The sequence below is a fragment of the Subtercola boreus genome (genome assembly GCF_003399625.1).
Lineage (GTDB): Bacteria > Actinomycetota > Actinomycetes > Actinomycetales > Microbacteriaceae > Subtercola > Subtercola boreus_C.
Genome location: NZ_NBXA01000011.1, coordinates 1 through 99,817, shown reverse-complemented (window position 1 = coordinate 99,817; position 99,817 = coordinate 1). Strand labels below are relative to the sequence as shown.

89 protein-coding genes and 1 rRNA gene are annotated in these 99,817 nt (G+C 68.6%); 35 read left to right on the top strand and 55 right to left on the bottom strand.

Translation table 11 applies throughout. From position 1 onward, the window contains the following. Window positions 1–95: 95 nt before the first annotated feature. Window positions 96–809, bottom strand: coding sequence for a DUF1697 domain-containing protein (locus B7R21_RS20600; protein ID WP_253259667.1), 714 nt, complete (start codon window positions 807–809; stop codon window positions 96–98). Further along, window positions 806–2,443 carry an ABC-F family ATP-binding cassette domain-containing protein gene (locus tag B7R21_RS05920; protein WP_116282327.1) on the bottom strand — a complete coding sequence of 546 codons (1,638 nt, stop codon included), beginning with the start codon at window positions 2,441–2,443 and terminating at the stop codon, window positions 806–808. Before B7R21_RS05920 ends, B7R21_RS20600 begins: the two co-directional genes overlap by 4 nt. A gap of 249 nt (window positions 2,444–2,692) precedes the next feature. Between B7R21_RS05920 and B7R21_RS05915 the strand changes: the two genes are divergently transcribed. The 3 genes from B7R21_RS05915 (at window position 2,693) to B7R21_RS05905 (ending at window position 6,929) form a co-directional block, all read left to right on the top strand. Beyond that, window positions 2,693–5,587, top strand: a complete 2,895-nt coding sequence (locus B7R21_RS05915) for a phosphatidylglycerol lysyltransferase domain-containing protein (RefSeq protein WP_216364128.1) — start codon at window positions 2,693–2,695, stop codon at window positions 5,585–5,587. Window positions 5,588–5,682: 95 nt separating this feature from the next. Next, a complete protein-coding gene (locus B7R21_RS05910; RefSeq protein WP_116282325.1) occupies window positions 5,683–6,684 on the top strand; it encodes an aldo/keto reductase family protein in 1,002 nt (333 codons plus the stop codon). 8 nt (window positions 6,685–6,692) lie between these two features. Next, entirely contained in the window at window positions 6,693–6,929 is a 237-nt protein-coding gene (locus tag B7R21_RS05905; protein ID WP_116282324.1) for a hypothetical protein, read from the top strand. A gap of 267 nt (window positions 6,930–7,196) precedes the next feature. On the opposite strand, the gene B7R21_RS05900 is transcribed toward B7R21_RS05905, so the two are convergent. The 5 genes from B7R21_RS05900 to B7R21_RS05880 all read right to left on the bottom strand — a co-directional run bounded on the left by B7R21_RS05900 (window position 7,197) and on the right by B7R21_RS05880 (window position 12,301). After that, window positions 7,197–8,111 (bottom strand): oxygenase MpaB family protein, encoded by a 915-nt coding sequence (locus B7R21_RS05900; protein ID WP_116282336.1) that lies wholly within the window; start codon window positions 8,109–8,111, stop codon window positions 7,197–7,199. Between the two features lie 98 nt (window positions 8,112–8,209). After that, window positions 8,210–9,304, bottom strand: a complete 1,095-nt coding sequence (locus tag B7R21_RS05895) for an NAD(P)/FAD-dependent oxidoreductase (protein WP_116282323.1) — start codon at window positions 9,302–9,304, stop codon at window positions 8,210–8,212. A 10-nt stretch (window positions 9,305–9,314) separates the two neighbouring features. Then, a complete protein-coding gene (locus B7R21_RS05890) occupies window positions 9,315–9,848 on the bottom strand; it encodes an isoprenylcysteine carboxyl methyltransferase family protein (protein ID WP_116282322.1) in 534 nt (177 codons plus the stop codon). Between the two features lie 31 nt (window positions 9,849–9,879). Then, window positions 9,880–10,962: a type III polyketide synthase gene (locus tag B7R21_RS05885; RefSeq protein WP_116282321.1), complete on the bottom strand. Its 1,083-nt coding sequence runs from the start codon at window positions 10,960–10,962 to the stop codon at window positions 9,880–9,882. A gap of 61 nt (window positions 10,963–11,023) precedes the next feature. After that, a complete protein-coding gene (locus B7R21_RS05880) occupies window positions 11,024–12,301 on the bottom strand; it encodes an MFS transporter (RefSeq protein ID WP_253259666.1) in 1,278 nt (425 codons plus the stop codon). A gap of 57 nt (window positions 12,302–12,358) precedes the next feature. On the opposite strand from B7R21_RS05880, the gene B7R21_RS05875 reads away from it, so the two are divergent. Beyond that, a complete protein-coding gene (locus tag B7R21_RS05875) occupies window positions 12,359–13,099 on the top strand; it encodes a GntR family transcriptional regulator (protein WP_253259665.1) in 741 nt (246 codons plus the stop codon). 4 nt (window positions 13,100–13,103) lie between these two features. Here B7R21_RS05875 and B7R21_RS05870 read toward each other — a convergent pair whose 3' ends face one another. Continuing rightward, entirely contained in the window at window positions 13,104–13,607 is a 504-nt protein-coding gene (locus tag B7R21_RS05870; RefSeq protein ID WP_116282320.1) for a DUF427 domain-containing protein, read from the bottom strand. A gap of 9 nt (window positions 13,608–13,616) precedes the next feature. Continuing rightward, window positions 13,617–14,117, bottom strand: coding sequence for a GNAT family N-acetyltransferase (locus B7R21_RS05865; RefSeq protein ID WP_147305820.1), 501 nt, complete (start codon window positions 14,115–14,117; stop codon window positions 13,617–13,619). A 72-nt stretch (window positions 14,118–14,189) separates the two neighbouring features. On the opposite strand from B7R21_RS05865, the gene B7R21_RS05860 reads away from it, so the two are divergent. The 3 genes from B7R21_RS05860 to B7R21_RS05850 all read left to right on the top strand — a co-directional run bounded on the left by B7R21_RS05860 (window position 14,190) and on the right by B7R21_RS05850 (window position 16,527). Further along, entirely contained in the window at window positions 14,190–14,750 is a 561-nt protein-coding gene (locus B7R21_RS05860) for a TIGR03086 family metal-binding protein (RefSeq protein ID WP_116282318.1), read from the top strand. Beyond that, complete coding sequence (locus B7R21_RS05855; RefSeq protein ID WP_216364126.1) at window positions 14,747–15,757, top strand: SDR family oxidoreductase; 1,011 nt, start codon at window positions 14,747–14,749, stop codon at window positions 15,755–15,757. The genes B7R21_RS05860 and B7R21_RS05855 overlap by 4 nt, the downstream gene beginning before the upstream one ends. 110 nt (window positions 15,758–15,867) lie before the next feature. Beyond that, window positions 15,868–16,527, top strand: coding sequence for a DUF1345 domain-containing protein (locus tag B7R21_RS05850; RefSeq protein ID WP_216364125.1), 660 nt, complete (start codon window positions 15,868–15,870; stop codon window positions 16,525–16,527). Window positions 16,528–16,671: 144 nt separating this feature from the next. Here the strand turns inward: B7R21_RS05850 and gatB are convergent, their stop codons facing one another. The 5 genes from gatB to mnmA are packed head-to-tail and all read right to left on the bottom strand — an operon-like array spanning window position 16,672 to window position 23,647. Then, window positions 16,672–18,186, bottom strand: a complete 1,515-nt coding sequence (gatB, locus tag B7R21_RS05845; protein ID WP_116282317.1) for an Asp-tRNA(Asn)/Glu-tRNA(Gln) amidotransferase subunit GatB — start codon at window positions 18,184–18,186, stop codon at window positions 16,672–16,674. Next, window positions 18,186–19,751 carry an Asp-tRNA(Asn)/Glu-tRNA(Gln) amidotransferase subunit GatA gene (gene gatA / locus B7R21_RS05840; RefSeq protein ID WP_116282316.1) on the bottom strand — a complete coding sequence of 522 codons (1,566 nt, stop codon included), beginning with the start codon at window positions 19,749–19,751 and terminating at the stop codon, window positions 18,186–18,188. Before gatA ends, gatB begins: the two co-directional genes overlap by 1 nt. Continuing rightward, window positions 19,748–20,113 (bottom strand): Asp-tRNA(Asn)/Glu-tRNA(Gln) amidotransferase subunit GatC, encoded by a 366-nt coding sequence (gene gatC / locus B7R21_RS05835; protein WP_116282315.1) that lies wholly within the window; start codon window positions 20,111–20,113, stop codon window positions 19,748–19,750. The genes gatA and gatC overlap by 4 nt, the downstream gene beginning before the upstream one ends. Before the next feature lie 54 nt (window positions 20,114–20,167). Continuing rightward, window positions 20,168–22,516 (bottom strand): NAD-dependent DNA ligase LigA, encoded by a 2,349-nt coding sequence (gene ligA / locus B7R21_RS05830; protein ID WP_116282314.1) that lies wholly within the window; start codon window positions 22,514–22,516, stop codon window positions 20,168–20,170. 3 nt (window positions 22,517–22,519) lie between these two features. Beyond that, on the bottom strand, window positions 22,520–23,647 hold the full coding sequence (gene mnmA, locus B7R21_RS05825) for a tRNA 2-thiouridine(34) synthase MnmA (protein WP_116282313.1): 1,128 nt from the start codon (window positions 23,645–23,647) through the stop codon (window positions 22,520–22,522). 129 nt (window positions 23,648–23,776) lie between these two features. Here mnmA and B7R21_RS05820 point away from each other — a divergent pair, with 129 nt between their 5' ends. Both B7R21_RS05820 and B7R21_RS05815 read left to right on the top strand, forming a co-directional pair. After that, a complete protein-coding gene (locus B7R21_RS05820) occupies window positions 23,777–24,850 on the top strand; it encodes an endonuclease/exonuclease/phosphatase family protein (protein ID WP_172592070.1) in 1,074 nt (357 codons plus the stop codon). Window positions 24,851–24,922: 72 nt separating this feature from the next. Then, on the top strand, window positions 24,923–26,986 hold the full coding sequence (locus tag B7R21_RS05815) for a helicase HerA-like domain-containing protein (protein WP_116282311.1): 2,064 nt from the start codon (window positions 24,923–24,925) through the stop codon (window positions 26,984–26,986). A 313-nt stretch (window positions 26,987–27,299) separates the two neighbouring features. Here B7R21_RS05815 and B7R21_RS05810 read toward each other — a convergent pair whose 3' ends face one another. After that, window positions 27,300–28,550: a cysteine desulfurase family protein gene (locus B7R21_RS05810; protein ID WP_116282310.1), complete on the bottom strand. Its 1,251-nt coding sequence runs from the start codon at window positions 28,548–28,550 to the stop codon at window positions 27,300–27,302. A 56-nt stretch (window positions 28,551–28,606) separates the two neighbouring features. On the opposite strand from B7R21_RS05810, the gene glgX reads away from it, so the two are divergent. Beyond that, the gene (gene glgX, locus B7R21_RS05805) at window positions 28,607–30,670 is read left to right on the top strand and encodes a glycogen debranching protein GlgX (protein ID WP_116282309.1); all 2,064 of its coding nucleotides are present in this window, start codon (window positions 28,607–28,609) and stop codon (window positions 30,668–30,670) included. A gap of 172 nt (window positions 30,671–30,842) precedes the next feature. Here glgX and glgP read toward each other — a convergent pair whose 3' ends face one another. Further along, the gene (gene glgP, locus B7R21_RS05800; protein WP_116282308.1) at window positions 30,843–33,458 is read right to left on the bottom strand and encodes an alpha-glucan family phosphorylase; all 2,616 of its coding nucleotides are present in this window, start codon (window positions 33,456–33,458) and stop codon (window positions 30,843–30,845) included. A gap of 115 nt (window positions 33,459–33,573) precedes the next feature. Here glgP and B7R21_RS05795 point away from each other — a divergent pair, with 115 nt between their 5' ends. Further along, window positions 33,574–35,763: an alpha-1,4-glucan--maltose-1-phosphate maltosyltransferase gene (locus B7R21_RS05795; protein ID WP_437184176.1), complete on the top strand. Its 2,190-nt coding sequence runs from the start codon at window positions 33,574–33,576 to the stop codon at window positions 35,761–35,763. Then, window positions 35,763–37,982: a 1,4-alpha-glucan branching protein GlgB gene (gene glgB / locus B7R21_RS05790; RefSeq protein WP_116282307.1), complete on the top strand. Its 2,220-nt coding sequence runs from the start codon at window positions 35,763–35,765 to the stop codon at window positions 37,980–37,982. The genes B7R21_RS05795 and glgB overlap by 1 nt, the downstream gene beginning before the upstream one ends. A gap of 106 nt (window positions 37,983–38,088) precedes the next feature. Here the strand turns inward: glgB and B7R21_RS05785 are convergent, their stop codons facing one another. From B7R21_RS05785 to B7R21_RS05775, 3 genes are all read right to left on the bottom strand, one after another. After that, window positions 38,089–39,219 carry an AI-2E family transporter gene (locus B7R21_RS05785; protein WP_253259664.1) on the bottom strand — a complete coding sequence of 377 codons (1,131 nt, stop codon included), beginning with the start codon at window positions 39,217–39,219 and terminating at the stop codon, window positions 38,089–38,091. A gap of 100 nt (window positions 39,220–39,319) precedes the next feature. Continuing rightward, a complete protein-coding gene (locus tag B7R21_RS05780) occupies window positions 39,320–40,321 on the bottom strand; it encodes a tetratricopeptide repeat protein (protein ID WP_116282306.1) in 1,002 nt (333 codons plus the stop codon). Then, complete coding sequence (locus tag B7R21_RS05775) at window positions 40,318–42,150, bottom strand: hypothetical protein (protein ID WP_116282305.1); 1,833 nt, start codon at window positions 42,148–42,150, stop codon at window positions 40,318–40,320. Before B7R21_RS05775 ends, B7R21_RS05780 begins: the two co-directional genes overlap by 4 nt. A gap of 159 nt (window positions 42,151–42,309) precedes the next feature. Here B7R21_RS05775 and B7R21_RS05770 point away from each other — a divergent pair, with 159 nt between their 5' ends. Continuing rightward, window positions 42,310–43,365, top strand: a complete 1,056-nt coding sequence (locus tag B7R21_RS05770) for an AI-2E family transporter (protein ID WP_116282304.1) — start codon at window positions 42,310–42,312, stop codon at window positions 43,363–43,365. Window positions 43,366–43,430: 65 nt separating this feature from the next. Here the strand turns inward: B7R21_RS05770 and B7R21_RS05765 are convergent, their stop codons facing one another. The 9 genes from B7R21_RS05765 to B7R21_RS05725 all read right to left on the bottom strand — a co-directional run bounded on the left by B7R21_RS05765 (window position 43,431) and on the right by B7R21_RS05725 (window position 51,156). Beyond that, complete coding sequence (locus B7R21_RS05765; RefSeq protein WP_116282303.1) at window positions 43,431–44,153, bottom strand: alpha/beta hydrolase; 723 nt, start codon at window positions 44,151–44,153, stop codon at window positions 43,431–43,433. Beyond that, window positions 44,150–44,455, bottom strand: coding sequence for a hypothetical protein (locus B7R21_RS05760; RefSeq protein WP_116282302.1), 306 nt, complete (start codon window positions 44,453–44,455; stop codon window positions 44,150–44,152). Before B7R21_RS05760 ends, B7R21_RS05765 begins: the two co-directional genes overlap by 4 nt. Next, window positions 44,455–45,024 (bottom strand): DivIVA domain-containing protein, encoded by a 570-nt coding sequence (locus B7R21_RS05755; RefSeq protein ID WP_116282301.1) that lies wholly within the window; start codon window positions 45,022–45,024, stop codon window positions 44,455–44,457. Before B7R21_RS05755 ends, B7R21_RS05760 begins: the two co-directional genes overlap by 1 nt. A 29-nt stretch (window positions 45,025–45,053) precedes the next feature. After that, entirely contained in the window at window positions 45,054–46,010 is a 957-nt protein-coding gene (locus B7R21_RS05750; RefSeq protein WP_253259663.1) for a phosphatidate cytidylyltransferase, read from the bottom strand. A gap of 12 nt (window positions 46,011–46,022) precedes the next feature. Beyond that, the gene (frr, locus tag B7R21_RS05745) at window positions 46,023–46,577 is read right to left on the bottom strand and encodes a ribosome recycling factor (RefSeq protein WP_116282300.1); all 555 of its coding nucleotides are present in this window, start codon (window positions 46,575–46,577) and stop codon (window positions 46,023–46,025) included. Window positions 46,578–46,625: 48 nt separating this feature from the next. Beyond that, window positions 46,626–47,351 carry a UMP kinase gene (gene pyrH, locus B7R21_RS05740; RefSeq protein WP_116282299.1) on the bottom strand — a complete coding sequence of 242 codons (726 nt, stop codon included), beginning with the start codon at window positions 47,349–47,351 and terminating at the stop codon, window positions 46,626–46,628. Between the two features lie 94 nt (window positions 47,352–47,445). After that, window positions 47,446–48,273: a translation elongation factor Ts gene (gene tsf / locus B7R21_RS05735; protein ID WP_116282298.1), complete on the bottom strand. Its 828-nt coding sequence runs from the start codon at window positions 48,271–48,273 to the stop codon at window positions 47,446–47,448. 140 nt (window positions 48,274–48,413) lie between these two features. Further along, window positions 48,414–49,427 (bottom strand): 30S ribosomal protein S2, encoded by a 1,014-nt coding sequence (gene rpsB / locus B7R21_RS05730; protein ID WP_116282297.1) that lies wholly within the window; start codon window positions 49,425–49,427, stop codon window positions 48,414–48,416. Window positions 49,428–49,635: 208 nt separating this feature from the next. After that, complete coding sequence (locus B7R21_RS05725) at window positions 49,636–51,156, bottom strand: sugar porter family MFS transporter (RefSeq protein ID WP_116282296.1); 1,521 nt, start codon at window positions 51,154–51,156, stop codon at window positions 49,636–49,638. 154 nt (window positions 51,157–51,310) lie between these two features. On the opposite strand from B7R21_RS05725, the gene B7R21_RS05720 reads away from it, so the two are divergent. Then, window positions 51,311–51,892 (top strand): murein hydrolase activator EnvC family protein, encoded by a 582-nt coding sequence (locus B7R21_RS05720; RefSeq protein ID WP_172592069.1) that lies wholly within the window; start codon window positions 51,311–51,313, stop codon window positions 51,890–51,892. 16 nt (window positions 51,893–51,908) lie between these two features. Here B7R21_RS05720 and B7R21_RS05715 read toward each other — a convergent pair whose 3' ends face one another. From B7R21_RS05715 to B7R21_RS05670, 10 genes are all read right to left on the bottom strand, one after another. Next, window positions 51,909–52,832, bottom strand: a complete 924-nt coding sequence (locus B7R21_RS05715; protein WP_116282295.1) for a tyrosine-type recombinase/integrase — start codon at window positions 52,830–52,832, stop codon at window positions 51,909–51,911. A 29-nt stretch (window positions 52,833–52,861) separates the two neighbouring features. Continuing rightward, window positions 52,862–53,758: a phosphodiesterase gene (locus B7R21_RS05710; protein ID WP_116282294.1), complete on the bottom strand. Its 897-nt coding sequence runs from the start codon at window positions 53,756–53,758 to the stop codon at window positions 52,862–52,864. 107 nt (window positions 53,759–53,865) lie between these two features. Beyond that, window positions 53,866–55,185 carry a DNA-processing protein DprA gene (gene dprA / locus B7R21_RS05705; protein WP_116282293.1) on the bottom strand — a complete coding sequence of 440 codons (1,320 nt, stop codon included), beginning with the start codon at window positions 55,183–55,185 and terminating at the stop codon, window positions 53,866–53,868. Further along, the gene (locus B7R21_RS05700; RefSeq protein ID WP_116282292.1) at window positions 55,182–56,717 is read right to left on the bottom strand and encodes a YifB family Mg chelatase-like AAA ATPase; all 1,536 of its coding nucleotides are present in this window, start codon (window positions 56,715–56,717) and stop codon (window positions 55,182–55,184) included. The genes dprA and B7R21_RS05700 overlap by 4 nt, the downstream gene beginning before the upstream one ends. Continuing rightward, window positions 56,714–57,070, bottom strand: a complete 357-nt coding sequence (locus tag B7R21_RS05695) for a YraN family protein (RefSeq protein WP_116282291.1) — start codon at window positions 57,068–57,070, stop codon at window positions 56,714–56,716. Before B7R21_RS05695 ends, B7R21_RS05700 begins: the two co-directional genes overlap by 4 nt. A gap of 104 nt (window positions 57,071–57,174) precedes the next feature. Next, window positions 57,175–57,498, bottom strand: a complete 324-nt coding sequence (locus tag B7R21_RS05690; RefSeq protein ID WP_104244363.1) for a DUF2469 domain-containing protein — start codon at window positions 57,496–57,498, stop codon at window positions 57,175–57,177. Window positions 57,499–57,510: 12 nt separating this feature from the next. Further along, window positions 57,511–58,185, bottom strand: coding sequence for a ribonuclease HII (locus B7R21_RS05685; RefSeq protein WP_116282290.1), 675 nt, complete (start codon window positions 58,183–58,185; stop codon window positions 57,511–57,513). Next, on the bottom strand, window positions 58,182–58,961 hold the full coding sequence (gene lepB / locus B7R21_RS05680; RefSeq protein ID WP_116282289.1) for a signal peptidase I: 780 nt from the start codon (window positions 58,959–58,961) through the stop codon (window positions 58,182–58,184). The genes B7R21_RS05685 and lepB overlap by 4 nt, the downstream gene beginning before the upstream one ends. A 151-nt stretch (window positions 58,962–59,112) precedes the next feature. Beyond that, window positions 59,113–59,460 carry a 50S ribosomal protein L19 gene (gene rplS, locus B7R21_RS05675; protein WP_116282288.1) on the bottom strand — a complete coding sequence of 116 codons (348 nt, stop codon included), beginning with the start codon at window positions 59,458–59,460 and terminating at the stop codon, window positions 59,113–59,115. Between the two features lie 215 nt (window positions 59,461–59,675). Further along, entirely contained in the window at window positions 59,676–60,173 is a 498-nt protein-coding gene (locus B7R21_RS05670; protein WP_116282287.1) for an MFS transporter, read from the bottom strand. Between the two features lie 76 nt (window positions 60,174–60,249). Here B7R21_RS05670 and map point away from each other — a divergent pair, with 76 nt between their 5' ends. Continuing rightward, window positions 60,250–61,017 (top strand): type I methionyl aminopeptidase, encoded by a 768-nt coding sequence (gene map, locus B7R21_RS05665; RefSeq protein ID WP_116282286.1) that lies wholly within the window; start codon window positions 60,250–60,252, stop codon window positions 61,015–61,017. A gap of 58 nt (window positions 61,018–61,075) precedes the next feature. On the opposite strand, the gene trmD is transcribed toward map, so the two are convergent. From trmD to rpsP, 4 genes are all read right to left on the bottom strand, one after another. Continuing rightward, window positions 61,076–61,786 (bottom strand): tRNA (guanosine(37)-N1)-methyltransferase TrmD, encoded by a 711-nt coding sequence (gene trmD / locus B7R21_RS05660; RefSeq protein ID WP_116282285.1) that lies wholly within the window; start codon window positions 61,784–61,786, stop codon window positions 61,076–61,078. Between the two features lie 77 nt (window positions 61,787–61,863). After that, entirely contained in the window at window positions 61,864–62,637 is a 774-nt protein-coding gene (gene rimM, locus B7R21_RS05655) for a ribosome maturation factor RimM (protein ID WP_116282284.1), read from the bottom strand. Further along, window positions 62,594–62,830: an RNA-binding protein gene (locus B7R21_RS05650; protein WP_116282283.1), complete on the bottom strand. Its 237-nt coding sequence runs from the start codon at window positions 62,828–62,830 to the stop codon at window positions 62,594–62,596. The genes rimM and B7R21_RS05650 overlap by 44 nt, the downstream gene beginning before the upstream one ends. A 3-nt stretch (window positions 62,831–62,833) precedes the next feature. Continuing rightward, window positions 62,834–63,262: a 30S ribosomal protein S16 gene (gene rpsP, locus B7R21_RS05645; protein ID WP_116282282.1), complete on the bottom strand. Its 429-nt coding sequence runs from the start codon at window positions 63,260–63,262 to the stop codon at window positions 62,834–62,836. A 225-nt stretch (window positions 63,263–63,487) separates the two neighbouring features. Between rpsP and B7R21_RS05640 the strand changes: the two genes are divergently transcribed. Continuing rightward, entirely contained in the window at window positions 63,488–64,624 is a 1,137-nt protein-coding gene (locus B7R21_RS05640) for a glutamate--cysteine ligase (RefSeq protein ID WP_116282281.1), read from the top strand. A gap of 152 nt (window positions 64,625–64,776) precedes the next feature. Here B7R21_RS05640 and B7R21_RS05635 read toward each other — a convergent pair whose 3' ends face one another. From B7R21_RS05635 to ftsY, 3 genes are all read right to left on the bottom strand, one after another. Next, a complete protein-coding gene (locus B7R21_RS05635) occupies window positions 64,777–65,601 on the bottom strand; it encodes an LLM class F420-dependent oxidoreductase (protein ID WP_116282280.1) in 825 nt (274 codons plus the stop codon). Window positions 65,602–65,710: 109 nt separating this feature from the next. After that, window positions 65,711–67,315, bottom strand: coding sequence for a signal recognition particle protein (gene ffh, locus B7R21_RS05630; RefSeq protein WP_116282279.1), 1,605 nt, complete (start codon window positions 67,313–67,315; stop codon window positions 65,711–65,713). A gap of 12 nt (window positions 67,316–67,327) precedes the next feature. Continuing rightward, complete coding sequence (gene ftsY, locus B7R21_RS05625) at window positions 67,328–68,203, bottom strand: signal recognition particle-docking protein FtsY (RefSeq protein WP_116282278.1); 876 nt, start codon at window positions 68,201–68,203, stop codon at window positions 67,328–67,330. Window positions 68,204–68,331: 128 nt separating this feature from the next. Here ftsY and B7R21_RS05620 point away from each other — a divergent pair, with 128 nt between their 5' ends. Next, window positions 68,332–68,640 (top strand): hypothetical protein, encoded by a 309-nt coding sequence (locus tag B7R21_RS05620; RefSeq protein ID WP_116282277.1) that lies wholly within the window; start codon window positions 68,332–68,334, stop codon window positions 68,638–68,640. A gap of 3 nt (window positions 68,641–68,643) precedes the next feature. Here B7R21_RS05620 and smc read toward each other — a convergent pair whose 3' ends face one another. Beyond that, window positions 68,644–72,258, bottom strand: a complete 3,615-nt coding sequence (gene smc, locus B7R21_RS05615) for a chromosome segregation protein SMC (protein WP_116282276.1) — start codon at window positions 72,256–72,258, stop codon at window positions 68,644–68,646. Between the two features lie 402 nt (window positions 72,259–72,660). On the opposite strand from smc, the gene B7R21_RS05610 reads away from it, so the two are divergent. Continuing rightward, complete coding sequence (locus B7R21_RS05610) at window positions 72,661–73,890, top strand: ThiF family adenylyltransferase (RefSeq protein ID WP_116282275.1); 1,230 nt, start codon at window positions 72,661–72,663, stop codon at window positions 73,888–73,890. A gap of 13 nt (window positions 73,891–73,903) precedes the next feature. Here the strand turns inward: B7R21_RS05610 and B7R21_RS05605 are convergent, their stop codons facing one another. From B7R21_RS05605 to moaA, 3 genes are read right to left on the bottom strand one after another with little or no spacing between them, the layout of a single operon-like run. Then, complete coding sequence (locus tag B7R21_RS05605; RefSeq protein WP_172592068.1) at window positions 73,904–74,617, bottom strand: 3-keto-5-aminohexanoate cleavage protein; 714 nt, start codon at window positions 74,615–74,617, stop codon at window positions 73,904–73,906. Window positions 74,618–74,625: 8 nt separating this feature from the next. Beyond that, window positions 74,626–74,871 (bottom strand): MoaD/ThiS family protein, encoded by a 246-nt coding sequence (locus B7R21_RS05600; protein ID WP_116282273.1) that lies wholly within the window; start codon window positions 74,869–74,871, stop codon window positions 74,626–74,628. 5 nt (window positions 74,872–74,876) lie between these two features. Beyond that, window positions 74,877–75,986: a GTP 3',8-cyclase MoaA gene (gene moaA, locus B7R21_RS05595; protein WP_116282272.1), complete on the bottom strand. Its 1,110-nt coding sequence runs from the start codon at window positions 75,984–75,986 to the stop codon at window positions 74,877–74,879. 101 nt (window positions 75,987–76,087) lie between these two features. On the opposite strand from moaA, the gene B7R21_RS05590 reads away from it, so the two are divergent. The 6 genes from B7R21_RS05590 (at window position 76,088) to B7R21_RS05565 (ending at window position 83,194) form a co-directional block, all read left to right on the top strand. Continuing rightward, window positions 76,088–77,575: a molybdopterin molybdotransferase MoeA gene (locus B7R21_RS05590; protein ID WP_147305818.1), complete on the top strand. Its 1,488-nt coding sequence runs from the start codon at window positions 76,088–76,090 to the stop codon at window positions 77,573–77,575. Beyond that, a complete protein-coding gene (moaC, locus tag B7R21_RS05585; RefSeq protein ID WP_116282270.1) occupies window positions 77,568–78,152 on the top strand; it encodes a cyclic pyranopterin monophosphate synthase MoaC in 585 nt (194 codons plus the stop codon). The genes B7R21_RS05590 and moaC overlap by 8 nt, the downstream gene beginning before the upstream one ends. After that, the gene (locus B7R21_RS05580; RefSeq protein ID WP_216364123.1) at window positions 78,149–78,631 is read left to right on the top strand and encodes a MogA/MoaB family molybdenum cofactor biosynthesis protein; all 483 of its coding nucleotides are present in this window, start codon (window positions 78,149–78,151) and stop codon (window positions 78,629–78,631) included. The genes moaC and B7R21_RS05580 overlap by 4 nt, the downstream gene beginning before the upstream one ends. A gap of 100 nt (window positions 78,632–78,731) precedes the next feature. Further along, window positions 78,732–79,148 carry a molybdenum cofactor biosynthesis protein MoaE gene (locus tag B7R21_RS05575; protein ID WP_116282269.1) on the top strand — a complete coding sequence of 139 codons (417 nt, stop codon included), beginning with the start codon at window positions 78,732–78,734 and terminating at the stop codon, window positions 79,146–79,148. 252 nt (window positions 79,149–79,400) lie between these two features. Continuing rightward, window positions 79,401–80,204 (top strand): FAD binding domain-containing protein, encoded by an 804-nt coding sequence (locus tag B7R21_RS05570; RefSeq protein ID WP_116282268.1) that lies wholly within the window; start codon window positions 79,401–79,403, stop codon window positions 80,202–80,204. After that, window positions 80,201–83,194, top strand: a complete 2,994-nt coding sequence (locus B7R21_RS05565) for a molybdopterin-dependent oxidoreductase (protein WP_116282267.1) — start codon at window positions 80,201–80,203, stop codon at window positions 83,192–83,194. The genes B7R21_RS05570 and B7R21_RS05565 overlap by 4 nt, the downstream gene beginning before the upstream one ends. 14 nt (window positions 83,195–83,208) lie before the next feature. Here B7R21_RS05565 and B7R21_RS05560 read toward each other — a convergent pair whose 3' ends face one another. After that, window positions 83,209–84,318, bottom strand: coding sequence for an XdhC family protein (locus B7R21_RS05560; RefSeq protein ID WP_116282266.1), 1,110 nt, complete (start codon window positions 84,316–84,318; stop codon window positions 83,209–83,211). A 68-nt stretch (window positions 84,319–84,386) separates the two neighbouring features. Here B7R21_RS05560 and B7R21_RS05555 point away from each other — a divergent pair, with 68 nt between their 5' ends. Beyond that, the gene (locus tag B7R21_RS05555) at window positions 84,387–85,727 is read left to right on the top strand and encodes an amidohydrolase family protein (RefSeq protein WP_116282265.1); all 1,341 of its coding nucleotides are present in this window, start codon (window positions 84,387–84,389) and stop codon (window positions 85,725–85,727) included. A gap of 30 nt (window positions 85,728–85,757) precedes the next feature. Here B7R21_RS05555 and B7R21_RS05550 read toward each other — a convergent pair whose 3' ends face one another. Beyond that, window positions 85,758–86,723 (bottom strand): PDR/VanB family oxidoreductase, encoded by a 966-nt coding sequence (locus B7R21_RS05550; protein ID WP_116282264.1) that lies wholly within the window; start codon window positions 86,721–86,723, stop codon window positions 85,758–85,760. Then, a complete protein-coding gene (locus B7R21_RS05545; RefSeq protein WP_116282263.1) occupies window positions 86,720–87,376 on the bottom strand; it encodes an XRE family transcriptional regulator in 657 nt (218 codons plus the stop codon). The genes B7R21_RS05550 and B7R21_RS05545 overlap by 4 nt, the downstream gene beginning before the upstream one ends. Before the next feature lie 211 nt (window positions 87,377–87,587). Here B7R21_RS05545 and B7R21_RS05540 point away from each other — a divergent pair, with 211 nt between their 5' ends. The 8 genes from B7R21_RS05540 to B7R21_RS05505 all read left to right on the top strand — a co-directional run bounded on the left by B7R21_RS05540 (window position 87,588) and on the right by B7R21_RS05505 (window position 95,406). Beyond that, the gene (locus tag B7R21_RS05540; RefSeq protein WP_216364121.1) at window positions 87,588–88,835 is read left to right on the top strand and encodes an amidohydrolase family protein; all 1,248 of its coding nucleotides are present in this window, start codon (window positions 87,588–87,590) and stop codon (window positions 88,833–88,835) included. Window positions 88,836–88,840: 5 nt separating this feature from the next. Then, complete coding sequence (locus tag B7R21_RS05535) at window positions 88,841–89,626, top strand: ABC transporter ATP-binding protein (protein WP_116282261.1); 786 nt, start codon at window positions 88,841–88,843, stop codon at window positions 89,624–89,626. Next, entirely contained in the window at window positions 89,623–90,510 is an 888-nt protein-coding gene (locus B7R21_RS05530) for an ABC transporter permease (RefSeq protein ID WP_116282260.1), read from the top strand. The genes B7R21_RS05535 and B7R21_RS05530 overlap by 4 nt, the downstream gene beginning before the upstream one ends. A 106-nt stretch (window positions 90,511–90,616) precedes the next feature. Next, window positions 90,617–91,786, top strand: a complete 1,170-nt coding sequence (locus B7R21_RS05525) for an ABC transporter substrate-binding protein (protein WP_116282259.1) — start codon at window positions 90,617–90,619, stop codon at window positions 91,784–91,786. 4 nt (window positions 91,787–91,790) lie between these two features. After that, complete coding sequence (locus tag B7R21_RS05520; RefSeq protein ID WP_116282258.1) at window positions 91,791–92,567, top strand: SDR family NAD(P)-dependent oxidoreductase; 777 nt, start codon at window positions 91,791–91,793, stop codon at window positions 92,565–92,567. A gap of 115 nt (window positions 92,568–92,682) precedes the next feature. Continuing rightward, window positions 92,683–93,486 (top strand): creatininase family protein, encoded by an 804-nt coding sequence (locus tag B7R21_RS05515; RefSeq protein WP_116282257.1) that lies wholly within the window; start codon window positions 92,683–92,685, stop codon window positions 93,484–93,486. Window positions 93,487–93,511: 25 nt separating this feature from the next. Then, window positions 93,512–94,837: an FAD-binding oxidoreductase gene (locus B7R21_RS05510; RefSeq protein ID WP_116282256.1), complete on the top strand. Its 1,326-nt coding sequence runs from the start codon at window positions 93,512–93,514 to the stop codon at window positions 94,835–94,837. Further along, window positions 94,837–95,406, top strand: coding sequence for a pyridoxamine 5'-phosphate oxidase family protein (locus B7R21_RS05505; RefSeq protein WP_116282255.1), 570 nt, complete (start codon window positions 94,837–94,839; stop codon window positions 95,404–95,406). Before B7R21_RS05510 ends, B7R21_RS05505 begins: the two co-directional genes overlap by 1 nt. Here B7R21_RS05505 and B7R21_RS05500 read toward each other — a convergent pair. After that, window positions 95,403–96,599, bottom strand: coding sequence for a methylenetetrahydrofolate reductase C-terminal domain-containing protein (locus B7R21_RS05500; RefSeq protein ID WP_253259662.1), 1,197 nt, complete (start codon window positions 96,597–96,599; stop codon window positions 95,403–95,405). The genes B7R21_RS05505 and B7R21_RS05500 overlap by 4 nt on opposite strands. A 42-nt stretch (window positions 96,600–96,641) precedes the next feature. On the opposite strand from B7R21_RS05500, the gene allB reads away from it, so the two are divergent. Continuing rightward, window positions 96,642–98,054, top strand: coding sequence for an allantoinase AllB (allB, locus tag B7R21_RS05495; protein ID WP_116282253.1), 1,413 nt, complete (start codon window positions 96,642–96,644; stop codon window positions 98,052–98,054). Window positions 98,055–98,067: 13 nt separating this feature from the next. Then, window positions 98,068–98,976: a factor-independent urate hydroxylase gene (gene pucL / locus B7R21_RS05490; RefSeq protein WP_253259661.1), complete on the top strand. Its 909-nt coding sequence runs from the start codon at window positions 98,068–98,070 to the stop codon at window positions 98,974–98,976. Here the strand turns inward: pucL and B7R21_RS05485 are convergent. Continuing rightward, a complete protein-coding gene (locus tag B7R21_RS05485) occupies window positions 98,973–99,617 on the bottom strand; it encodes a hypothetical protein (RefSeq protein WP_147305817.1) in 645 nt (214 codons plus the stop codon). The two genes, pucL and B7R21_RS05485, sit on opposite strands and share 4 nt — an antisense overlap. Before the next feature lie 81 nt (window positions 99,618–99,698). Further along, a 5S ribosomal RNA gene (rrf, locus tag B7R21_RS05480) occupies window positions 99,699–99,815 on the bottom strand. Between the last annotated feature and the right edge of the window lie 2 nt (window positions 99,816–99,817).

The window sequence follows — 99,817 nt, the reverse complement described above, 5'->3', positions numbered from 1 at the left end:
CTCCCGGCCGCGATCTGCGCCTCCTTCGGGCCTCGGATCGGGTCGGGCGGGGCCGGGCCTGCGGGTCAGGCGGGACGGGAGAACGGGGGGCGCGGTCAGGCGGTGCGGGCGCGGAGGAGGGCGGCGAGCTTGTTCGCGGTGTTCACGTTGCGCGCGGTGTAGACGGGGCCGAGCCTCTTCCAGAAGGTGGCGGGCACACGGCTGTTCGAGATGCCGTCGGGGTGCCAGGAGTAGATCGCGTACTGGCTGGCCGCGAAGACTTCGGGGAGGGTGGCGTCCGCTTCGGGTAGCTCGAAGGAGGTGGCAGCGCCCGAAGAGCCGGCGGGGGTGGCGGAGGTGGCGGAGGTGGCGGAGGTGGCGGAGGTGGCGGAGGTGGCGGAGGTGGCGGAGGTGGCGGCAGGGGCCGCATCCGGAGCCTGCGGCAGGAACGTGACGACGAGGCGCGAGAGGTCGGTGCCGACGGCGAGAAGCGGGTTCTGATCGAGGATCGCGAGGAACTGAGCGGCCGACAGCACCACGAAGCCCGCGCGAAAGCCGGCTGCGGCCTCGAACGCGCGCTCGATGGCAGCGACATCCGCGAGCCCGAGTGGCCGGGCCGAGGCGAAGACCACGTTGCCGCTCTGCAGCAGCGTCTTCACGTCGGAGAAGCCGAGCCCCTCGAAGACCGCGCGGAAGTCGGCCATCGTGATGCGGTTGTTCCCGCCGACGTTGATGCCCCGCACCAGACCGACGTACTGCTGCGGAACGGCCGCCATGCCCGCAGCCGAAGCGACAGAACCGGCAGGAGCGGCAGGGCCGGCGGCGCTCACAGCTCGCTCACCTGCCCTGCTTCCACCCGCAACTGGCGGTTCAGAGTCACCGTCTCGAGCATGCGGCGGTCGTGGGTGACGAGCAGGAGCGTTCCCTCGTAGGCGTCGAGCGCCTGCTCGAGTTGCTCGATGGCCGGCAGGTCGAGGTGGTTCGTGGGCTCGTCCAGAACCAGCAGGTTGACCCCACGGGCCTGCAGAAGCGCCAGGGCCGCCCGGGTGCGCTCACCGGGCGACAGGGAGTCGACGGGCCGGTCGACGTGGTCGGCCTTCAGCCCGAACTTGGCGAGCAGGGTGCGCACCTCGGCGAGCGGCATGTCGGGCACGGCCTCGCTGACCGCCTCGAAGAGCACGGTCGTACCCGCCAGCTGCGCCCGGGCCTGGTCGATCTCCCCCACGGCGACGCTCCGCCCGAGGGATGCCGACCCCGACGACGGCGCCTGCGTGCCGAGCAGCAGGCGGAGCAGCGTCGACTTTCCGGCACCGTTCGGCCCCGTGATGCCGATCCGGTCGCCGCCGTCGACCTGCAGCGAGACGGGGCCGAGCGTGAACGATCCCTGCGAGGCGACGGCAGCGCTGAGCGTCGACACGACGGCGCTCGAGCGCGGCGCCTGCCCGATCGTGAACTGCAGCTGCCATTCCTTGCGCGGTTCGTCGACCTCGTCGAGGCGCGCGATGCGGCTCTCCATCTGGCGCACCTTCTGCGCCTGCTTCTCGCTCGACTCCGCGGCGGCCTTCCGCCTGATCTTGTCGTTGTCGGGCGACTTCTTCATGGCGTTCCGCACACCCTGCGACGACCATTCGCGCTGCGTGCGGGCGCGACCCACGAGGTCGGCCTTCTTGGCTGCGAATTCGTCGTACTCCTCGCGGGCATGGCGACGGGCCGTCGTGCGCTCCTCGAGGAAGGACTCGTACCCGCCGTTGTACACGGAGATGCTGTTCTGGGCGAGATCGAGTTCCACGACGGTCGTCACGCAGCGCGCCAGGAACTCGCGGTCGTGCGAGACCAGCACCACTCCCCCGCGGAGCCCCTTCACGAAGCTCTCGAGGCGGGCGAGCCCGTCGAGGTCGAGGTCGTTGGTGGGCTCGTCGAGCAGCACGAGATCGAATCGGGAGAGCAGCAGTGCGGCGAGCGCCACCCGGGCGGCCTGCCCGCCCGAGAGGCCGGTCATGGGCAGGGTCACGTCGAGCCCGAGGCCGAGTTCGGCCAGGGTGGCGGGGATCCGGTCATCCAGATCGGCGGCGCCGCTCGCCAGCCACCGGTCGAGCGCAACGGAGTACGCGTCGGCATCGGCGGCGTCGCCCGATCCGAGCAGCTCCGAGGTGCGCTCCATCTCGAGTGTCGCCGAGGTCGCACCGGTGCGCCGGCCGATGTAGTCGGCGATGCTCTCGCCCGGGATGCGCTCATGCTCCTGGGGCAGCCAGCCGACGAAGGCGTCGGCCGGAGCGAGGGAGACGGCACCGGCGAGCGGAGCATCCACTCCGGCGAGCAGGCGGAGCAACGTGGTCTTGCCGGCACCGTTCGCCCCCGTCAGACCCACGACATCACCGGGAGCCACGGTCAGGTCGAGCCCGGAGAAGAGGGTGCGGTGGCCGTGGCCGCCGGAGAGGCCCTTGGCGACGAGTGTTGCTGTCATGCGTCCAGTCTGTCAGGGGCGGGTGATCGGCGAGGGTCTGGCCCCCATCGATCTGCACCAGCAGGCCATCCCGTCGATCCGGCACGCCGTCGATGAGGCCCGCCGGACCGGGCCACCGGGCCCGCCCCACTTCGGGTGAACGTCTGCCCACCCGACGCAGGTCTACGGTGTTGGCACTGCGACGACTCTAAACTGGGTTGCACCAGACGGGGGGCGCCCACGCCCGCTGTCGCATCAAGGGGGCTCCACGTGGATCATTGGCTCGGCACCATCCCTCCCGCCGCGGTTCTGCTGGTCGTGCTCGTCTTCGTCGCGGTGGAGAGCCTCGGCGTGCCCCTGCCCGGGGAGACCATCCTCATCGCAGGCACCCTCGTGGCGCTCGGCGGCAGTGTCTCCCCGTGGCTGGTCGGACTCGCAGCCGCGGTCGGCGCCGTCGTCGGTGACACAGCGGGCTACTTCATCGGCCGCCGGTTCGGGGTGCGCCTGTTGGCGGTGCTCGCCAGGCGTTTTCCCGACCGGTTCAGCCCCGACCGCATCCACCGCGCCATCGGCGTGATGAACCGCTGGGGCGCCCTGGCGGTGTTCGGCGGCCGGTTCGTCGCGTTCCTGCGGGTGATCGTCGGCCCGCTGGCCGGCACGCTCCGGATGCCGTACCGCCGTTTCCTCGTCGCCAATGTGCTGGGGGCCATCGTCTGGAGCGGAGCGGTGACGCTGGTCGTGACACTGCTGGGCCGTGCTGCGGAGGAGCTCATCCACCAGTTCACCTGGTTCGCACTGCTCGCGGTGGTGGTCGGCATCGTGGTGCTCGCCACAGTCGCGGTCTACCGGTCGCGCCGCCGGGCAGCTGCGGCAGCGACCGCCGCGCCCGCACCCGCACCTGCACCTGCTCCCGCAGCGACCGCGGGCGGCACCCCGGGGTCCGGCGGAACCCCGGATGCCGCCACCCCCGCCCTCACGATGAGCGACCTCTTCGAAACCGACGGCAGCCTCAGCCCCCTCGCCGCCTCGGCCGGTCTGAAGCCCGGCACCCCCGGCAGTGCCGCGGGCCCCGGAGTCGCTGGTCTCGCAGGAATCGGGGCCGCCCTCGTCACCGTCTTCACCCCCGTCGGCCGCGCCATCAAGCGCACCCCGTTCACCGCAACACTTCTCGGCCTCTTCCTCGTGGCGGGCATCGCCACCGGCGCTCTCTGGGATCCGATCACCGCGCGGCCCTGGTACGCATCCATCGCCTACGGGGTGCCGGCGACACTCGACGGCCACTGGTGGAGCGTCATCACCGGCACGTTCTTCGCACGCCTGCCGATCCACTACGCGATCCTGCTGGTGGGGCTGATCGTGGGGGTCGGCTGGGCCGAGCGCACTTTCGGCACCTTCCGTACGTTCGGCATCTTCGTCGGCGGCCAGCTGTTCGCCGTCATCGGAACCGTGTTCTTCCTCCTTGCGGCCCGTTCGTTCGACAGCGAATGGGCCAGCAGACTGTCATTGCAGCACGACGTCGGACCCTCCGGCGGCATGTTCGCCTGCCTCGCAGCGGTGCTCGTGACGCTCCGGGCACCCTGGCGCCTCCGGGCACGCTTCGCCCTCTTCGCCTTCGTGACCGTGTCGCTCATCTACATCGGCACGCAGTCCGACATCCAACACTTCTTCGGAGTGGTGGTCGTGATGGTCATCGTGCCGTTCCTGCAGCCGCGCGGCAGCCGTGTCGGCCGGCCGAGCAGCCGCGAGTGGCGGATCCTCGCCTTCGCCAGCCTGGTCATCCTCGCCGTGGTCGAGGCCATCGGCACACTGCTCCCCGCAGACGACGCCACCACCAGCGCCCTGGCGGGGGCGAGCACCTGGGTCGACGTGGCGATCGATGTCGTGGTCATCGCCCTGATCGCGAATGGTGTGCGGCTCGGGCACCGCCTGCCCTGGCTGGTCGGCGTCGTCCTCGGTGTGTTCAATGTGCTCGAGTTCGTGGTCCTCGCCGCCTACGCGATCGTCGCGCGCGACTTCCCGCCGAGCCTGTTCGTGACAATGACGAACTCCTCGCTCTGGATCGCGCTGCTGGTTCTGCTCTGGCTCGGTCGCGGCGCCTACCGGGTGCCGTGGCGGCGGTCGCGGCGGATCGTGCGGCAGACGACGGATGCCCGCAAGACCCCTCTCGCCATCCTCACCAACGACGGCGGCGGCACCCTCTCCTGGATGACGATGTGGGACGAGAACCAGTACTTCGTCACCGCCGACGGTGAGAGCTTCGTCGCGTACCAGCGGCGCTCGGGCGTCGCGCTCGCCCTCGGCGACCCCATCGGTCCGGCCGACAAGCTGGGCGCCACGATCGCCGAATGGGTGGCCGAATGCGAGCGGATCGGTCTCGCGCCCGCCCTGTTCTCGGTCTCCGATGCCACTCTGGCCGTCGCCCCCGAGGGCTGGACGCACCTGCAGGTCGCCGAAGACACGATCATCGACCTGCCGACCCTCGAGATGACGGGAAAGAAGTGGCAGGTCATCCGATCGGCTCTCAATCGCGCGGATCGCGAGAAGGTCAGCTTTCGGATGACCGTGCTGGCCGACGAGCCGTGGGAGATCGTGTCGCAGGTGCGCGCCATCTCCGAGGAATGGGTGGGTGACAAGGCCCTGCCCGAGATGGGCTTCACACTCGGCGGCGTCGACGAGGCGCTCGACCCGCACGTGAAGACCGCGCTGGCTCTGGATGAATCGGGCACCGTTCAGGGCGTGCTGAGCTGGCTGCCCGTGTTCGGTGCCGACGACACCGTGCGCGGCTGGACGCTCGACCTGATGCGCCGCCGCGACGACGGTGCCTTCCGTCCCGTGATGGAATACCTGATCGCCTCCTCGTGCCTGCACTTCCAGGCCGAGGGCGCGCTCTTCGTCTCCCTCTCGGGCGCACCGCTGGCGCACGCTGCGGGGTACGAGGCGAGCGGGATCGACGCGGTGCTCGACTCGCTCGGCAAGGTGCTCGAACCGCTCTACGGGTTCCAGTCACTGCACAACTTCAAGACGAAGTTCAACCCGCGCTACGAACGCATGAGCCTGCTGTACCGGGATGAGGGCGACCTGCCGAAGATCGCACTCGGGCTCACGCGGGCGTTCCTCCCGCACGAGTCGCTGCTCGGCATCGCGAAGATGGGGCTGCAACGCTGAGACGGATGCGCGGGCATCCGCCCACCCGGGCATCCGCCCACCCGGCCATCCGCCCACCCGGCCATCCGCCCACCCGGAGAAGCTACCCTGAGAACATGGAATTCAGGTACCTCGGCAACAGCGGACTCAAGATCTCGGAGATCACTTACGGCAACTGGCTCACGCACGGTTCGCAGGTCGAGAACGAGGTGGCCCGCGCGAGCGTGGCCGCTGCCCTCGAGAACGGCATCACGACGTTCGACACCGCTGACGCGTACGCCGCGACCGCTGCGGAGAAGGTGCTCGGCAAGGCGCTGAAGAACGAGCGCCGGTCATCCATCGAGATCTTCACGAAGGTCTACTTCCCGACCGGTTCCGGGCCGAACGACACCGGTCTCAGCCGGAAGCACATCATGGAGTCGATCGAGGGCTCGCTGACCCGGCTCCGCACCGACTACGTCGACCTGTACCAGGCGCATCGCTACGACTACGAGACGCCGCTCGAGGAGACGATGACAGCCTTCGCCGACATCGTGCGCCAGGGCAAGGCGCTCTACATCGGGGTGAGCGAGTGGACGGCGGCGCAGATCCGTGAGGCGTCGACCCTCGCGCACCGGCTCGGCTTCCAGCTCGTGTCGAACCAGCCGCAGTACTCGATGCTCTGGCGAGTGATCGAGGCCGAAGTGGTGCCTGCGTCTGTAGAGGCCGGTCTCTCGCAGATCGTCTGGTCGCCTGTCGCCGGCGGTGCTCTCAGCGGCAAGTACAAGCCGGGCGCGCCTGTGCCGGAGGGCTCGCGCGCGACCGACACGAAGGGCGGCGCGAACTTCATGACGCGCTGGCTCGACGACGACACCCTCACCCGGGTGCAGAAGCTGCAGCCGATCGCCGACGAGGCCGGGCTCACCATGGCGCAGCTCGCTGTGGCGTGGGTGCTGCAGAACCCCAACGTCGCCTCGGCGATCATCGGGGCATCCAAGCCCGAGCAGATCGCGTCGAACGTCGCTGCGTCCGGAGTGAAGCTCGAGGCCGGCCAGCTCACAGCGATCGACGAGGCGCTCGGCGACCTCGTCACGCGGGACCCCGCGCTCACGGTGTCGCCCGCCTCGCGGGTCGGTTAGGGTCCCGGATGGATCGCGCCACACGTTTCTCGCTGCTCGGCCTGCTCGGGTCGTTCATCACCGTTGCGGCGGCCGTCGCGAGTGCGCTCACCCACGGCGCCTACGGCACGCCCCTGTTGATCGTGATGCTCGCCGGAATCGTCTTCGCCGCGGTCATGGTGGTCTCGGCGCGACTCGAGCGGCGGCGCATCCGCAAGCTCTCGGAGCCCCCGAAGCCCCTGCCGCCCACCATGCGGTTCCGCTAGCCGCCGCGCGCCGGACGCCGCGCGCCGCCCCGCCCCACTCTGCGCGCTGCCCCTCCTGCTCCCCGCCCCGCCCGACCTTTCATCCGGTTCTGCCACCGTTTGTCGCTTCCGCGCCTGCGCGCGCATGCGCGGAAGCGACAAACTGCGGCGGAACGAAAAAACGGCGGCGGGGCGTGAAGCGGCAGGGCGTGAAGCGGCGGGCGCGGGGCGCCGGGCGCGGCGGGGAACGCGGAACGCGGGCGGCGGGGCGCGGAACGCGCTGCGTGGCTACGCGCCCGCGCGGCTGGAGCGCGAGGCGGAGGCAGCGAGGCGGGCGAGGCGCTTCCGAGCCTGGGTCGCGCTCGGCTCGTCGTGCCCGAGCATGTTCCCGATGATGCCGAGCACCATCGCCGTCGACTGGCGGGCGGGCAGACGCAGCGGTCCGAGGCGCGCCGGCTGAAGCCCGAGCATGTCGCGGTAGAGCGGCGGAATCGACGACACAGCACCGTTGAAGAGCACCGCGTAGCCGGGCATCATCCCCTTGCCGAGCGGTGGGCGCCGGATGAACCTCAGCGCCTCGGCAACGCGTTCGTCGCTCTTCAGCACTCCGGCGTCGTGGAACGCCCGCAGCTGAGCGGCGAGCTCAGCCTCCGACCGGGGCGGATTCGGCACGCCCATCAACTCCCCCGCCTTCGCCCACTCCCGCACGTACGCATCGGGGCCACCGGGAATAGGAGTGCTCCAGAGCTTCGCCGTCGCCAGGAACGAGTCGGTGAATGCCAGGTGCACCCACGACAGCAGTTCTGGATCGTTCGCCGAATACGGCTTCTCCACACCGTTCGCGTCGAGGTAGGTGCCGTGCACCTTCTCATGGAGTCTGAGCACCCAGTTCGACGTCGAGACGGCCGTGGCGGTGTCGGCGTAGCTGACGGTGAAGATCCAGCGGATCGTGCCGGCCAGCCGCCCCAGCGGATCCTCCTTGTAGCGCGACCAGTCGTGCACCCCGGCCATGGCTCCCGGATGAAGCGCCTGCATCAGCAGGGCCCGCACACCGGCGACGATCGTGGCGGTCTGCCCGTGCACCGCCCACGTGGCGGAGTCGGGCGCGAAGAATCCTGCGTCGTCACCCTGTTCGAGTGCGAGCACCCAGTCGGGCTGGCCTTCGGGCTGGTTGGTGAAGGTCGAACGCAACCGATCGCGCATGGCCTGGGGAAAGATGTTCACCCCTCCAGTGTCTCCCGGCCCCAGATGAGCAAGGCACCCTTGACGAACGACTCCCAGTAGTCTCGGGGTCGCCGACTTCAGCGTGCGATGACCTCGACTGCCGCCGAGAACAGCCCGGGCATCCGCTCGGCGATCGGAACGATCATCCGGCGAACCGGCGACTGCGAAGCGAGCAGCAGGCCCGCCGTGAACCGGTTGGCGGAACCGGATGCCCGATGCCACTCCCGCTCGTACGATGCCGCCGCGCGCGCGCCCACATTCCACCCCCACGTCTCGGCGAGCGGCGAGTCGACGGCACCGGAGATGACGCGGACGGCGGCGGCGGCCTGGGCGAAGCCGACGCGCATGCCCTCACCCGTGAGCGCGTCGAGGTAACCGGAGGCATCCCCGACGAGCAGCACGCGGCCCGAGGCGTGCGCCCGCACGCGCTGGCGGAGCGGCCCGGCGCCGGAGAGCGGGCTGGCCGGTTCGGCTCCGCGGAGGAATTCGGCCAGCAGCGGGATCCGGGCGATCTCCTCAGCGAACACCATGCCGCGCGGCCCGAGCATCGCGACACCGACCAGTTCGTCGTCGACCGGGGTCACGTAGACCTCCGCCGTGCCGCTGAAGAACACCTCGACGACATCGCTCCACGGCGCCCGGCGAAAGTGCCGGCGGAGGCCGTACCGTCTCGCCGCACCCCCTCGCGGGGCAACGGCTTCGAGCCCGGCGAGGCGCCGCACGCCGGAGTGCAGGCCGTCGCATCCGACCAGCCACCGGCACCGGATGCTCGAACCGTCGGCCAGCGCCGCATCAACCCCCCGGGCATCCTGCGTCACACCCACGACCCGACCCTCGTGAACGCCGACCCCCGAGAGAGCCGCCTGCTCGTTCAGCGCGCGGGAGAGCTCGGTACGACGGACCCCCAGCCCGGGCGAACCGCGGAACCGGTGATCGGCTTCATGCGAACCGTCGTGATAGCCGATGCCGGCAATCGGATGCCCGTGCGGACGCACCCCGAGCCGGTCGAGTTCGGCGAGCGCTCCCGGCATCAGGCCCTCGCCGCACGCCTTGTCGATCGGCCCCGGACGCGGTTCCACGACGAGCACCCGCAGGCCTCTGCGCCGGGCGCCGATCGCTGTGGCCAGGCCGACCGGTCCGCCGCCGACCACGAGCACATCCGGGTTCTCCATGCCAGGCCGTTCAGGCGTGCCGTACGGTCTGGGCCAGCCCGAACTCGAGGGCCTCCTCCTCGACAGGGATGCGGAAGCGCAGCAGCAGAACGAGATTCACGACGGTGAACACCAGCGCCGTGATCCATGCGGAGTACACCAGCGGGAGGGCGACGCCCTCGGCGACGACGGCGACATAGTTCGGGTGTCTCAACACGCGGTAGGGCCCCCTGCTGACCAGGGGGAGCCCCGGAACGATGATCACGCGAGTGTTCCAGCGGGGCCCGAGGGCGCCGATGCACCACCACCGAAGCGCCTGGCAGGCGAGAGCTGCGACCAGCATCGGCCAGCCGAGCCACGGCACGAAGACACGCTGCAGCAGGAACACTTCGAGCAGGCACGCCAGCAGCATGCCCGTGTGCAGGCTCACCATGAACGGGAAGTGGTTGCGGCCGAACTCCACCCCGCCGCGGGCGAACGCCCAACCGGCATTCCGGGTGGAGACCCGGAGTTCCACCAGACGCTCGACCCCGGTGGCGAGGATCAGGGCGGCGTAGAACAGCATCAGCCAGCCTCGGCAGCTCGCGCGGCCGGCATCAGCTGTGCGCTTCCGGCCACTGGAGAAGCACGATCTCGGCGCAGACGCCGGGCCCGAGGGCGAACAACAGCCCGAGGTCTCCCGGTTCGAAAGCGTCCCGATCGAGCGTCATGGAGAGCACGTCGAGGATGGATGCCGATGACATGTTGCCCTTCTCCGCCATCGACTCCCAGCTGACGTCGAGAGCGCCCTCGGGCAGCGAGAGGGCCGACGCGAAGGACTGCAGCACGCGCGGGCCGCCGGGATGCGCCAGCCAGACGTCGATGTCGTCGACAGCGCAGCCATGCTCTTCGAGGAAACCGACCACGTCGGAGTCGAAGTGCTCGTCGATGACATCGGCCACGCCGGCGGTCAAGACGATCCTGAAACCGCTCTCGCCCGGGTTGAAGCCGAGAACGCTCTCAGTGCCGGGATAGAGCCTGCTGCGCGAATCCAGCACGTCGGGCCCTGTCACCGGCAGGGATCGGGCTCGCTCGTCGCCTACCATGACCACGGCGGCGGCACCGTCACCGAAGAGCCCGCTCGCGACGAGGTTGGCCATCGAATCGTCTCCCCTCTGCACCGTCAGGGAGCAGAGTTCCACCGAGACGAGAAGGGCGACCGCATCGGGATGGCCGAGGAGGTAGTCGTTGAGCCGCGCGATGCCGGCAGCGCCTGCCACACAGCCGAGGCCGAACATCGGAACACGTTTGACATCCGACCGGAATCCGAGGCGGAGGGCGAGCAGCGCGTCGACCGAAGGGGCGGAGATTCCGGTGACGGACGTGAAGATGATGTAGTCGACGTCTTCGGGTGCGAGCGCCGCCTTCTCGAGGGCCGCGGTGACGGCCCTCTCGGCCAGCTCCACTGCCGCCACGATGAACAGATTGTTGGTGAGGGTGAAGTTCAGGTCGCTCTCGCGGTACCAGTCGTAGGGCATCACCAAGTGGCGGCGATTGACCCTGCTGTTGGCGTGCAGCCGGTTCAGCAGGGCGCGCTTCGAGGGATCCTCGGTGATCAGGGGTCCCAGAAGGTCCGTGATCTCGGATTGGCTGTACGACTGGGGCGGGAAGGCCGTGGCGACCCCCGAGATTCGTGGCATTTTTGCACGCTACCACGAGGAGGAAGGGCATCCTGAACCTGCCGGGCTCCGCGTCGCCCTGTCAGAGCCTCTCACCCGTGTCGATTCGTCGCCGTGGGATGAGCGGGAGCGCCACCAGGGGCAGGGCTGCGGCCACGGTGAAGGAGGCGGCGAACCCGATCGCACCGATCAGCAGACCGACCAGGGGCGCCGTCGCGGCGGCGGCGAGGAACTGGGCGGTGTTCTGGGCGCCGAGTGCGCGGCCCGACCATCTGCTCCCCGCGATCTCTGCAACAGCGGTGAAGGCGAGGCCGTTGTCTGCCACGGTGACGGCAGACGCCAGCACGACCGCGACTGCGGCGAAACCGGAGAGGTGCAGCCAGTCGGTGAGAGCCAGCAGCACCATGACGAGGCTGGCGAGTGCGGCGACCACGCGAAGGGGCCCCATGCGGCTGCCGACTCTGTCGGAGACCACACCGACACCGATGCGCCCGAGCGCCCCCACGCACTGGGCGACCCCGACGACGATGCCCGCGACGAGGGGCTCCCAGCCCTCCGAGTTGATGAGCCACACCAGCGCGAACGTCGAGACGACGAACTGGGGAACGACGAGAAGCACGGAGACGGAGTGGATCTGCCAGAGCAGGGACGACGACCGGTAGGGGTTCGCGAGCCTCCGTGCCCGAGCGAGCTCGGTAGGGCTGTCGTCGCCGGCTGCGGCCGTGGCCGGGGCCGCAGCTGCTGTGGCCCCGCGCGGCGGGTCGACGATGAACACCACCGCGGCGAGCGCCGCCAGAGTGACGACGACGAACGGGAACACCAGCGCAGCGGGCAGCCCGTCGGCCGCTGCGAGAGGCGGGATCACGATCGCCGCGACGGCGACCCCGAGCGGCTGGGCCATCTGGCGAATGCCCATGGCCAGCCCCCGCCGGCCGGGTGGGAACCAGCCCACGACGAGGCGACCCCCCGCTGCGTTGGCACTGGCCGCACCCATCCCCGCGACCAGGAAGAACACCCCGGTCACGACTAGCTCGCCGGCGAGCAGGGCTCCCAGCGCCGCCAGGGCGGCCACCGCGAGCCCCGCCGCGATGACCCAGTGCTCGCCGATGCGGTCGGCGAGGGCGCCCCAGAGGATGAGCGTCAGCACCATTCCGACCGAGGGCGCCGCGACGACGAGGCCCGCCTCGGCGAGCGAGAGGCCACGGTCGGCGTTCAGCGAGGGTACGAGGAATGCCGGAGTGGTCACCACGATCGTGCCGGCGACCTGGGCGAGCAGGCCGAGGGCGAGCATCAACCAGGGGCGGGCACCGAGGGTGGCCGTGCTGGAGGTGGTCGCGCTGGAAGTGGTCTGGGTGGTCACGGTGTCCTTTCTGCACTGCCACTCTAGTGGTATACCAAAGCGGTATACCACTGTGCTATGCTCATTTTCGTGAACGAGACAATGCAGGCCCCCTCTCAGACAGCGCAGGCCCCCTCGCAGACAGAGCAGATCTACAGCCGACTGCGACAGAACATCCTGGCTCTAGACGTGACTCCCGGGGCACGCCTCACGGAGCGGGGCCTCGAGGCCGAGCTGTCGGCGTCACGCACTCCAGTCAGGGCCGCACTGATGCGTCTCGAATCGGAGGGGCTCGTGCAGCGCGACGGACGGGGCTGGATGGTGGCTCCGATCGACCTCGGCGAGGTGGAGTCGCTGCTCGAGCTGAGGGTGGCTGTCGAGAGCGCTGCTGCCGGGCTCGCCATCCAGCATGCGAGCAACGAAGACCTCGACGCGCTCGACGAGCTGTTGAGCTCCTTCGACCCCCGCGACTCCCAGGAGGCGGGCCACCGCATGGGAACAGACTTCCATGTCGAACTCGTGCGGCTCAGCGAGAATCCGTTCATGGTCGCCTCCACGGTCGACTCCATGACACGGCTCTCCCGCACCCGGTGGCTCGAGGTGCGCACCGAGCAGTCCCGCGCCCTCGCGGTCGCCGAACACCGGGCCATCGTCGAAGCCCTGAAGGCGCGAGACGCTCCCGAGGCCGCACGGCTGGTGGCCCTGCACATCTCCAACACTCAGGAACGACTCGGCGAGTCTCTCGACGAGGAGCGTTCGAAGTCCCTCCGGGCCCGTGGTTTCGTCGTCCTGAGGGGGCTGCCAGGTGCCGCGCTCTGAGGCGCTACCAGCCGAGCGTGCCCGGCGCTCCCTTGAAGGGGCCGACGACCCGCGAGGTGATCCAGCCGCCGTAGAAGTCGCCCTCCTGGCTGACCACCACCTCGCCGTCGACAGTGCACTCGCCCATCGCCGCCGGGTAGAGGGCAACCCTGCCCCGAAGAGCCTCATAGCCCGCCGAGGGGCTGGGATAGAACCACGCCGCCCCCACCGCTTCGACGCCTCCGGCTCGCACGCTCAGGTAGCCGGCCAGGCCCTTGAACTCGCAGAACGACGAACCCGGGGCATCCACGAGCACGCCCGGCGCGAAAGCCTCCCGCGGCAGGTAGTACACCGGCGGATGACTCGTCTCGAGCACCCGGATCGAATCCGTCGTGTCGACGATGCGCTCACCCCCGAGGGTGACGACGATCCGTTCGGTGCTCGGTTCCGCGCGGGGTGGCCGGGGATAGTCCCAGACGGACTCCTGGCCCGGGCCGGGAACAGCTCTCCGGGAACGAGGTGGTTGCATGGGCCGAGCCTAGACCGCGCGGCCGAGAAGCGACACCACGACCGATCCACCCTTGGTCTGCTGGGTGTCGAGCTGTTCAAAACCGAGCCTGCTGTGGAACACGAGCGAACCCGGGTTCGGGGGCTCGAGGTTGACCTCGCAGAACATCTCCGCACACCGTGCCGCACGGGCCACGGCGAAGAGGTCGTCGTAGAGAACCCGGCCGAGCCCCTGTCCCCGCGCTCGGCCTCCCACGACAATGCGGTCGACGTAGAGGAAGCTCCCGGATCGCGCCTCGAACCAGCGGTAGTTCTCGCTCGCATAGGCCGCACCGGGCAGCATCGCCAGGGCAAAACCGACGGGTGTGGCGGGATCCCCTTCGTGCACCACGGCCACGGCCCGGTGGCTGAGCGCCACCAGCTTCCCGAGCCCCTCTTCGTCGAGGTGGTTCACCGCCGGCACGGCATCGTTGTTCATCGCGAGGAGCGCGGGCAGGTCGTCCGTTCGCACAGCACGGGTCAGGGCAGTCACGACTCGACGCTACACGCGGAATGCCCGGGTCGGTGCGGGGCTTTACTCTTGAGAAAGAAGGAGACCCCCACCATGAGCATCGACTGGATCAGCCTCCACGAAACCGCGCACACCGAATTCAGTCAGCGCCTCGCTGCCGTCACCGACTGGTCGGCACCGACACCCGACACCGACTGGAACACCCACCAGCTCGTGCAGCACGTCATCGAAGAGCAGCAGTGGGTGCCTCTTCTGCTGGCCGGCCGGACCGTCCGCGAGGCCAAGCCCCTGATCAAACGGCTCGGCGACGACCTGATCGCCGAATGGCACACGTATTCCGCCGCCGCGGCGTCAGCCTGGTCGAAAGCTGACAGCGAGACCCCCGTACATGTCTCCTACGGAACCATCCCCGCTCACGAGTACCTTCGCGAACAGGTCTCCGACGTCACCATCCACACCTGGGATCTCGCCCGCGCCACCCACTCCCCGGACACGCTCGACATCTCGCTCGTCGAAGCGGTCTACACGGTGTTCGAGCCGCAGAAGGACACCCTCGAGGCGAGCGGGCTCTTCGCCTCCCCCGTTCCCGTGCCCGAAGATGCGCCCCTGCAGTCGCGACTGCTCGCGCTCACCGGCAGGGACGACAGAGTGTGACCAGCCACGACCCGACTCCACCTCCCCGGCCTCGCCGCCATGACATCGACCTGCCCGACCTCAACGGTCGGCGGGCCCTCGTCACCGGTGGCAATTCGGGGCTGGGGTTCGAGACGGCCGCCCGACTGAGTGCCGCCGGCGCCCACGTGACGATCACGGCACGCTCCCCCGAGAAGGGCCAGGAGGCGCTCGCGCGGCTCCGCGAACGCCTCGCTGCAGCATCGGATGCACGGGGCGCCGATGCACGCGGCGACCGAGCAGGAGGCGAGGTCCACCTCGCCTCGCTCGACCTGGCGAACCTCTCGTCGGTGGCCCGGCTCGCCGACGACGTGATCTCCTCCGGGCATCCACTCGACCTGCTGTTCAACAACGCCGGGGTGATGGCCGTGCCCAGGCGCACCCTCACAGACGACGGCTTCGAACTGCAGTTCGGAACCAACCATCTCGGCCACTTCGCGCTCACGGGGAGGCTGATGCCCGCTCTCCTGGCCGCAGACGAACCGCGCGTCGTCACGATGTCGAGTATCGTGCACTGGATCGGGCGCCTCGACTTCGAGGATCTGCAGCGCGAACGGCGCTACAACGCCTGGACTGCGTACGGTCAGTCGAAGCTCGCGAACCTGATGTTCGCCAAAGAGCTGGGTCGGCGAAGCCGGGAACTCGGCTGGGAGATCACCAGTTTGGCCGCCCACCCGGGCTTCAGCCGCACGAACCTCCAGTCGTCGGGGCCGAACCTCGGTCGCGCGAAACCGCGCCCAGGCTCGCAGCGGGCGATATCGTTCCCCGGCCTGTCGCAGTCGGCCGCCGAGGGCGCACTGCCCGAGCTCTTCGCCGCAACCACACCGCACGCCCTGAACGGCGACTACTACGGGCCGTCCGGGTTCCTCGAGTTGACGGGCACACCCGGCTTCGCGCACTTCGCGAAACGCGCCGAGAAGGAGTCTGCGGCACGCCATCTGTGGTCGCGCTCCGAGGAACTCACCGGAGTGAGCTTCCCCACCGACTGAGGCTTTCTGGCAGAAGGCTCACCGACCCGGCACCCTTCGCCAGGGAGCTCACGGCGACTCGGGTGCCCGGCTGGGCATCCTCCGGCGGTCGACGTGGCAGGATTCCCCTCATGACCACTTCCCGACCGGCTGCGATTCCGCTGATGCACCGTTCCGCCGCCCGCGTCGTGGCGATGTTCGTCGTAGGCCTCGTCGCGGCGCTGCTCTGCGGTCTGTTGGGATATTGGACAGGCGCAGCCGTGGTGGGGTGGATCTTCGCGGCAGCTGTCTACATCTCCGTCGTCGCCGTGCACACGCACGGCCGGGATCCGGAACAGACGGCGAAGCATGCCACCCGCGAGGACCCGTCTCGGGGAGTGAGCGAGCTGCTCCTCCTGCTGGCGAGTCTCGCGAGTATCGCGGCCGTCGTCATCGTGCTGCTCGGCTCATCCGACTCCCGCGGGCTTGAACGTTTCGGGGTCGGAGCGCTGGCCGTGCTGAGTCTCACGCTCTCCTGGGTGCTCGTGCACACCCTGTTCATGCTGCGGTATGCCTCGCTGTACTACCGCGGGCCGGATGGCGGGGTCGACTTCAACCAGAAGGAGCCGCCGCGCTACAGCGACTTCGCCTACATCGCGTTCACCATCGGCATGACCTACCAGGTGTCCGATACGAGCTTCCAGACGAGCGACTTCCGTTCGACGGCACTCCGACACGCACTCCTGGCGTACGTGTTCGGGGCGGTCATCCTGGCGGCGACGATCAACCTGGTCGCGGGCCTCGCGGGCTGACCTGCGTGGCTCGATCACCTGGCGGCTGACGTCGGGCCCACGGTATGCGGGCCCGACGTGCGTAACGGAGGATGACAGATCCGTTACGTCGCACTTGGACGCAACGCCCACGTGGTCCTCATATACGCACGGCAGGGGCGGGGGTCAGGCGTTCGCGCGCTCCAGCACCAATTCGCGCACGCGCGCCGCATCGGCCTGGCCCTTCATCGCCTTCATCACCGCACCGATCACGGCACCGGCGGCCTGCACCTTGCCGTCGCGGATCTTGGCAAGCACGTCGGGCTGCGAAGCGAGCGCATCGTCGATGGCGGCAATGAGTGCCCCGTCGTCGGAGACCACGGCAAGCCCGCGGCTCGCCACCACCTCATCGGGAGTACCTTCGCCTTCGATGACGCCCTCGAGCACCTGCCGGGCGAGCCGGTCGGTGAGGGTACCGGCGTCGACCAGAGCGACCAGCTCAGAGACATGCAGTGGCGAGACGAGGGTCGACGCATCCACCCCGCGGGCGTTCGCGACGCGCGCGATCTCCCCGGTCCACCACTTGCGGGCGGACTGCGCGGATGCGCCGGCCGCCGTGGTCTCGATGATCTCGTTCAGCAGGCCCGAGTTCACGACGTCCTGGAACTCGAGGTCGGTGAAACCCCAGTCCGCCTTCAGCCGGCGACGCCGGATGGCCGGCGCCTCGGGCAGCGCGGCACGGAGCTCCTCGATCAGCTCGGCCGACGGCTCGACCGGCAGGAGGTCGGGTTCAGGGAAGTAGCGGTAATCGTCGGCATCGCTCTTCGGCCGGCCCGCCGAGGTCTGGCCCGTGTCCTCGTGCCAGTGCCGGGTCTCCTGGATGATCGTTCCGCCGCCCTCGAGAATCGCGGCCTGGCGCTGGATCTCGTAACGGATGGCGCGCTCGACCGAACGCAGCGAGTTGACGTTCTTCGTCTCGGTGCGGGTGCCGAGCTTCGCGGGGGGTTCACCCGGAGCGGTGCGGCGGCGAAGCGAGATGTTCGCGTCGCACCGCAGGTTGCCGCGTTCCATCTTCGCGTCGGAGATGCCGAGCGACACCACGATGTCCCGGATGGTCGAGACATACGCTTTCGCCAGCTCGGGCGCGTCGTACTCCGCGCCGTAGATGATGTCGGTGACGATCTCGACGAGGGGAACACCGGCGCGGTTGTAGTCGACGAGTGAGTATTCCGCGCCCTGGATGCGGCCCGTGGCCCCGCCGACGTGCGTGAGCTTGCCGGCATCCTCCTCCATGTGGGCGCGCTCGATCGGCACGGTGAAGAGTCTGCCGTCGGGCAGCTCGACCTCCACAGAGCCACCGAAGGCGATGGGTTCGTCGAACTGGGAGATCTGGTAGTTCTTCGCGAGGTCGGGGTAGAAGTAGTTCTTGCGTGCGAAGCGCGACGAGGGCGCGATCGAGCAGCCGAGGGCAAGCCCGAGGCTGATCGAGTACTTCACGGCCTGCTCGTTCACCACCGGGAGGGAGCCCGGCAGACCGAGGTCCACCGGGGTGACGTTGGTGTTCGGCTCACCGCCGAAGAAGTTCGGCGCATCGGAGAACATCTTGGTCTTCGTGTTGAGCTCGACATGCACCTCGAACCCGAGAACCGGCTCGAAGAGTTCGAGCGCCCTGTCGTAGTCCATCAATTCGGCCTTGTTCATCAGACTGCACCTTCTTCAGAGGCGAACATTTCCTGCGGGGCGAGATCCGGAGCCTGGCTCAGGAGCGTGTGCCCCCAGCGGTCTTCGAGCAGCGCTTCGAGCGTCGCCCCCACCGAGTAGAGCCGGGCGTCGGCGCGGGCCGGTGCCATGAACTGGATGCCCACCGGCAGCCCGTCTTCGGGAGCGAGCCCCACGGGGAGGCTGATTCCCGGTACACCCGCGAGGTTTGCCGGGATCGTGGTGAGGTCGTTGAGATACATCGACAGCGGGTCGTCGAGCTTCTCGCCGAGCTTGAAGGCGGTGGTGGGCGCGCTCGGGCTGACCAGCACATCGACGTCGGCGAACACCCGGGCGAAGTCGCGCTGGATGAGCGTACGCACCTTCTGCGCGCTGCCGTAGTAAGCGTCGTAGTACCCGGCGCTGAGGGCGTACGTACCGAGGATGATGCGCCTCTTCACCTCGGGGCCGAAACCGGCTTCGCGGGTGGCCGACATGACGTCTTCGACCGTGCCTCCGCCGGTCGGGTTGACGCGCAGGCCGAACCGCACGGAGTCGAACTTCGCGAGGTTCGACGAGGCCTCGGCCGGGAGGATCAGGTAGTACGCCGCGATCGCGTACTCGAAGCTCGGGGTGCTGACCTCCACGACCTCCGCGCCGGCCGAGGTGAGCAGTTCAAGTGCTTCCTGGAAGCGCTGGGTCACGCCAGCCTGAAAGCCGTCGCCGCCGAGCTCGGTGACCACGCCGACTTTCAGGCCCTTGAGGCTCAGGTTCTGCTGCCCGGCGCGGGCGGCGGCCGCGAAGCTCGGCCAGGTGTCCTTCAGGCTGGTCGAGTCCCGCGGGTCGTGCCCGCCGATCACGTCGTGCAGGAGGGCTGCGTCGAGCACGGTGCGGCTGACCGGCCCGACCTGGTCGAGACTCGAGGCGAGCGCGATGGCGCCGTAGCGGGAGACGCCGCCGTAGGTGGGTTTCATTCCGACGGAGCCGGTCACGGCGGCGGGCTGGCGAATCGAGCCGCCCGTGTCGCTGCCGAGCGCGAGAGGCGCTTCGAAGGCGGCCACGGCCGCGGCCGAACCCCCACCCGAGCCGCCGGGGATGCGGTCGAGGTCCCACGGGTTATGGGTCGGACCGTAGGCAGAATGCTCGGTCGAGGAGCCCATCGCGAACTCGTCCATGTTCGTCTTGCCGAGTGGAATCAGATCGGCGTCACGGAGCTTTCGCACGACGGTCGCGTCGTAGGGCGGAACCCAGCCCTGGAGGATCCTCGACCCCGCCGTCGACGGCATGTCGAGGGTGCAGAGAACGTCTTTGATCGCGATCGGAACGCCGGCCAGCGCGCCGAGAGTCTCGCCCGCTGCGCGGCGGGCGTCGACGGCACGTGCGGCGGCGCGAGCGCCCTCCGCGGCAACGTGGAGGAACGCGCGCACGTCACCGTCGACGGCGTGGATGCGGTCGAGGTGGGCTTCCGTCACCTCGAGGCTCGACACCTCACGGCTGGCGAGTGTCGACGCGAGGTCGGCCGCACTCAGGCGGGTCAGGTCGTGCTGGCGGGTTGCTTCGGGGCTCACTGCTCTTCTCCCAGGATCGCGGACACCCGGAAGCGGCTGCCGTCATGGTCGGGGGCACCGGAGAGCGCCTGCTCCTGGGTCAGCGTCTCGCCGACGACGTCGGGACGGTAGACGTTCGAGAGCGGGATCGGGTGGCTCGTCGCAGGCACGTCGGGCGTCGCGACCTCCGTCACCTTGGCAACGTTCTCGACAATGGCGACGAGTTCTCCCGTGAGCTTGGTGATCTCCTCGGGCGACAGGTTGATGCGGGCCAGGCCCGCGAGGTGAGCCACCTGGTCGGTCGTGATCTCACCGGGCGTACCCGAGCCGGCCGGGCGGCTGTTGGCGCTCGTGCTGACGGTCGGGGGTGTTTCAGATGACATGCGACTCCGTAATGCTTCTGCCCGCCGGATCGCGGGCTGGACAACCAATCGATTCTATTCGGTGGTGCTGTCGGCGGGCGGCTCGGGGGTTTCGACGTCGGTCTCCGGAACGGCCGCTTCCGGCAGAGCGCCCGGCCCCTCGGCGAGCAACAGCGCGAACTGGGCGGCGTCGATGATGCGCACGCCGAGCGCCTCGGCCTTCGGGAGCTTGGAGCCGGCGCCCGGGCCGGCGGCCACGAAGTCCGTCTTCTTGCTGACCGACGACGCGGCCTTGCCTCCCGCGGCGATGATCGCCTCGATCGCACCTTCCCGGGTGAACCCGTCGAGGCTTCCTGTCGCGACGACGGTGAGCCCGTCGAGCGTTCCGCCCGCACCGACGGCAGCCCCGGGCCCCGGGTGACCCGGGGTGCTGAACTGCACTCCCGCGGCCGCCCACCGGTCGACGATCTCGGCGTGCCAGTCCACCTCGAACCAGTCGATGAGGGCGTCGGCGATGATGCCACCGACACCGTCGACCGCAGCCAGCTCCTCGCGGGTTGCGGCGCGGATCGCCTCGAGCGACCCGAAGTAGTCGGCGAGCGCGCGAGCCGCCACCGGGCCCACATGCCGGATGCTCAGGGAGACGAGGATGCGCCAGAGCGGGCTGGTGCGAGCCTTCTGGATGTTGTCGATGAGCTTGATCGCGTTGCTTGACGGCACGAAGAGTTCGTCACCGTCGAACGGGCCCTCGGGGTCGTATGCGCCGTCCTTCTTCTGCCGGCGACGACGGAAGGGCGACTCGCGCTTGGGTGCACCGGAGTCGCCGAGCTTCTCGAGCCCGGTCTCCGAGTCGCGCACGACCGTCGTGATGGGAAAGATCTGTTCGACCGTGAGGTCGAACATGCCCGCCTCCGTGTCGAGCGGCGGCTCCGAGGGCTCGACGGGTTGTGTGAGGGCCGCGGCGGCCACCTCACCCAGCACCTCGATGTCGAGCGCGCCTCGCGAACCGACGTGCTCGACCCGTCCGCGCACCTGCGCCGGGCAGCTCCGCGCGTTCGGGCAGCGCAGATCGATGTCGTTCTCCTTCGCCGGCGCGAGTCGTGTTCCGCACTCCGGGCAGAACTCGGGCATCACGAATTCCCGCTCGGTGCCGTCGCGCAGCTCGACCACGGGCCCCAGCACTTCGGGGATCACGTCGCCGGCCTTCCGGAGCACGACCGTGTCGCCGATGAGCACGCCCTTCGCCTTCACCACGTCCTGGTTGTGGAGGGTCGCCTGGCGCACCTCGGAGCCTGCGACGCGCACCTTCTGCATCACCGCGAACGGTGTGGCGCGACCGGTGCGGCCCACGCTCACCACGATGTCGAGGAGTTTCGTCTGCACCTGTTCGGGCGGGTACTTGTAGGCGATCGCCCAGCGGGGGGCGCGGCTGGTCGCGCCGAGCTCCGTGTGGAGGGCGAGCTCGTCGACCTTGACCACGACGCCGTCGATCTCGTGCTCGACGCTGTAGCGGTGCTCCCCGAAGTATTCGATGAACTCGGCGGCGCCGGCCCTGTCTGGCGTGACGCGGTAGTGCGTGCTGGTGGGCAGGCCCCACGACGCCAGGAGCTCATAGACCTCGGACTGCGATTCGACGGGAGGGTTCGGCCAGGCGCCGATGCCGTGCACGAGCATCCGGAGCCGGCCGAGACGTGCCCGCATGAGGGCGAGCTGCGCCTCGGTCTTGTTCTCGGACTTCTGCCGGAGCGAACCACTGGCCGCATTCCGGGCGTTGGCGAAGAGCCGGTCGCCTGCGGCGAGCTGCGCCGCATTCAGTTCATCGAATGCTGCCGTGGGAAAGAAGATCTCTCCGCGGACCTCCATGAGTGCGGGGGGAACCCTGGCCTCGTCGGGCGCCGCACCGCGCGGCTCTGCCTGCCAGGCCAATGACTTCGGGATGCCTGGGATCAGGGCGACGTTCTCGGTGACGTCTTCGCCGACGACTCCATCGCCCCGGGTCGCCGCAGAGACCAGCTCCCCGTTCACATACCGGAGGTTCATGGCGAGACCGTCGATCTTCAACTCGCAGAGGTAGTGCACCCTCCGCCCCGAATCCCGTTCGACCTTCGTCGCCCACTCCGCGAACTCGTCGAGGGAGAACACGTTGTCGAGACTGAGCATGCGCTCGGCGTGCTCCACCGGCGAGAAGAGGGTCGTCTCGGCCCGGCCGCCCACCGTCTGCGTGGGGCTGTCCTGGCTCTGAAGCTCGGGAAAGAGCCGCTCGAGCTCGCCCAGTCTCCGGAGCAGTGCGTCGTACTCCTCATCGGCCACGAGCGACGCATCGCGGTCGTAGTAGGCATCACGCAGCTGCTGGATCTTCGTGGTCGCCGCCTGGGCCTCGGCCGCGGCCGCCTCGAGGCTCAGTTCTTCGGTGTCGTCGGGCATGGCTCAGGCTGCGCCCACCGGTACGGCGCTCACGGTGCGGTCGATCGTGGTCTGCCCGAGCACCCGGGTGCCGATGTAGACCACCGCGGTCTGCCCCGGGGAGACGCCCACCAGCGGTTCGTGCGGGCGGATGACCAGCTCCCGCGCACCGTCGGATGCCACCCGGACCTCCGCCGTCGCGGGCACGGGGTCGGCGTGGGCGCGGATCTGCACCTCGCATTCGAACGCGATCTCGGGATGCTCGGGGGCGAGCCCTGCCCAGGTGTACCGCGACCCGGCGATCTCACCGATGGCCAGCGCCTCCTTCGGACCGACCACCACCGTGTTCGTCGCCGGCTTCACCTCGAGCACGAATCGTCGCCGCCCGTCTTCGGCCAGGCTGCCGAGGTGCAGGCCCCGCCGCTGGCCGACCGTGAACCCGCGGGCACCGTCGTGGGTGCCCACCACGGTGCCGTCGCGTTCGACGATCTCGCCTCCCGGCTGGGTTCCGACCCTGTCGGCGAGCCAGCCGCGGGTGTCACCGTCGGGGATGAAGCAGATGTCATGACTGTCGGGCTTGTTCGCCACACTGAAACCGCGTTCGGCCGCCTCAGCACGAACAAGCGCCTTCGACGGTGTTGCGCCGAGCGGGAACATCGAGTGCGCGAGTTGCTCGGCGGTCAGCACGCCCAGCACGTAGCTCTGGTCTTTCGCCCAGGCGCTCGCCCGGTGCAACTCCCGGTTGCCGTCGGCATCGGTCAGGATCGTCGCATAGTGGCCGGTGGCGACTGCATCGAAACCGAGGTCGAGCGCCTTCTCGAGCAGCGCCGCGAACTTGATGCGCTCGTTGCAGCGCATGCACGGGTTCGGCGTGCGGCCCGCTTCGTATTCGGCGATGAAGTCGTCGACCACGTCGAGTTTGAACCGTTCGGAGAAATCCCACACGTAATAGGGGATGCCGATGATGTTCGCGGCCCGCTGGGCGTCGGAGGAGTCTTCGATGGTGCAGCACCCCCTGCTGCCGGTTCGGAGGGTGCCGGGCATCCGGCTCAGCGCCAGGTGCACACCCACGACGTCGTGCCCCGCCTCCACCGCGCGTGCCGCGGCCACCGCGGAATCGACGCCGCCACTCATTGCTGCCAGAACCTTCATGTTTAAAGTGTAGGTGCCGCCACCGACGCCGGTCGGGGGTTGCCCACATCTGTGCAGAACTCGCGACACGATGGGGTTGTGGAGGACTCTGACACGATCCGCCCAGACTGTTCGGCGATGATGAGTCAGATGTCCCTTATCTCCTCACCTCCCCGCGACCGGGCCGCCACCGTCGGCAGAACCGGCACGGCCCCGGTGGGCGCACGCCTCGGCGGGTCTGCCCGGGCCGGCACCGGCCCCGGTTGGCACGGTCGCCGCGCCCACCGCCGCCCCGTGCTGGCCGCGTGCGTGGTCGTGTTCTCCGTGCTCCTCAGCGCGGTGCTGCTGTTCCACCGCGCGATCCCGGATGTCGCGGGTGTCGGCCTGCTCGTCGACAGTGTCGCCCCGTGGTTCGGCCTCTTCATCCCGGTGCTGGCGGTGCTCGCCCTGGTCACCCGCTACCGCCGCGCGCTTGTCGGAGTTCTCGTGCCCGTCGTCATCTGGGCGCTGCTGTTCGGTCCTGGCATCCTGCCGCTGCCGGCTGACGCCCAGACGCCCGCAGCAGCTGCAACAGCCGCAGGCGCCACAGGTCGACTCACCGTGGCCAGCCAGAACATCGAGGCGTCCTCCGGAACGGGAGACATCTCAGCGCGTGCCCTCGCCGCCACCGGAGCCGACGTGATCGCACTCGAGGAGATGACCTCCGACGACTTCGACACCATCTCAGCCTCCCTTGCCTCCCAGTATCCGTACTCCTACGGGGTCGGCACAGTCGGGCTCTGGAGCACCTACCCCGTCGTGAACGCGCAGCCCCTCACGCTCGGGCTCGGCTGGAACCGGGCCCTCGCTGCCGACCTCGAGACGCCGCAGGGGCTCGTGAGCATCTATGTGATCCACGCCGCCTCGGCCCGGCCCGGCGATGTCTCAGCGCGCGACTCGATGCTCACGGCCCTGGCCGACACGCTGCCGAACGACGAGAACGAGCGGGTCATCGCCGTGGGCGACTTCAACGCGGCATCCACCGACCGTTCGCTCGGCGGGATCGACAGTCAGCTCTCCGAGCCCAATCAGACCGGCGGGATGTTCGGCAACACGTGGCCGTCGAACCTTCCCGTCACGCGGCTCGACCATCTCTTCCAGCGGGGGATGACGGCCACCTCGAACACCACCTTCTCGGCCGGAGCCAGCGATCACCGGGCCATTCTGACGACGCTCGCGCTCTGACGCGGGGTTTCTGGCCAGACGCCGCGCCGCCACACTCTTCTCGGTGAAGCCTGGCCGATCTAAGCTGGCGGAATGACCGACGACGCGCTCCGAATCGCCCAAGAGGAGGCCGCCGCCGCGGTCGAAGCCGCCCGCAGGGCGCAGCAGGCGGCCGAGGCTGCGCTGAAGCGGGCTCAGGATGCCCAGGCCTCCGCCGAGGCGAATGCCGCAGCCGCCGCTGCCGCTGCCGTGCCTGCCGCTGACGAGGCGAACGCCGGAGCCGCTCCGGCCGTGGTGACAGAGACCCCTGCACCGGCCAGCCCCGCGACATCCACCCCCGCACCCGCCAGCCCCGCGACATCCACCCCCGCGACATCCAGCCCCGCGACATCCACCCCCGCGCCCACCACACTCGCACCGGCCGCGCCCGCCAGCCCCGCAGGCCCCGCGCCCGCCACCCCCGCAGGCCCCCTGGACCCCGCAGCGGTCGACGCCATCCGCGCCGGCTACGCGTTCACCGGCCCGGCCCTCGAGATGGGCGCGCTCGTCAACGGCGACGCGCAGCCCGGCGTGCAGGTGCGCATCCCACTCGCCATGACCAACCGCCACGGCCTCGTCGCCGGCGCGACCGGAACCGGCAAGACCAAGACGCTGCAGGTACTCGCCGAGCAGCTCGCGGCCGCTGGCGTGCCCGTCTTCGCCGCCGACATCAAGGGCGACCTCTCGGGAATCGCCAGCGCCGGCGCGAGCAGCGCGAAACTGCTCGAACGCACCGGAGGGATCGGCCAGGACTGGCAGCCGGTCGCCACCACGACCGAGTTCTTCAGCCTGGGCGGCGTCGGGCGGGGCATCCCGATTCGCGCGACCGTCGCCGGCTTCGGACCCCTCCTCATGAGCAAGGTGCTCGGCCTGAACGACACGCAGGAGTCGAGCCTCGGCCTCGTCTTCCACTACGCCGACCAAGCGGGCCTCCCCCTCCTCGATCTGAGCGACCTCCGCGCCGTGCTGAGCTTTCTCGCCAGCGACGACGGCCGCAAGGAGCTCGTCGACCTCGGCGGCATCTCCCCCGCGACCGTCGGGGTGATCCTCCGCGAGCTCATCACCTTCGCCGACCAGGGCGCCGATGTGTTCTTCGGCGAGACCGAGATCGACACGGCTGAATTCCTCCGCACGACGGCCGACGGCCGCGGCATCGTCAGCCTGCTCGAAGTACCGGGCGTCGCCGACAAACCTGCCCTCTTCTCCACCTTCCTGATGTGGTTGCTGGCGGATCTCTACAACGACCTGCCCGAAGTCGGCGACCTCGACAAGCCGAAACTGGTCTTCTTCTTCGACGAGGCACACCTGCTCTTCTCTGGCGCGTCGAAGGATTTCATCACCTCCATCACGCAGACGGTTCGCCTGATCCGTTCGAAGGGTGTCGGCATCTTCTTCGTCACCCAGACGCCGAAAGACGTGCCCGGCGATGTGCTCGCCCAGCTCGGGTCGCGCATCCAGCACCAACTGCGTGCCTTCACCCCCGATGACGCGAAATCGCTGCGGGCGACCGTGTCTACCTACCCGAAATCGGGTTACGACCTTGCCGAAGTGCTGCAGAACCTGGCAACCGGCGAGGCGATCGTCACCGTCATGAACGAGCGCGGCGCCCCCAGCCCCGTCGCCTGGACCCGGCTCCGGGCGCCGCAGGGGTCGATGTCTCCGACCCCGGATGACCGGATCGACGCTGCCGTCGCCGCATCCCCGCTCCTGCCTGTCTACGGGCCGGTCATCGACCGGGAGTCGGCCCGGGAGATCCTGACGGCCAAGCTGAACACGGCGTCGGATGCGGCTGCTGCCGCCGCGCAGGCGGTCGTCGACGCGAAGGCGGCTGCACTCGCCGCGAAGGAGGAGGCTGCGGCCGAGAAGGCGGCATCGAAGGCCGCGGCCGATGCGGCCAAGGCAGACGCGAAGGCCTCAGCCGACTACGAGCGGGCCCTGGCGAAGGCCCGGGCAGCGGATGCCGCTGCCGACCGCGAGCGGAACCGACGGGCATCCGGCACCCGCACCACCTCCCGCGCCGAGCCGAACATCCTCGCCGAGGTGCTGGGCTCGAAGGCGACGCGCACGATCCTCACGAGCGTCGTCTCCGGCATCTTCGGCACCCGCCGCCGCCGCTGACCCCCCGCCGCGTCGCCCCCTCCGCCGCGCTTCCCGTCCTCCGCGCTTCCCGTCCCCGCCCCGCGCCGTTCCGCGGCCGCCTACCGCCGATCGAGTGGGCAGTTCCGGCCCTGAGATCCTGGCTGAAGCGCCCGAACTGCCCACTCGATTGTCAGGGTGGCGGGTGGGAGCGAGAGCGGGGCCGGGAGGACGGCGAACCGGGAGCGGGGCGTCAGGCGTGGCGGGGCGTCAGGCGGAGCGGGGCGTCAGGCGGGGCGGGGCGTCAGGGGTGGCGGGGCGTCAGGGGTGGCGGGGCGTCAGGGGTGGCGGGGCGTCAGGCGACGACGCGGTCGGCGAAGCCGGCGCGGGCGGCACGCTCGACCGCCGCCGGGAGCGCCGCCACGAGGGCATCGACATCGGCCTCCGTGGAGGAGTGGCCGAGCGTCATCCGGAGGGCGCCGCGCGCCTCCTGCTCGGGCACGCCCATCGCCGTCAGTACGTGCGACACCTCCGGCACACCGGCCTGGCAGGCTGAGCCGGTCGAGACGGAGAAGCCCGCGACATCCAGAACGAACAGCAGCGAATCACCCTCGCAACCGGGGAAAGTGAAGTGCGCATTGCCGGGCAGCCGTCCGTCTGGCGAAGGGTCGCCCCTCAGCACGGCGGACGGCACGGCCGTGTGGATGCCCGCCACCAGCCGGTCGCGGAGCTCTGCGACCTGCGCGGCGAATGCGGGAAGCTGAGCCACCGCCTCTGTCGCGGCGGCGGCGAACGCCACGGCACCTGCTGCATCCTGGGTGCCCGAGCGCCCGCGCTGCTGCCCACCGCCGTGGATGAGCGGAACCACCTCGGCCGTGCGCGACAGCAGCAGCGCGCCCACGCCGACCGGCCCACCGATCTTGTGCGCCGAGACGCTCAGCGCGGCGACACCCAGCGCATCGAAGTCGATCGGCACGTATCCGTACGCCGAGACGGCGTCGACGTGCACCGGCACGCCGTGTTTCGCGGCAACGGCGGCGAGCTCGGCCACAGGCTGGATCGTGCCCACCTCGTTGTTGCCCCAGAGGAATGTCACCAGTGCCACGTCATCCGCGCCCTGTGACGAACGTCCGGCCAGGGCAGCGTCGAGCACTTCGGGGGTGAGGCGGCCGAACGAATCGACGGGCAGCCACTCGACCACGGCGCCCTCGTACTGCACGAGCCACTCGACCGCATCGTTCGTCGCGTGGTGCTCGCCGCCCGGCACCAGGATGCGCTGCCGCCGCGGCGCGAGCGCCCCGCCCCGGGCATCGGCGTCGCCCGCCTCGCCGGCGTCGCCCGCGCCACCCGCCTGCCGCGCCCAGAACAGCCCCTTCACCCCGAGGTTGATCGACTCCGTGCCCCCCGACGTGAAGACCACCTCGACCGGCTCGGCCCCGAGCGACGCCGCGACCGCCTCGCGGGCCTCCTCGAGCATCCGTTTCGCCTGCTGCCCCTGGCTGTGGATCGACGACGGGTTGCCGACCACGCCGAGCGCACCGATGTATGCCGCGAGCGCGCCGGGCGTCAGCGGCGTGGTCGCCGCGTGATCGAGGTACACAGCCACACCGGCACGCCCTTCCCAAAACATTGCTGTAACAACCATTCACTACTCTAGGACTCATGACTCAGGCCGACCCCTTCGCCCACCTCGGCATCCGTCAGACGGCGGCGGGGGGCGAGCTCCGCGTGTGGTCCGAGAACGCCACAGCCATGGAACTCTGCCTCTTCGACAACCGCGATGCGAACTGGATCTTCAAGACCGTCGCAATGACCCGTGACGACAACGACGTCTGGATGGCCTGCACGAAGTCGCTCGCCCCCGGCCGCAAGTACGCGCTCCGCGTGACCGGCCCGAACGGTCCCGACCATCCGCGGAACTCCTTCGACCCGAACACGCTCATGCTCGACCCGTACGCCCGCGGCCTCACCCGCACCGGCCCCGACCTCTGGCGCGGCGTGGTCGTCGACGACGAGTTCGATTGGAACGGCGCGACGAAACCGAACACGCCCCTCGACCACACGGTCATCTACGAGGGCCATGTGAAGGGCCTCAGCAAGCTGAACACGCGCATGCCCGAGAACCTCCGCGGCACCTACGCCGGTCTCGCGCACGAGACCACGATCAGCTACCTGAAGAAGCTGGGCGTCACCGCGGTGCAGCTCCTGCCGGTGCACGCGTTCGTGAGCGAGCGCCGCCTGATGAAGCAGGGCCTCAGCAACTACTGGGGCTACAACACCCTCAACTTCTTCAGCCCGCACTCCTTCTACGGAACGAAGGCGGCGCAGCAGGGCGGGCCGAGCGCGGTGCTCCGCGAGTTCAAGGGCATGGTGAAGCTGCTGCACGAGGCGGGGCTGGAGGTCATCCTCGACGTCGTGTACAACCACACGGCCGAGGAGGGAATCACCGGACCGCGCTCCAGTTTCCGCGGCATCGACAACGCGAACTACTACCGCCAGACGAAGTCGGGCACCTACATCGACGTCACCGGCTGCGGCAACAGTGTCGACACCAGCGTGCCCGCGGTCTCCCGCCTGATCCTCGACTCGCTGAAGTACTGGGCCAACGACGTGCAGGTCGACGGCTTCCGGTTCGACCTCGCCGCCACGCTCGGACGCAACGAAGACGTCTACTTCGACCCCGACCATCCACTGCTCGAAGCGATCACCCACGACGAAGACCTCAAGAACGTGAAGATGATCGCCGAGCCGTGGGACGTCGGCATGGGCGGCTGGCAGACCGGCAACTTCAAGCCGGGCTGGCACGAATGGAACGACCGCTACCGCGACCGCATGCGGAAGTTCTGGTTGCGCGACACGAAATCGATCCGCGAGCACGGTTCGCCGGGCGACGGGGTCGGGATGCTCGCCACGCGGCTCGCGGGCTCGGCGAACACGTTCCAGCAGCACCGCGGCCCACTCGCGTCGATCAACTTCATCACGGCCCACGACGGCTTCACGCTGGCCGACCTCACGGCCTACGACGTGAAGCACAACGTGGGCAACGGCGAGTCGAACCGCGACGGCACCGACAACAACATGTCGTACAACCACGGCGTCGAGGGTGCCACGCCGAACCGTACGATCGAGGCGACCAGGCGGCGCACCATCCGGAACCTGATGGGCACCCTGCTGCTGAGCGCCGGCGTGCCGATGATCACGGCGGGCGACGAGTTCGGCCGCAGCCAGAAGGGCAACAACAACGCATACTGCCACGACTCCGAGCTGACCTGGCTGAGCTGGGACCGCCGCCGCTGGCAGAACGGGCTCTGGCAGACCACGCAGCACCTGCTGAAGCTCCGGCGGGAGAACCCGGCCCTCCGCCCGGTGCATTTCGGTGTGTTCGGCGAGACGACGCCGAGCGCCAGCCAGATGGACTGGTACGACCTCAACGGCGAGGAGATGAGCAATACGGAGTGGAACAGCCCCGAGAACCGCACCCTGCAGTTCCTTGTGGCATCGACCCCCGAGCACGAGGAGTTCAACCGGGTGCTCGTGGTGATCCACGGCGTCGAGGAGCCGACCACGATCACTCTGCCGGAGCATGAGGGGGTCGGCTCGTACGAGCTGCTCTGGGACAGCGCCGACGACGCGCCGACGGCTCCGGATGCCCAACTCCCTGCCCTCGAACCGGGAGTTCGGCTACCCGTCGCCGCCTCGTCGATCCAGCTGTACCGCGCGCACTGACCCGACCACCCCCTCCCGGCCGCCACCGGCGCTCGGCCCACCACCACTTCGCCCCACCCGCCACGCGTAAAAGAGGACTGGAGCGACGTTGGGGTCTCCACGACCTCAACTCGCCTCCAGTCCTCTTTTACGATGGCCGGCAGCAGCGGCTGCGCCGGCAGCGGGCCGGGCGCTACCGCGCCGCGGCGATCAGCCCCAGCTCGGCCGCCGAAGCCAGGTTGTCGTGCCGCGGCACCACGCGCACCGTGTAGCCGAACGAACCCGCCTTCTCCAGCTTCACCAGCCCCGAGAATCCGTAGAGCCCCTCGGAGTCGCTCTGCGCGGCCTCCGTGCCCGGCGTCACGACCGTGATCGGGGTCGTGTTCGTCGCCAGCACGGCCGGCGCGAGGGCGACCGTGCGGGCATCCGCGAGCTGGTCGCCGTTCGTGGTGTGCCCGTAGACCACCTGCACCGACACGTCGGCAGGCGTCAGCGATCCGAGGTTCACCCGTGCGCGCACCTGCAGTTCGTCGCCGACCTGCGGTGTGTCGTCGAGCCCCCCGGATTCGACGTGCACGACCGCGACCGACGGCCAGGCCACGCGTTCGCGCTCCTTCCACTCCGAGAGCGAGGCGGCCACGGCATAGTCCCCGTCGATCACCGCGTGCGCGGCGGCAGCAGCCGGCAGGTAGAGACGCTGCGCGTACTCCCGCACCATCCGCTCGGCCGAGAGCGACGGCGACAGCGTCGACAGCGTGTGCCGGATGGACTGCGTCCAGCGCTCCGGCACGCCCTGCGCGTTCCGGTCGTAGAACCGCGGCGCGACCTGGTGCTCGATCAGGTCGTAGAGCGCCTCCGATTCGAGCTGGTCGCGCTCCTCGGGGGTGTCGACCGAATCGGCCGTCGGGATCGCCCAGCCGTTCTCGCCGTCGTAGTACTCGTTCCACCAGCCGTCGAGGATCGACAGGTTGAGCCCGCCGTTCAACGCGGCCTTCATGCCGGAGGTACCACACGCCTCGAGCGGACGCAGCGGGTTGTTCAGCCACACATCCGTGCCCGGGTAGAGCTTCTGCGCCATGCCGATGTCGTAGTTCGGCAGGAACACGATGCGGTGCCGCACCTCAGGGTCGCTGGCGAACTGCACCAGCTTCTGGATGAGCCGCTTGCCCTCCTCGTCGGCCGGGTGCGACTTGCCGGCGATCACGAGCTGCACGGGCTGCGTCGGATTCAGCAGGATCGACTTCAGCCGCGCCGGGTCGTGCAGCATCAGCGTGAGCCGCTTGTAGGTCGGCACGCGGCGGGCGAACCCGATGGTGAGCACGTTCGGATCGAGGAGTCCCCGGTACCAGGCCGGCGGGATGGAGCCGGGGCTCTGCTCGAGCCACGCCTCGGTGACGCGGTGCCGGGCATCGAAGACGAGCTGGCGGCGCATGTCGTTCCGCACCGCCCAGAGGTCGTCGTCTGTCACGTCGGGCGACGCCCAGTTCGCCGTGGCGGTCTCGGAGGTGCCGAGCTTGTTCTCGGCGAGCTCGATCAGCAGCGGGTCGGTCCAGGTCGGCGCGTGCACACCGTTGGTGACCGACGTGATCGGCACCTCCGACTGGTCGAATCCGGGCCAGAGCCCGGCGAACATCCCGCGGCTCACCTCGCCGTGCAGCTGCGAGACACCGTTGGCGCGCTGGGCGAGGCGGAGCCCCATGACGGCCATGTTGAACATGCCGGCGACCCCGCCGTTCTCGACCTCGTTGCCGAGCGCGAGCACCGCATGCGCGTCGACTCCCGGCAGCAGATCGGTCGAGAAGTAGCGCTCGACGAGCGAGGCGTCGAAGCGGTCGATGCCGGCCGGCACGGGCGTGTGGGTCGTGAAGACGGTGCCTGCCCGAACCACCTGCAGGGCGACATCGAACGAGAGGCCGTCGCCGATCAGGTCGCAGATGCGCTCGAGACCCTGGAATCCCGCGTGCCCCTCGTTGGTGTGGAACACCTCGGGCTCGGCGGTCTCGGTGAGCTCGCTGTAGATCTTCAACGCGCGCACGCCGCCGATGCCGAGCAGCAGCTCCTGCAGCAGCCGGTGCTCTCCCCCGCCGCCGTAGAGCCGATCGGTGACGATGCGCAGGTCGTCGTCGTTGTCGGGGATGTCGGTGTCGAGCAGCAGCAGCTTCACACGACCCACCTGGGCCTGCCAGATGCGCGCGTAGAGCGCACGGTCGTCCGGCAGCGCCAGCACCACCTGGGCGGGCGATCCGTCGGCGAGGCGCAGCACGCTGAGCGGCAGGCCGTCGGGGTCGAGCACCGGGTAGCTCTCCTGCTGCCAGCCGTCACGCGAGATCGCTTGGCGGAAGTAGCCGGCCCGGTAGAACAGGCCGACGCCGATGATCGGCACGCCGAGGTCACTGGCCGCCTTGAGGTGGTCGCCGGCGAGGATTCCGAGGCCGCCGGAATACTGCGGCAGGGCGGCAGCGATACCGAACTCCGGTGAGAAGTAGCCGATGCTCGCGGGCTTCGGCTCCTCCTGGGCTTGGTACCAGCGCGGCTCGGTGAGGTAGCGGTTCAGGTCGTCACGCAGGCTGTTCGCCCAGGCCACGAAGCCCTCGTCTGCGGCGAGCTGGGCGAGGCGCTCCGGTGCCACCGCGCCGAGAAGCGCGATCGGATCCCCGGTCGTCGCCTCCCAGTCGTCGGGCGAGATGTGCGCAAGGAGCTTGCGGGTCGGCTCGTGCCAGGACCAGCGCAGGTTGGCGACGAGTTCTCCCACGGCAGAGAGCTCCGGCGGGAGAACGGATCGAACGGTGAATTTCCTGATGGCCTTCACGCACAGCTCCTTCGGGTTTTGCCAAAGCCTAGAGCGAAGAGGTTACGGAATGCCAAACGCGCAAGGGCCGAATGTTGACGGGAGGTTCCGGCGGCTTTGTCGGTAGGGTCGAACCGTGGCTAAGACAGTGGCGAAAACGACAGCAAAAGGTACGACGATCAAGCAGTCCAAGGTGGCTGCGCTGACGGGGGCCAGTGGGTTCACTCCTGCCATCGGTCGCATCCCGATCGTGGATGTCTTCCCTTCCGTCTCCGGCGGCCGCTGGCCGGCCAAGGCCTATGCCGGGGAGGTGGTGCCCTTCGGCGCCACCGTCTTCCGCGAAGGCCATGACGCCGTCGGGGCACGCCTCGAGCTGCGGGATCCGGCCGGCGCGGTGTCGAGCTTCGGGCTGCGGATGATCGGGGTCGGCCTCGACCGCTACCAGACCGTCGCACAGCTGAGCTCCGAGGGCGCCTGGGCGTTCCGCATCCGCGCGTTCAGCGACGACTACGAGACCTGGCACCACAACGCCTCGATCAAGGTTCCGGCCGGGATCGACGTCGAGCTCATGTTCCAGATCGCGGGCGAACTCTTCACGCGTGCCGGTGCTGACGGCTCCAGGCCCGCGGCCGAACGCACGCTGTTCCTCGACCTCGCCGCAGCGGTCGTCGACACGGCCACGCCAGCGGCCGACCGGCTGGAGGCCGCCACCTCCCCCGCTGTCGCCGGAGCGATCGAGGCCGCACCGCTCGCGAGCCTCGACACGTATTCCGAGTGGCAGCCGCTGAACGTCGAGCGCCAGCGCGCCGGCTTCGGCTCCTGGTACGAATTCTTCCCGCGCTCCCTCGGCGCCTCCCAGGACGACGACGGCACGTGGACAAGCGGCACCTTCCGCACCGCCGCGGCCCGCCTTCCCGAGGTCGCCGCGATGGGCTTCGACGTGCTCTACCTGCCGCCGATCCATCCGATCGGCGAGGCCTTCCGGAAGGGCCCGAACAACTCGCTCACGGTCGAACCCGGCGACCCCGGCTCCCCGTGGGCGATCGGCGGCGCGGCCGGCGGGCACGACGCCGTGCACCCCGACCTCGGCGGCATGGCAGCGTTCTCGATCTTCGTCGAGGCCGCGAACCGTGCGGGGCTCGAGGTGGCGCTCGACTTCGCGCTGCAGGCCAGCCCCGATCATCCGTGGGTCAGAGAACACCCGGAGTGGTTCACCACCCTCCCCGACGGCTCCATCGCCTACGCCGAGAACCCGCCGAAGAAGTATCAGGACATCTACCCCATCAACTTCGACAACGACCCGTCGGGAATCCGGGCCGAGGCGCTCCGGATCATCCGGTTCTGGATCGCGGCCGGGGTGAAGATCTTCCGGGTCGACAACCCGCACACCAAGCCGCTCGACTTCTGGGAGTGGCTGATCGGCACCGTGAACGCCGAGACGCCCGGGGTCATCTGGCTCGCCGAGGCCTTCACCCGGCCCGCGCTGATGCAGACGCTCGCGAAGGTCGGCTTCACGCAGTCGTACACCTACTTCACGTGGCGGAACACGAAGGAGGAGCTCGAGGAGTTCCTCGACGGGCTCTCGCACGAGACGGCCGCATTCTTCCGGCCGAACCTGTTCGTGAACACGCCCGACATCCTGCACGCCTACCTGCAGTTCGGCGGGCGCCCGGCCTACAAGGTGCGAGCGGCGATCGCGGCTACGGGGGCTCCCACCTGGGGCGTCTACTCGGGCTACGAACTGGTCGAGAACGTGGCACGGCCCGGTTCCGAGGAGAACATCGACAACGAGAAGTACGAGTACCGGCCGCGGGACTTCGAGGCGGCAGAGGCCTCCGGGGTGTCCCTTGCGCCCTACATCACCCGGCTGAACCAGATCCGGAACGAGCATCCGGCCCTCGCGCAGCTGCGGAACCTCGACATCCACGCCGCCGACGACGACTCGATCCTCGTCTACAGCAAGTACGTCGCCGGCGAGTACACCACGAGCGGACGGCCCGATGGCCTCATCGTCGTGGCGAACGTCGACCCGCATTCGGTGCGGGAGACGACCGTGCGCCTCGATGTGACGAAGTTCGGTATCGAGGCCGGCGCGAGCTTCCGGGTGACCGACCAGATCACGGGCGACTCGTGGATCTGGGGGGCCGACAACTATGTGCGGCTCAACGCGTTCGGTGAGCCGGTGCACATCCTCTCGGTGCACTACGAGCCCGACCCGTCGGCCGAACCCGGAGCCGGAACGCTCTCGCCCGCAGCAGCAGCCGCCGCGCCCGTGCCCGCCACCCCCACCGCCACGCCCTCCCCCGACGGAACGGATTCCCACTGATGTCCCAGATCGACGGCCTCACCGCCCTCAGCCAGAGCGACGTGCCCGAACACGTGCTGCAGCAGGTGTCGACCGGCTCCTACTTCGACCCGCACAGCGTGCTCGGCCAGCATCTCGTCGACCCGTCGAGCGAGGGTGACCAGGTCACGGTCATCCGCACCCTCCGCCCTCTCGCCAGCGAAGTGAGCGCAGTTCTCGCAAACGGCGCCCGCACCTCGCTCCAGCACCTCTACGGCGGCATCTGGCAGGGCTTCACGATCACCGGGCTCGAGGACTACTCGATCGACGCGACCTACGACGACGGATCGGTGTGGAGCGCCGACGACCCCTATCGCTTCGCCCCGACACTCGGCGAACTCGACCTGCACCTCATCGGCGAGGGCCGCCACGAGCAGCTGTGGGACGTGCTCGGCGCGCACTACCGCACCGAACAGGGAATCAACGGCGCCTTCGCCGGCACAGCCTTCAGCGTCTGGGCCCCGCACGCCCGCGCCGTGCGCGTCATCGGCGACTTCAACGGCTGGGACGGCACCCGGCACTCCATGCGGAGCCTCGGCTCGACAGGTGTCTGGGAGGTCTTCATCCCCGACCTCGAGCCCGGCAGCGCGTACAAGTTCGAGCTACTCTCCCAGCACGGTGGGTGGGTGCAGAAAGCCGACCCGATGGCGCGCCGCTCCGAGGTGCCCCCGCAGACCGCATCCATCATCACCGACTCGTCCTACGAGTGGGGCGACACCGAGTGGATGACGAAGCGCGCTTCGACCGACCCGCACAACTCCGCGATGAGCGTGTACGAGATGCACCTCGGATCGTGGCGGCCCGGGCTCGACTACCGCACGCTGGCCGATCCGCTGATCGACTACCTGAACGAGCTCGGCTTCACCCACGTCGAGTTCATGCCGCTCGCTGAGCACCCCTTCGGCGGCTCGTGGGGCTACCAGGTGTCGGGCTACTACGCGCCGACGGCGCGGTTCGGGACTCCGGATGACCTGCGGTACCTCATCGACCGCCTGCACCAGGCGGGCTTCGGCGTGCTGCTCGACTGGGTTCCGGGCCATTTCCCGAAAGACGCCTTCGCGCTGGCGAACTTCGACGGGCAGCCGCTGTACGAGCATCCAGACCCGCGGCGCGGTGAGCAGCCGGACTGGGGCACTCTCGTGTTCAACTTCGGCGACTCCCAGGTGCGGAACTTCCTGGTCGCGAACGCCCTCTACTGGTTCGAGGAGTTCCACATCGACGGCCTGCGGGTCGACGCCGTGGCCTCGATGCTCTACCTCGACTACTCCCGGAAAGACGGCGAGTGGCTGCCGAACCAGTACGGCGGGCGCGAGAACCTCGAGGCCATCAGCCTGCTGCAGGAGGCCAACGCCACGGCCTACAAGCGCTACCCGGGCATCGTGATGATCGCCGAGGAGTCCACCAGCTGGCCGGGCGTCACGAAGCCCACCTCACAGGGCGGGCTCGGCTTCGGCATCAAGTGGAACATGGGCTGGATGCACGACACCCTCGCCTACATCGAGACCGATCCGCTCTACCGCTCGTACCACCACGGCGAGATCACCTTCTCGTTCGTCTACGCGTTCAGCGAGAGCTTCATGCTGCCGATCTCGCACGACGAGGTCGTGCACGGCAAGGGATCCCTGCTCTCGAAGATGCCGGGCGACCACTGGCAGAAGCTCGCCAATCTCCGCGCGTACCTCGGCTTCATGTGGGCGCACCCGGGCAAGCAGCTGCTGTTCATGGGCCAGGAGTTCGGGCAGCCGTCCGAATGGAGTGAGGAGCGCGGGCTCGACTGGTGGATTCTCGACCAGCCGGTGCACCGCTCGCTGCTGCACCTCGTGTCGTCGCTGAACCGGGTGTACCGAGAGAACCCGGCGCTGTGGCTCCGCGACAACGAATCGGCCGGCTTCGAGTGGATCGACGGCGGTTCGAGCGAGAAGAACCTGGTGTCGTTCCTGCGGTGGGATGCCGACGGCAATCCCATCGCGGTGCTGATGAACTTCAGCGGCGCCCCGGTGGGCCCCTACCGCGTCTCGCTGCCCTTCGGCGGGATCTGGGACGAGATCATCAACACGGACGCTCTCGAGTACGGCGGCTCGGGTGTCGGCAACTTCGGTGCCGTCACGGCCGAGAACGTGCCGTGGCAGGGCCGCCCCGCCTCGGTGGAGCTCACGCTCCCCCCTCTAGCGGCCCTCTACCTCAAGCCCCGCCGCCCCTGACCCCCACCCGCCGCCGCCACCAATCGAGGGGGCAGTTCGGGCCCGAAACCTCCGGTTTCAGGGCCCGAACTGCCCCCTCGATTGCGTTCCGCGTGCGCGCGCCCGCTTACTTGGCGTCCTGCTGGGGGAAGACGACCTTCTCGATGATGATGATCGCCGAGGCCGCGATGGGGATGGCGACGAGAGCGCCGAGCACTCCGCCGATCGTGCCGCCCGCGACAGCTCCGATCACCACGACAGCCCCGGGCACGGAGACGGCCCGGTTCATGATGCGCGGGCTGAGGATGTACGCCTCGACCTGCATGTAGACGAGGTAGTAGATCGCCGCGACCAGCGCCGTGAGCGGCGAGGCGAAGAGGCTGATCAGCACGATGATCGCCGATCCGGTGACCGTACCGACGAGTGGCACGAGCGACAACAGGAACGCGATGAAAGCCAGCAGCACCGGCAACGGTGCCTGGATGATTGTGAGGAAGATGAAGCTCAGCACACCGTTCACCAGCGCCAGCGCGATCTGCCCCACCACGTAGCGGCCGACCGCCTGCGTGATCTGTTCGGTGATCTCCGCGAACCCCGAACGCTTGGTGGCCGGCACGAACCGGTACACGATGCGCTTCATCGACCGGAGCGACGCGAGGAAGTACAGCGTCAGGATCAGCACGATAACGGTGCCGGTGATCCCGCTCGCCACGCCTGCACCCACGGCCAGCAGCCCGCCGCCGATCCCGAGGATCTTGTCGGGGCTGAAGAACGACTGCACGTTCTTGATGATGTCGTCGACGCTCACGACCCCGGAGAGCTGCTGTTCGAGGTTCTTCACCCACTCGGCGTTCTGCAGATTCGTGAAGTAGCCCGGCAGATCGTTGATGAGGTTGGAGGTCTGCCCCACGATGATCGGGATGATCGTCAGGAGCAGCCCCGCCAGCACGGCGACCACGATGCCGAACACGACACCGATGGCAAGGCCCCGCGGCATCCGCTTCGAGAGCCGTGAGACCAGCGGATCGAGCCCGAGCGCGATGAACAGGGCGACACCCACGTAGACCAGCACGGTGCCCAGCTGGGAGACGATGCCTCCGATGACGAGAGCGACGAGCACGCCCAGTGCACCGAGCAGGCCGATCTTGAAGGCATTGATCTGCGCGAAGGACTGCCTGCCCTCTGTGGCGACCGTGACCTCAGGCGCGATCTTCGCCTGCGACGGAACGGGGGCGGGGTGGGAGCGTCGAAACATCATAGGTCGACTGTATTGCAGCCGGATGCCCGGGATGGGTCATTGACAGCGGGGGCCGTCGTGTGACGTGCATCCGGCCCGCCGAGGAACAGTACGAGCTGGCTCAGTACAGCAGCATCGTGAGTCTGCGGCGCGCGGCCGTCACCCGCACATCGTCGGTTCCGACCACCTCGAACAGCTCGAGCAGCCGGGTGCGGAGCGTATCCTTCGTGGCCTGGTCCGACGCGGGGAACAGACCGAGGATGCGGTCGAACGCATCCTCGACATGCCCGCCCGAGACGTCGAGGTCGGCCACCAGCAACTGGGCCTCGAGGTCCCCGGGCGATGCAGCTCCGGCGCTGCGGATCTCGTCGAGCGACTTTCCGTCGAGCCTGTCGAGCAGTCTCACCTGGGCCAGGCCGGCAATGGCCAGCTGGTCTCGGGGGCTCTGCGCAATGGCCTTCTCGTATTCCGCGATGGCGCCCTTGTAGTCGCCGCGGGAGATGGCATCGAACGCCTCCGCGTGGTGCGGCGGCAGTGGCTCCTCGACCGGTTCGGCGTCGTCAGCCGCGTCGGCCCCGTCAGCGGCCCCCGTGCGACCGTCGGCCGGGATCGCCGAACCGGTGACCCCGTTCTGCGCGGCGAGCTGCAGCACCTGCTCGAGAACCTCGCGCACGGCCTCCTCGGGCTGCGCACCCTCGAAGAGCGCCACGGGTCGTCCGGCGAGGATCGCAGCGACGGTCGGAACCGTCTGGGCCTGGAAGGCAGACGTGAGCTGCGGGTTCGACTCCGTGTCGACGCGCACCAGCACGAAACGTCCGCCGTACTCGAGCACCACCTTCTGCATGATCGGAGCGAGCACCCGTGACGCGTCGGCGTACGAGGCCCATAGCTCCACGATGACCGGAACCGCGTTGGAGAGGTCGAGCACCTGCGAGATGGTCGCATCCGTCGCATCGAGCAGCAGGCTCGGAACGCTGACACCCGGCCCGGCCGGGCCCCCGGCCGCGGGCATCGCCGCTCCCCCGGCGGCGGGCGCACCCGCGGGGGCAGCCGCGCGGTTCACGAGCGACGAGAGGTCGACCGCGCCTCTCAGGCTGGCGGCAGAGGGGGGGACCTGGCTCACGGCAACTCCTTGGCAGACAGTAGGCCCTGGGCGAAACCGAGAAGGATGACCTTCGACGTGTCGCCCGACGGCGGGATGTAGAACAGCAACTGGTAGTCGTAGATCGCTTCGGTGCCCTTGGAGCTGACGGTGAGTCCCGACGCCGCGGCAACCGCGCCCTTCACCGTCACTGTCGCTCCGGCCTCGACCACCTTGGCAGTCTCGGATTCCCGGATGTTCAGGGCCACGAGAGCGCCGGACTGGTTCGTGGCGAGTGCGATGCTCTCCCCCTCGCCCGCGACCTTCGCGTAGTCGAGTGTCGCCGTGTTCTTCAGATTGGCCTTCTTGTCGGCCTTGAACGCAGCGCCGACGCTCGTGCGGAGCGTGTCGCCTGTCGCATCGAACTGGCTGAAGTACGGGCTCGCCTCACCGACGGCGAGGATGTCGGCGTAGCCGGCGGCCACATCGGCAGGTGTCTCGGCCAGGAGCTTGGTGTCGTTCGCGAGCTTCGAGGTTCCGATGGTGACAGGTGCCACCGGCGGAAGCGTCGTGTTCGGCTCCAGCGCGATCGCGTAGTACACCTTGTAGACACTCCGCGGGGTGTCCTGGATGAGCATCAGAGAGAGGGGCGCCACCGTCTTGTCGTCGGGATTCTCGACGATGGTGAACACGGTGCGCGGCCATGAGTCTGTCGCCTGCGGAAGGATGACCGACGAGGGCCCGGCCGGAATGGGCTGCGGCGCCGCATACGACGGGAAGGTCTTCCGGATCGCGTAGGTCTCTGTGCGGAGGTCGAGCGCCGGGCCTGTCATCCGCGCGGCGAGCGCCGTCGCGTCTGAAGCCGCGTCGGCGGCCGTGGTCGACGCGGAGATCTTCGCGAGGATGCCGTTCAGCTGGGCTTCGGTCACTGCCGGCGGCGGTCCGGTCGTCGCATCCGTCGCCACCGGGGTCGGCGTGGCGGTCGACACGTCGGGCGCATCGGTGGCCGGCGCGCTGGTCTGGGTGGTGACGGTCGGCTCGGGAGTCGGGGCGGGGGCCGTTGCGGCGTGGGCCTGTCCGCCGAAGGCGAAGCTCACGAGAAGCACCCCCGGCACAGTGACAGCGACAGACCGGGAGATCGACCGGCGACCGCGACGCCCGACACCGGACTCGATGGCATTGGTTCGGGACGACGAGAAGCGCTTGCCCTTCGGCAGCGCCGGAGGCTTCCGCCTGGGGCCCTGGGACTTACGGAGGTGATGGAGGCCGAGCAGCAACAGCACCAGACCGGCGATCAGGAAGAAGGCTCCCGCCAGGAGGAAGGGCACCGCAAGCGGCGTGCTGTCGTCGAGTGGCCACGAGATCTGCACGGAGTTGGGTGCGGGAGCGGTGCCGTCGGTCGCCACGATGAGCGAATACCCGGCGGGGAGGTTGAACGTGCGGTTCATCGCACCGTCGCTGGTGAACTCTTCAAGCCAGAGGTCGGAGCCCGCCGGGTTGGCCGAGCCACTCGCCACGTTCGCTTCGCCGTCCGGAGTCGCCGCGACTGTGGTTGCTGTGAGGGTGCGCCCGCTGCTGTCGCTGGCGTCGAATCCGACGCTGTCGTACGTCGACCCGTTCAGCCAGGCCTTCACGTCGTCGGTGCGGCCGTAGGCGGCGAAGACCGTGGAGGTGCCGCCGAGGCTCACGGTCTGGTTGCCGCTCTCCGCCTGGAGCACATCGCCGTCGATATAGAGGTAGGGGGACCCGTCGCTCGTTGTGGTGGAGACGGTCAACGACGAGGGGGGCAGCAGCACCGTGCGCTCGGCGATACCGATGCCGATGAGCGCCGTCGCAACGACGAAGGCGAAGATGGCAAGTATGAATCGCACGTGAGAACTCCAGACAAGGACATTAAAAGATAGCTGATCCTCCTTGGGTATGCTCCCAGACTTCGCTGTGCGCCGGTAATCGTCGGCCCGCCGGGGCTCGGGGAGCTGGCCCTAGAATGTCTCTGCGCCCCGAGATCCCGGGGGCTCAGAGGAGAAACTGTGAAGATTCAGAACGCCTTCGTGTTCGGTCTGGTCGGCACGCTCGGAGTGGGCCTCGGCCTTCTCATCCTCTTCATGGTGGGCAGCCTCGCCACGGTGCTCACCTATGTCGGCATCGCGATCTTCCTGGCGCTCGGCCTCGATCCGCTCGTCTCGTGGTTGCAGCGCAAGAAGGTGCCCCGTGCCCTCGCCATCCTGATCGTCGTGGTCGCCGTGGCCGGGGTGATCACCGGTCTCGTCTTCGCGGTACTCCCGATCATCATCCAGCAGCTGAGCCAGCTGTTCGACCAGCTCCCGCTCCTCTTCGCGCAGCTCACGTCGTCGGACTTCGCGTCCAATCTCACCCAGCAGCTCGGCGGCTACATCGATGTGCAGTCGGTCGTGGATGCGGTGACCAAGTACCTGCAGGATCCGGGCAACATCACGACCATCGCCGGCGGCGCGCTGCAGGTCGGCATCGGTATCGCGAACGGTGTCTTCGGCATGGTGATCGTGATCATCCTGACCCTCTTCTTCACCGCGAACCTCGGCATGATGAAGCGCACGGTCTATCTGCTGGTGCCGGCAACCAAGCGGGAGCGGTTCGCCGACCTCGGAGAACAGATCACCGACGCGGTCGGCCGCTATGTGGTCGGGCAGGTGGCGCTGGCGGCGTGCAACGGCGTTCTGAGCTTCATCTTCCTGTCGATCATCCAGGCGCCCTACGCCGCCGTGCTGGCCTTCATCGCGGGCATCCTCTCGCTCATCCCGCTGGTCGGAACGATCTCCGGCTCCGTCATCATCGTCGGCATCTGCCTGATCCCGACCATCGGTTCACCCCTGACGGCGCTCGTCGCCGCCATCTACTACCTCGTCTACATGCAGGTCGAGGCATATCTCCTCAGCCCCAACATCATGCGCCGCGCCGTGTCGGTGCCAGGCTCGATCGTGGTGATCGCCGCCCTGGCCGGCGGTTCGCTCCTCGGCGTGCTCGGTGCGCTCGTCGCCATCCCCGTGGCGGCATCGATCATGCTGATCGTCAAGCAGGTCGTGATCCCGGCGCAGAACGAGCGCTGAAGACACCGGGCCGCACCCGTGGGCCCGTTGGCGGCCTCGTCGGGTCTCGTCGGATCTCGACGGATCTAGTCGGCCTCGTAGGTCTCCGGCAGCGGCGCCCGGGACGGATTGACGCGCTCGACGATCTCGTTCAGCACCCGGCGGGTCTGCGTCTCCCCCACCCAGAGGTGCTTCGCGCCATCGACGGCCACGAGGTCGGCCCCCGGCACGACCGCGAACCTCTCCCGCGCCTCGGCCGGCCGCAGAAAGTCGTCGAGCTCGGGAACGAGCGCCACGAGCGGCACCCCCGCGTGCGCCCAGGCGGCGAGATCCGCGTCCGTCGCGCGGTGAAGGGGCGGCGACAGCAGGATCGCCCCGTCGATCTCGTGCGACAGCCCGTACTTCAGGGCCAGCTCGGTGCCGAACGACCAGCCGACGAGCCACGGATGCGGCAGCCCGCGTTCGCCGACGAAACGCATCGCCGCGTCGACGTCGAGCCGCTCATCCACTCCCTCACCGAACGCCCCGTCACTCGTGCCGCGCGGAGACGACGTGCCGCGGGTGTTGAAGCGCAGAACAGCGAGATCTGCGAGTTCGGGGAGGCGCCAGGCGGCCTTCCGCAGGATGTGCGAGTCCATGAACCCGCCCGCCGTGGGCAGAGGATGAAGCGTCACCAGCGTCGCAACCGGCGGACGCCCGACCGGCAGGGCCAACTCGCCCACCAGCGTCAGCCCATCGGAGGTGTGCAGCTCGATCTCTTCGCGCACAGCCGGCAGCACGACCGTGGAGCGGATCTCGATGGTGGTCATGACAGTCCGATCCTCCAACAGTGGATGTGCCAGTGCCGCCGGGCGGCGAGGTCGCTCGCGTCTCCCAGAACGCCGTCGGCCCGCCACGCCACGAGGTGGGCGGTTCCGGCAGTGACCGGCAACGAGCATCCGGGGCACACGTAGTCCTTCGTCGCCTGGTTCGCCGTGATCGGCTGAACGTTCCAGTCGTGGCCGCGACGCCACTCGAGGGTGCGCGAGCCCGTCATCATGCGTTCGATGTCGGCGGATCCCTCTTCGTCGCCGTGCACCTTGGCGCGGCGCGACCGGTTGCTGCGTGGCATTACGGCCTGACCGCGACCATCACGTCGACGACGGCGTCGAGCACGAGGTCGACCTGGGTCTCGTTGTAGCCGCCGAGCTTCGGTGTGAAGAGGGCGCCCCGTACCGTCTCGATCGGCATGGGTGCGCCATTCCGGAAGTAGTCGACGAGCCGGCCGCAGAACGCATCCACCTCACGCCGGTCGTAGCCGCCGCTGAGCACCCCGGCACGCCGGAACTTGTGGCCCGCCTCGCGCTCGAGCCGGGCGAGGATCTCGCGCGCACGGTCTCTGTTCACGTCGTACCACTGGGCATCCCCGAGGTCGCGCTTGCCGGCGGCCCGTTCGCGCGCGGCGAAGGCCTCCTCCAGTCGTTCGAGGGCTGCATCGACGTGAAGCGTCGAATATCCGCCCTTCTGCAGGTCGAAGGAGGTGCCCCGGATGCTCCGCGAATCGATGACGGCAGGTGAGCCCGTGCCGGCGCCGTCGGCCTGTGCCTCGTAGGCCAGCCGGGCATCCACCAGGAACTTCTCGACGTCGTCGACGTTGTAGCCCAGCTCTGACTTTCGGCTGAGGGGAAATGTTTGGCTCACACCGTCATTCTGCCACTGCGCGCTGTGCGCTACGCGAAGACGATGTACAGCACGTATGCGGCTGCGGCCGAGGGCAGCATGGAGTCGAGCCGGTCGAGGAATCCCCCGTGGCCCGGAAGCCAGGTGCTCATGTCCTTGATGCCCATGTCGCGCTTCAGCAGCGACTCCGCCAGGTCACCGAACGTCGCAGTGAGCGTGAGCACCGCCCCGAAGAGGAGCCCGAACCACCACGGCTCCTGCAACAGCAGCACCGAGAGCAGCACGCCCGCGACCAGGGCAACGAGCAGGGCGCCCGCAAAGCCCTCCCACGTCTTCTTCGGGCTGATGCGCGGGGCCATCGGGTGCTTGCCGAAGTTGAGCCCGGCAGCGTAGGCACCGGTGTCCACGCAGATCACCACGACCATGAACGAGAGCACCCACCACCGGCCGTCCGGCTGGGCGACGAGGAGGATCGAGATGCTGCCGAGAAAGACGACGTAGGCCTGCACGAGGATGGCGGCGGCGACATCCCGTGCGAGTCGGCGACTGCCGCCGACCCGGTGGGCGGGGCGTACCAGCATCACGAGCCGCCACACGATGACGAGCCCGATGCCGGCGAGCAGGGTCAGCCACTGGCCGGATGCGCCACCGTAGAACGCTGCGACAGACACCGCCGCGGCCGAGATGACCGAAGGCACCACCGGAACGTAGCGTCCCGACTTTCTGAGGGCCGCCACCAGCTCGACACTGCCGACGCAGGCGATCAGCCCGACGAAGACCAGGAAGAGCTCTGTGATGAACACCAGACTGACCACCATCAGGGCGGCCAGCGTGACGCCGATGGCGACAGCGCTCAGCAGGTTCCGGCCGGAGCGGGCCGTGATCTTGTCGTTGGCCTCTTCGAACTGCTCACGGCGCGCTCTCACGCGCTCTTCGAGCTCCGCCCGCGAGATGCCCGTCGGACGCTTCTGCTTCGACGGGCCTCGCCCACCCGGATCGACTGTCACGAAGAGCCGTGCCTAGATTTCCAGGAGCTCTGCTTCTTTGCGCTTCAGAGCGTCGTCGATGGCGTCGACTGTCGCCTTCGTGCTCGCCTCCAGCTCCTTCTCAGCGCGTGCGACCTCGTCGTCGCCGACCTCGCTCTTGAGGGCATCCAGATCGTCCTTCGCCTTCCGGCGGATGTTCCGAACGGAGACCTTGCCGTCTTCGGCCTTGCCCTTCACGACCTTGACGAACTCCTTGCGGCGTTCCTCGGTGAGGTCGGGCAGCGTGACGCGGATGATCGAACCGTCGTTCGTCGGGTTCGCACCCAGGTTCGGCATGTCGCGGAGCGCCTGCTCGATGTCGCGGAGCGCACCCTTGTCGTAGGGCGTCACCAGGATCGTGCGGGCCTCGGGGTTCTGCAGCGAGGCAAGCTGCTCGAGAGGCGTCGGCGACCCGTAGTAGTCGACCAGCAGCTTCTGGAACAGCGCAGGGTTCGCGCGCCCGGTGCGGACGGTCGCGAAGTCGTCTTTCGTCGACTCGAGCGCTTTGCGCATCCGCTCGGCGGAATCGGTCAGTACATCGGCAATCACGGTAACTCCTTCAGAAATCTCTGGGCCAGTTTAGTTCGGATGCCTGCGTCACTGGTGCGAGGTGTGCACGAGCGTACCGATCTGCTCGCCGAGGATCGCCTTCGTGACGTTGCCCATCGGCTCCATCCCGAAGACCATCATCGGCATGTTGTTGTCCATGCAGAGGCTGAAGGCGGTCGAATCGACGACCTTGAGTTCACGCTGCAGGGCATCGATGTAGGTGAGGCGGTCGATCTTCTTGGCGTCGGGGTTCGACCGCGGGTCTGCGTCGTAGACGCCGTCGACACCGTTCTTCGCGACCAGCACCACGTCTGCGCCGATCTCGAGTGCACGCTGCGCGGCAACGGTGTCGGTCGAGAAGTACGGCAGCCCCGCTCCGGCACCGAAGATGACGACACGACCCTTCTCGAGATGGCGCTCGGCGCGTCGTGGGATGTACGGCTCAGCGACCTGGGTCATCGAGATGGCCGACTGCACGCGCGTCGCAGCGCCGGCCTGTTCGAGGAAGTCCTGCAGCGCGAGGGCGTTCATCACGGTGCCGAGCATGCCCATGTAGTCGGCGCGGCCCCGGTCCATTCCGCGCTGGGAGAGTTCCGCACCGCGGAAGAAGTTGCCGCCACCGACGACGATAGCGATCTCGACCTGCTTGGCGGCCTCCGCGATCTCGCGGGCCAGCTCACCGACCACATCGGGATTCACGCCCAGGGACCCGCCACCGAAGGCTTCACCGGAGAGCTTCAGCAGAACCCGTCGGCGTCCTGTTGCTTCAGACATGGTGGTTGTCCCTTCGTTCGTTCGCTGTTCAGGCTACCGGTAAACAAAAAGCCCCGACGCCGTTACGGGCGTCGGGGCTTTGAGGTGCGAGAGCTTACGCGCCGACCTTGAAACGGGCGAAACCGGTCACGGTCAGACCGGCCTCTGCCAGCACCTTCGCGACGGACAGCTTGTTGTCCTTCGCGTAGTCCTGGTCGAGCAGGGCGACCTGCTTGAAGTACCCGGTGAGACGGCCTTCGATGATCTTGGGCAGCGCCGCTGCCGGCTTGCCCTCGTTCTCGGCGATCTCGGTCACGATCTTCCGCTCGGCGTCGACTGCGTCGGCGGGAACGTCGTCACGGCTCAGGTACTCGGGGTTCGCGAAGGAGATGTGCTGCGCGATGCTGCGTGCCGTGTCTGCGTCATCGCCGCTGTAGCCGACGACCACGCCGACCTGCGGGGGCAGGTCCTTCGAGGTGCGGTGCAGGTAGATGGCGAAGTGCTCGCCACTGACCTTCGCAACGCGGCGGAGTTCCAGCTTCTCACCGAGGATCGCGGCCTCGTCGGAGATGGTCGCGGCGACCGTCTGCGAGCCTGCGTCGGCCGCGAGGGCCTCCTCGAGAGTGGATGCTCCGGATGCGGTGACCGCGTCCAGGACCTTCTCGCTCAGGTCGATGAACTTCTGGTTCTTCGCCACGAAGTCGGTCTCGCTGGCCAGCTCGATGAGGGTGGCGGTGTCGCCGTTCTCCTTCGCGGCGACGAGGCCTTCGCTGGTCGCGCGGCCCTCGCGCTTGGCCACGCCCTTCTGGCCCTTGAGGCGCAGGATCTCGATGGCCTTCTCGATGTCTCCATCGGCCTCGACGAGAGCGTTCTTGCTGTCCACCATTCCGGCGCCGAGACGGTCGCGCAGGATCTTGACGTCGGCAACGTTGAAGTTTGCCATAGTGCTTCTTACTCCTTGTTCACTGGCTGTGCCCGGGTGTTCTCCCCGGGCACAGCATAGATGTTCTGGATGGCTCCCCAGCCCAGATCATGGGCTCAGGATTCATTCGCGCCGGGCCCCTCGGGGCCCGACGCCATCAATCAGACGGTCTGCTCAGGGTCTTCGGTGCGGGCCTCGGCGACGGGGTGCTCCACCGGGTCGCCGATGTTCTTGCCGATGAGCTGCGCGTCAGCGTCGTTCTCCTCGGTCGGCTCTTCAACCAGCTCGGCCGCGTCGCCGTCGATGACGGCCGCGTCGGCCTGGGCGGACTCGACCACGGCCGCGTCAGCGCCCTCGGTGGCGAGCGTCTCGGCGACAGCGGTCTCGTCAGCGGCGAGTGCGTCGGTCGACGCACCGAGGAGCTCGCGCTCCCACTCGGCCAGGGGCTCGACGGCCGACACGTTGCCGGTCTCCTCGGGCTTCTGGTGACGCTGGATGAGGCCCTCGGCGGCGGCGTCGGCGATGATGCGGGTCAGGAGGCCCACCGAGCGGATGGCGTCGTCGTTGCCCGGGATCGGGTACTGCACTTCGTCGGGGTCGCAGTTCGTGTCGAGGATGCCGATGACCGGGATGCCGAGCTTCCGCGCCTCGTCGATCGCGAGGTGCTCCTTCTTGGTGTCGACGACCCACAGTGCCGACGGGGTCTTCGCGAGGTTGCGGATACCACCGAGGCTCTTGTGCAGCTTGTCGAGCTCGCGCTTCTTGATGAGCAGCTCTTTCTTCGTGAAACCGCTCTTCGCGGTGTCTTCGAAGTCGAGCTCCTCGAGCTCCTTCATGCGGGCGAGGCGCTTCGAGACCGTCTGGAAGTTGGTCAGGAGGCCACCGAGCCAGCGCTGGTTCACGTAGGGCTGGCCCACGCGGGTCGCCTGCTCGGCGATCGCTTCCTGCGCCTGCTTCTTGGTGCCGACGAAGAGGATGGTGCCGCCGTGGGCGACCGTCTCCTTGACGAAGTCGTAGGCCTTGTCGATGAAGCCGAGCGACTGCTGCAGGTCGATGATGTAGATGCCGGAACGCTCGGTGAAGATGAATCGCTTCATCTTCGGGTTCCAACGGCGGGTCTGGTGCCCGAAGTGCACGCCGCTGTCGAGCAGCTGGCGGATGGTTACGACGGCCATGAGCCGTTCTCCTGTTCTCCCGGCGTCTTCGCGCACGGATGCACGACAGAGCCGAATCGGTTCGTCAGTGGCGATCGGATGATCGTCTCTCCTGGTACCCGGCACAGACCCGCTCACGCTCTTTCGAGACGTGAGACCGAATGGGTTCTGGCGGCCGATGGGCACGCGTAGTCACCGCGACGAGCGCGGTGCTACGAAAAGAGTACCACTACGCCGATGCCTTCAGGGCTGCCGCCGCCTTGGCCGCCCGCCCACCGCGATCGACCTTCAGGTCGTCCATGCTCTCCAGCGACCTGCCCTTGGTCTCCGGCACCGCGAAGAACACGAAGATGAAGGAGAGGAGGGCGAAGAACGCGTACATCCCGTAGGTGAACGGGAGCGAGAACGCCGAGAGCGCGGGGAACGTCTCGGTGACGGCGAAGTTCGTGAGCCACTGGGCCGCTGCGGCGATGCCGAGCGCCTTGCCGCGGATGCGGTTCGGGAAGATCTCGCCGAGAAGCACCCAGACGAGCGGGCCCCAGGTCGCGCCGAACGAGATGACGAACAGGTTCGCCGCGACGAGCGCGATCGGTCCCCAGGCCCCGGGCAGCGACGGGTTGCCGTCGACCTGCACCGACTGCGCGAACGAGATCGCCATGAAGGCCAGCGAGACGACCATTCCGATCGATCCGATCAGCAGCAGCGGACGACGCCCCGTCTTGTCGACGGTGAAGATGGCGACGAACGTGACGAGCACGTTGACCACGGCCGTGACGACCGAGATCGTCAGGCTCGTCCCCGCGTTGCCTGTGTCGAAACCGACCGAGGACCACAGGGATGTCGAGTAGTAGAAGATCACGTTGATGCCCACCAACTGCTGGAACATCGACAGCAGGATGCCCACCCAGACCACGGGCAGGAGACCGAACAGTTTGCCACGGAGGCTCGCGGTGCGCGCGTTCTCCTTGTCCTGCTTCAGGGACTCCTCGATCTCGGCGAGCGCGTCGTCCACCTGCGCCTTCGGCATCACACTGGCGAGCACGTTCTTCGCGTCGTCGTGGCGGCCCTTGCCCGCGAGGTAGCGGGGAGACTCGGGCAGCCGCCAGGCGAGGAGCCCGTAGACGATCGCCGGTACGGCGCAGACCACGAACATCCAGCGCCAGGCATCCACTCCGAAGAAGAGGGGGCTGTTCGCATCCCCCGCGGCGTTCGCGAGGATGGCGTCTGAGAGAAGGGCAGCGAAGATGCCGAGCGTGATGGCGAGCTGCTGCAGCGAACCGAGGCTGCCACGCACGGCCTTCGGGGCGATTTCAGCGATGTAGGCCGGAGCGATGACGCTCGCGATGCCGATTCCGAGCCCGCCGAGCACCCGCCAGAGGATCAGGTCGGTGACGCTGAAGGCGAAGGCCGAGCCGATCGAGCTGAGGAGGAACAGGCCCGCGCCGATGAGCATGACCGGCACGCGGCCGAGACGGTCGGCGATGCGGCCGGCGAAGTATGCGCCGATGGCGCAGCCGAGCAGAGCGGATGCGACGGCGAAACCGCTGAGGAAGGGGAGGGTGTCGAGCCCGAAGTCGGTCTTGATCGCATCGACGGCCCCGTTGATCACAGAGGAGTCGAAACCGAACAGGAAGCCGCCGAGAGCGGCTGCGATCGACAGGGCGAGCACCTTGCGGTTCAGCCGTTTCTGGAGGTCCTTCTCCGACTGCTGTGCGTTCGTGGATGTGGTGTTGCTCGTGCTCCCGGCCATGGCCTGCCCCTCTGGTGATGTGTTCCTGTGGAGCGGGAGGGGAGGGGCGACGCTGCCCGGGCTCTTCTCGCCCACATCTTCGATCTTGCCACGATGTTCCACCGATGGCGGAAACCGCCCCCCGGACTTGCGCCCACGGGCCGAGGCTGTTGTCATGTCCGAACTACGTGTGGCCACAGCCGTGGCCGTCTGCCTGTTATTGCTGGGGGTGCTCGGTGGCGTGGATGCGGCCGGCGCTGCCGGCCCCGCCAGCTCTGTCGGCTCTGTCGGCCCTGTCGGCCCTGTCGGCCCTGTTGGCGCTGTCAGCTCTGCGGGCGCTGTCGGCTCCTGGCCGACGGATGCCCCGCACTTCGTGCTCCGGCCCTTCGAAGCCCCCGCCACCCGCTACTCCGCCGGTCACCGCGGAATCGACATCGCCACCAGCCCCGGCCAACCTGTCTACGCCGTGCTCGCCGGCACCGTCTCGTTCGCGGGGGTGGTGGTCGACCGGCCCCTCGTCTCCCTCGCCCACGGCGGCGGCCTGCTCTCGAGCGTAGAACCCGTCACCCCCACCGTCGCCCTCGGAGAGACGGTGGCCGCCGGCCAGCAGATCGGAGTGGTGGCGACCTCCCTGCACTGCGAGCTCGGGTGTGTGCACCTCGGCCTCCGCCGGAACGGGGAGTACGTGTCCCCCTTGCTGCTGTTCGGCGGCATTCCTCGCGCGGTGCTCCTCCCGGAGCCGGCCGGTCCGGGCTGAGGCGCGCCCGCTGCCCTCAGGCGCGGGGGTGGGCCGCGAGGTACGTGCTCCGCAGCCGCTCCGTGGTCACGTGGGTGTAGATCTGGGTGGTGCCGAGGCTCGAGTGACCGAGCATCTCCTGCACGGCACGCAAGTCGGCTCCCCCGTCGAGAAGGTGGGTCGCCGCCGTGTGCCGGAAGGCGTGCGGGCCCTCCGGTCCGCTTCCAGGCACCCGCGAGAGCAACTCGGAGACCACCGCGTAGACCGCCCTTGTGCCGAGCCTCCCGCCGCGGCGGTTCAGGAACAGTGCGCTCGATACGCGTACCTGCGACGCCTGGCCTGATGCGGCATCGATCAGAAGCTCCCGCCTGCCGTTCTCCCGGTACTGGGTCAGCGCCGCGAGCGCGGGGCCGCCGAAGGGAACCACCCGCTGCTTCGAGCCCTTCCCCGTCACCAGCACCGTGCGACGGTCGTCGTCGAGATCGTCGACGTCGATGCCCACGATCTCCGACACGCGGAGCGCGGACGCGTAGAGGAGTTCGACGATCGCCCGGTTGCGTTCGGCCACCGGGTCGCCACCCTCCGCCCGTTCGACGAGCAGATCGAAGATGGACTGCATGGATGACCGACTGAGCACTCTCGGCAACGCCCTCTCGGGCCGGGGCGCGCGAAGCCGCACCGCGGCGTCGCCGCTCTGTCGTCCCGTTCTCGTCAGCCACCCGGAGAAGCTCTTGGCTGTTGCGGAACGCCTGGCCATCGTCGCCTTCGAGAGCCCCTGGTTGGATGCCGCCCACAACCAGTCGCGCAACAGCTCCAGGGTCACGTCGGTCTCACCCTGTTCGACACTGAAGGCCAGGAGGTTCGCGAGATCGGAGCGGTAGGCGCGAACCGTATTCGGCGAGTAGCCGCGTTCGAGCGCCAGGTGCGACAGGAAGTCGTCGGCGTTCTGTTCGAGGCTCATGCTCCCAGAATGCCGGACAGATCGCTGGATCAGCCGGCGCGGGGTGCGTGGCGCGAGAACGCGTCGCGCTGCTCCGCCGGGCTGAGCGCCTCGATCCGTCGAACGACATCGGTCGGAAAGCTGTTGATGACGCCGTAGTCGCCGACAGGAACGATCGAATGCACCACCTGGTCGCGGTAGACGTGCACGAGGGTGAAGGACTGCCCACCGCCCACCCCGCTGAGCTGATCGGGCCCTGCCGAGAGGTCCATCGTGTAGCAGGTCGCCGCCGCCACGGAGATGGGGATTCCGGCGAACAGCGAGGTGGTCGAGTAGTGCAGGTGCCCACCGAGGATGCCCCGCACATCCGTCCCCCTGATGACGTCGGCGAACCGCTCCTGTTCCTGGAGTTCCAGGATCGGCATGAGCGGGAGTGTCGTCGGAATCGGCGGATGGTGAAGCGCGATGAGCGTGCCGTGGGCAGTAGGCGTGCGGAGTTCCTGGCGCAACCACTCCAACTGCGCGCTGTCCAGTTCGCCGTGGTGAAAGCCCGGCACCGACGTGTCAAGGGCGATCAACCGCAACCCGTCGAGGTCGAAGACACGGTCGACCGGGTCGTCGCTCTCGGCCTGGTCGAGCAGCTCGACCCGCATCCGGCCCCGTGCGTCGTGGTTTCCCATCACCCACACCAGCTCCGCTCCCATCCGCTCTGCAGCCGGCTCAACCAGCGCGCGGATCCGCCGGTACGCGTCGGTCTCGCCCAGATCGGTGAGGTCCCCGGTGAAGACCAGGGCGTTCGGCTTGATCTCCGACCGCTCGAGCTGCAGGAGGGCACGAGCCAGCGTCGAGTCGGTGTCGACCGTGCCGTAGAGCTTCGCCCGCCCCTGCAGGAAATGCGTGTCACTGAGGTGGGCGATGACATGGGTGGGTGCATTCGTCGTGGCCATCTCCCCATCCTGCCAAACCCCTCCGACGCCGCGGGCGCACGTCATCGCCTGTCGGCGGGGGGCGGGTGCGCGCGTGCCTCAATCGGGCGGCGCCTGGCCCGACCGCCTCACCGGGACGTCACGCTCCGCCACCCGCCATGCTGTTCCTCGACGGCGCCCTCCAGCCCGAGCGCCCCGAGCACCGACTGCACGGCAGCCACCCCCAGTCCCGCCCGCCGCGCAACCTCGTCGACCGAACGCGGAGCGCGTCGACCGAGAGCATCGAGCACCCGAACCTGTTCGGCGGGCCGGCGCTTCTGGGTGGAGGGTGGTGCTTCGAGTCCCCGGAGAACCGGCTGCGGTGACGCGCGCTGCACCTCCCCGACCAGCTGCACGACTTCATCGGGAGTCGTCACACAGACCGCATCGAATTCACGGAGGAGCCGGTGACAGCCAGCCGACGACGGAGAGGTCACCGGCCCCGGAACAGCACCGAGCGGTCGGCCCAGCGCCGCGGCGTGAGCCGCCGTGTTGAGGGATCCACTCCGCACCCCCGCCTCGACGACCACGGTGGCCAGAGCCGCAGCCGCAATCAGACGGTTCCGTTGTAGAAAGCGCCACTTCGTCGGTGCAGAGCCGCACGGCAGTTCGGAGAGAACGACACCCACCTCGGCGATCCTGGTGAGGAGCGCATCGTGTCCCGTCGGGTAGAAGCGGTCGACTCCTCCGGCGAGGAACGCGAACGTCTGGCCGGAACTCGCCAGGGCGGACCGATGGGCCATCCCGTCGATGCCGTAGGCCGCACCCGAGACGATGCCGAAGCCCCGGTCTGCGAGACCGGCTGACAGCTCCATCGCCATGTGTTCGCCGTATCCGCTCGCGGCCCGGGCTCCGACGACGGCGATGGCGGAGCGGAGCCCGAGAACCGCGTCGGGCCGTCCCCGGGCCCAGAGCGCCACGGGCTGGTGCGGACCGAGACCCTCGAAGCCCTCTGGCCACTCATGATCCGTCGGCACGATCAGTCGCGCGCCGCACCTCTCGGCCTGCCTCATCGAGGTCAGGACCGTCGATGTCGTGAGCCGGGGCCTCCACCGTTCGAGCGCGGCTTCCACCTCTCCGGCCGTTCCCACAGCGGCGCCCGCATCGCGGGCCAGCCCGAGAATCGTTGCCGGCGACTGGCGGGCGACGACGCATTCCAGCGCGGCGGCCGATCCGAGCGCCGCAACGAGCCGGCCGGCAGTGGCGTCCCCCGGTTCGGCGATGCCGCTCCACGCTGCGTGAGCGAAACGCGACGCAGCCGACGCAACCGAGACATCCGAGGCAGCCGGCTCGACAGCACCATCCGGCTCGGCGCCGCCGGCGTCCCCGGCTGAGCCGTGAGGCCAGACGGGGCTGACGGAGGAGACGGCGTCGATCACGAGTCTTTCGTCCAACAGGAAGATGTTCACAGTGTCAGCGACTTTCTGAGATAGAGGGCGCGGCCGATCTGGTCGGCACCCGGCCGCGGGGCGCCATCGAGGTCTGCAAGAGTCCAGGCGACTCGCAGTATGCGGTCGTAGCCGCGCATAGTGATGAGGCCGCGTTCCAGCGCGCGGTCGAGCGAGGCAGTGGCGTCCCTCGCCAGCTTCTCCGGCCCGCTCCGAAGCCACGTGCCGAGCACCTCACCGTTCAGCTTCCACGGCGTACCAGCCAGCCTCGCGGCCATCCGAGCGCGAGCCTCCTCGACCTGCACACGCGCTTTCGCCGTCGTGAGCCGCTCACCTGATTCGTCGATCCTGAGCTGCGCGGCAGACACCCGCCGCACCTGCACCTGGATGTCGATCCGGTCCAGAAGCGGCCCGGACAGCCTCCCCAGATAGCGCCTGCGCGTATTGGGTGTGCAGAGACAGTTGAGGTCGACGGTTCCGTACTGCCCGCAGGGGCAGGGATTCGCCGCCATCACGAGCTGGAACCGCCCCGGGAACCGCGCGATCGCATTCGCCCGATGGATGCTGATCACCCCGGACTCGAGCGGCTGGCGGAGGGTATCGAGAACGTTGCTTGCGAACTCGGGAGCCTCGTCGAGAAAGAGCACGCCGTGAGATGCCCGCGCCGCTGCCCCGGGCCGGATCTGTTTCGAGCCACCACCGATGAGGGCCCCGGCCGATGCGGAGTGATGCGGGCTCTCGAACGGGGGCCGGGTGGCGAGAGTGCGCGGCACCGAGGCCCCGGCGAGCGAGCGAACCGAGCTCACTTCGAGGGCAGACTCGGCGTCGAGGTCAGGGAGCAGACCCGGGAGCCTCATCGCGAGCATGGTCTTCCCGGCACCGGGCGGACCGAGCATGAAGATGTGGTGCCCACCCGCGGCCGCCGCAATGAGGGCCAACACCGCATCGGCGTTGCCGATCACATCGGCGAGCTCATGTTCGGGCGGCTCCGTGTCGAGTGCCCGGGCGCCCTCGATGACGTCGAGCGGTATCGGGTCGAGCCGTGCGCCGTGGTGGATCGCGGCATCGCGAAGCGAGACCACCGGAACGATCGTCACGCCGGGTACGAGGGATGCCTCGTCGCGGTTGCCCGCAGGCACGACGAAGGTGCGGAACCCCGCACGTGCTGCCGCGGCGATGGCCGGCAGTACTCCATTCATCGGGCGGAGCCGGCCATCCAGACCGACCTCTCCGAGGTGCACGACCCGTTCGACCGACTCAGCCGAGACGGTGCCCTCGGCAGCGAGGATCGCCATGGCGATGCCGAGGTCGAAGGTCGACCCGTGTTTGGGCAGGGCCGCGGGTGAGAGGTTGACGGTGATCTTCGTCGTCGGCAGGGGGCAGCCGGAGTTCGTGGCCGCTGCGCGAACGCGATCCCGGGCATCCGAGAGCGCCGTGTCGGGCAGCCCGATGATCATCAGGGTCGGCAGGCCGTTCCCGATGTCGGCTTCGACCTCGACCATGGAACCGGTCATCCCGAGCAGAGCCACGGAGTGCGTGCGGGCCACCATCAGAAGATTCCGACGAGATGTTCGATGACGGCATCCTGCCGGGGCGGCGCCAACACACCGATGGCATCGATGCGGATCTGCCGGCGCCCGGACTCGGCGCCCTCACACCATGCGCCGGCGAGCCTTCGCAACCGGGCCATCTTCGCGATGGTGATCGCCTCGAACGGATGGCCGTAGCGAAGCCCCGAGCGGGTCTTCACCTCGACGAAGACTGTCACGCCCTCGTGCTCGGCCACCACATCGATCTCGCCCTGGCGACACCGCCAGTTGCGCTCGATTATCCCGTATCCCTGCTTGACCAGGTACTGGGCGGCAAGCTCCTCGCCGCGCCTGCCCAGTTCGTCTTTTGCCTTCATCGTGTGCCTCCGCCACCAGAGTGGCAAGAAGGCCCAGCGAAGAATGGTGCAGCAGGCGGATCTGTGGAGAGATCCGTGGATCAGATGCCTGTGGAGAACAGGAGCTACTCGTCGAGCGCGAGCTCCTTGGGCAGCTCGAAGTCCTTCGACGACAGCTCTTCGATGTTGACGTCTTTGAACGTCAGCACGCGCACCGACTTCACGAACCGGTCGGAACGATAGACATCCCACACCCACACATCGCTCATCGTGAGCTCGAAGTAGAAGTCGTGTTCGGTGTCGCGGCGCACGAGATCGACGTCGTTCGCCAGATAGAACCGGCGCTCGGTCTCGATCACATACTTGAACTGCGATACGACGTCGCGGTATTCGCGGTAGAGCGCCAGCTCAACCTCGCGGTCGTAGTCCTCGAATTCGTCTTCTTCCATGGTGCTGCAAGTCTATGCCGGAACGCTGTCGGCGATCATCCGCTCGCTCTTCAGCCAGCTGTGACGGTGATGCACGGTCGGCCCCAGCAACTGCAGTCCCTCGAAGTGCGCGGAGCTGCCGTAGCCCTTGTTGCTCGCCCATGCGTAGCCCGGGTGCTCGTCGTGCAGCGAGATCATCAGCCGGTCTCGGTGCACCTTCGCAACCACAGACGCTGCCGCGACCGACGCGCAGTCCCGATCGGCCTTGACCTTCGTCGTCACCTGTACCTCGTCGCCGATCTGGGCCGCGAGGTAGTTGTGGTTGCCATCCAGCAGCAGAATCGCCTGGGCGGTGTCGACGCCGACAGCCCGCAGTTGTGTGAGCGCGCGGGCGCCTGCAATACCCAGGCAGGCGATGATTCCGAGGCGATCGACCTCGTCGGCGCTGGCAAGCCCGACAGCGGATGCCCACGCCCACTCGGCGGCGAGGGGTGCGAGTTGCTCCCGCCGCGCCTCGGAGAGCAGCTTCGAGTCGCGGAGCCCCGCAGGGAACCTGCGGCGACTGGCGGGATCGATGACGCACATTCCCACGGCGACGGGCCCGGCAAGCGCGCCGCGGCCCACCTCGTCGACTCCGATGACGAGGTGGGCTCCGGCGCGCCCGAGAGTGCGCTCATGCCGGAGGGTCGGATCGCTGACCGGCGTCACCCCGACCCACCCGACGAGCCCGAGGCCGACGAGGGCGCGGCATCCGCGGCCCCCCTGAACACGGATGAATAGTTGTCGAGGAAGCTCCACCGGGTCACGGGGAACGTGATCCAGAGAGCGCGGCCGACAACATCGCTCTCGGGCACGAATCCACCACCGGGATTGGTCTGGTTGTAGCGGGAATCCGCCGAGTTGTAGCGGTTGTCCCCCATCACCCAGAGCGATCCTTCGGGCACTGTCACGTCGAAAGCGAGATCGGAGACCTTGGTGATGCCGTCAGGGAGTTTCAGGTACGGCTCGTTGAGCGGCACGCCGTTGACCATCATCTGGCCGACCGCATTGCAGCACTCCACGTGGTCGCCCGGCAGCCCGATCACGCGCTTGATCAGATGGTCGTTGCTGTCTGTCGCTGCCAGCCCCACGGCATCGAGCACCCAGTTGATCGCCCCGACGATCGGCGTCGTGGGCGGGTCGACATGGGCGGGAAGCCAGCCGCCCGGGTCTTTGAAGACGACGACGTCGCCGCGCTCGATGGGGATGACGCCCGGCTCGAGTTCGTTGACGAGGATGCGGTCGCCGATCTGCAGCGTGTTCTCCATCGACCCCGAAGGGATGTAGAACGAGCGCACCAGGAACGTCTTGATGAGCACAGACGCGAGCAGGGCGATCAGGAAGATGACGACGATGTCACGAATGAAGAGGGCGGCGCTCTTCTGGCGTCGCCCCGTGCGTCTGCCGCCACGATCCGATCGTGGCCGCAACGATGTTTCTGTCATTTAACCGCCTGAGCTCCCGACCCATTTTATGGGGCAGGAGCTCAGGGAGACGGTCAACCCGCGAAGCGAAACCGGCGTATTCCCAGACGCGTTATCCAAATGTTAGGACGACCCTCAGAAAAACCTGCCGATTGACAGCGCAGACGACGAGTTACGCGTCGCGCTTCTCTTTGATCTTCGCCTTCTTGCCGCGAAGAGCCCGGAGGTAGTAGAGCTTCGCGCGGCGCACGTCGCCGCGGGTGACGATCTCGATGTGGTCGATGACCGGGGAGTGAACCGGGAAGGTACGCTCGACGCCGACCTGGAAGCTGACCTTGCGCACGCAGAACGTCTCGCGGATGCCCTCGCCCGAACGGCCGATGACGATGCCCTGGAAGACCTGCACGCGCGAGCGCGTGCCTTCGATGATGTTCACGTGCACGCGAACGGTGTCGCCGGCGCGGAAGTCGGGGACGTCGCTCCGCAGGGATGCTGCGTCGACGCTGTCGAGAATATGCATGGTGTATCGCTCTCTGCAACCGCCACAGGTCGACTACGTTCTTGAGGCCCGATCAGGGCCATTCAGTGAAGGGGTGTGCGACCGTGACTGCAGAACTCCCCTGTGGCAGAGTCTGGCGGTGGCACAATCGAACATTCTGCCACGACATGCGCATCAATAGCAAAGAGCGACGTCCAGACACCCGGCGTGAAGTGCGCGCTCCGGATGACCGAACCCTACTTCTGGTGGTTGCGGCCGGTCTCGATGACGATGTACTCGCCATCGGCCACGATGGGCTCGCGCACCGCCTGCGGGGCCCCGCCCATCTCTGCCGCGTACTGGAACGTGTCGAACACACCCTGCACCCGCCGCTTCGTCTCGCCGACCAACTGGGCGATCGAACTCCAGAACGCGACCAGGCCCAGCACCACCGAGGCGACCGCAATGAACGATCCTGCGGGGAGGAAGAAGCCCACCGCGATGATCGACACATGCCAGAGGGCGACCAGCAGCACGTCCTGCCAGGTGACGGACCGGGTCAACCGGACCTGCTTTCGGGCGAACGTGATCAACGCGACGGCGGCCATCGCGAGTGCGAGCACTCCGCACGAGAGCATCACGATGAGGAACTGCCAGACCTGGCCACCGAAGACGGACCAGCCGATCAGCACCCACAGTGGCAGCACGACGACAGCAGCGACCTGCCAGTAGTAGAAAGCCCGGCGAACGAACATGCCTCAAGAGTACGGCGGGTAACGTGGACCGTGCCGTGTGTGGTTCGGAAACACAGGCAAATCAAAGGGAATCACCATGATCGAACTCAGAACGCCTGCCGAAATCGAGCAGATGCGCCCCGCCGGCGCCTTCGTCGGAGAGGTGCTCACCGCTCTGGCTGCCCGGGCCGCGGTCGGCATGAACCTCCTGAAGCTCGACGCCATCGCGCACGAGATGATCAGGGCACGCGGTGCCGAGTCCTGCTACATCACCTACCACCCGTCCTTCGGCGCCAGCCCGTTCGGCAAGGTGCTCTGCACGTCGGTCAACGACGCTGTGCTGCACGGCCTGCCCCACGACTATCGCCTCCGCGACGGCGACATGCTCACGCTCGACTTCGCGGCCTCAGTCGACGGCTGGGTAGCCGACTCGGCGATCACCGTGATCGTCGGCACGCCGCGGCCGCAGGATGCCCGCCTCATCGACACCACGACACGAGCGCTCGACGCGGGAATCGCCGCAGCCCAGCCCGGTGGCCGCGTCGGCGACATCTCGGCCGCGATCGCGGCTGTCGCCCTCGGCGACGGCTACTCGATCAACACGGACTTCGGCGGGCACGGCGTCGGCCGCACGATGCACGGCGACCCGCACATCCCGAACAACGGTCGACCGGGGCGCGGAGTGCACCTCGACCCCGGCCTCGTCATCGCGATCGAGCCGTGGTTCCTCGAGAGCACCGACAAGATCGTCACCGACCGCGACGGCTGGACCCTCCGGAGCGCGGACGGCTCCCGCGGCGCCCACATGGAACACACCATCGCCATCACCCCCGATGGCCCCCTCATCCTGAGCGCACGCGCCTAGCGGTGGTTCCCGGCCGACCCTGGCCGTTCTGTTGCAGAACACACGGCTCCGGGCCGGTTCACTCGGGCGGCAGAAGATCCGGTCGCACACGGCGGGTGCGCTCCCGTTGCGCCTCGCGGCGCCAGCTGGCTATGGCACCGTGGTTGCCGCCGATCAGCACCGGTGGTACATCCAGTCCCCGCCAGCTCGACGGCTTGGTGTAGCTCGGATATTCGAGCAACCCGTCTTCGTGGGACTCCTCGACGAGACTCTCCGGGTTGCCGATGACGCCCGGAATCAGCCGCCCGATCGCCTCAATCATGGCCATCACGGCCACCTCTCCCCCGTTCAGCACGTAGTCGCCGAGGCTCACGAGGCGAACGGATGCCCGGCTGCCGGCATAGTCGAACACTCTCTGGTCGATGCCTTCGTAACGCCCGCAGCCGAAGACGAGGTGGCTCGCGCGGCTCAGCTCGCGGGCCATCGCCTGGGTGAACACCTCGCCAGCGGGCGAGGGGAAGATGACAAGGGGGCCGGTCTCGCCCCGGGCATCCGGAACCTCACCCGGCAGGATCGTGTCGAGCGCCTCTCCCCACGGCTCCGGCTTCATCACCATGCCTGCTCCGCCGCCGTAGGGTTTGTCGTCGACAGTGCGATGCCGGTCGTGGGTGAAGGTGCGGAGGTCGTGCACATCGACCTCGAGGATGCCGTCTTCCCGCGCCCGCCCCAGCAGGGAGATGTCGAGCGCATCGAAGAACGTGGGGAAGATCGTGACGATGTCGATACGCATCCCCAAACCCTAACGCGCCCGCCCGCGCGCCCTCTCCTGCGGCCACACACCTGGCTGCGATACGGGATCCCGAACGACTACTCGGGCTTGGCAGCCTCGCCTGTCGGGCCATCGGCCGCGCCGGACTCTGCAACGCCCGTGTCCGAAGCGCCCGCGACAGGGTGAGGCGCGTCAGCGTCAGCGTCAGCGGCGGCATCGGCGTCGTCGGACGAGTCCGTCGAGACGCCGGCCGGCAGCACCGCGGCAGCGAGCGCAGCTTCGTCGGCGATGGCCGACTCCGGGAGGTCTTCGAAGAGCCCGGGGGGCGGGGTCACCGTGATGGTGCCGCCCGCGACATCCACCGCCGGAACGATCGCCTTGACGAACGGCACGAGAACTTCGCCCGAGACGGTCGAGACGTGCAGGAGGTCTTGAGCGGGGAGATGGTCGATCTGCGTCATCGTGCCGATGCGCACTCCATCGCGGACGACCGCGAGACCGACGAGCTGGTGGTCGAACCACGCATCCTCTTCGTCGGTGACCTCAGTGAGGTCGTGGTCGATCCAGAGGATGGCCTTGGCGAGCGACTCGGCAGCGGTTCGATCGGGAACGCCGACGAAGAAGCCGACCGGATGCCCGTTGTACCAGCGGAGTTCCGCCAGCTCGAGGGTCTTTCCGTGCCAGGGCGAGGTGGTGGGTACCTGGAGCGTGAACACCGAGCCCGGAACGAATCGTCGTTCCGGGTCGTCGGTGAACATCTCGAGCTTGATCGCACCCTTCAGCCCGTGGGCTTTGGTGAGACGACCGACTCTCAGCTGCGTTTCGTTCTTAGAAATCTGTATCAACCACGTCAACACGAACGCGCTTGCCATCGGCAAGAGCGGCTACGAGCGTGCGCAACGCCTTGGCGGTGCGGCCCGAGCGGCCGATCACGCGACCGAGGTCGTCGGGGTTCACACGAACCTCGAGGACCTCGCCGCGCGGAGAGTTCTTTGCCACGACGTGCACATCGCCGGGATTGTCGACAATCCCCTTGACGAGGTGCTCGAGAGCCGGTGCGAGCAAGACTTACGCCTCGGTCGACGAAGCGTCGCTGTCGGCAGCAGCCGTGTCGGCCACCGGTGCGGCGGGGGCTGCAGGAGCCTCGGCCTTCGGGCGGAGCACGGGCTTCTTCTTCTCGTCGGCGACGAAGGCCTCTTTCGGAGCCTTGACCCGAACGGTCGACACCGACGTGGCGGCGTCCTTCTTGAAGATTCCCCAGTCACCGGTGAGCTTCAGCAGAGCGGCGACCTGCTCGGTCGGCTGTGCGCCGACGCCGAGCCAGTACTGCGCGCGGTCGCTCTCGATCTGGATGAACGAGGGCTCTTCGGTCGGGTGGTACTTGCCGATCTCCTCGATGACACGACCATCGCGCTTGGTGCGCGAGTCGGCGACGACAATACGGTAGTAAGGAGCGCGGATCTTGCCCATGCGCTTCAAACGGATTTTTACAGCCACAATTCTCCTGAGTATTTTTATGGGGCGAACTGCCGGCCGTGAGCGTGGGGACGCACACTCGGCCAAGAATAAGTTCTAAGGTTCTGCGCGACGCCTGATTAGAGGGTCGGGCGGGGGCAGACTCGACTGACCATTCTGTCAGAAAAATACGCCATAGAGTAATCACATTCGCATATCCGCACCGCGTGGCCGTTTCGCAGGCACAGACAGAGGCAGGGCAGGCCGTTGGAGATCACCTTCGCGCACTCAGAGCGTTCCACTCTCGGCATCGAGTGGGAGATCGCCCTGGTCGACCGGGTGAGCGGCGATCTGGTCTCTGTGGCCGGAGAGGTGCTCGATGCGCTTCGCCAGAGCGACGGCTCCGAGCATCCGCAGATCACGGGCGAACTCCTCCTCAACACCGTCGAACTCGTCACGACTGTCCACAGATCGGTTCCGGATGCCGTGGCCGACCTGCTCGGCATGTTGGATGAAGTGCGGGCCATCACCGACCCGCTCGATGTGGAGTTGATGTGTGCCGGCAGTCATCCGTTCGCCCAGTGGTTCGACCAGGAGGTGACCGACAAGGAGCGCTACCACCGCCTCGTCGACCGCACCCAGTGGTGGGGTCGCAACATGCTCATCTGGGGCATCCACGTGCACGTGGGCGTGGAGAGCCGCGACAAGGTGCTCCCCCTGGTGGACGGCCTGCTGACGTACTACCCGCACCTGCAGGCGCTGAGCGCGTCGAGCCCGTTCTGGGGCGGCGTCAACACGGGGTACGCCTCCAACCGGGCGCTGATGTTCCAGCAGCTGCCGACCGCCGGGCTTCCGTACCAGTTCACCGATTGGGCGCACTACGAGCAGTACGTGGCCGACCTGACGACCACGGGAATCATCGACGACCACACCGAGGTGCGCTGGGACATCCGCCCCTCTCCGCAGTGGGGCACCGTGGAGATGCGGGCGTGCGACGGGCTGTCGAGTCCCGAGGAGATCGGTGCTGTTGCGGCGCTCATCCAGTGCCTCGTGGAGCACATGTCACAGAGGCTCGATGCGGGCGAAGATCTCGTGACCCTCCAACCCTGGTTCGTGCGCGAGAACAAGTGGCGCGCCGCGCGCTACGGGCTCGACGCCGAGATCATCCTGAACCCCGCGGGAGACGAGCGTCTCGTGACCGACGAGATCCGAGACCTGCTGGTGACCCTGGCGCCGACGGCGGCGAGGCTCGGATGCGCTGCGGAACTCGAGCAGGTGAACCTCATCCTCGAGAAGGGCGCCAGCTACCAGCGGCAGTTGCACGTCGCAGAGCAGAACGGCGGCAGCCTGCAGGCCGTCGTGTCGTCGCTGACGCACGAGCTCCGGCATGGCCTCGGCCACTGACGCCGCTCCACCCGCTCCCCCGCTCCGCCCCCCTCCGCCCCCACCAATCGGCGGCCGCATCAGTATCGAAACACCGAAAGCTGTCGGTATGTCTGTGTGATTCCGACAGTTTTCGGTGTTTGGATGCCCCGCCACGGGCGCGGCGGGGTGGGTCAGGCGGCGTTCTTCGCGTCGCGCCAGGCGAGCAGGTCGGAGACCTGTGAGGTGTCGAGGCCCGGGCCCGAGATGCCGAGAGTGAAGAGGGTCGCGCCGAGCGCGTGCTGCGCATCGAGGGCATCGGTGTCTGCTGAGCCGATGCCCGCACGCACGCTGGCACCCGTGGAGATCTCGATGTCGCCGAAGTCGCGCCCGATCTCGTCGCAGTGCGAGCGGAGGATGCCGAGCTTCCGTTCGAGCGTCTCGGTGTCGGCGAAGCTGTGCCAGATGTCCGCGTGCTTCGCGACGATGCGCAACGTCTTCTTCTCGCCGCCCCCGCCGATCAGCACGGGGATCTTGCGCGTCGGGGGCGGGGTCAGCTTCGACCAGCGCGACTCGATCCGCGGCATGGCCTCTGCGAGCGCATCCAGTCGCTGGCCGACGGTGCCGAACTCGTAGCCGTACTCGTCGTAGTCGCGCTCGAACCAGCCCGAGCCGATGCCGAAGACCAGGCGCCCGGAGGCGCCGTTCTTCGCACTGATGTGGTCGACGGTGCGGGCCATGTCCGCGAGCAGGTCGGGATTCCGGTAGGTGTTGCAGGTCACCAGCGGCCCGAACTCGATCGTCGTGGTCTGCTCCGCCCAGGCGGCGAGCATGCTCCAGCCCTCGAAGTGGGTTCCCTCAGGATCGCCCGAGAGCGGGTAGAAGTGATCCCAGTTGAAGGCGACGTCGACCCCGAGCTCCTCGAGCGTTGTCAGGGTGTCGCGGATCTCGGTGTAGGTGGAGTGCTGCGGGGCGATCTGCACGCCGATGCGTACGGGACGGATGCTCGAGGAGGTCATGCTTCGATCCTACGACCGCCGCTCGCCGCTCAGACGAAAGCGGCCGGCTCGCGCGCGTCAGGCCCGCGCGGCCAACCCACGCGTCAGCACTGCGCGCAAGGTCCGCACGTCAGCGCCCGAGGAACTTCTGCAGCGACTCGAGTTCCTTCTCGCTCGGGCCGCCGGCCGGAGCCGATCCGCGCCCGCCGCCGCGCCCGCCGCCGAGACCGAAACCCGAACCGGCCGGAGCGCCCGCCTCGGCACCGCCCGCGCCCGGCAGCTTCTCGCCCGAGGCGATCGCCGCGTTCTGGGCCGCCCGCTTGGCCGGATTGCCCGACTTCGAGCCCTTCTTGGGCTGCACCTTCTTGCCACGGCCGCCCGCGAACCCTGCACCCGCCATCGGCCCCATGCCCGGGATCTGCGGCACACCGCCCTTGGCGACGGTCTTCATCATCTTCGAGGCCTGCTCGAAGCGCTGGACGAGCTGGTTCACGTCGGTCACGGTCATGCCCGATCCGCGGGCTATGCGCACGCGACGCGATCCGTTCAGCAGCTTCGGATTGGTGCGCTCGGCCTTGGTCATCGACTGGATGATGGCCTCGGTGCGCACGATCTCGCGCTCGTCGAAGTTGTTCAGCTGCTCCTTCATCGCGCCAGCACCTGGAAGCATGCCGATCATCTTCTTCAGCGACCCGGCACCCCGCAACTGCTGCATCTGGCCGAGGAAGTCGTCGAGCGTGAACGAGTCGGTGCGGAACTTCTCGGCGACCTTCGCCGCCTCCTCCTCGTCGAACGCGCCCTGCGCCTGTTCGATGAGGGTGAGGATGTCACCGAGGTCGAGGATGCGCGACGCCATCCGGTCGGGGTGGAACGGCTCGAAGTCGTCGAGCGACTCCCCCGTCGAGGCGAAGATGATCGGCCGGCCGGTGACCGATGCCACCGAGAGCGCCGCACCGCCGCGAGCGTCGCCGTCGAGCTTCGTGAGAACGACCCCGGTGAAGTCGACGCCATCCTGGAACGCCTTGGCGGTCGCAACCGCATCCTGACCGATCATCGCGTCGATGACGAACAGAACCTCGTCGGGCTGCACCGCCTTACGGATGTCGGCGGCCTGCTTCATCATGTCGGCATCGACACCGAGGCGGCCCGCCGTGTCGACGATGACCACGTCGTACTGCTTGTCGATGGCCCACTTGATGGAGTCCTTGGCGACCTTGACCGGGTTGCCGACACCGTTGCCGGGCTCGGGCGCGTAGACCGCGACGCCCGCCTGGCCTGCGACGACCTGCAACTGCTGCACCGCATTCGGGCGCTGGAGGTCGGCGGCCACCAGAAGCGGTGTGTGCTGCTGCTTCGCGAGCCACTTCGCGAGCTTGCCGGCGAGGGTCGTCTTACCGGCACCCTGCAGGCCCGCGAGCATGATGATGGTCGGCGGTTTCTTGGCGAACTGGATCTTGCGGGCCTCGCCACCTAGGATGGCGATGAGCTCCTCGTTGACGATCTGCACCACCTGCTGGGCCGGGTTCAGCGCCTTGTTGACCTCGTCGCCGAGGGCGCGCTCCCGGACCTTGCCCGTGAAGTCCTTGACGACTTCGAGCGCGACGTCGGCGTCGAGCAGGGCCCGACGGATCTCCCGCACCGTGGTGTCGACGTCGGCAGGGCTGAGCTTGCCCTTGGTGCGGAGGTTTCTGAACGTCTCCGCCAAGCGGTCAGACAGGTTTCCAAAAGTTGCCATGGTGTGAAGAGTTTAACCGATCAGGTTCTGCACGAACACGTGCGGGGTGAAACCGGTGAGGTCGTTGATGCCTTCACCCTGGCCGATCAGTTTGATCGGGATGCCCGTGCGCTCCTGCACGGCGAGAACGAAACCGGCCTTCGCCGAACCGTCGAGTTTGGTCAGCACCAGCCCGGTGACACCGGCGTGCTCGATGAAAGCCTCGGCCTGCAGGAGCCCGTTCTGGCCTGTGGTCGCATCGAGAACGAGCAGCACCTCGGAGACCGGTGCCTGCTTCTCGATGACACGCCTGATCTTGGTGAGCTCATCCATCAGCCCGCCCTTGGTCTGCAGGCGGCCAGCGGTGTCGATGATGGCGATCTCGATGTTGTTGCGTTTCGCGTAATCGACGGTCTGGAATGCGACGGACGCCGGATCCTGCCCTTCCTGCTGCGGGCGCACGATGTGGGCCCCGGCCCGTTCAGCCCAGGTGGCGACCTGCTCTACCGCAGCCGCGCGGAAGGTGTCCGCCGCACCGACGACGACCGTGCGGTTGTAGTTGGCGAGGAATTTAGCGAACTTGCCGATCGTGGTCGTCTTGCCGACCCCGTTGACGCCCACGACCAGAACGATCGCGGGGCGCTCCGTGAGCTTCAGCGTGGAGTCGAGCTTCGAGAAGCGCTCCTCGAGCGTCTCCCTCAGCATCCGCTGCAGGTCCTTCGGATCCGTGGTGTTGTACCTGGCGACCTTCGAGCGCAGGTCGCCGACGATCTCGTCGGTGACGTCGATCCCGAAGTCGCCCGTGATCAGCGCTGTCTCGAGGTCGTCCCAGGTGTCCTGGTCGATGGTGCGCTTCGCGAACATGCCGCGGAGGGCACCGGAGAGGGACCACGGGGTTCGTTCAGCCATGACTCCAGACTATTCCGTCCGCTTCCGGATGACCGACCCGGCCGGCGCCCCTGAGTGTGGGCTGAACGGGTGATTGACTCCTGCGGAGGATCGGAGTTGTGTTGGGAGAGCAAGGAAGGGGGCATCCGATGCCCGCAACATCCACTGCACTCCAGGTATTTCCGATCCTGTTCTCCGCCGCCTGCGTCGTCGTCGCCGTAGGATTTGTGATCACCGTCGCCCTGATCATCCGGAACGCGCGTCGCGTGCGAGACACTGGGCACAATCCGTTCACCCTCCAGGCCGACCTGGCAACCCGCGCGATGGACAGCGCTCTGCTGAAACCGGCGAAGAGCACAGAAGAGCGTCTCGGCGAGCTCGACGACCTGCAGCACCGACACGTCATCTCCCCTGAAGAGTACGTTCGGGCTCGCGAACGGGTGCTGAGCGGGGAGTGAGACCTACGGGTTGGACACCCGCTGGCCGATCACCGCCGACACGCCGTCCTGTCGCATCGACACCCCGTACAGCGCGTCGGCGATCTCCATCGTGCGCTTCTGGTGGGTGATGACGATCAGCTGCGATGTCTGCCGGAGGTCCTGGAAGATGGTCAGCAGGCGCCCCAGGTTCGCGTCGTCGAGGGCCGCCTCGACCTCGTCCATGATGTAGAACGGGCTCGGCCGGGCCTTGAAGATCGCGATCAGCAGGGCGACCGCGGCGAGCGACCGCTCCCCACCCGAGAGCAGAGACAGCCTTTCGATCTTCTTGCCGGCCGGCTTCACCGACACCTCGACGCCGGTCGTCAGCAGGTCGCCGGGGTCGGTGAGGGAGATGGATCCGGTCCCTCCCGGGAACAGCACCGGGAACACCTCCGCGAAGGCGGCCTGCGTGTCGAGAAAAGCGCTCTCGAAGATGAACTTCATCTTCTCGTCGATCTCGTCGATGATCGTCAGCAGGTCTTTCCGGGTGTTCGTGAGGTCGGTGAGCTGTTCGGTGAGGAACCGGTGCCGCTGCTCGAGCGCCTCGAACTCCTCGAGGGCCAGGGGATTCACGCGTCCCAGCTCCGCGAGCATCCGTTCGGCCTTCGCCAGTCGGCGCTTCTGGTCGTCGCGGTCGAATGGCATGCCCTGCTCCTCGTTGTCGACGGGAATCAGCTGGTCGGGCCCGTACTCGGCGACCAGGTCGTCTTCGACCAGCCCGAGCTCCGATCCGACCCGTTCGAGCACACTCGAGAGGTGCAGCTTCTTCTCGTAGATCTGCAGCTCCAGGCCGTGCACGTTCTCGGTGATGCCCTGCAGCCTGTCGCGGAGGGCCACCTCCTCGCGGCGGAGTTCCCCGAGCTCGGCGTTCTGTTCGCTCCGTTCGGCTTCGCGCTGGGAGAGTTCGAGGCGCGCCCGAGCGACCGAGCGGTCGACGGAGTCGAGCACGCCGGGAAGGCTCCCCGCGACGGCGCTCGCTCGATCGACCTGCCGCCGGCGGAGCACCTCCCGGCGGGCCGCCTCATCCGCGGCCGCCCGCTCGGCGACGAGCTGGCGTTCGAGATCCACCACGCGGGCCTGCTCGGCTCGCACGCGTTCACGAACGGTCTCGAGCTGCAGTCGGGCATCCAGTTCGCCGTCGCGTGCTCGTTCGAGCGTGCCGAGCAGATCGTCACGGGAACTGACGTCGAGGATGGGCCGGGGCCGGGAACGGGCGGTTTCGAGCTCGGCGCGGGCCTTCTCCGCGGCCCCGAGAGCAGTGGCGACGGTCTCACCGGCGAGCGCCCGGCTCCGTTCGAGACGCTCGTACTCCCCCTGGCTCGCGTCGACCTGTGCCCTCAGCCGGGAGAGGCGCTCCGTCTGGGCGGCGAGACGGGAATCGAACTCCCGGAGCGCGGCGAGCGCAGTCGTGGACTGCTGCTTGGCGTTCTGCAGGATGCCGCGCTGCTCGGCAAGGGCGAACTTCGCCCTGTCGATCTCGGCGGTGACGACGTCGAGTCGCAGCGCGGCGGAGTCACGCTCGGCAACGAGTTCGAGGCGGGACCTCTTGGCGCCCGAGCCGCCCCGCAGCACATAAGCGGTGAGAACGTCGCCCGCGCGGGTGATGACGGTGGGGCCGAAGCTCACAGCGCCCCGGGCTTCGTCTGAAGGCGCTGACCCCGCGCCCGGCAGCAGGCTCCGGATGCCCGGCCAGGCCGCCCGCGCTGTGTCGAGGTCATCGGCGATGAGGGTCGCCGCGAGCAGCGCGTGCACCCCGGCCGGCGCGGTGATGACGTCGACGGCCGCCCGCAACCCGTCGCCCTCGAACTGCGGCGCGATCCGTGCGCTGCGCGAAGCGACCGTGTCGCCGTGACCGCTGCCGGCGCCGCCGCCGCCGGCACCGCTCGCGCTCCCGCCGCCCGCCACGATCACCTCGACCCGGCCCATGTCTCCGCCGCGGGCCCGTGCCAGAGCCTCGAACGCGTCATCCGTCGTCTCTGCCAGCACTCCGTCGGCGAGCGACCCGAGCGCGGCCGCGATGGCCACCTCGAAGCCCGGCTCGACCTGCACGTGGTCGGCGACCAGACCGCGCACCCCGGGCACACCGGACGCGGCGAGTTCGCTCGAACCGTCCTTCTGGCCGAGCGCCATCGACAGCGCGCTGGTCTTGCCCGCGAGCGCGTCGCGTTCACGCTCGTGCGTGTGCAGGGCCTCCCGCAGCTGCTCGATCTCGGCCTCGGCCTCGAACACCGCGGCCTGCGCGAACTCGTAGCCCTCGTCGAGGTCGGTCTCGCCCGCGTCGGCGGTGGCGGCCTGCGCTTCGAGGGCGACGAATTCGATCTGCAGACGCTCGCGGCGCTCGGCGGCGGCGTCCAGCGCGTTGGCCTGGCGGAGATCCTCGCCCCGGACCGCTGCGAGCCGCGAGTTGGCGGACTCGAGCTGCCCGCTGAGCTTCGAGATCTCCAGGTCGTGGCGGGAGACGAGAGCACTCTGCGCCGCGATCTGCTCGTCGGCGTTATCGAGGGAACGCCTGGCTGCGGCGGTCACCTGCTGGGAAGCCATCCACGCCTGCTCGGCGGCGACCACACCGCCCGCGAGCCGCGCCGCCTCCGCGCGCGAATCCGCGACCATCGTCGGCGTCACCCCGGGGCCGGAGTCGAGCCCATCGTTCGGCGCGCTGCCGAGTAGGGCAAGGCGCTGGTTTGCGAGTGTGTAGAGGCCGCGGAGCCGCTCCTGCACCGACTCGAGCCCGAAGGCGGTTCGGCGGGCGAGGTCGACGGCGTCGCCGTCCTGCGCCTCGAGGATGCGGTTGATGCGCAACTGGTTCTGCTCGAGCCGCTCCTGCAGCACGATGCGTTCGGTGCGGCGTTCGTTCTCGCTCCGGGAGTGGTCGTCGAGCGCCGTGCGGAGGGCCACCACCTCGTCGGCGAGCAGCCGTGCCCGGGCATCCCGAACCACCGAGGCGATCGTCTGGGCCTCCTTCGCGACCTCGGCCTGCCGACCGAGAGGTTTCAGCTGGCGCCGGAGCTCACCCGCCAGGTCGCTCAGCCGGGTGAGGTTCGCCTGCATCGCCTCGAGCTTCCGCTCGGTCTTCTCCTTGCGGCGACGGTGCTTCAGGATGCCCGCAGCCTCCTCGATGAACCCGCGACGACCCTCGGGGGTGGCGTGCAGCACCGCGTCGAGCTGGCCCTGGCCGACGATGACGTGCATCTCCCGCCCGAGACCAGAGTCGCTGAGGAGCTCCTGCACGTCGAGCAGCCGGCACTGGTCGCCGTTGATCGCGTACTCGCTGCCCCCGTTCCGGAACAGGGTTCGACTGATCGTCACTTCCGAATAGTCGATCGGCAGTGCCCCGTCGGCATTGTCGATCGTCAGGATGACCTCGGCCCGGCCGAGAGGCCCGCGCGTCGAGGTGCCGGCGAAGATGACATCCTCCATCTTTCCGCCGCGGAGAGTCTTCACGCCCTGCTCCCCCATCACCCAGGCGAGGGCATCGACGACGTTGCTCTTGCCGGAGCCGTTCGGCCCCACCACGCAGGTCACGCCGGTCTCGAAGGCGAAAGTCGTCGGCTGCGCGAACGACTTGAACCCTTTGAGGGTGAGGCTCTTCAGGTGCATGGCTCGCCCCTCTCTGGTCTCCGTGGGCTGCGCTTTCGCGTGTTGGTCTACGCTACCGAACCGGATGCCCGTGGCCGGCGTGCCGCGCTGCAGCGCCCCTGCCCCCTGCGCCCTGCCCGCTGCACCGCCGCACGCCCCGCGCGCCCCGCCGACGGCCGCCCCTCGCCTCAGCGCGCACGTTTGTCGCTTCCGCGCCTGCGCGCCGGGGCGCGGAGGCGACAAACGGGCGCGGAGGCGACAGGGGGGCGCGGATGCCATGGGCGAGGGAGCGCAAGGGGGGCGGGAGACGGGGGCCGGGGCGGGGGCGGGGTAGCGCGGGGGTGGCGGGCGGACGGACGACGCGGGCGGGCGGAGACGGGGGCGGGGCAGCGCGGGGTGGCGGGGCGCGCGTAAGCTCGGGGGATGGCACGCATTCCCCTGGTCGAGCCGGGCGACGACCTCGACGAGAGCGAGCTCAGACGGTACTCCCGGCAGCTCCGGATGCCGCAGATCGGCGTCGAGGGCCAGCAGCGCCTCAAGGCGGCCCGGGTGCTCGTGCTCGGTGCAGGGGGCCTCGGATCCCCCGTGCTGCTCTACCTCGCGGCAGCGGGAGTCGGCACCCTCGGCATCGTCGACGACGACACGGTCGACGAGTCGAACCTGCAGCGGCAGATCATCCACTCGTCCGAGGTGCTCGGCCTGTCGAAGGCGCGGTCTGCGCGCGAGTCGATCGCCCGGCTGAACCCGCTGGTGGGGGTCGATCTGCACGAACTGCGGCTCGATCACGGAAATGCCGCCCGGATCTTCGGCCAGTACGACCTCGTCGTCGACGGAACCGACAACTTCGCCACCCGCTACCTGGCGAACGACACAGCGGCCGCCCTCGGCATGCCCTACGTCTGGGGCTCCGTTCTGCGTTTCGACGGCCAGGTCTCGACGTTCTGGCACCGGCCGGCGGCGAATGGATCGGGTGAAGCGGGCGAAGGTCTCACCCTCCGTGACCTGTTCCCGCAACAGACCGAGGACGACGAAGCCGAGTCGTGCTCAGTCGCCGGCGTGCTCGGGCCGCTCTGCGGAACGGTCGGATCGGCGATGGCGACCGAGGCCATGAAGCTCATCGTCGGCTTCGGCGAACCGCTGCTCGGCCGCATCCTCGTGATCGACGCGCTGGAGGGCAGTTACACGGAGGTGCCCTTCGCCGCGCCGAACGCCGCCGCCGCCGCGGATGCAGCCGCCGCGGCTGCCGGCCCCGCCGCCGCTGCCGGCCCCGCCGCTGCCGGCCCCGCCGCCCCCGGCCCCGCCGCCCCGGCACGCGCACCCGCCTCTCTCAGTGTCACGGAGCTCGACCGGCGGCTCCGGGCACGGGCATCCGGAGTCGACGACTTCGTGCTGCTCGACGTGAGGGAGCCGTGGGAGCGCGAGTTCGCCGCGATCGACGGATCGGTGCTCGTGCCCCTGCAGTCTCTGCTCTCGGCCGCCGCCGAAGAGGTTCTGCCGAAGCACGCCGAGATCCTCGTGCACTGCCACCACGACACCCGGTCGCAGTATGCACGGGAGGTGATGCTCCAGTCGGGCTGGCAGCACGTGACGTTCGTCGAGGGCGGAATCGAAGCATGGTCGGTCGAGGTCGACCCGGAGGTCGCCCGCTACTGAGCGACGGGCCTCGTCAGGGCTCCCCGACGATCGCGACCGCCGCGCGCACCAGTTCTGCGTTCGACTCCGCCACGCGACCGTCAGGCAGGTGGAAGGTGTCCTCGAACCCGATGCGCGTGTCGACGCCGCGCCGGGCCGCGTCTTCGAGCAGCACCCAGGTCGCCTCGCCGTCGCCGTGCTGGAGCCTCGGAACCTCCACTCGCCCGCGGTCGAGCACCCCGTGGATCTCCGCCACGATCTCGAGCGCCACAGTCAGGTCGAGCTCCACCGGCTCGATGAGCACTCGCAAAAGGCTCGGCGACAGGTCGTTCGCCACCAGGAACTCGGCGTCGCCCACCGTCCAGACACCCGCCTCCACGGCGATCCCGCGTTCGGTGAGTCGACGGATGAGCGCAACGGCACCCTCCTCGGCGAGGTTCACCGACGCGAAGTCGGGTTGCGTCCACTGTGAGACGAACTCGAACCGGCGGAGGACGTCCCCCGCGATCCACGCGCCGGACCCGACCCCCACCGGATGCGGCTGCGCGGCCTTCACGGCGCGCACCACCTGGTCGAGAACGGTGTGCTCGAGCGTCTCGGCTCCGGAAGCGGACCTCGGATGCACGTGGAAACCCCGCGCACCGGCGGCGGCACACGCCCGCGCATCCGCCGCCAGCTCCGCACTCGTGACGGGAACAGCGGGGTGGTCGTCCTTCGAGAACGGCCCGTTCAGGCTTGCCTGGATCACGCGCTGAATCAGCCTCCCGCAAACGGCGGGAGGACGTCGAGCCTGTCGCCGTCGACCAGAACCCGGGTGGGTGCCGGAGCCGACACCGTGACACCGTTGACGAGGAAACTGCTGCGGCCGATCACCGGATGCCCGCCGAGCCCCGCCGCGACCAGCAGGCCGTCGATCGTGCTCCCGCCCGGCAGATCGTGCACGTCTTCCGCCACGCCGGCCGCGGCTTTTGCTGCGGCGAAGTATCGCACTCGAACCTGCACCCGTCTCAGCCGCCGATCGCGCTCATCGGCCGGTCGGGCTGCTGGAACCCGATGAGGTTCATCTCGTGCCCAGCGGGCTTCGCCCACATCGCCTGGCGCCAGAGGTCCGCGATCTCGTCGTCACCGGCACCCGCACGCATCGGCCCGAGCAGGTCGGTCTCGGTGTGCGAGAAGAGGCAGCTGCGCACTCCGCCCTCTGCGGTGAGCCGGGTGCGGCGGCAGTCGTCGCAGAACGCTTCGGTGACCGAGGCGATGATGCCCACGGTTCCGAGTTCCGGGTCGTCGACGGAGGCGCCGCGGCGCTTCACCCGGTAGAGCTCGGCGGGTGCGCCGTCGCGGGGAGCGGCATCCGGGGTCAGCTCGAAGCGTTCCGAGAGCCGCTCTCGGATCTGCTCGGCCGTGATCATCGCAGCGCGGTCCCAGACATGGTCTGCGTCGAGCGCCATCTGTTCGATGAACCGCAGCTGGTGTCCTCCGGCGAGCGCCCACTCGAGCAGGTCGGGGCCGTGGGTGTCGTTGATGCCCGGCAGCAGCACCGCGTTGATCTTCGTGTGCCGGATGCCCGCCAGGCCGAGCGCGTCGATGCCCTTCAGCACCCGTTCGAGGAACGGGCGGCGGGTGATGATGGCGAAGGTCTCCGGGCAGATGGTGTCAAGCGACACGTTCACCCGGTCGAGACCCGCTTCGGCCAGAGCTGTGGCGCGACCGGAGAGCCCGATGGCGTTGGTGGTGAGCGAGATCTCGGGGCGGGCATCCAGAGCAGCCACATCGCGGATGATCTCGACCAGGTCTTTGCGAAGCAGCGGCTCGCCCCCCGTGAAACGCACCTGGCGGACGCCGAGCGCCTCGGTGGCGAGGCGGGCGAGCCGCACGATCTCGTCGCGCTGCATGAGCGTCGAGGGAGGCTGGAAGGGCAGGCCCTCAGCCGGCATGCAGTAGGTGCAGCGGAGGTTGCAGCGGTCGGTGAGCGAGATGCGGAGATCTGTGGCCGTGCGCCCGAACGTGTCGAGGAGGCCGGGTACCGCGGGCCGCGAGGAGGCTCCGGATGACGCGGACCCGCCCGGCACGGCACGGTGTGCTGCTCGCACCTCGGGTACACCCAGCATGACGGTCATAGTCGTCCCAGTGTAGAAGGGCATCCGGGTGCCGGAGTCCCCCGCACCACAGATTGGGCGCCCGCTCCCGGAGTGTCGGAGGAGTGCGGCAGGATGGAACCGTGAAACGCCGACCCCTCGAAGAACACCGTGCTGCCGTCGAGCTGCTGCTCGCCCCGCTCGCGGAGAACCGCGCCAGCGAGGCGCTCGTGGTGTCGCCGTCCCGCATGGCGGCACGCCCCGGGGACTACCGCGGCCGGGTGCTGGCGGTCGATGTCGTGTCGCCGACAGACCTGCCCTCCTTCGACAACTCGCAGATGGACGGCTACGCCGTGTCGTGGTTCGACCTCGTGACGGCCTCGCCCGAGCATCCGGTGTCGGTGCGGGTCGCCCGCCAGATCGCGGCGGGCGACGGCGGGTTGCCGCTCGTCTCCGGTACGGCCGCGCCCATCATGACGGGCGCTCCCGTGCCCCTCGGCGCTGATGCGATCGTTCCGATCGAGTCGGCCCTGCCGCCGGTCTTCCCCGACGCGGAGGCGCTGCGGCTGGCATTCGAACCCGATCTGATCCTGGGAGCCGAGCTGAGCGGCGTCGAAGCACCGGCGGCAGGTTCTCCCGAGACGGGCGGAGCCAGTGCAGTCACCGGATCCTCCGCGCGCCCCGACGCGGCCGGCGCGGGCGATGCGGCCGAGGCGGCTGGCGGGTCGCGTCCGCCTGCTGCTCCCGACACGTTCGCAGGCCCGAGTGTCTCCTTCACCTCGCCGGTCACGCCCGGAGCCTTCATCAGGCGCACCGGCAGCGATGTCGCGGCCGGTGACGTGCTCCTTTCCGCCGGCAGCACCCTCGGCCCCGCCCAGTTCGGTGTGATCGCCGGCACCGGCCTCACCGAGGTGGCCGTCGTGAAACGACTGCGCGTTCTGCTCGTCTCGACGGGGCACGAGATCAGGGAGGCCGGCTCCACTCTCGGCGTCGGCCAGATCTACGACTCCAACAGTGTGGCCCTCAGCATCGCCCTCATCGACGCCGGCTGCGAGGTGACGGCTGTCGCCTGCCGCTCGGATGACGCTCCTGTGCTGCTCGGCATCCTGAACCAGCACGGTCCGACGGCCGATCTCATCATCACCGTCGGAGGGGTCAGCGCGGGTGCGCGCGAGGTCGTGCGCGACGCGCTCGCTCCCCTCGGCGTGCAGTTCGGTTCGGTCGCGATGCAGCCGGGCGGCCCGCAGGGTCTCGGTCTCGCCGTCATCCCCTCCTCGGCCCCCAGTACGCCGCTGTCGCGCCCGACGCTCTGCCTTCCCGGCAATCCCGTGAGCGCCCTGGTCTCGTTCGAGATGTTCGTGCGCCCGATCCTCCGGCGCACGGCCCAGCTCGAACCGGCGGAACGCATCCGCGAAGTCGCGATGCTCGCCGAGGCCGTCGACTCGCCCGCGGCGACCTACCAGGTCAGGCGCGGTTTCGTCGCCGACGACGGCACAGTCGCCCTCGTCGGCGGCCCGAGCTCCCACCTGCTGCACTCGTACGCCACGTCGAATGCCCTCGTGCACCTTCCGGCTGACGTGGAGCATCTCGACGCCGGCGACCCGGTGATGATCTGGAGGATCGATGACTGACGGCGCCCGCACGACCGGCGATGCCCCGGCACAGGGTGCTGCCCGCACGACCGGCGCTGGCACTAAAGCCGACGCAGGCGGAGCAGCTCTCACCCACGTACGCCCCGACGGTGCCGTGCTGATGGTCGACGTCACCGACAAGGCCGTCACGAAGCGCATCGCGCACGCCGAGGCGACCCTCATCACCCGGCCCGATGTCATCGCGCTGCTGGTGGCAGGAGAGCTCCCGAAGGGCGAGGCGCTCGCCACAGCACGGATCGCCGGCATCATGGGGGCGAAGCAGACCTCGGCGCTGATCCCGCTCTGCCATCCCCTGCCCCTGTCGGGTGCGACGGTCGACTTCACGCCGCAGAGCGACAGGGTGATCATCCACACCTCGGTGAAGACGACAGGGGTGACCGGTGTCGAGATGGAGGCGCTGACCGCGGCCAGCGTCGCAGCCCTCACCCTCTACGACATGATCAAGGCGGTCGACAAGCTCGCCACGATCACCGACATCCGGGTGGTCTCGAAGAGCGGCGGCAAGAGCGGGGACTGGGTGCGGCCCGGTTCCCAGCCAGGCGGGGATGCCTCGTGAGCGCCGTCAGCATCCTGATCGTGTCTACGCGCGCCGCCGCGGGCACCTACGAAGACGTGACCGGTCCGCTGATCGAACGGTGGGCGACGAACCGGGGATGGTCGGTGCTCGAGTGCCTTGTCGAACCCGACGGCCCCGGGGTCGGCCCGGCGATTGCGTCCCTGTTACAGGCGCGGCCCGATCTGGTCGTGACGAGCGGGGGAACGGGCATCCACCCCCACGACCGCACGCCCGACCAGACCCGCGAGCTGCTGGACTACGAGATACCGGGCTTCTCTGAGGAACTGCGGCGGCGCGGAGGCCTGAAGGTCGCGAGCGCCCTGCTCTCCCGCGGGGTGGCCGGCGTTGCGGGATCCACGATCGTCGTGAACCTGCCCGGTTCGAGCGGCGGGGTGAAAGACGGCCTGGGCCTGCTCGACGACGTTCTCGACCACATGGTCGACCAACTTCACGGAGGCGATCATCGACGCACCGACTGAACCCACGGGGACCGGCGGCCGCGCGCCAGACGGCGCCGAGCTGCCCGGCAGCAGCAAGACCGGCGGTTTCGACCTCGACGACCGGAGCACGCCAGGCCGGGTGGCCTTCGCGGTGGTCAGCGAGGAGTCCATCAGCGTGGAGTCGTGCGTCGAGAACGTGACCACCGACTCCGACGGAGCCGTCGTCACCTTCGGCGGCATCGTCCGCGACCACGACGACGGGCGCGGGGTGACGCGCCTGAGCTACTCCGGGCATCCGTCTGCCGGCGAGGTCATACGCCAGGTGGCCGACGACGTCGCCGCAGCCCACCCGGGCACCCGGCTGGCAGTCGCACATCGCATCGGCGATCTCGACATCGGCGACGTCGCGCTCGCCTGCGCCGTCTCCGCAGCGCACCGGGGCGCCGCCTTCGCAGCCTGCGCGGCCCTGGTCGACGAGGTGAAGGCGCGCGTGCCGATCTGGAAGGAACAGTTCTTCACCGACGGCACCGCTGAATGGGTGGGCTCCATCGGCTGACGCAGCCCGCCCCCTCCCGGCGCCCATCAGCCCGCGCAGAAGAGGATCAGCGCGGCGCTACGGCGGAGGGCGACGCCGCTCCGCCGTCATCCTCTTTTACGCACCGCGTGCCCCGCCGGCGGACACCAACCGCCCCGGTTTACACGTTCGTCATCTTCCTGCGGTTCGCTGGCAGGGGTCCGCGCTACGCTGGGCCGGTCGTGTCCGTCCCCATCGTGGGCAGGTCGTTCAGCACCAGCAGAAGGGGCCACCGTGGATCTCAACACCGTCGCCGACGTCATTCCCGCGCGCACCCGCGCCGATCTCGCTGCCCTCGGGCCGACGGTCGCCCCCCTGGCCGGCGGCTCCGCTCTCTACGGCGAACCGCAGCACCACCTCACCGCCATCGTCGACCTGCTCACGATGGGCTGGCCATCTCTCACCGTCACCGCCGACGGCCTCGAGATCGCCGCCACCTGCACGCTCGCCGAGCTCTCGCGACTCCCCCAGCAGCCGGGCTGGGCCGCCCAGCACGCCTTCTTCGAATGCTGCACGGCACTGTACGGTTCGTTCAAGGTCTGGAACGTCGCGACCGTCGGCGGCAACCTCTCCGCAGCCCTTCCCGCCGGCCCGATGACCTCCCTCACCTCGGCCCTCGACGGCGAAGCGCTCGTCTGGCGTGCCGACGGGAGCGACGAACGGATGCCCGTCACCCGGTTCATCACGGGCAACAAGACGACCGTGCTGGAGCCCGGCGACGTTCTGCGTTCGATCACCGTTCCGCTCGAATCCCTGCTCTCCCGCGTCGCGTTCCGCAAGATCGCCCTCTCGCCCCTCGGCCGCTCCGGCGCCGTTCTCCTCGGCCGACGCTCCCCCTCCGGGTCGTTCGTGCTCACCGTCACAGCCGGCACGGTCCGCCCCCTCCAGCTGCGCTACGAGACCCTGCCCGACGCCGCCCAGCTCGAAGGCGATGTGCTGGCGATCACCGAATGGTTCACGGATGCGCACGGTGCCGCCGACTGGCGCCGGAGTGTGAGCGCCCTGCTGGCCGCTGAGATCCTCGAGGAGCTCGCATGAAATTCGACGTCAATGGCGAAACCCTCGAGGCGAACCCGCGCGCGGGTCAGTCGCTTCGCACCCTGCTCCGCGACAACGAGCACTTCGAGGTCAAGAAGGGCTGCGACACCGGCGACTGCGGCGCGTGCTCCGTACTCGTCGATCAAACGCCGATCCACTCCTGCGTCTACCCCGCGCACCGTGTCGCGGGCCGAGCTGTCACCACCGTCGCCGGGCTCGGCACGCTGGAAGATCTGCACCCGGTTCAGCAGCGCTTCGTCGACGCGGCCGGCTTCCAGTGCGGCTTCTGCACGGCTGGCATGGTCGTCACGGCGTCCACGCTCACAGATGCTGATCCGGCCGACCTTCCGCGCCTGATGAAGGGCAACCTCTGCCGCTGCACCGGCTACCGGGCGATCAATGACGCCCTGCACGGGGTCGCCAACGTCACGCAGGCCGGTTGCGCGGGTCGCGCGGCCGGCGCGGGCTCCCCCGGCGCATCCGGTGCCGGTTGCGCCGGCCACGGCGGCTCCGGATGCCCGGCCACCGCCGCGCGCGCTGCAGCCGGCACCGCACCCTCCCCTGAGCGCGCCACCGGCGCCACACCCGGCACCTCCGCCTCCACAGACATCGACGCCCCCACCGACACCGGCGGCCCAGGCCCCACCCCGGTCATCCGCTCGGTCGGCACCTCCGTGCGGGCACCCGCCGGCGCCCGCATCGTCACCGGGCAGGAGCGCTACACCCTCGACCTCGCGATGCCCGGCCTGCTGCACCTGGTCGTGCTGCGGAGCCCGCACGCGCACGCCCGCATCACCTCGATCGACACCGCGGCAGCCGTCGCCCTCGAGGGCGTCGCAGCCGTCTTCACCCACGAGAACGTCCCCCAGACCCTCTTCTCGACCGCCCGGCACCAGAACCGCACCGAGGATCCCGACGACACACTCATCCTCGACAGCGTCGTGCGTTTCCGCGGCCAGCGCGTCTCGGTCGTCGTCGCCGAATCGCTGAGCATCGCCGAGGAGGCCTGCCGCCTGCTCGACGTGACCTACGACGTGCTGCCGGCGAACTTCGACCCCGCCCAGGCACAGGAGCCCGGCACCCCGGCGCTCCACGCCGACAAGGACGCCCACGTCTCCCGCATCGCCGACCCGGCCCGCAACCTCGTCGCCGAGCTCCACGGAGAGTACGGCGACCTGGCCAAGGGCCTGGCAGCTGCCGACGTCACCGTCAGCGGAACCTGGCAGACCGCCCGCATCTCGGCCAGCGCCCTGGAGACCCACGGAACGCTCGGCTGGCTTGATGACGACGGACGCCTCGCGCTCCGCACCAGCTCGCAGGTGCCCTTTCTCGTACAGACGGAGATCGCGCGCATATTCGAGCTCGAACTCGACCGGGTGCGCGTATTCACCACGCGGGTCGGCGGTGGTTTCGGCGGCAAGCAGGAGATCCAGACCGAAGACCTCGTGACCCTCGCCGTGCTCGCCACCGGTCGCCCCGTGCAGTACGAGATGACCCGCACCGACGAACTCACCGTCGTGCCCTGCCGTCACCCGATGCGCACCAGCGTCACCCTCGGCGCGACCCGTGACGGCCACCTCACCGCGATGCACGTCGAGGTGCTGAGCGACACCGGAGCCTACGGCAACCACGGGCCGGGCACGATGTTCCACGGCTGCGCCGAGTCGGTCAGCCTCTACAACTCACCGAACAAGCGGGTCGATGCCGAGGCTGTCTACACGAACAACATGCCTTCGGGCGCATTCCGTGGCTACGGTCTCGGCCAGGTGATCTTCGGCGTCGAGTCGGCGATGGATGATCTCGCCATCGCCCTCGGCATGAACCCCTTCGATCTGCGGCGGCTGAACGCCGTGGGGCCGGACGACCCCCTCGTCGTCACCCACGTCGAGGGCGACGACCTCGTCTTCGGCGGCAGCTACGGTCTCGACCAGGTGCTCGACCTCGCTCAGTCGGCTCTCGAACGGGGCAACGGAGTCGCCGCCCCTGAAGGCTCCGAGTGGAAGGTCGGGGAGGGCATGGCCACGGCGATGATCGCCACGATCCCCCCGCGCGGTCACTTCGCGGAGGCGTCGGTCACCCTCGGTCTCGACGGCGTCTACACCCTGAGCGTCGGCACGGCCGAATTCGGCAACGGCACCACGACAGTGCACACGCAGCTCGCCGCGACGGCCCTGAACACGGAGCCGGCCCTGCTGGTCATCCGCCAGTCCGACACCGACGTCGTGCCCTACGACACGGGGGCCTTCGGCTCAGCCGGCACCGTCGTCGCGGGCAGGGCCGTGCTCGCCGCGGCAACGGCGCTCGCCCTGAAGCTCCGGGAATCCGCAGCCGCCGTCACGGGCATCCCTGTCGACGAGTGGATGCTCGAATCAGAGGGTCTTCGTTCCGGTGACCGTTTCGTGCCGCTCGCCGAGGTGGCTGCGTTCGCCGCTCCGGCGGCCACGGCGGCGCTCGTGCCCGAGACCGTGTCGATCCCCGGCGGCCGGGCCCGTGTCCTCGCCACCCCCGACGGCATCACGGCCACGGGTGAGCACGACGGCGCCCAGCGCTCGCTCGCCTTCAACGTGCACGCGTTCCGCGTCGCGGTGAACACCGGAACGGGTGAGATCCGCATCCTGCAGTCCGCGCACGGTGCAGACGCCGGCTTCGTGATCAATCCCGAACAGTGCCGCGGCCAGGTCGAGGGCGGAGTCGCACAGGGGCTCGGCACCGCCATGTTCGAGGAGCTGATCATCGGCGATGACGGCGAGGTGCTCACGTCGGTGCTCCGCAACTACCACCTGCCATCGATAGCCGACCTGCCGGTCACCGAGGTCTACTTCGCCGAGACCACGGACGGTCTCGGTCCGTTCGGCGCCAAATCGATGAGCGAATCCCCCTACAACCCGGTGCCGGCCGCTCTGGCGAACGCCGTGCGCGACGCGATCGGTGTGCGCCCCTACGAACTCCCGATCTCGCGCGACCGCGTCTGGCGTCTGCTGCACGGCTGACCCGGCTCCGGTCGCTATATGCCGCTGACGGCATGAAGGGGCGCGGAGCGGTGGATCGGGCCGCTCAGGCTCCGCAGGTGCGAGCCCGAACCGGCGTTCCGGGTCGCCACGATCTCGGCCAGGATCGACACCGCGGTCTCCTCGGGTGTGCTCGCCCCGATGTCGAGCCCGATCGGCGAGTGCAGCCGCGAAAGCGACGTCTGCGGCACGAGCGCGGTGAGAGCATCCAGCCGCCGATCGTGGGTGCGGCGCGAACCCATGGCTCCGACATAGGCGAGTGGCAGCCCGAGCGCCACCTGCAGCAGCGGCACGTCGAACTTGTCGTCGTGCGTGAGCACCACAACGACCGTTCGGGAGTCCGTGTCGGTTCGGGCGAGGTAGTCAGCAGGCCATTCGACGACCACCTCGTCGGCTGCCGGGAACCGGTCTGCCGTCGCGAACACGGGGCGGGCGTCGCAGATCGTCACACGGTAGCCGAGAAGCACCGCCGCATTCGCGAGTGCGGCCGAGAAGTCCACCGCACCGAACACGATCATCCGCGGCTTCACCGCTGCCACGACGAAGAGCGCCTCGACGGGACCGTCCTCGCAGTCGACCACTGCCACGCCCGAGCGCCCCGAGGCGATGCGAGCCGCGAGCTCGGCCAGCAGCCGTCGCACACTGTCGACACTGAGCCCCGGCACAGCTGTGAGCTCGCTCCCGCCGGTCAGCAGCGTGCCGAGCGTGGCCCCCTTCGTGATTAGCACGACACCCGCTGGCTGTCCCGCCGCCGAGGCCCGCAGCTCGTCCAGCAGGGCAGCGCCGCTGCCCGCCGCGTCAAGCCGCTGCACGATCACCTCGAGGCGACCGCCGCACGCGAGCCCCACCGCGAACGCGTCGTCGTCGGTGTAGCCGAACTCCTGCAGCGTCGGAACACCCGAAGCGAGAACCTCCTGGCACGCTTCATACACGGCCCCCTCGACACAGCCGCCGGAGATGCTGCCGATCACCGCCCCGCGCAGGTCGACCGCCATCGCCGTTCCGAGGGTTCGCGGCGCGCTGCCGTCGATGCGGGTCACCGTCGCCACGGCCACCGATTCCCCGCAGTGGAGCAGTTCGAGCAGGGCTCCGGAGAGTTCGAGCATCCCTTGTCCTTCCCTGCCTGGAACGAGCGCGTCATCAGCGTGACACAAAAGAATGTTAGAACTCATTCATGCTCACCGTTCACCACGCCCTCGCCATCCTCATCGACGATGAAACCGAATCAGGCGGTGACCTGTTTTTGCAGAACGCCGTCGTCTCGGCTCCGGATGCCCGCCACACCGGCCCCGACGACGAGACCTTCGACACGCTCGACGCCTCCGGATGCATCGTCACCCCCGGTCTCGTCAACGCCCACCATCACCTGCTGCAGACCGCGTTCCGCACCCTGCCCGGCACGCGGGGAGTGCCGATGGCGACGTGGCTCCCCACCATGGCTGCGGCGTATGCGCGCGCAGGCATAGATCCTGAGCTGGAATATGCTGCCGCCCGCGCCGGGCTGGCCGAGAGCCTTCTCAGCGGCGTGACGACGATCGCCGACCACCACCTGAACTGGCCGGGAGGGCCCGGCAACACCGACATCGACCTGACTGTCGGCATCGCCCGGGCCGCCGCGAGCGCCGCCGCCGACCTCGGAGCCCGGCTGGTCTTCGTGCGCGGATCGGCTCGCGACGATGCGGAGCAGGCTGCCCTCTCGGCGGAGGCGATCGTGGCAGCCCTCGTGCCCGGCGCGCCCGGCGGCATCCGGCAGGGTGGCATGCTGCAGGTGGCCGTCGGCCCCGCGGGCGTGCACAGCGACAGCCCGGAGACGTTCCGGCTGCTGGGCGAAGTGGCCGCACGCCACGGGCTCCGCCGCCGCACACAGGCGAATGAGCAGGTCGACGTGGTGATCGCCCTCGAGAAGTACGGTCGGCGACCCATCGACCTTCTTGACGACTGGGGCTGGCTCGCTCCCGACGTCACTCTCGCCCACCTCTGCGCGGTCACCGACGACGAGATCTCCCGCCTGGCAGCGAGTGGCGTGACAGCAACGCATGCCCCGGCCTGCGACCTCCCGATGGGCTGGGGCATCGCGCCCGTGGCGGCGCTCCGGGCATCCGGCATCGCCGTCGGTCTCGGCACGAGTGGCGGCGGCAGCAACGATGCCTCGAATCTGCTCGCCGACGCCCGGCTGGCGATGCAGATCGCCCCGCTGGTGGGAGCGCCGATCCCCGCCCGCGAGGTGCTCGGCCTGGCCACCAAGGGCTCGGCCCTCGGCCTCGGCCGGCCCGAACTCGGCTCCCTGGCCCCGGGCGATGCCGCCGATCTCTGCGTCTGGGATGTGTCGGGCGTCGCCGATGCTGCCGTGGCGGACAGAGTCGCGGGCCTCCTCTGGGCGAACCCCGGCCGGCGCCCCAAGCACGTCGTCGTGGCCGGCCGCGTGGTCGTGCGCGACTACCAGCTCGTCGGCCACGACGAGCGCACCATCGCGGCCGATCTCGAGTCGCTGCTTGGCGCCCGCCACGCCCGCTGACCCGCGGATCACCCTGGGCACCGGTCGCGGCTAGAGCTCCAGCACCAACTTTGCCGAGGCCGCCCGCGACACACAGATCATCATGACCTCGTTGTCGGCCTGCTCCTCGGGCGTCAGCACCGAGTCGCGGTGGTCGACCTCGCCCGAGACCACCGGCGTCTCGCAGGTGCCGCACGTTCCCTCCCGGCACGACGACAGCACGAGCACGCCCGCTTCTTCGACCACATCGAGGATGCTCCGCTCCGGCGGGACGGTCAGCGTGAGTCCCGAGTACTCCAGTTCGACCTCGAACGCGTCGGAGAGCACAGGCGCACCCGTCGACTTCGCCTCGAAGCGTTCGAGGCGAAGTCGCCCGGCCGGCCAGCCGAGCTCTGTCGAGCGGGCGGTGGCCGCATCCAGCAGCCGAGCCGGGCCGCAGCAGTACACCTGCGCGCCCGCGGGAGCCGCAGCAAACAGGTCATCGAGCGCGAGTCGTTCGCCCGCCTCGCTCGTGTACACGCTGACGTGCTCCGCATGCTCGCCCACGAGCTCCTTCACGAAGGCCATCGATCCCTCCGACCGCCCCGCGTAGGCCAACGTCCAGGGCGCACCGGCCCGAGCGGCCTCGCGGATCATCGGCAGCAGCGGCGTGATCCCGATCCCGCCTGCAACGAACACGTAGGAGGAGGCTGCCTCGAACGCGAAGTGGTTCAGCGGCCCCCGTGCCCGCAGCGTCTCACCGATGGCCAGGGTCGCGTGCACGAACTCGGAACCGCCCCGCCCACCACTCTCGCGGAGCACCGCGACCTGCCAGCTGCCCCTGTCGGCGGGGTCGGAACAGAGCGAGTACTGCCGTTCGACGCCATTGGGCAGCATCAGGTCGAGGTGCGCGCCCGGGCTCCACTCCGGCAGGTCGCCACCGCCCGCCGCAGCCAGGGTCAGCAGCAGGATGTCGTCGGCGACACTCTGCCGGTCGGTCACGATCACATCGACGGAGGGCAGGGGATGAACGTTCACGGTTGCTCTTTCTGAAAACGCTGCTTCACGATCAACAGCCGGTAGGTACCCTCGCCTGCAGAACGCCAACGGTGCAGGGTGCCGCCCTCGAAGTACACCGAGTCGCCGCAGCCGAGCACGAATTCGCCGTCGCCGGAGAGGTCGACCACGACTCTACCTTCGACAACGGTGACGAATTCGTCTTCCGCGTGGTGATAGAAATCCCCGAAGACGACATTCGCCCCGGTGAACTCCATCGGCTGGAACCGGGCGCGGGCACCGACCAGCAACCGGGCGCTGCCCTCGGCGTAGGGACCGATCGTGCCCTCGCCCCGCCTCACGAACTCGGCCCGGCGCGGCAGGCGCGCCGGCGGCACCAGGGCCCCGGCGGTCACGGTGACGGGCCCCCAGAGCAGCTCCGGATCGTCGGCCGCGAGATCCGCTGCGCCAGCCAGCAGGTCGAGCTGGCTGGTCTCGAGAGCCCGGGCGATCCGCTCGAGCGACGCCATGCTCGGCCGGGCGTGACCGCGTTCGAGCTGCGAGAGGAACGGATGCGACAGCTGGGCCAGGCGAGCCAACTCGACCAGCGTCAACGCTTTCGAAAGCCGGGCAGCGCGGATGGCCGCTCCCAGCTGTCTGGTCTGAGTGTCGAGTGCCTCGGTGACGGGTGTCATGTGGGCCTCCTTCCGACGCCTCTGCAGAGACAGTAACCGCCCGCGACGGGGTTAGGACAATCGGACTCCCCGGTATTTATCAGGGCGAAATGCCTGCGTTACACGTTGGAAACGCACCAAACGTAAGTTCGTCCATGTTGAACACATCAACATCCGTGTGCCGTCAGGAGCTTGTGCAGCCGTGAATACTCTTCCTCTGAGGGTCACCCTGTTGACAAACGCGACCCTGCCCGACGGGTCCACCTGCGATGTGCTTCTGGATGGCGACACCGTCGCCGCGGTCTCGCCCGCACACTCGTTCGACGTGACATCAGACGCGGAATCGCCCGAACCCGGTGCGACGATCGACCTGACCGGCTTCCTGCTGCTCACGGCCCCGGCCGACCCGCACGCCCACCTCGACAAGGCGCTCTCCTGGGACGCGATCAACCCGCCGATGGGCGACTTGGTCTCGGCCATCCTGGCCTGGCGCGCCTACGCGGCGACGATGTCGACCGCGAGCATCGCAGAGCGGGCCAGGACCGCGGCCCTCCTCATGCTCCGCCAGGGAACGACTGCCGTGCGGAGCCACGTCGACATTCTGCTGGGCGACGAACCTCTCCGCGGGGTGCACGCACTGGTGCAGGTGCGTGAGGAGCTCCGTGGCCTGATGGACATCGAACTCGTGGCCCTCGCCGGCTCCGACGTTCCCGACGCCGACATCGAAGCCGCCATCGATCTCGGAGTCGACCTCGTCGGAGGCTCCCCGCACCTCGCCCTCGACCCGAGCGCCGACCTCCAGCGCCTGTTGCGCCTCGCCGAACGGAAGGGCGTCGGTGTCGACATCCACACCGATGAGAACCTGGAAGGCGCCCTGACCCTCGCCGAATTCGCCCGGGGGGTTCGTGACTGGCCTGCTGAGCGGAATCGGAGTGCCGGCCACTGCGTGCGTCTCGGCACGCTGGCACCGAATGAGGTCTCCGACGTTCTCGACGAAGTCGAGGCCTCGAACCTGGGGATCATCAGCAACCCGATCACGAACCTCTACCTTCAGGGCTGGGAGCACCCGGTGTCGACCCCGCGTGGGCTGACCGCGGTCCGCGCTGTGCTCGACCGCGGCATCCGGTTCGCAGCTGGTGCGGACAACGTGCGCGATCCCTTCAACCCGGTCGGCCGGAGTGACGCTCTGGAGACCGCCTCCCTGCTGGTGATCGCCGGGCACCTCACCCTCGACGAGGCCTACTCGGCGGTCTCCGACGGAGCCCGTGACGTCATGGCGCTCCCGGTCGCCGGCGTCGCTGTGGGTGCCCGCGCCGAGTTCCTCGCCGTGCGCGCCACCAACCTCTCGGACGCCGTCGCCAATGCCTCCGCCGACCGTTACGTCATCCACGCCGGCACACTTGTCGCCCAGAGCACGGTGAGCTACAACGTCGCCGAGCCCACGCCCGCACACCACCCCTCACTAGTGGAAACGAGGTAGCTGAAATGACTGTGACAGCACCCGCACCGAATGCCCCCACCCGCGCGACGTCGGATACCCTCCTCGACTTCGCCAACGTCGAGATGACGTTCCCCGATGGCACCATCGCCCTGCAGGGTGTCGATCTCGTGGTCAAGCGCGGCGAGTTCGTCACCGTCGTCGGCCCCTCGGGCTGCGGCAAGTCGACCCTGCTCCGGATCGCCTCCGGGCTCGAGACCGCCTCGGACGGCACAGTGGCCCTCGGCACCGACCGCATCGGCTACGTCTTCCAGGATGCGACGTTGCTGCCGTGGCGAAACGTCACAGCGAATGTGGAACTCCTCGCGGAACTGCACGGCGAGAGCAAGAAGGATCGTGCCGCGAAAGCGAAGGACGCGATCGACCTCGTCGGCCTGAAGGGCTTCGAGAAGCACTTGCCGAAAGCCCTCTCCGGTGGCATGAAGATGCGCGCGAGCCTCGCCCGCTCCCTCACCCTGGATCCCGAGCTGTTCCTCTTCGACGAACCGTTCGGTGCGCTCGACGAGATCACCCGCGAGCGCCTCAACGACGAACTCATCAGGCTGTTCAACGCGAAGCAGTTCGCCGGGCTCTTCATCACCCACTCCGTCTCCGAGGCCGTCTACATGTCGACGAAGGTCGTCGTCATGTCGGGTCGGCCCGGCAAGATCGTCGAGACCTTCGATGTGCCGTTCCCGCAGCCCCGCGATCCCGAGATCCGGTTCACCCCCGAATACGCCGCGCTCGTCGGCGAAGTCGCTCACGCACTCCGGAAGGGACACGGCCACTCATGACCACCATCTCGAACGAGAAGACAGTGACCGACGGAACCGACGAGCTTCAGGCACACCCGACGCCCGGGCTCGCCGTCACCGCGACCGTCGCGAAGCCGAAAGGCAGGAAGCGTCGGAGGACCACGTGGCTGCCGCCGCTTGTCGTCTTCCTGGTGATCGTGGCCGTCTGGTACCTGATCAGCCTCTTCGTGCTGAACCCGAACCTGCGGTTCCTCCTCCCCCTGCCCCAGGACATCGTGATGAAGGGGTTCATCGATCCGCTCTCCTTCAACGCCCTCATCGTGGCGCTCTGGCAGACGGTCATCGTCTCGATGCTCGGCCTGGCGATCGCCATCGTGATCGGCGTGGTCTGGGCCATCGCCATGTCGCAGGCGAAGTGGATCGAACGCTCCCTCTTCCCCTACGCCGTCATCCTGCAGTGCATACCGATCCTCGCCCTCGTTCCTCTGATCGGGTTCTGGTTCGGGTACGAGTTCCAGTCCCGTGTGCTCGTCTGCGTGATGATCGCCCTCTTCCCCATGGTGAACAACACGCTGTTCGGCCTGCAGTCCGTCGACAAGGGCCACCGTGAGCTGTTCACGCTCCAGGGCGCGAGCCGTTTCACCACACTGTCCAAGCTCTCCTTCCCGGCAGCCCTGCCCGCGATCTTCGCCGGCATGCGCATCTCCGCCGGACTCGCGGTCGTCGGTGCGATCGTCGGCGACCAGTTCTTCCGCCGCGGCACACCGGGCCTGGGCATCCTGATCAGCAACTACAGCTCACGCCTGCAGGGTGAACAACTCTTCGCGACGATCATCACCGCAGCCCTCTTCGGCGTTCTCGTCTTCTGGCTCTTCGGCCTCCTCGGTCGCCGCACCGTCGGCAAGTGGTACGACTTCAGCTGATTCCGAGCGCGGTTCCGGATGGCCGTTCCGCGGTCATCCGGCCCACAACTGTCCCACCCGCACCATCCGCACAGCACAGCACCTGCACCCATCCCAAGGAGAACTCATGCTGAAGAAGTCCAAGAGGGTCGCTTTCGCCAGCGGCCTTGCCGTTCTGAGCATGGCCACCCTCGCGGCCTGCAGCTCAGGAGGCGCAGCAAGCACCCCCGCAGCGAGCGCCGCCGCCGGCGGAATCGACCTGGCCGCGGCCGGTTGCCCGGCAAACGTCGTCATCCAGACCGACTGGAACCCGGAGGCCGAGCACGGCCACCTGTACGAACTGCTCGGCCCGAACCCGGTCATCGACTCGAACAAGAAGTCGGTCTCCGGCCCCCTGTACTCCAAGGGCGTGTCGACCGGCGTCAATGTCGAGATCCGTTCCGGCGGCCCGGCAATCGGTTTCCAGACGGTGACCAGCCAGCTGTACGCCGACCCGAGCATCACCCTCGGTTACGTCACCACCGACGAGGCCGTGCAGCTCTCGGCGGACCAGCCCACCACGGCCGTCTTCGCGCCGCTCGACAAGACCCCGCTGATGATCATGTGGGACCCGGCCACCTACCCCGACGTCAAGACGATCGCCGACCTCGGCAAGACGGGTGCGATCGTTCGCTACTTCGGCGGGTCTGCGTACATGGAGTACCTGATCAGTGCGGGCCTCCTCTCGAAGGACCAGACCGACGGCAGCTACGACGGCACCCCCGCCAGCTTCGTCGCCGACCAGGGCAAGGCGGGCCAGCAGGGCTTCGCCAGCGCCGAGCCGTACCAGTATCAGAACGAGGTTCCGGCCTGGGGCAAGCCCGTCGCCTACCAGACCCTCGCCGACGCCGGCTACCCGGTCTACGCCTCAGCCGTGTCCGTGCGCACCGGTGACCTCAGCACCATGTCGGGCTGCCTCAAGGCACTCGTGCCCGTGTTGCAGCAGGCGGAGGTCGACTACTTCGACAGCCCCGACGCCGTCAACACGCTGATCCTCGACCTGGTCACCCAGTTCAACACCGGTTGGGTCTACTCGCAGGGCATGGCCGACTACTCGGTCAAGACCCAGAAGGACCTCGGCCTCGTCGGCAACGGCTCCAACAGCACCATCGGCGACATGGATGAGGCGAACGTGAAGAAGATCATCGACGTCGACACCCCCATCTACGCAGCCGGCGGCAAGGCTGTGAAGTCGGGACTCGTCGCGAGTGACATCTTCACGAACGAGTTCATCGACACCTCCATCGGTCTGAAGTAGTCCGATGACCGAGACTCCGCCGGTGCCCACTGCCCGCCTCCAGGGACGACGCATCGTGGTCACCGGCGGAGCCCGGGGGATCGGGGCATCCATTGCCAGCCGCTTCGCTGCAGAGGGTGCGGATGTCGCCATCCTCGACCTGCTCGAAGAGCCCGGCCGGGCCACCGCCGCCACGATCGGCGGCAGGTTCTTCCGGGTCGACCTCTCCGACGAGGCCGACACCCGCACTGTGCTCACCGAGGCGATCGACTCGCTCGGCGGCATCGACGTGCTCGTCAACAATGCGGGCATCCTGCGCTTCGCACCGCTGCTCGAGATCACGGTCGACGACTGGGACGCGATGTTCCGGATCAACACCCGGGCCATGCTCGTCACCACGCAGGTGGCGGCGAAACGGATGATCGACCAACGCCTGGCCGGTAGCACTGCCCCCGGCAAGATCATCAACATGGCCAGCATGGGCGGCAAGACCGGTGGCGCGGGCCAGGCCCACTACGCCGCATCCAAAGCAGCCGTCATCTCGCTCACCCGCGTCACCGCCCTCGAACTCGGCCCCGAGGCGATCACCGCCAACTGCATCTGCCCCGGCTATGTGCTCACCGAGATGGGCGCGGCCACCCGCACCGAGGCGGATGTCGCGGAATGGTCGAGTTATTCCCCTCTCGGCCGCCTCGCCCAGCCGGAGGATGTGGCCGGTGTGGCCGCCTTCCTCGCAAGCTCCGACGCCGACTACCTCACCGGGCAGGCCATCAACGTGACCGGCGGCATGATCATGCACTGAGCAGTCCGCCCGCCGCGCCTCGGAGCCCAACGCCTCCAACCGCACCCGCCTCCAACCGCACCCGCCTCGTACCGCACCCGCCACCACCCCGCACCACCACCGCAAGGACCACCACATGCCCCGCAACCTCGTCGAACTCTCCAGCCTCGCCGCCGTCGAAGCCCTCCGCCAGGACTCGATCGTGGTGCTGCCGACGGGCGCGATCGAGCACCACGGACCGCACCTGCCGCTCTCGACCGACTTCCTCGTCGCCGAGGAGTCGGCGAAAGCTGCCGTCGAACTCGCCGCCGCCGGCGGCGTCAACGCGTGGTTGCTGCCGGGCCTGGCCTACACGAAATCCGACGAGCACCACTGGGCGCCGGGTACCGTCTGGCTGAGCTGGGAGACGCTCATGCAGACGATCGTCGAGATCGGCGAATCCCTCGCCCAGACGCCCTGCACGAAACTCGTCTTCTACAACGGCCACGGCGGCAACGTCGCCCTGCTGCAGGTTGCGTGCCGCGAACTCCGCCGCCGCTTCGGACTGCAGACCTTCCTCATCGGCGGCCAGATGCCCGCGAACGGTGGAGCGAAGTCCGGCGAGACCGAGTCCGGCCTCGGAATCCACGGCGGCCACGTCGAGACCAGTGTGGTGCTCCACCTCCGCCCCGACCTCGTCGACATGAGCCTGGCCGTTCGGAGTGTGCCCGAGCACCTGCTGGACTACGACTACGTCGGATTCGGCAAACCGGTGAGCTTCGGCTGGGTCAGCAACGACTTCGCAGCCAGCGGTGTCATCGGCGACCCCACCACAGCCACGGCCGAGTTCGGAAAGGCGCACTTCGAGAACAACGTCACGCAGGCCGCCGCCGCCCTCGCCGAGATCGCCCGCTTCAGCCCTGCCGCACCCCAGAAGCGCATCGGCTTCTCCGCATCCTGATCAGAACCCACCTGAGGACATCCGCATGACGACCAACACCGACGCTCTCGCCGCAGAGCTCCGCGAACTGCTCGGCGACAAAGCCGTCACCGTCGAACTCCGGGCCCGAGAGAAGGCCTCCGTAGACGGCGCCTACCTCTCCCCCATCCTGATGGCCCAGCTGCCCCTCGGCCTCGCCGACCTCGTCGCCTTCCCCACCAGCGCCGAGCAGATCGCCGAAGTCATCGGCGCTGCCGTTCGCCACCACGTGCCGATCACCCCGCGCGGCAAGGGCACCGGCAACTACGGCCAGGGCATCCCGATGCGGGGCGGCCTCGTGCTCGACATGTCGAAGGCCCGCGGCGTCATCGAGGTCGGCGATGGCTTCATCACCGTCGAGGCCGGAACACCCATGGTCATGATCGAGCAGGCCGCGAATGCCGCCGGCCAGCAGATCCTGATGTACCCCTCGACGGCCCAGTCCTCCATCGGTGGCTTCCTGTCGGGCGGATCCGGTGGCACGGGCTCGATCAAGCACGGATCGAACCACACCGGCTTCGTCACCGCGCTCGACGTGGTGCACGCGGTTCCGGATGCCCAGCTCATCCACGTCGAGGGCGAGGCCGCTGAGCCCTACGTGCACACCTACGGCACCCTCGGCATCATCGCCCGGGCCACTCTGCAACTCGAGCCCCTGCAGAACTGGCGCGGACTCTACGCCAGCTTCGACACGTTCGAGGGTGCGCTGAGTGTCATCCGTGAGATCGGCGACCTCGAACCCACCCCCCGCCTCGTCTCGGCCGACCTGCCTGTGCTCGCGAATGCCCTCCCCGACGACGCCGCGATCCCGAAGGACCGCGCCAGTCTCCGCGCGATCCTCGACGAGTCGACCGTCGAGGCGGCGACCGCTCTCATCTTCGGCGCCGGCGGACGCATCGAGGACGTGCGCGAAGGCCCACAGGCCTCGATGAAGATCAGCATGCTCTCCTACAACCACCCCATCGAGTGGCTGCAGAAGAGCGACCCGGGAAAGTACTTCCACGTCGAAGTCGCCGGCCACGCACTGGTCGAGCGCATCGACGAAGTGCATGCGGTGTACACCGGGGGGATGCTGCACATCGAAGCCCAGCACGGCCGCCCGATCGGCATGCTCGCCGGCATCTACGAGAGCCCCGAACAGGTCTATGCCGGGTTCGCCGCGCTCGACGCGATCGGTGTCGGCTCCCACAATCCGCACCACTGGGAGGTCGACCACGAGGTCGAGCGCACTCGTCGTCTCGCTCGCGACACCGACCCCGAGGGTCTCCTCAACCCGGGCAAGCTGCCGGCAGAGGGCGCGGAAGCCGTGGCGGGCGCCGGCAAGGTCACCTGATGGGCCCGTTCGGCGACGTACTGGCCGGGTGGCTCCCCGCCAACGACGATCCCGTCCGGCCGCTCGTGGCCCTGTCGAGCATCGGTCTCGACGGCTACCCCGACGTGCGCCATGTTCTTCTCAGCGAGTTCGACGACAGCGGTTTCTCCTTCCACACCGACTCCCGCTCCCGAAAGATCGCCGAGCTCACGGCACTCCCTCGCGCCTCGTTCACCGTCGCCTGGCCGGAGCTCGGTCGCCAGCTCACCGTCGCGGGAGACACCGAACCCGCCGACGAGGCTTCGCTCGCCCGCGTCTACGCGAAACGATCCCCCTACCTGCAGGTGCTCGCCCAGCTGAACGATCCCGCGTTCGCCCAGCTGCCTCTGGATGACCGGCTCACCCGCTGGGCGGCCTTCACGGCCTCGCACGAACCCGGCTCCCTCACGCCCCCGGAGACGTGGGTGGGCATCCTCCTCCGGCCGCGGCGCGTCACCCTCTGGCACGGGCGTCCCGACACCGCGAGCCAGCGCACGGAGTACACCCGGGAGGCCGACGGCTCATGGACCACCGTCACCCTGCCGGGCTAGCCGGCCGTGCCGGCTTGGAGGCTCCTCAGGCCGAGACCATCCGAGATGCTGGCCAGCGCCTCCGCGAAGAACACCTCGCGACCCCGCTCGGGTCCGCCCGAGAGATTCACCCCGACCATCCCCTCGACAGCCAGCAGCCCCCGGCTGAGCTCGATCGCTGCGGCGATGCCCTCGGCGTACACGTCGCGCGCCCCCAGGATGCGGTCGAGGTAGCCGTCCGGAAGCACCAGCGTCGTGAACGTCTTCAGCAGTTCGGCGCTGCCCCGGTCGATCACGACAGGTACGCACGCGATGTAGCGGAGCCCCGCCCCGGCAGCCGACCCACCGGCTCCCGCACCGGCCACTCGCAGCCCGCCCTCCTCCTCGAGCCGCCGCACCTCGGCGATGAACCGTGCCACCGGCAGCACCCCACCCGCGTGGTTGACGAACGCGATCTCCGCGCCCGCCCGCTCCTTCTCGACCAGCCGCGAGGCACGCTCGGACACCGGCGGGGTGGCGGGCGACTCCCCCACCGAGACGAGATGACCCGCCGCACGTGCGAGCGCCGCGACCCGAGTGGAATCCAGGTCGAACACCGGCAGGGCATCCGGTCGTCCACCCGTCAGGGTGTGGTCTCCGGTCACGCAGTGCACCCCGGCCACCCCGACGGAGGCGAGCCCTGCCAGCTCGCCTTCGATCGCCACGCGGTTGCGGTCCCGGCAGTTCAGCCCGCTCCAGACCGCCAGCCCCAGGCGTTGGATGAGCGCGGCCCGGTAGGTGGGCGAGAACTGCACCCGCTCCGCCCCGGAGTCCCCCGCCAGAACGGCATCGACGCGGCCGGCCAGCACCCCGGCGCACTCCTCGAGCGATGTGGCATCGAGAGCACGCGCGGGAAAGTCGGCCACCACGATCTGCCGCTCGGCCAACAGTTCGCGCATCGCGACACCGCCGGCGCTGCTCCGCTCGCCGCCCCCGCCGCTTCGCACGTCACCCTCGGCGCGGCCAGGCGACCTTTCACCCGCGCCACCCCGCGAACCCTCACCCGCGCCACCCCCGCCGCGCGGCGCATCCCCGCGCCAGCGCACGGTCGCCGCGTCCACGAACACGCACCGGTGCTCCGACACCTCGCAGCTGCCATCGAGCTCCACCCCACCGCAGGGGCCGTACTCCATGCTCTTCGGACACGTGAACTCTGCCGGAGCCTGTATCGTCACGCGCAGCACTCCCCTCGAAAGTCAGGTTGAGACACCAGCATTATGGCACCACACTCCACATCCTCCCCTGCCACCGGCCAGTCGGGTCGCACCGAGCGCTACGACCTCGTAATTCGCGCCGAACGCGCCTTCGTGAACGGATCCTTCCGCCCGGCAGCCCTCGTCGTCAGAGACGGCATCGTGCAGGCCGTTGCCGACATCGGGGCGCCCTTCGACACCGTTGAAGACCTGACCCTTCCCGCCGACCAGGTGCTCATCCCCGGAATCGTCGACACCCACGTGCACGTGAACGAGCCCGGCCGAACCGACTGGGAGGGATTCGCCAGCGCAACGAAGGCCGCGGCCGCCGGGGGCGTCACGACGATCATCGACATGCCGCTGAACAGCATCCCCCCGACGACGACACCGGATGCCCTCCAGCAGAAGCGCGCGGCAGCCGTCCGGCAGGCCACCGTCGACGTCGGGTTCTGGGGAGGCGCGATCCCGTCGAGCCTCGGTCAGCTCCGGGCAGTCCACGAGGCCGGAGTCTTCGGGTTCAAGGCCTTCCTCTCCCCCTCGGGCGTCGACGAGTTCCCGCACCTCAGCACCGAGCAGCTCCACCAGGCCCTCGCCGAGCTCGCCGAGTTCGACGGCCTGCTCATCGTCCACGCCGAGGATCCGGCGGTGCTCGCGGCCAGCGAGAACGACGGCGGCCGGGGCTATGAGGACTTCGTCGCCAGCCGGCCCGAATCCTCCGAACGCTCGGCGATCGAGCACGTCATCGACGGCCTTCGGATGACCGGCGCACGCGCTCACATCCTGCATCTTTCGGCGGCCTCCGCCCTGCCGGCCATCCGGGCCGCGAAGGCTGAAGGTCTGCGCCTGACCGTGGAGACCTGCCCGCACTACCTGAGCTTTGCCGCCGAGCACATCTCCGACGGTGCAACCCAGTACAAGTGCTGCCCGCCCATCCGCGAGGGGAGCAACCGCGAGGCACTCTGGCAGGCACTGCTCGACGGCGACATCGACCTCATCGCCTCCGATCACTCACCGAGCACCCGCGAACTGAAGCTGGCCCACGACGGTGACTTCGGTCTCGCCTGGGGCGGGATCTCCGGTCTGCAGGTGAGTCTCCCCGCCGTCTGGACAGCCGCCCGTGCCCAGAACATCCCGCTCGAACGGGTTCTCGACTGGATGTGCGTCGGCACCTCCCGCCTCGTCGGTCTCTCCCAGAAGGGGACTCTCACGGCCGGAGCTGCGGCCGACTTCGTCGCGTTCGCCCCCGACGAGACCTTCACCGTCGAGGCCGATCGACTCGAGCACAAGAACAAGCTCACCGCATTCGAGGGCTCTGAGCTCACCGGCGTGGTGCACGTCACCTGGCTGGCCGGTGCGCCCGTCTACTCCCGCGAACCGGCCGTCGCGGCCCATGCCCTCCGGGGCACCCTCCTCACCTCTCCCCTCACCCACTCCTAAGGAGACCCACCCCGTGTCCATCACCCTCGGCCCCAATCGGTACGGCAAAGCAGAGAGCCGGGTCGTGCGCATCTACCGCGACGATGCTCGCCATGAGATCCGCGACATCAACGTGTCGACCGCGCTCCGCGGCGACTTCGCCGGAGCCCACCTGTTCGGCGACCAGTCGAAGGTGCTGCCGACAGACAGCCAGAAGCAGACCGCCTACGCTTTCGCGAAGGAGAAGGGGCTCGTCTCGATCGAGGACTACGGGATGACCCTCGGCAGCCACCTCGTCGACACCGTCGAGCACATCGACAGCGCCCGTGTCGAGATCGAAGAGTTCGCCTGGCAGCGCGTGCTGGTCGACGGCTCCGAACACGACCACACGTGGATCCGGCAGGGCCAGGAGACCCGCACTGCAGCCATCACGGTCACGGGCCGCGGCGAGACCCGGGAGACCACAGTCATTGCGGGATTCAAGGATCTGACCATCCTGAAGTCCACCGGCTCGGAGTTCACCGGCTTCTACCAGGACCCGTACACCGTGCTCGAACCCACGAACGACCGCATCATGGCGACCTCGCTCATCGCGCAGTGGCGTTTCAACGGCACGCCCACGAGCTGGGAGTCCGCGTACGCCGGGGTCAAGCAGATCCTTGTCTCCACGTTCGCCACCGTGCACTCCCTGGCCCTGCAGCAGACCCTCTACGAAATGGGCAAGGCGGTGCTCGAGGAGTTCGACGACATCGTCGAGATCCGCTTCTCCGCCCCGAACAAGCACCACTTCCTCTACAACCTCGCCCCCTTCGGCGTCGAGAACAACAACGAGGTCTTCAACGCGGATGACCGGCCCTACGGCCTCATCCAGGCGACTGTGCTGCGGGATGACGTCGCCCCCGCCCCCGCCGAGGCCTGGGACAGTTACACCGGCCTCGTCTAGTACTGGGCGGGCCAGTCGAAGGGGGCCTGCGGCTCGACGGCCGCTCCCACCGGCGCGACGACGATGTCGATGTCCATCTTGTTCGTGAACACTATCGAGGCCGGATCCCCGGTGAACGGCTGCTGGTTCACGAAGACCGTGAGCGTGTCCGTGGGAGTACTCGGGTAGGCCCCGATGATCGTCGCGTCGAGCGCCACGTTCCACTCGGTGAAGAACTGCCCGAGGGTGAAGTCCGCCTGCACGGGCGACTCCACATGGATGATCCCCGTCGTGTCGTGCGTGTGAAGCGGCGACACGGTGCCCGACGGGTTGTCGATTCCGATCTCGGCAGGCACCGTCTCGTCCTGACCGTCGACCGTCACCGTCAGGTGTGCGTGCAGATGAAGCGCCGTGCCCTCTGTCTTCAGCATCCGGAGACCCGCCAGAGCGGCACGCCCCGTCGGATCGTCTGGACGCGCCCAGGGCAGAGCGCTCACAGCACCCACCGCAGTTGTCGCCGGAAGGAACGGGCTCTCGACGGCGGCCGGCACCGGCGCTTCCGCTGGAGCGCTCCGCACTGCCCCGAGCAGCACCGCTCCACCAAGCACCACAACGCTCACCCCCGCAAGCGCAACAACACGGATCGACTGCTTCTGTACCATCCCACTACCGTAGGTCGGTTGGCTGGTTAAATGCAGAATGCCCGGCACCTGTTGGGGTGTCGGGCATTCTGTCTAATGTGGGTCCGGCGGTGTCCTACTCTCCCACAAGGTCTCCCTTGCAGTACCATCGGCGCTGAGAGTCTTAGCTTCCGGGTTCGGAATGTTGCCGGGCGTTTCCCTCTCGCTATGGCCGCCGAAAC

Bases quoted from the DNA above. Each gene is read 5' to 3' on its own strand.
- B7R21_RS05920 (WP_116282327.1), bottom strand. From the start codon at position 2,443: ATGACAGCAACACTCGTCGCCAAGGGCCTCTCCGGCGGCCACGGCCAC.
- B7R21_RS05910 (WP_116282325.1), top strand. From the start codon at position 5,683: ATGGAATTCAGGTACCTCGGCAACAGCGGACTCAAGATCTCGGAGATC.
- B7R21_RS05905 (WP_116282324.1), top strand. From the start codon at position 6,693: ATGGATCGCGCCACACGTTTCTCGCTGCTCGGCCTGCTCGGGTCGTTC.
- B7R21_RS05900 (WP_116282336.1), bottom strand. From the start codon at position 8,111: ATGCGCGATCGGTTGCGTTCGACCTTCACCAACCAGCCCGAAGGCCAG.
- B7R21_RS05895 (WP_116282323.1), bottom strand. From the start codon at position 9,304: ATGGAGAACCCGGATGTGCTCGTGGTCGGCGGCGGACCGGTCGGCCTG.
- B7R21_RS05890 (WP_116282322.1), bottom strand. From the start codon at position 9,848: ATGCTGTTCTACGCCGCCCTGATCCTCGCCACCGGGGTCGAGCGTCTG.
- B7R21_RS05885 (WP_116282321.1), bottom strand. From the start codon at position 10,962: ATGCCACGAATCTCGGGGGTCGCCACGGCCTTCCCGCCCCAGTCGTAC.
- B7R21_RS05875 (WP_253259665.1), top strand. From the start codon at position 12,359: ATGCTCATTTTCGTGAACGAGACAATGCAGGCCCCCTCTCAGACAGCG.
- B7R21_RS05870 (WP_116282320.1), bottom strand. From the start codon at position 13,607: ATGCAACCACCTCGTTCCCGGAGAGCTGTTCCCGGCCCGGGCCAGGAG.
- B7R21_RS05860 (WP_116282318.1), top strand. From the start codon at position 14,190: ATGAGCATCGACTGGATCAGCCTCCACGAAACCGCGCACACCGAATTC.
- B7R21_RS05850 (WP_216364125.1), top strand. From the start codon at position 15,868: ATGACCACTTCCCGACCGGCTGCGATTCCGCTGATGCACCGTTCCGCC.
- gatB (WP_116282317.1), bottom strand. From the start codon at position 18,186: ATGAACAAGGCCGAATTGATGGACTACGACAGGGCGCTCGAACTCTTC.
- gatC (WP_116282315.1), bottom strand. From the start codon at position 20,113: ATGTCATCTGAAACACCCCCGACCGTCAGCACGAGCGCCAACAGCCGC.
- ligA (WP_116282314.1), bottom strand. From the start codon at position 22,516: ATGCCCGACGACACCGAAGAACTGAGCCTCGAGGCGGCCGCGGCCGAG.
- mnmA (WP_116282313.1), bottom strand. From the start codon at position 23,647: ATGAAGGTTCTGGCAGCAATGAGTGGCGGCGTCGATTCCGCGGTGGCC.
- B7R21_RS05820 (WP_172592070.1), top strand. From the start codon at position 23,777: ATGTCCCTTATCTCCTCACCTCCCCGCGACCGGGCCGCCACCGTCGGC.
- B7R21_RS05815 (WP_116282311.1), top strand. From the start codon at position 24,923: ATGACCGACGACGCGCTCCGAATCGCCCAAGAGGAGGCCGCCGCCGCG.
- glgX (WP_116282309.1), top strand. From the start codon at position 28,607: ATGACTCAGGCCGACCCCTTCGCCCACCTCGGCATCCGTCAGACGGCG.
- glgB (WP_116282307.1), top strand. From the start codon at position 35,763: ATGTCCCAGATCGACGGCCTCACCGCCCTCAGCCAGAGCGACGTGCCC.
- B7R21_RS05785 (WP_253259664.1), bottom strand. From the start codon at position 39,219: ATGATGTTTCGACGCTCCCACCCCGCCCCCGTTCCGTCGCAGGCGAAG.
- B7R21_RS05765 (WP_116282303.1), bottom strand. From the start codon at position 44,153: ATGACCACCATCGAGATCCGCTCCACGGTCGTGCTGCCGGCTGTGCGC.
- B7R21_RS05760 (WP_116282302.1), bottom strand. From the start codon at position 44,455: ATGCCACGCAGCAACCGGTCGCGCCGCGCCAAGGTGCACGGCGACGAA.
- pyrH (WP_116282299.1), bottom strand. From the start codon at position 47,351: ATGTCTGAAGCAACAGGACGCCGACGGGTTCTGCTGAAGCTCTCCGGT.
- tsf (WP_116282298.1), bottom strand. From the start codon at position 48,273: ATGGCAAACTTCAACGTTGCCGACGTCAAGATCCTGCGCGACCGTCTC.
- rpsB (WP_116282297.1), bottom strand. From the start codon at position 49,427: ATGGCCGTCGTAACCATCCGCCAGCTGCTCGACAGCGGCGTGCACTTC.
- B7R21_RS05725 (WP_116282296.1), bottom strand. From the start codon at position 51,156: ATGGCCGGGAGCACGAGCAACACCACATCCACGAACGCACAGCAGTCG.
- B7R21_RS05720 (WP_172592069.1), top strand. From the start codon at position 51,311: ATGTCCGAACTACGTGTGGCCACAGCCGTGGCCGTCTGCCTGTTATTG.
- B7R21_RS05715 (WP_116282295.1), bottom strand. From the start codon at position 52,832: ATGAGCCTCGAACAGAACGCCGACGACTTCCTGTCGCACCTGGCGCTC.
- B7R21_RS05710 (WP_116282294.1), bottom strand. From the start codon at position 53,758: ATGGCCACGACGAATGCACCCACCCATGTCATCGCCCACCTCAGTGAC.
- B7R21_RS05695 (WP_116282291.1), bottom strand. From the start codon at position 57,070: ATGAAGGCAAAAGACGAACTGGGCAGGCGCGGCGAGGAGCTTGCCGCC.
- B7R21_RS05690 (WP_104244363.1), bottom strand. From the start codon at position 57,498: ATGGAAGAAGACGAATTCGAGGACTACGACCGCGAGGTTGAGCTGGCG.
- lepB (WP_116282289.1), bottom strand. From the start codon at position 58,961: ATGACAGAAACATCGTTGCGGCCACGATCGGATCGTGGCGGCAGACGC.
- rplS (WP_116282288.1), bottom strand. From the start codon at position 59,460: ATGCATATTCTCGACAGCGTCGACGCAGCATCCCTGCGGAGCGACGTC.
- B7R21_RS05670 (WP_116282287.1), bottom strand. From the start codon at position 60,173: ATGTTCGTTCGCCGGGCTTTCTACTACTGGCAGGTCGCTGCTGTCGTC.
- map (WP_116282286.1), top strand. From the start codon at position 60,250: ATGATCGAACTCAGAACGCCTGCCGAAATCGAGCAGATGCGCCCCGCC.
- trmD (WP_116282285.1), bottom strand. From the start codon at position 61,786: ATGCGTATCGACATCGTCACGATCTTCCCCACGTTCTTCGATGCGCTC.
- rimM (WP_116282284.1), bottom strand. From the start codon at position 62,637: ATGGCAAGCGCGTTCGTGTTGACGTGGTTGATACAGATTTCTAAGAAC.
- B7R21_RS05635 (WP_116282280.1), bottom strand. From the start codon at position 65,601: ATGACCTCCTCGAGCATCCGTCCCGTACGCATCGGCGTGCAGATCGCC.
- ffh (WP_116282279.1), bottom strand. From the start codon at position 67,315: ATGGCAACTTTTGGAAACCTGTCTGACCGCTTGGCGGAGACGTTCAGA.
- ftsY (WP_116282278.1), bottom strand. From the start codon at position 68,203: ATGGCTGAACGAACCCCGTGGTCCCTCTCCGGTGCCCTCCGCGGCATG.
- B7R21_RS05620 (WP_116282277.1), top strand. From the start codon at position 68,332: ATGCCCGCAACATCCACTGCACTCCAGGTATTTCCGATCCTGTTCTCC.
- smc (WP_116282276.1), bottom strand. From the start codon at position 72,258: ATGCACCTGAAGAGCCTCACCCTCAAAGGGTTCAAGTCGTTCGCGCAG.
- B7R21_RS05610 (WP_116282275.1), top strand. From the start codon at position 72,661: ATGGCACGCATTCCCCTGGTCGAGCCGGGCGACGACCTCGACGAGAGC.
- moaA (WP_116282272.1), bottom strand. From the start codon at position 75,986: ATGACCGTCATGCTGGGTGTACCCGAGGTGCGAGCAGCACACCGTGCC.
- moaC (WP_116282270.1), top strand. From the start codon at position 77,568: ATGACTGACGGCGCCCGCACGACCGGCGATGCCCCGGCACAGGGTGCT.
- B7R21_RS05565 (WP_116282267.1), top strand. From the start codon at position 80,201: ATGAAATTCGACGTCAATGGCGAAACCCTCGAGGCGAACCCGCGCGCG.
- B7R21_RS05560 (WP_116282266.1), bottom strand. From the start codon at position 84,318: ATGCTCGAACTCTCCGGAGCCCTGCTCGAACTGCTCCACTGCGGGGAA.
- B7R21_RS05555 (WP_116282265.1), top strand. From the start codon at position 84,387: ATGCTCACCGTTCACCACGCCCTCGCCATCCTCATCGACGATGAAACC.
- B7R21_RS05545 (WP_116282263.1), bottom strand. From the start codon at position 87,376: ATGACACCCGTCACCGAGGCACTCGACACTCAGACCAGACAGCTGGGA.
- B7R21_RS05535 (WP_116282261.1), top strand. From the start codon at position 88,841: ATGACTGTGACAGCACCCGCACCGAATGCCCCCACCCGCGCGACGTCG.
- B7R21_RS05530 (WP_116282260.1), top strand. From the start codon at position 89,623: ATGACCACCATCTCGAACGAGAAGACAGTGACCGACGGAACCGACGAG.
- B7R21_RS05525 (WP_116282259.1), top strand. From the start codon at position 90,617: ATGCTGAAGAAGTCCAAGAGGGTCGCTTTCGCCAGCGGCCTTGCCGTT.
- B7R21_RS05520 (WP_116282258.1), top strand. From the start codon at position 91,791: ATGACCGAGACTCCGCCGGTGCCCACTGCCCGCCTCCAGGGACGACGC.
- B7R21_RS05515 (WP_116282257.1), top strand. From the start codon at position 92,683: ATGCCCCGCAACCTCGTCGAACTCTCCAGCCTCGCCGCCGTCGAAGCC.
- B7R21_RS05510 (WP_116282256.1), top strand. From the start codon at position 93,512: ATGACGACCAACACCGACGCTCTCGCCGCAGAGCTCCGCGAACTGCTC.
- B7R21_RS05505 (WP_116282255.1), top strand. From the start codon at position 94,837: ATGGGCCCGTTCGGCGACGTACTGGCCGGGTGGCTCCCCGCCAACGAC.
- allB (WP_116282253.1), top strand. From the start codon at position 96,642: ATGGCACCACACTCCACATCCTCCCCTGCCACCGGCCAGTCGGGTCGC.
- B7R21_RS05485 (WP_147305817.1), bottom strand. From the start codon at position 99,617: ATGGTACAGAAGCAGTCGATCCGTGTTGTTGCGCTTGCGGGGGTGAGC.